The following is a 115,343-nucleotide window of genomic DNA, read 5'->3' as shown; positions in this document are numbered from 1 at the left end:
GAGACGCGCGGGACGCGAATTTTGGGAATGGGGATAATGAAAAGACGCGACTCGCGCGGGCCCACGGACGCAGCTTCCCCCCATCCCAGCGCATATCCTAAGGTCCCCGCATGATCATCGCCTCTGCCAGCGACTTTCGCGAGTCCGCCCGCCAGCGCCTGCCGCGCTTCCTGTTCGATTATGCCGATGGCGGCGCCTATGCGGAGGAGACGCTGCGCCGCAATGTCAGCGATCTCTCCGGCATCGCGCTGCGCCAGCGCGTCCTGCGCGACGTCGCCGCGATCGACCTGACGACGACGCTGTTCGGCCAGCGCCTCGCCCTGCCCGTCGGCCTGGGCCCGGTCGGAATCGCCGGCATGTACGCGCGGCGCGGCGAGATGCAGGCGGCACGCGCGGCGCGCGCGGCGGGGGTGCCGATGTGCCTGTCCACCGTGTCGATCTGCCCGATCGAGGAAGTGGCGCAGGCCGCCGACCCCTTCTGGTTCCAGCTCTATGTGATCCGCGACCGCGCCTTCATGCGCGATCTGATCGCCCGCGCAAAGGCGGCGGGGGCAAAGGCGCTGGTCTTCACCGTCGACATGCCCGTCCCCGGCGCGCGCTACCGCGATGCGCATTCGGGCATGTCGGGCCCCCGCGCGCCGCTGCGCCGGGTGCTCCAGGCGATGGGCAGGCCGCGCTGGGCATGGGATGTCGGCCTGCGCGGCCGCCCGCACACGCTCGGCAACCTGCTGCCCGTGCTGGGCAGCGATAGCGGGCTCAACGACTATATGGGCTGGCTGGGCGCCAATTTCGATCCGTCGATCCAGTGGCGCGACCTCGAATGGATTCGCGCCGCCTGGGACGGCCCCCTCATCATCAAGGGCATTCTCGACCCCGAAGACGCGCGCGAAGCCGCGGCGATCGGCGCCGACGGCATCGTCGTGTCCAACCATGGCGGCCGCCAGCTCGACGGCGTGCTGTCCACGGCCCGCGCGCTCCCGGCAATCGCCGACGCAGTGCGCGATCGGATGACGGTGCTGGCGGACAGCGGCGTGCGCAACGGGCTGGACGTGGTGCGGATGCTCGCGCTCGGCGCGCACGGCGTGCTGCTGGGCCGCGCCTGGGTCTATGCGCTCGCCGCCCAGGGCGAGGCCGGCGTCGCCCGGCTGCTCGACCTGATCGCCAAAGAAATGACGGTCGCGATGACGCTGACCGGAGTCAATCGGATCGACGCGATCGACCGCTCGATCCTTGCAGGGGACATGCAATGAAGCTTCTGGATGGAAAGACCGTGCTCGTGACCGGCGGCTCGACCGGCATCGGCCGCGCCGCCGCCATCGCCGCCGCGCGCCACGGCGCCGATGTCGCGATCAACTATGTGTCGAGCGACGAGAAAGCGCACTCCTGCATCGCCGAGATCGAGGCGCTGGGCCGCAAGGGGCTGGCCGTGCAGGGCGATGTCGCGCTGCCCGAAACCGCGACCGATTTCGTCGCGCGCGCGGTCGATGCGTTCGGCAAGGTGGACGTGATGGTGTCGAACGCCGGCATCTGCCCGTTCCACGCCTTTCTCGACATGCCGGTCGAAACCGTCGACCGCACTTTCCGCGTCAACCTCCACGGCGCCTATTACATGGTCCAGGCCGCCGCACGGCAGATGGTGGCACAGGGCCATGGCGGCGCGATCGTCGCCGTCTCGTCGATCTCGGCGCTGGTCGGCGGCGAGTTCCAGACGCACTATACCCCGACCAAGGCGGGGGTGCATTCGCTGATGCAGTCCGCCGCGATCGCGCTCGGCAAGCACGGCATCCGCTGCAACAGCGTCCTGCCCGGCACGATCCTGACCGAGATCAACAAGGACGATCTCGCCGACGATGCCAAGCGCCACTACATGGAACAACGCACCCCGCTCGGCCGCCTTGGCATGCCCGAGGATCTGGCCGGCCCGATCATATTCCTCGCGTCCGACATGGCGGCCTATGTCACCGGCGCCGCGCTGCTGGTCGACGGCGGCATGTACGTGAACCTGCAATAGCACCCCGCCCCGATCCGTTTCGGCAGCGATTTCCCGCCCGCTGCTTCGTCGGCAGTTGACTTGATTAGTACTATTATACAATGAACGTCAGACAGCGGCCCGGTGCACGGGTCCGCGCTTCGGGGAGAGGGAAGTCTGATGCACGCCGGCACGTTCCTGCTGGCCGCGCTCGCGGCGGCTGCGGCTTCGGCCATGCCCGTCGCCGCGCAGACTCCGCCGCTCGCCGTGGCGCCCGGCGGCCATTATCTGCGCGCCGGGGGCCAGCCCTTTTTCTGGATGGGCGATACCGGCTGGCTGCTGCTCAGCCGCACCAGCCGCGCCGAGGCCGAACACTATCTGCGCACGCGCAAGCGCCAGGGCTTCAATGTCGTCCAGGTCATGGTCCTGCACACCGAAAAAATGACCAACCCCGCGACCGGCCCGGCGCTGGTCGATGGCGACCCCGCCCGCCCGCGCACCACGCCGGGCAGCGATCCGGCCAAGCCCGGCGAATATGATTATTGGGACCATCTCGATTGGATCGCGCAACAGGCGGAGGCGCTCGGCATCTATCTGGCGCTGGTGCCCGCCTGGGGCTCGATCGCCGACAACGGCACGCTGACCGCACAAAACGCGCCAACCTATGGCCGCTTCCTCGCCGAACGCTATCGGGGGCGCCCGAACATCGTCTGGCTCAACGGCGGCGACACCCGCTCGGAAATGCGCACGGCGGTGTGGGACGCGCTGGGCACCACGATCAAGCGCCATGATCCCGGCCACCTGATGACCTTCCACCCGATCGGCCGCACCGATTCGGCGTGGCAGTATCACGATGCGCCCTGGCTCGATTTCAACATGTTCCAGTCGGGCCACCGCTCCTATGCGCAGGAAGGGGCGAATGCGATCGGCGAGGACAATTGGCGCTATGTCGCGACCGATTGGGTCCGCCTGCCCGCCAAGCCCGTGATCGACGGCGAGCCTTCCTACGAAAACATCCCCCATGGCCTGCACGAAGCGAACCAGCCGCGCTGGCTCGCCGCCGATGCGCGCCGCTATGCCTGGTGGGCGGTGATGGCCGGCGCATTCGGCCACACCTATGGCGAAAACCATGTGATGCAGTTCTTCACGCCCGGCGCAGACACTGCCAATTTCGAACCGGTCACGCCCTGGCAACAGGCCATCGAGGCGCCCGGCGCCAACCAGATGCAGTATCTGCGCCGCCTGATCGAATCGCGCCCGATGCTGGAGCGCGTGCCCGACCAGGCGCTGATCCTCGACAACGGCACGCGCTACGATCGCGTGCTGGCCAGCCGGGGCACGGGCTATGCCTTTGCCTATACCTATACCGGCCGCCCCTTCACGCTGCGGCTGGGCGCCATCGCGGGAAAGCGGGTGCGCGCGCACTGGTATTCGCCGCGCGACGGCCAGTCGGTGGCGATCGGAACATTCGACAATCGCGGACAGCACCGCTTCGACCCGCCGGGGGAAACCGCGCCGGGCAACGACTGGGTGCTGGTGCTCGACGCCGCGCGCGCGCCGCGCGCCGGCCAATAAGGGAATGCGCATGAGCCTGCCGAAGATCAAACATGTCCGCGCCTTTGTCGCGCGCGGGGGTGGCGGCGCCGACTATCACGATCAGGGCGCCGGCCACTGGATCGACGATCACATCGCCACCCCGATGGCGCGCTATCCCGAATATCGCGCGTCGCGGCAGAGCTTCGGCATCAACGTGCTCGGCACGCTGGTGGTCGAGCTGGAGGCCGATGACGGCACGATCGGCTTCGCAGTGACAACGGGGGGCGAACCCGCCGCCTATATCGTCGAAAAGCACCTCGCCCGCTTTCTGGAGGGGCGCAGCCCGGTCGATGTCGAGAAGATCTGGGACCAGATGTACTTCTCGACCCAATATTATGGCCGCAAGGGGCTGGTGATCAACGCGATCTCGGGCGTCGACCTCGCGCTGTGGGACCTGCTGGGCAAGCTGCGCGGCGAGCCGGTCTATCACATGCTGGGCGGTGCGGTGCGCGACGAGCTGCAATTCTACGCCACCGGCGCGCGGCCCGATGTCGCGAAGGAACTCGGCTTCATCGGCGGCAAGCTGCCCCTGCACCACGGCCCCGCCGAGGGTCTGGAGGGGCTGGAAAAGAACATCGCGCTGCTCGCCGACATGCGCGCGAAATGCGGCGACGATTTCTGGCTGATGTACGATTGCTGGATGTCGCTCGATCTCGACTATGCCACCCGCCTTGCGCACCGCGCCTGGGACGAATGCGGGCTCAAATGGATCGAGGAAGCGCTCAGCCCCGACGATTACTGGGCCTATGCCGCGCTGAAGAAGAATGCGCCCAAGGGCCTGCTCGTCACCACCGGCGAGCATGAGGCGACCCGCTGGGGCTTCCGCATGCTGATGGACATGGAATGCTGCGACATCATCCAGCCCGATGTGGGCTGGTGCGGCGGCGTGACCGAACTGATCAAGATCGCCGCCTATGCCGATTCAAAGGGGGTCATGATGGTCCCGCACGGATCGTCGGTGTACAGCTACCACTTCGTGGTCACGCGCCACAATTCGCCCTTCGCCGAGTTCCTGATGATGCATCCGGGGCCGACCGAAGTGGTGCCGATGTTCGCGCCGCAATTGCTGGGCGAGCCGGTTCCCGTGAACGGCAGGATCCGGGCCAGCGCGCTGGACAAGCCGGGCTTCGGCGTCGAGCTTAACCGCGACGTGCCCCTGCACCGTCCCTATTCTCGCTAAGGAAACCTTCCGCATGAAGCTCTGTCGTTATGGCGCCCCCGGCGCCGAAAAGCCCGGCCTGATCGACGCCGAAGGCCGCATCCGCGATCTGTCCGCGCACATCGCCGATATCGGCCCCGATGCGCTCGGCGCCAACGCGCTCGCCCGCCTCGCCGCGATCGACTCCGCCGGCCTGCCGTTGGTCGAGGGCGACGTGCGCTACGGCCCCTGTGTCGGCGGCACGCGCCAGTTCATCGCGATCGGCACCAACTTCGCCGATCACGCCGCCGAGTCCAACCTGCCGGTGCCCGAGGAACCCGTGGTGTTCCAGAAATGGGTCAGCTGTATCCAGGGCCCGAACGACCCCGTCACGATCCCGCGAGATTCGAAGAAGACCGACTGGGAAGTCGAACTGGGCGTCGTGATCGGCACCGCCGCTTCTTACGTCACCGAAGACGAGGCGCTCGATCATGTCGCGGGCTATTGCGTGGTCAACGACGTGTCCGAACGCCACTGGCAGGTCGAACGCGGCCTGACCTGGGACAAGGGCAAGGGCTTCCCCACCTTCGGCCCCGTCGGCCCGTGGATGGTGACCAAGGACGAAGTCGGCGACCCGCAGAATCTCGACATGTGGCTGTCGGTCAACGGCCGGAAGATGCAGAACGGCAACAGCCGGACGATGATCTTCACCGTGGCCCAGATCGTCGCCTATTGCTCGCAATTCATGACGCTGCTGCCCGGCGACATCATCACCACCGGCACGCCCCCCGGCGTCGGCCTCGGCCAGAAGCCCGAGCCCTGGTATCTGAAGGCCGGCGACGTGGTCGAACTCGGCATCGAGAAGCTGGGCACCCAGCGCCAGCAGTTCGTCGCCTGGGACGCCGCCAAATGAGCGTGTTTCCCGGTCGCTATGCCGGGCGCGCCGCCGTGATTACCGGCGGCGCCTCGGGGCTGGGGCTTGCGGTGGCGACGCGGATCGTCCGCGAGGGCGGCCGCGTCGTGCTGTGGGACCGCAACGCCGATGCGCTGGCGGCGGCGCAGGCGCAGAGCGGCGCCGCCGGGGTCCACGCGCTCGACGTGTCCGACTGGGCAGCGGTCGAGGCGGCGGCGACGGCCAGCGCCGCCACGCTCGGCACCGTCGACGTGCTGGTCTGCTCCGCCGGCATCACTGGCGCCACCGCGCCGCTGCACGACTATCCGCTCGACTCCTGGCGGCAAGTGATCGACGTGAACCTGCACGGCCTGTTCCATTGCAACCGCGCGATCGTGCCGCTGATGCTCGCGAACGGCTATGGCCGGATCGTCAACATCGCGTCGGTGGCGGGCAAGGAAGGCAATCCCAACGCCAGCGCCTATTCGGCGTCCAAGGCCGCGGTGATCGGCCTCACCAAGTCGCTGGGCAAGGAACTGGCCGGCAAGGGCGTGATCGCCAACGCGCTCACCCCCGCCACCTTCGAAAGCCCGATCCTGGCGCAGCTGCCCCCCGAACAGGTCGCCTATATGCGCGGCAAGATCCCGATGGGCCGTCTCGGCGAAGTCGATGAATCGGCGGCGATGGTGTGCTTCATGGCGTCGGAGGAGTGCAGCTTCACCACTGCCTCCACCTTCGACACCTCGGGCGGCCGGACCACCTTCTGATGCCCCCGCGCCCGCCCTTCGTCGATGCGCATGTCCATCTGTGGGACCTGTCCCACCTGCGCTATCCGTGGCTGACGCCGCCCTTTGCGGAGGACGGGCCCAATGGCAGCGTCGCGGCGATCGCCAGCGACTATGGCCTGGACGACTATCTGGCCGATGCGGGCGCGTGGGACGTGCGGGGGATCGTCCATATCGACGCGGGCGCGCACCCGGACGATGCGCTGGCGGAGACCGAATGGCTCCAGGCGATGGCCGACCGGCGCGGGCTGCCCAGCGGCATCGTCGCCTTTGCCGCGCTGGAGAGCCCGACGCTCGAGCCCCTGCTCGCGGCGCACGCCACCCACTCGCGGGTGCGCGGCATCCGCCACATCGTCAACTGGCACCCCGATCCCCGGCGCAGCTATTCCCCCGCCGACATCACTACGTCCGACGCATGGATGCGCGGCTATGGGCTGCTCGCCAAATACGGCCTCAGCTTTGATCTCCAGGCCTATCCCGGCCAGTTCACGCATCTGGCGGCACTGATCGCGCGGCATCCCGATACCCCGGTCATCCTCAACCACACCGGCATGGCGATCCCCGGCGACACGGACGGCTGGGAGACCTGGCGGCGCGGCATGGCGGCGCTGGCGGCGCTGCCGCAGGTCGCGGTCAAGATCTCGGGCATGGGCTTCACCTGGCGCCCATGGACGCGCGAACAGGCGCGGTCCTATGTGCTGGAGACGATCGACCTGTTCGGCACCGATCGCGCGATGTTCGCCAGCGATTTCCCCACCGACAAGCTGTTCGGCAGCTTCGATGCGCATCTCGGCGCCTATGACGCGATCACTACCGCCTTTTCCACGCACGAACGCCACGCGCTGTTCGCGGGCAACGCCAACCGCATCTATCGGCTGGGTCTGGCGCTATGAGCCTGCGCGCCGTCGATCTTCGCACCGAAAGCACCGTCGACCTGCTGGGCACGCAGGCGCTGCGCCCGCGCCTGTCGTGGCGGATCGAAAGCGACCGGCCCGGTACCGTGCAGACGCACTACCGCCTCCGCGCCGCCACCAGCGCCGACGCGCTCGCCGCCGGCCCGCTGCTGTGGGACAGCGGCGTGGTGGCCAGCGATGCCAGCGTCGATATCGCCTATGCCGGCCCGCCGCTGGCCACGATGCAGCGCGTCTGGTGGTCGGTCGAAATCACCGACGATGCCGGCCACACCGCCCTTTCCACCCCCGCCTGGTTTGAAACCGGGCTGCTCGGACCCCAGGACTGGCACGCCGACTGGATCGAAGCGGAGGACGCCCTCGCCGCCGCCGATCGCGCCGCCGGCGTCCGCTGGGTATGGAGCGAAACCGCGCTCGACGATCGCCCCCACGCCTTCCGCCTCGATTTCGACGCCCCCGCCGATCTGGTCCGCGCCGAAATGCTGCTCGCGGGCAAGGATCATCTGCGCGGCGTCTGGATCAATGGCGCGCGCTCCCCGCTCGACTGGCATTTCGACTGGGACACCTATCTCCCCTTCTGGGGCACGCTCGCGCCCTATGCCGGCGCCGTGCAGCCGGGGCGCAACAGCATCTGTGCGCTGGTCGAGGCGGATACTACCGGCTTCTTCCCGGTCGATGGCGGCGCCTTCGCCGCGCTGATCCGGCTGCACCGCGCCGATGGCAGCATCGACCGGATCGTCAGCACTGCCTTCCGCCTGATGCCTTCGCCGCCCACGGGCTGGACCGACCCCGGCTTCGACGCGCGCGACTGGGCCGTGCCGGTGCCGAGCGGCGCCAACGTCCACAACGATCCCCGCCCCGCCGAGCCGGCGATGCTGCTGCGAACCGACTTTACCGCCGACAAGCCCGTCGTCGCGGCCCGGCTCTACGCGACCGCACTCGGCGCCTATGACGCGCGGATCAACGGCCAGCCCGTCTCGAACGCGATCCTGGCCCCGGAAATCAGCGTCGCCGCCGATCATGTCCTCTACCAGACCTACGACGTCACCGACCTGATCCAGCCCGGCACCAACGCACTCGCCGCGACCATCGGCGACGGCTTCTACGCCAGCGCGTTCGGCTGGCGGATCGAGCGCTACGGCTTCGGCCCCGCCCCACGCCGCTTCCGCGCCCAGCTCCGGCTCGACCATCCCGATGGCACCAGCACATGGGTCACCACCGGCCCCGACTGGCGCCTGTCCCCGTCCGCGATCCGCACCTCCGAAATCTATGACGGCGAGACCCGCGACGCGCGCGCCGAACAGCCCGGCTGGGACCGCGCCGGCTTCGACGCCTCGGGCTGGGCCCCGGCCCCGCGCGGGACAGCGCCCGACACTCGGCTGGTCGCCCAGACCTCGCCGCTGATCGAGCGCACCGACCATTTGCGCGCACGCAGCGTCAGCGAACCCGCGCCCGGCCGCTATGTCTTCGATTTCGGCCAGAACTTCTCCGGCTGGGTCCGCATGCGCGCGACCGGCGCGGCGGGCACCACGATCACCGCGCGCTTCGCCGAGCTGCTCAACCCGGACGGCACCGCCGACCTCTCCAACCTGCGCCTCGCCCGCGCGACCGATCGCTTCACGCTGGCCGGCAGCGGCGAGGAGATGTTCGAGCCAAGCTTCACCTATCACGGCTTCCGCTATGTCGAAGTCACCGGCTATCCCGGCGTGCCCGGCCCGGACGACATCATGGGCGTCGTCGTGCGCAGCGCCTGTCGCGAGACCGGCAGCATCGCTTTCCCCGACGCGCCGCTGCTCCAGTCGATCTTCGACAATGCCTTGTGGAGCCAGCGCTCGAATTTCTTCGCCGTGCCGACCGACTGCCCCCAGCGCGACGAGCGCATGGGATGGATGGGCGATATCCAGGTGTTCCTCGACGCCGCCGCGTTCAACATGGAGGTCGGCCCCTTCCTCCGCCGCTTCCTGCTCGAAGCCCGCGCGGCACAACGGCCCGACGGCGCCTACCCCATCGTCGTGCCCCAGCCCCTGTCCTTCCCCGATGTCGTGACGGCGGGGTGGAGCGAGGCGGGGATCATCCTGCCGTGGCAGCTGTGGCAACGCTATGGCGACACCGCCGTGATCGACGAGAACTGGGACGCGATGGCGCGCTGGATGGCCTATGTCGCGCGGACCAACCCCGACGGCATCTGGCGCAACGATCGCGGGCTCGATCTGGGCGACTGGCTCTCGGTCGATGCGATTCGGCCCGATGACGAGACGACGCCGCGCATCCTCTGCGCCACGGCCTATTGGGCATGGTGTGCCGATCTGATGGCGCAGATGGCCGAGGCTACGGGCCGCGACGCCGCCGAATGGCGCGCGCTCCACGCAAGGATCGCCACTGCCTTCGCCGCCGAGTTCGTCGCGGCGGACGGCACCGCCGGCAATGGCAGCCAGACGAGCCAGGTCCTCGCACTGTTCATGGGCCTAGTCCCCCAGGACCGGCGCGCTGCCGCCGCCGAAGTGCTGGCCCGCGACATCCGCGCGCGCGGCATGAAGCTGTCCACCGGCTTCCTCGGCACGCCCTATATCCTCGACGTGCTTGCCGATGCCGGGCGGCACGACGAAGTCGCGGGGCTGCTGCTCCAGACCGGCTATCCCAGCTGGGGCTATATGCCGTCGCAGGGCGCGACGACGATGTGGGAACGGTGGAACGGCGACACCGGCGACCTGTCGATGAACAGCTATAACCATTATGCGTTCGGCGCGATCGTCGGCTTCTTCTATCGCCGCCTCGCCGGCATCGCCCCCGCCGCGCCCGGTTTCCGCCGCATCGCCGCGCGCCCGCTCTGGTATCCCGCCATCGGCCGGGTGTCGGCGCGCTACGACTCCGTCGTCGGCACGATCGCGGCGGAGACAGACGGCGACGCGACCGGCCTAACACGCTTCATGCTCGCCATCCCCGCCAACACCATCGCCGAAGTCGACCTGCCCGGAAGCGGCTGGCGCCTCGGCGGCACGCCCGTCGCCAGCCGCACAGCGGTAGGCGCCGGCACCCATGTTTTCACGAAATCCGGAGAGTGACGATGCCTACCCTCGGCCTGATCCACAACTCGGCCACGCTGGTGCCGATCTTCACCGAGATCGCGGCGCGGATAATGCCCGCCGATGTCCGGCTGCTCCACTTCGTCGACGAAAGCACGATCAAGAACACGATCGCCGCTGGCCATCTCCAGAAATCGACGATGCGCCAGGTGATCCGGCTGGTCGGCTCCGCCTTCGATGCCGGGTGCGACGTGGCGATGGTGACCTGTTCGTCGATCGGCAAGGCAGTGGAGATGGCCGCCGACCTCTATGACCAGCCCGTGCTGCGCGTCGATCGCGCCATGGCGGAAAAGGCCGTCGCCACCGGCACCCGCATCGGCGTGGTCGCCACGCTTTCCACCACGCTCCAGCCCACCGCCGACCTCGTCCGCCGCGTCGCCGCCGAACAGGGCAAGGCGATCGAGATCGTCGAGCATCTCTGCGAAGGCGCGTTCCAGGCGGTGATGGCCGGCGACGGCGCCACGCACGACCGCATCGTCGGCGAAGGGCTCACGCACGGCATGCAGGGCATGGACGCCATCGTCCTCGCCCAGGCATCGATGGCGCGCGTCGTCGCCGCCCTGCCCGAAGGCGCAGTGTCGGCGCCGGTCTTTGCCAGCCCCGAACTCGGGATGGAACACGCCCGCGCTGTGCTGGCGAGCCTCGGCAAGTGAGCAAGCGCCGGCTCGTCCTCGGCTTCCTCGCCACGCTGTCGATCATCACCTTCATCGATCGGCTGGCGATCGCCGTCACCGGCCCGTCGATCCAGAAGGATCTCGGCATCACCCCGGCGGAATGGGGCTGGGTGCTCAGCGCCTATGTGATCGCCTATGCGGTGTTCGAGATTCCCTCGGGGGCACTGGGCGACCGGCATGGCTATCGCAAGGAACTGACGCGGATCACGGTCTGGTGGTCCTTCTTCACGGCGATCACGGCGGTGTGCCGCAATTTCTGGCAGCTCGCCGGCGCGCGTTTCCTGTTCGGCCTCGGCGCGGCGGGCGCCTATCCCAACATGACCGGCGTGCTCTATCGCTGGCTCCCGGCGCGTGAGCGCGCGCGGGGTCAGGGCGTGATCTGGGCGGCGAGCCGCTTCGGCGGGGCACTCGCGCCGCTGCTGCTGGTGCCCGCGAACAAGCATCTCGGCTGGCAGGCGGTGTTCGTGATCCTCGGCGTGATCGGCGCGATCTGGGCGCTGGCGTGGTGGAAATGGTTCCACGACACCCCCGCCGACCAGCCCGGAATCACTGCCGCCGAAGTCGCCGAAATCGGCAGCGACGACCATGCCGGCCATAGCGGCACGCCGTGGAAGCGGCTGTTCGGCCTGCCCCAGCTCTGGCTGATTTCCTTCGCCTATCTCTTCTATGCGTTCGGCAGCTGGTTCTTCTTCGGCTGGTTCCCGACCTGGATGGTCAAGGGCGCGGGCTTCACCGTGGACGAAATGGGCCTGTACGGCTCGATCCCGTTCCTGCTCGGCGTGGTCGGCAATCTGGTCGGCGGCGTGCTGTGCGATCGGCTGGCGGCGCGGATCGGTATCCGCAACGCCTATCGCCTGATCGCCTCGGTCTGCCTCGTGGGCACCGCCGCCCTGCTCGTCGCGATGAGTCTGGCGACCAGCAAGATCGCGATCGTCGCCCTCGCCGGTGCCGCGTTCATGGTGATGGACCTGATGCTCCCCGCCGCCTGGGCGATGTGCATGGCAATCGGCGGACGCTATGGCGGCACGGCGTCGGGGGTGATGAACACGGCGGGCAATCTGGGCGGCTTCGTCTGCTCGGTCGCGTTCGGCTATGTCGTCGCCGCGACGGGCAACTATAACCTCCCCTTGCAGGGCGTGGCGCTGATGGTCGTCATCGCCGCAGCACTCTTCGCGATGATCGACTGTACGCGCGGCTTCGACCACAAGGCGCTGTCCCTGATGCCGGCGAAATGAAGCGCCTCGCGCTGATCGCCGCCGCCTGCGCGCTGGCGGCTTCCCCCGCCGCCGCGCAGGATCGCACGCCCCCGCTCAAGGTCTCGGCCAATGGCCGCTATCTGGAGGCGGCGGGCAAGCCGTTCTTCTGGCTGGGCGACACCGGCTGGCTGCTGCTCGGCAAGCTCAACCGCGCGGACACCGAAGCCTATCTGGCCAAGCGCGAGGCCCAGGGCTTCAACGTCATCCAGGTGATGATGCTCCACGGCCCCGCCATGGCCAACCCCGTGGCCGGCCCCGCGCTGGTCGACGGCGACCTCACCCGCCCGCGCGTCACGCCGGGCAACGATCCCGACAAGCCCGGCGAATATGACTATTGGGACCATCTCGACTGGGTGTTCGATCGCGCCGCCGCGCACGGCCTCTACATCGCGCTGGTGCCCGTCTGGGGCGACTTCGCCGATTTCCGCCTGCTCAACGCCGATACCGCGCCGGTCATCGGCCGCTTCGCCGCCCAGCGCTATGGCCGCAAGCCCAACCTCGTCTGGGTGAACGGCGGCGACCGCTATGGCGAGCTTTCGCCCCGCGTCTGGGACATCCTGGGCACCACGATCCGCGCGATCGATCCGCACCACTTGATGACCTATCACCCGGCGGGCCGCGCCAGTTCGTCCTGGGCCTTCCACGACGCCCCCTGGCTCGATTTCAACATGTACCAGTCGGGCCACCAGAGCTACGCGCAGGACCATCAGCTCAACGCCCGCGGCGAGGACAACTGGGTCTACACCGCCGACGACCTGTCGCGCAGCCCGGCCAAGCCGACGATCGACGGCGAGCCCAGCTACGAGAACATCCCCCACGGTCTCGACCGCGCGCCCGAACCGCGCTGGGGCGCGGCGGATGCGCGGCGCTATGCGTGGTGGTCGGTCCTCGCCGGCGCCTTCGGCCACACCTATGGCGAGAACAGCGTCATGCAGTTCTTCGTACCCGGCACCAAAGCCAATGCCTATTGGCCGCACCTGTCGTGGCAACAGGGCCTCGACGCCCCCGGCGCCACCCAGATGCGCCACCTGAAGGACCTGATCCTCTCCCGCCCCTTTTTCGAGCGCGTGCCCGACCAGTCCCTCATCCCCGACAGCGGCCCCCGCTACGCCCGCGTCGCCGCGTCGCGGGGCGGGGGCTATGCCATCGCCTATAGCTATACCGGCCGCCCCTTCCATGTGCGGATGGGCCGGATCAGCGGCACCCGCGTCCGCGCCGCGTGGTTCGATCCGCGCACCGGGCGCAGCACCCCCATCGGCACCTTCGCCAACACCGGCACCCGCCTGTTCACACCCCCCGGCACGCCCGCGCCGGGCAACGACTGGGCGCTCGTCCTCGACGACGCCAGGGAGAAGTTCCAGTGAAGTCCCTCGCCCTCGCGCTCCTCCTCGCCGCCGCCGCACCGCTTCCCGCGCTGGCGCAGGGCGCCGTGCAGCACGCCTCCCCCGCCGCCGCCGCCGTCGCGCACGAGCGGCTGTACCTCGGCTCGGCCTGGTACCCCGAACAATGGCCCGAAAGCGCCTGGGCCGAGGACCTGCGGCTGATGCAGGCGCACGGCGCCAATGTCGTCCGCATCGGCGAATATGCGTGGAGCCGGATGGAGCCCGAGGAGGGCAAGTACGACATGGACTGGCTGGTCCGCGCCGTCCGCCTCGCGAACCGCTATGGCATGAAGGTGGTGATCGGCACCCCCACCGATACCCCCCCGGCCTGGCTCACCCAGAAATATCCCGACACGCTCCAGGTCGACGGCACCGGCAAGCGGCTGGGCCATGGCGGGCGGCGGCAATTCTCGATCTCGTCCAGCCGCTACCGCGCCTTCGCCCACGCCATCGTCACGCGCATGGCAGGGGCGCTGAAGGACGAGCCCAACGTCATCGGCTGGCAGATCGGCAACGAGCCGACCGACGAAAGCTACGATCCCGAAGCCCGCGCCGCCTGGGTGGCGTGGCTCAAGACGCGCTATGGCACGCTCGACGCGCTCAACGCCGCCTGGACCACCGCCTATTGGTCGCAGACCTATACCGACTGGAACCAGGTGCCGTTCAACACCGACAAGGCCAATCCCGGCTGGATGCTGGAGCTGAAACGCTTCATCACGGGCCAGTGGCGCGCCTTCCACCGCAACCAGATCGACGCGATCCGCGCCGTGGTGGGCGACCGGCAGTTCGTGACGATCAACTTCGGCGGGCTCGGCTGGGCCAACCGCTTCGACCGCTACGAAATGAACCGCGACCTCGATTTCGCCTCCTGGGACGAATATGTCGGCATGGGCCACGTAAAGCCCTATCGCATGGGCGCGACGCACGACCTGGTGCGCGGGTGGAAGCGCAGGAATTTCTGGGTGATGGAAACCCAGCCCGGCTTCGTCAACTGGGCGCCGGTCAGCAACATGCTCTACCCCGGCGAGACGCGCGCAGTGGCATGGCAGGCGGTCGGCCACGGCGCCGACGCCGTGCTCTACTGGCAATGGCGCAATGCGCTGAACGGGCAGGAGACGATGCACGGCTCGATCGTCGGCCCCGACGGCAAGCCGCTGCCCGTCTATGGCGAGATCCAGCAGATCGGCCGCGAAATGACCGCCGCCTCTCCTGCGCTGGCTGGCACCACCCCGGTCTCCCCGGTCGCGATCCTCCAGGACTATCCCAGCCGCTGGGCGATCGACTTCCAGCTCCACCACAAGGACTATGACCAGATCGAAGTACTGCTCGACTATTACCGCCCGCTCAAGGACGCGCTCGGCGCCGTCGATGTGGTGGAGGCGGCGGAAGCCCCGCTCGCCGGCTACAAGCTCGTGATCGCCCCCAGCCTCAACGTCATCACCGACGCGACCGCCAAGCGCCTCGCCGACTATGTCCGCGGCGGCGGCCACCTGATCCTCGGCCCCCGCTCGGGGATGAAGGACGCTTACAACCGCCTCGACCCCGTCCGCCAGCCCGGCCCCCTCACCGAGCTGCTCGGCGGCCAGGTCGAGCAATTCTATGCGCTGGACGAAGCCATCGAGGTCGGCACCGGCAAGGCAACGATCTGGGCCGAACAGCTCTCGACCAGCGCCCCCGATACGCAGGTGGTACTGCGCTATGGCAAGGCGAACGGCTGGCTCGACGGCAAACCCGCCGCGATCACCCGCCGCGTCGGCAAGGGCAGCATCACCTATGTCGGCGCACGGGTCGACGACGGCGTGATGAAGGGGCTGATCGACACCGCCCTGAGCAATGCACAGGTCGCCCGCGACTTCGCGGTGCCGGCGGACGTAGAGCTGATGACCCGCGAAGGCGCCGGCAAGCGCATCGTGATCCTCGTCAACCACGGCAAGGAAACGCGCGAGGTGGCGCTGCCCACCGCGATGACCGACCTGCTGGGCGGCGGGACGGTGCGCAAGGTCACGCTGGGCGGCGAGGGGGTTGCGGTGCTGCGGCGGTAAGGGAGCAGTCGAACCCTGGAAGCCGTGCGCATTCCTCCCCCCGGCGGGAAGGGCTATCGCATATGGTAGTTGGCCCCCCATAAACTCCGTCATCCCGGCGCAGGCCGGGATCCATTGCCACTGCGCTAGGTTAAAAAGGCGCAGGCGGAGCACCGAATGGATTCTGACTTTCGTCAGGATGACGGTGTATTTTCATATGCGATTGCCCTGCCCTCCGGGGGAGGATCAAGGAAAGCACCGCCCGCACACCTTGGACATGGCCGCTTCCTACCGGAACGTTAAATTGCGCAATGTCGGTACCCGAACCATCAGCGGCCTCAGGAACCCGTTCTCATTCCTCCCCCGGAGGGAGCGCCGGGTTGGATTGCCCCCGGCAATCCAAGATCGTGCCGGGGGCACGATCGACCCTGCGCTGGGGACCGGCGAAGCCGGTGGAGGGGTAATCTCCGCAGGCCACAACTACGATGTATCGAACTGCGGCTTCCAGGTCCGACAGGATCACTTGCGCGGGAATACGGACGACCCGAACACCCTGCGTGGGAAGCCAGCTGTCGCGGACCGCGTCTCGCTCTGGCCGATCGCCCCGCGCGTGCGCTTCCCCATCGACTCCACAGCAAGTTTGCAAGCCGGACAGAAGAAATCGAGGACATAGATGCCCGCCGGATGCTGACGGCGAAAGCGTAAGCCTTCGGGGCGGGTACGGAGCGCCTGCCAAAGGAGAACTTCGGGCAGGGTCATCCGCCGGCGCAGATGCCGGGCAAAATCCTGCGTTTTCTTCGGGCCGTGGAGCATGCGGAGACTACCCCTCCACCAGCCTGCGGCTGGTCCCCCTCCCCCTCCGGGGGAGGATCAAAGAGAGCACCGTCCGCACACCCGTGCAATGGTCCCTTCCCACCAGAACGTGAAATTGCACAATGTCGGTTCCCGCCCCACTTTGCGGACATTAACGCCACTGCTACGCTGCCGGCATGACAATCAATATGCTGCTCCTTTACGGTGCCATTGCAGGCCTAGTTCTCGGCAGCCTCATCGCACGTCAGCGGATTGGCTGCATCGCCTTGTTGATCGTTCCGATTGCAATGGTGGTGGATGTCAGCCGCTGGCAGGCGGCTCATCCGGAAAACATTCGTTCTACCAGCGGCCTCGATTTCGTCTTTTCACCACTCTGGCCGAGCCTAGGTGCGCTTGCCGGATTCTATGTCGCGAGGATGATGCGGGCATGGCTCGTACGAAGGCGCAGCGACGACAGCTAACACCCAGTACCACTCGTCCACCGGTCCACAACCTGCCGAGCGCCCACGGCCCGGTGTCCCGAACAAGGCCGGGAGGGCGTAAAACCTCAGAAAAACCCGACGCCGGCCAGCCCCGCCCCCTATCCCCCCAGCCGCACCGTCTCGAAAAACCCGTCCCCGCCCATCTGGCCGCCCTTGAGCACCAGCTCCAGCCCGTCCACGGCTGCATCCCCGGAATGCGCCCGCACCAGCGGAGCGCCGCGTTCGATCGGTGCGGCCCAGGTCAGGGCGTCGATGCCGAGCTGCGCAACGCCGTGGCTCGACGTGTCGCCGCCCGCGAACAGCAGCCGCCGCAACCCCGCGCGGCGGACCACCTGCCCGGCAACGCGCCCCAGCGCCTGCCCCAGCTTCTCGCCCGCCGCCGGTGCCGCCGCATCCAGCGGCCCCTCGGCGGAGTGGAGCAACGCCTTGCCCTGCCCGGCGAGCGCCGCCACCGCCGCATCGGCCAGCCGCGCTTCCTCCGCCGAAGATCCTTCCAGCAGCGCGCCGACATCGGCCCGCGTCGCCGCAAAGCCGTCGGCGCCGCTCCGCGCGATCTGCCGCGCGGTCACCGGAGAACAGCTACCGCTCACCACCAGCAACCGATCGACCGACCCGGCACGCACTTCCGCCGGTCGCCCATCGATCAGCCCCGCCGCCGCCCATGCCAGCACCAGCGCGCGCGTCACGCCCGAACTTCCCGCCGCAAAGCGCACCCCGCGCGACAACAACACCTCGCCCGCCGCCGCCAGGTCCGCCATAGCCGCCCCGTCGAACAGCACCGCGTCCGCATCCGCCGCATCGAACGCATCGCCCGCCTGTCCCGCATGGATCGCCTCCAGCGACACCAGCGCGACGCGCGCCTCGGTCTGCGCGGCCAGATGGCGGATCAGGTCGGCCTCGTGCATCGGCGTGACCGGGTGGCGCGCCATGGTCGGGTGGCGGTCGATCCGAAACACCTCCGCGCCCGCCGCCGCGAACAGGTTCCCGAACGCGACATAGCGGCGCAGGTGCGGCGCCCCGACCAGGATCGCCGCCTTGCCCGGAAACGCCCCCCGGCCGAGGTCGAGCGCGCGGCCGATCGAGCCGGTCATGGGGCTGGAATCGAAGGTCGAGCAGGTCTTGTAATGGACGATTGCCCCCTCCCCCAGCGCCGCAAAGGCGCCGGGCAGATGCGCGTCCATCCATGCGGGCGACTGGCTGCGGCTGTCCCCCGCAATCCCGATCGCCCGCACCTCCGCAAAGCGCGCGCGCAACGCCGCATCGGGCGCGCGCAGGAACAACACCGCCGGCACCCCGCCCTCCGCCAGCTGCTCGAGCACGTCAGTGGAGCCGGTGAAATCGTCGCCGTAAAAGCCGTAGAGTAGGTCGGTCATGCTCTCATCCGTCAGGCGGTCCCATGCGTGTATCCGTCATCCCGGCGCAGGCCGGGACCTCGTGCGACTCCTGCCCCGCGCCATCGCCTGCGATCCCGGCTCAAGGCCGGGATGACGTAGGAAGCACCTTTCTTCCCATCGTCGCCCCGGCCTTGCGCCGGGGTCCCGCTTCTTCTTCCGACGCCAGAGGCAGCGGGATCCCGGCTTTCACCGGGATGACGATGGGGGCGGATCACCCCCCAAACGCACCCAGCGCCGCCGCGAGTTCCGGCGCGTCCTTCGCCGCCTGTTCCACCGGTACGCCGGCCACTGCCGCGTCCCATGCCTGGCGCAGCGCGCGCACGCCCGCTGCCGGGCCGCCGGGATGCGCCATGATCCCGCCGCCGGCGGCGAACATGCAGTCCACCGATCCCAGCGCCGCATAGGTCGGCGCCGCCTGCCGCGCCGACTGGCCCGACGAGAATACCGGCATGATCTCACAGCCCTTGTCCGGCGCCGCGAACATCGGCGTCAGGCATTCGCGCGCCGATGCGATCACGCTTTCGTTGCTTTCGCAGAACTTGTTGTCGATGCCGTTGACGTGGCTGTGGTCGATCCCCGCCAGCCGCCACAGCTTCTGGAAGGCGATATAACTCATCCCGATCGCGGGCGAGCGCCCCAGCATCCCCCAGCCGTTGCGATGGCCGTGAATCGGCAGCTGAGAATGCGCGCGCAGCATCTTCATCGCGGGCAGGCCGATCGAGTTCATGCTCGCCATGATGCACGTGCCGCCCTCGGCCAGCACATGGTCGTGACGCGCCAGCATCTCGTCCACCTCGCCGGTCAGGTTGGCGGCGTACATCACCTTTTTGCCGGTGCGCTGGGCATGGTCGTTGATGACGCGCATCACCGCGCTGATCCGTTCGTTGAACGGGCAGTGCGGCCCGTCGGCTTGCAGCTCGTCGTCCTTGATGAAGTCGATCCCCGCCTCCACCAGCACGCGCACCTGCTCGGCGGTCGCTTGGGGGGACAGGCCGACGCTCGGCTTGATGATCGTGCCGATGATCGGGCGGCCCTGCACCCCGGCCAGATCGCGCGTGCCCTGGACCCCGAATTGCGGCCCCTGATAGCGCGTCAGGAACTCCGGCGGCAGCGTCAGGTCGATCAGCCGCAGCCCCGAAAAGGCTTTCAGCTCACTCAGGTTGCCGTTGACCGTCGCGAGCAGGTTGGGAAGCGACAGCCCCATGTTCGACACCGGCCAGGACAGGACGACGCGCGCCGCCCGCCGCGTGGCGTCGCCCGCCTTGGGCAGCCCCGATCCGGGCAGCGAGGGTGCCGCGACTTCGCCCAGCTCGGTCAGTTCCTCGACCCGCGCGGCATGCGCTTCCCGCAGCGCATCGGTCTCGCCGGGCACGCGGACGAAGGTGCCGGTGGATTGCTCCCCCGCCATCGTCGCAGCCGCCTGCGCCAGCGGGAACGCGGTTTCGATCCAGTAGGTGGCGGTGATCCGCGGTTCCATGCGTTCAGGCCGTCTTGAAATAGGTGGTCGACCGCTCGGTATCGACGTTGAAATAGGGGATGAAGACGAGGTTGCGGCCCGCGACCTTCGCCCGATACGCCTGGTCCTGCCCCGGCATCGGCTCCAGCGCGCCGGGCAGCGCGATTGCCTGGGCATCGATCCCCTCCCACGGGTTGATCCCGGCGTACATCACCGCGCCGCGCATCACGGCGGCAAGGTTGGGGTTCTGGTCGTCGATCGGCAGCGTGCGCAGCGTCTGCGGGATGGTCAGCTCCACCACGTCGCCGGCCTTCCACGTCCGCTTGACCACCGCGAACTGCCCGGCGGTGACCGGCTGGGCCGCGCCATTGACCTTCAGCGTCGCGCCCTTGGTCCAGGCCGGGATGCGCAGCTTCATCGCGAAGCGGCCATTGCCCGCCTTGCGCACCCTGAGCGTCACCGTATCGCGCGCCGGATAGTCGGTCTCCTGCACCACTTCGACCGCGCCGCCCGCACGGTCCCACCGCACTTCGGACGGGGCGTACAGGTTGACCAGCAGGTTCTCGTCGTCGTGGAAGTACAGGTTCAGCACATAATCGGCCACGCCCTGCACCAACGTGCCCGAGCAGCACGGCCATTTCTGGTGGTAATAGCGCTTCTCGCCCGCCGCGCCGTAGTCCGAATAATAGGGATAGCCCCCGTCGCTGTCGGGCAGCCGCACCGCCAGCATCGTGTTGTACAGCGTCCGCTCCAGCCCGTCGCCATAGCGCGCATCGCCGGTGAAGCGCATCAGGTAGCGCGCGAGCTTCAGGTCGGCAAAGGCGCCGCACGGCGTCTCGAAATGCGCCTTGGAGCTTTTCAGGCTCGCGGCCAGCTTGCCCTGGTGGAGATGGACGAACTGCTCCTCCGGCCCCCAGCCGCCCGACGCGAAGCGCTGCGGCTCCATGAACTTCCAGGCATTCTCCAGCGCCTTGCGATACTTGTCGTCACCCAGGTGCAGATACGCCTGCGCCCCCGAACTCAGCGCGATCGTGTGGCTATAGGCGTGCTTCTCGGGCAGCACGTCCTGCCCCGCCGCCAGCGGATCGAACCATTCCTTGTCGAGCAGGTAATGCACCGCCATGTCGCGATACTTGCTGTCGCCGGTGATGTCGGCGACGTGGAACAGGTTCTCCGACATGATGTAGGTTTCGTCGTAGGGCGGATTGACCTTGCCGATCCGGTCGCGCGACACCGGCGAGATATAGGGCCGGCACTTCTCGATGATGATCGGCAGCAGCGCCTTGGCCTGCTCCACGCCGGACAGGCGATAGGCGTCGATCATCCCGACGACATATTTGTCCATGACATAGGCGGCCCACTGCTCCTGCGCCTTGGGCCCGGCATAGGGGTTACTGCCCTTGACGAACGCCTCGCCGAAACCCTGGACCAGCGCCGCCACCTTGGCGTGGATGTCCTTGTCGCCCGTCGTCGCGCCCAGCCGGGCGAGGCCGGAGATATACTGGCCGATGGTCAGCCCGGGGACGAAGCCGTCGCGGTCGTACCACCCGCCCATGTTGGGCCCCGGCGCCGGCAGCCCGGCATTCTCGCGAAACACCTTGAGCACGCGGTCATTGTCGAGCGCCAGATAATGCGCCTGGATATGGTCATATTGCTGCTTGATCCGCCCGCCGGTCAGCCGCACCGTGCCATAGGCAAACTCGTGCACGGCTTCCTTGCCGCCCGCAGCCGTGGCGGCGGCGGCAGCCGCCAGCGCGGCGGGGGCCGTCATCGTGCCTGCGGCGGCCGTGGCGCACGCCGCGCAATGGACGAACGCGCGCCGCGAAATTCCGGCGGTGTCGAAGCCGTTCATAGCGATCCTCTCTTATGGACTCGGCCTGCGCCCGGCGGCGGACCGATCGTATCGCTATGCTTATAATAATACTAATTGAGGACGCAAGGCCGCACAAACTTTGTAACGCAATCCTCCCCCGGAGGGGGCGCTATCGCATATAGCGGCCCATCCCCCTCACCCTTCCGCCGCTTCGCGGCTCCCTCCCTCTCCCAACGGGAGAGGGAAGGGGCCCGCCGCCGAAGGCGGTGGGAAGGGTGAGGGCGATCACAGTTCATATGCGATAGCCCTGCCCCTCCGGGGGAGGACCGCCCCCTCAATCCCTGCGCTTCTTCTTCGCCGCGCCCGTCACGCCACGCTCCACGCGGGTAAAGCCATGGCCGATGATCCGCCGCATCGCGTCCGCCGCGCCTTCCCCGTCGCGCGCCTCGATCGCGTCGACGATCCGGCTGTGCCCCGCCACGCTTTCGGCATGGACATCCGCCTCGCGCACCGGCGACGCCAGCCGGAACGACGCCAGCAGCGCCGTCTCGATCACGGCGGCGAGCGATCGCATCAGCACATTGCCCGAAGCCTGTCCCACGGCCTTGTGAAACGCCAGATCGGCCATGGCAAAGGCACCCGCATCGCCGGGCGCATCGCGCATCGCCGCCACGCACGCGCGCATCCGGGCAATATCCTCCGGCGTCGCCTGCTCCGCCGCCGCCTGCGCTGCCGCCGGCTCGATCGCCAGCCGGATCGCCGCGAGGTCGCGCACGAACGCCATGTCGAACCCCTGCGACACCTTCCAGGTCAGCACATCGGCATCGAAGAAATTCCAGTGCGCGCTGTCGAGCACCGTCGTTCCCACGCGCGTCCGCGATACGATCAGCCCCTTGGCGGTCAGCGTCTTGAACGCCTCGCGCAGCACGGTGCGCGATACGCCGAAGCGCGCCAGCATCTCGGCCTCGGACGGCAGCTTGGCCCCGGGCGGATAGACCCCGGCCAGGATCTCGCCACCCAACGCGCGCGCCACCTGGTCGTGGCTCGACAACGCTGTCTCGGTCGTCTGGGTAAAGTTCGGGCGCGCCAGCATCGTATCAGATCTCCAGCACCCGGAATAACCGAAGGTTATGCGACCGTGCAATTATAATAGTATTTGTCGCGCGCCCCCGGGCAGGTGGACGCATTTGAAATCGCGTCGCCCTCACCCTTCCCACCGCCTTCGGCGGCGGGCCCCTTCCCTCTCCCGCTTGCGGGAGAGGGAGGGAGCGCCGAAGGCGCGGAAGGGTGAGGGCCACGACATGCCGCTCCACTACCCCCTCACCGAACCACCGCCGCCTGCGCGAACACCAGCCGCACCGGCCCCAGCAGCCCCGAATCGAGCAACGGCTCGTCCGCGCCGTAAAAGGTCCAGGGGGTAAACGTCACGCGCCCGCCCGGCGGCTTGGCCGCGCCTGCGGTGTACCAGTCGGGCAGCGCAGTGATCTTGCGCGCCATCACCGGCACCTTGCGCCCGTCCGCAGCCACGCGCTCGCCCACCGGCCATTCGCTGTCGATAAACTGCCCCTCCTCGGGCAGCGCGGCGTCGCCGATCATGCGATTGGCCCATAGCGTGCTGACCGTCAGCGACAGCGCGTTCGCCCCCGGCCGGACCACATCCGTGATGTCCACCCGGTACGGCTCCTTCCACACCACGCCCAGCTCCCTGCCGTTCACGGTCACCCCGGCCAGCACCTCGACGCGCCCCAGGTCGAGGAACACCCGCCGCCCCCGGCCCAGCGCCCGCGCCGGCACATCGATGCTGCGCGTATAGGTCGCGGTGCCCGAGAAATGGCGCACCCCATCGTCGCCATGCCGGCTGAGCGACGCCAGCCCGGGCAGCACCACGCTGTCCGGCGCCCCCCGCCCCGGCTGGAAGCGCACCGTCCACGGCCCCGTCACAATCACCGGCGCAGGCACGCGCGCGACGAAACCGCCGCCGCCCTCCAGCGTATAGCGCCCGCTCGCCCAGACCAGCGCGCGCATGCCCCCGCTCGCATCGCGTTCCACCGTGACCGGCGTCGCCACAGCCGGCGGCGGCGGCGGCCCACCCGCTGCCTCGGCGGCGATCTCGTCCGCCCGCATCGCGCGCGGCACGGTCCTCAGCGGCGTCGCATTGCCCTCGAAGAAATAGGTCACGCCGTTCGGCGACGGCGCATCGCTGCCCCCCGCGAAGACCATGCGCCCGCTGCGCAGCCCGGTGCGGACATGCTTGCCGTTCAAATACAGGCTCGGCGTCCCCCGGTCATAGACCAGCGCGACATGCGTCCACCCCGACACCGGCACCCGGCTGACCAGCACCGCCGGCACATGGTCCGGGTCGGCCCGCTCGATCACCATCGCCCCGTTGCGCCCCAGCGCCAGCCCGGCAATGGCAGTGCCCGCGCCGTGCACGTCGCGCCCCGACCGCGCGTTGATGAGGTAGTTCTTTCCCGTCTCGTTGACTCGCCCCTCGGTCTTTTCGTCAGGCAGCACGCGCAAATCGATGTCGGGCTTGGCCCATAGCGACAGGGTAAAGCTGTCCGCCGGCGCCGGGGCAGGCGGGGCGGGTGCCGGATCGACTTCGGCCACGCGCACGCCGTCGCGCGCCACCCATCCGACCGGCTTCGCCGCCGGGTCGGGCGCCAGCATCACGAAGGTCGATCCTGCGGGCGACAAGTCGAACGTCACCCGCGTCTCCGCCGCATCGCTGGCGAACAGCACCGGCTTGGTGATCGTCCCCGTCTCGGCATCCCACAGCGCCGGCGCGGCGTCGCCCACGCGAAAGCGGCACGTCACCGTCTCTGCCCGGCGCTGGCGATTGGCGACGAAATACATCTCGCTGCGCGCCAGCCTGCGGTGCGCCCAAACAACCTGCCCGTCGGGTGTGGCGGTGCGGCACTGGGCATCCGGCGCGACCTTGAGCGCGGCCATCGCGTCCAGAACCCCGCCCTTTGGGAACACCATTCCGGCGCCCACCCTGCGCGGCGCATCGCCGCTGCCCCACAGCGCCTCGGTCGCCGCGCGGAAATCGGCATCGCCCGCCATCGTCATCGAATGCGTCGGCCGTGGCCCCAGAATCACCGCCCCCTGCTCCACCAGCGCGCGCAGCCGCGTCGCCAGCCGCGGCGTCATGCTGGCCAGCGTCGCCGGCAGCACCAGCAGCCGGTATTCGGCGCCGTCGGGCAGCACGATCCGCCCATCCTTCACCCGCGCCCGCGTCAGCAGCACTTCGGCGTTGACCAGATCATATTGATAGCCCGGCGGAATCTGCGGATCGAAATACTGGCCGATCTTCGGATTGCTGTCGGGCGACACGTCGGGCCGGACATATTCGGCCTGATAGGGCGTCTCCTCGCCGGTGAAGAACAGGATGTCGGCAACCGGGCGCCCCTGCCGCAACAGATACTGGCTGCGCGCCAGATACTGCATCCACGGGCGCGCCTGCGCGAACCAGGTGTTGCTGCGCTCCAGATTGATACCCCATGGCCCCATCACCATCCCCGGCGCCGCGTTGGGATTCGGCTGGTGCGCATAGCGGTGAAAGATCATGTGGTTCAGCCCCAGCGCAAACATCTGGTCGCCCAGTGCCTTCATCGCATAGGGATAATCCTGCCAGCGGCTGGTCTGCGCCTCGCCGGTAAAGCTCTCGGCGGCGATCACCGGCTTGCCATAGACGTGCGCGGCGGAGCTGACCATCTTGAGCGTGCGGTTGTCGGTCCATGGCGTGCGCGTCCAGAACTCGCTGGTCGGCATCTGGGTGCGGCCCGAAACCTGCAACGTGTCGAACGCGCCGGGGCCATAGGGCTCGGCATAAAAACGCAAGCCGATCGCATTGGCCCGCGCCTCCATCCGGCCATAATAATGGTCGGCCATCAGCGCGGACAGCGTCTCGCGGAAATCGAACAGGAACCGGTCCGACAGGTCGGCATTCCCTACGATCCGCCCGGTCAGCGCGGGCAGATAGGGCGTGATCGCATAGCCTTTGCGCGCCGCGAACCAGTGCGGCAGCTTCGCGGTCCAGTTCTGGAGCCCCGCCTCATAGCTGTCGATCATGATCCGGTCGAACGTGGTGCCCAGATAGGGGGCAGCCGCCCTGGCCAGCACGCCGACGCTGTTGTCGAACTGGAAATCCACGGCGTCGGGATCGAACTTGTCGACTTCCAGCCCGCGCCCGGCATCGGATGCCGCGACATTGCGGTGCCCGGTGGTGGTATGGCCCAGCCGCAGCAGCGTCCAGCGCCCGGGCGGCGGGGTCCAGCGCAGCGTGCCGTCGGGGGCCAGCCGGTCGGTCAGGTCGATGACCGCCGCCGGGTCGATCGCCCCTTCCGCCCCGGTGGCGGGCGGGCGCGCTTCGACTGCCGGCGCCATCCGGAACAGATGCTCGCCCTTCAGGTCCCATCCGTCGATGCGCGGCGTGGCGTGGAGGAATGCCTCGGTCAGCGTCATCCTGCCGCGCGGCGTGATGCGGAAATGGCGGGCGGTGACGGGGGCGAAGTTGATCGTCGCCGGCGCCTCGATCCCGCGCTCGGGCTGGGCCGGCGCACTCACCTGCGCAACGCGGGTCCAGGCGATGCCGTCATTCGATACGTCGATGGTTGCGCCGAACGGGCCCGCCTCGGCATCGCTGTACAGCGTCACGGACTGCGCCGTGAACGGCGCCTTTGTGGTGATGACCAGCGGCGCATCGGGGGCAATCGCAGTGCCGCTGTGCAGGTCGCGGTCGGTCAGCGTGGCGGGCGCGACCGGCCCGGACGCGCGCATCGTCGCGATGGCGTCGCGCCATGCGGCATCGTCGCCCGGCCCCGCCGGATAGGCGACCAGCGCGGCGTCGCGATAATATCCCATCTTCGTATAGGGTTGCGACAGCTTCAGGGTCAGCGGGGCGCCGCCCACCACGCTGGTTTCGGTCCACACGATCTGCTGCATCGATCGTTCCGGGGTGATCCACGGCCCGCCCGATGACGACCAGCCCGGCGCATTGTGGACGCCCACTTTCAGGCCCAGCGATGCCGCCTTGGCCATCATGTGCGTCATCAGCTTCAGCCATTCGGGGCTGCGATAATCGACCGGCCCCTTGGGCACGTCGCTGCTCCCGTCGAACACCATGACGCCGCCGATCCCGACGTCGCGCATCGCCTCCAGGTCGGCATCGATGCCAGCGGCGCCAACATTGCCGTTCATCCAGTGATAGAATGTGTCGGGCCGCGTCTCCGCCGGCGGGTCGCGAAACGCCGCCGGACTGGGCTCCGCCGCCTCCTGCGCCACGCCCATCCCCGCCGGAAAAACCAGCGCACACCCCGCCAGCCAACGCCCGATGCCGCTCATGGGCAAACTCCCTCTCCACACTGGTTTTGCGGCGGGTGTAGCAGGCGCAAACATCATATTAAACGATAAATCACTTGGCATCTCGCCCATCTCGACGCATGACCTTCCCCCATAAAAGCGTCCAGAATGACCGGGAGAGGATCGATGGCCCATTGGATACCCTGCGCGCTGCTGGCAGCCGCCTTGGCCCCCGGCCCCGCCGCCCACGCCCAGCCCCCCCGCGCCACCGCCTTCGCCGACCGGCCCGCCATCGCCATGGGCGTCGCCTGGTATCCCGAACAATGGCCCGAAGCGCGCTGGGACACCGATCTCGCCCTGATGAAAGCCACGGGATTCAACACGGTACGGGTCGGCGAATTCGCCTGGAGCCGCATGGAGCCTGAGGAAGGCCGCTTCGATTTCGCCTGGCTCGACCGCGCGATCGCCGCCGCCAAACGCCATGGCATGATGGTCGTGATCGGCACCCCCAGCGCCGCCCCGCCCGCCTGGCTGACCCAGAAATACCCCGACGTGCTCCGCGTGGACGAGAACGGGACGCGGGCGTCGCACGGGGGGCGGCGGCACTTCTCCTTCGCCAGCGCCCGCTACCGCACCCTCTCCCGCCGCATCGCGGTGGAAATGGCCCGCCGCTATGGCCGCGACCCGGCCGTGGTCGGGTGGCAGATCGACAACGAAGTCGGCCCGCCCTCGTTCGATCCCGAATCGGTCGCCGCCTGGCACGCCTTCCTGCGCCAGCGCTACGGCACCATCGACACGCTCAACCGCCGCTGGACCACCCAGTATTGGAGCCAGCATTACAATGACTTCGCCCAGGTCCCCCTGCGCGCCACCGGCCAGCAGAACCCCGGCCTGCTGCTCGATTTCAAGCATTTCACCACTGCGACCTGGACCGATTACGTCCAGGACCAGGCCCGCGCGATCCGCCCGCTGATCGATCCCCGCGCCTTCGTCACCACCAATACGATGTTCTGGAACGCGGGCTTCGATCACTTCGCGATGCACCGCGATCTCGACCTCGCCTCCTGGGACAATTACATCCCCGACGGCCGCCCCGATTGGGTCGCCAACGGCGCCAATCACGACCTGGTACGCGGCTATAAACAGCGCAATTTCTGGCTGATGGAAACCCAGCCGGGCCGCGTCGACTGGGTGCCGGTGAACCGCGCGCTGGACCCCGGCCAGGTCCGCGAAATGGCGTGGCAGGCGGTGGCCCACGGCGCCGACGCGGTCCTCTACTGGCAGTGGCGCTCCGCCGCCAACGGCCAGGAAACCTATCACGGCGCGATCCTGGGCCAGGACGGCCGGCCCAATCCGATCCACCCCGAAATCGCCCGCACCGCCACCGAGTTGACCGCCGCCGCCCCGCTGCTGGCCGACACCGCGCCGGTCGCGGACGTCGCGATGCTCTATTCCTATGACAGCCGCTGGGCGATCGACATTCAGCGGCATCACAAGGACTTCGACCCCATCCACGCCTTCACCGACGCCTATCGCCCGCTGCGCGTCCAGTCGCAGGGCGTGCATGTCTTGCCGGTCGACGCGGATCTCACCCGCTACCGCCTCGTGGTCGCGCCCAGCCTGATGGTACTGACGGAACCCCAGGCCCGCCGGCTCGAGGCCTATGTCCGCGCCGGCGGCCACCTGGTCCTCGGCCCGCGCTCGGGCATGCGCGACGACGCCAACGCGCTATGGCCCGCCAAACAGCCCGGACCGCTGGCCACCCTGCTCGGCGCCGAGGTCGCCCAATATTACGCGCTCGACGAAAGCGTCGGGGTCACCGGCGCGGTCGCTGGCAAGGCGACGATCTGGGCCGAAGACATCACGCCTACGGCCAGGGATACGCAGGTGCTCGCCACCTATGCCGATCCGGGCGGCTGGCTCGACGGCAAGCCCGCGATCGTGACGCGCAAAGTCGGGCACGGCAGCATCACCTATGTCGGCGCATGGCTCGATTCCCCGGCGATGGGCCAACTCGCCACCCGCCTGCTCGCCGATGCGAAGGTCGCGCCGGTCGTGGCGGATGCCCATCCCGACCTCGAAATCGCCGTGCGCGCAAGCGGCGACCGGCGCCTGCTGATCGCGATCAACCACGGCGGCAGCGCCCATCCACTTGCCCTTCCTCCCGGCGCCGCCCCCGCTGGCGGCGACTGGGCAAACGGACTGGTCGCGGCGCACGGCGTCGCATGGTTCACGCTGGGAGCTGCCAAATGACGCGAACGCTGCCCCTCTCGCTCGCCGCGCTGCTGCTGTGCGCGGCAGCCTACGCCCCCGATCGCTGGGTGCCGGCCTGGTCGAGCCCGCCGATCGCCTATGAACCCGACACGCGCGACGGCAAGGGGCTCGGCCGCCCCTTCAGCGCAGAGACGGTCCGCCACGAACTCCGCGCCGGCATCCCCGGCACGACGTTGCGCATCCGCCTGACCAACGAGCTGGCGGACGAGCCGCTCCGCATCGGCGGCGCGTCGATCCTCCGCCTCGATGCGGCGGGAAAGCCCGTCCCCGGCAGCCTGCGCACGCTCACCTTCGGCACCGCGCGCGCGGCCCGCATCCCGGCCCGCGCGCCGATGTTGTCCGATCCGCTCGACTATCCGGTAGCCGCCGGCGAGCGGCTGGCGGTATCGCTATACTTCCCCGACACGGTCGCGCCGCCGGCGCACGCGCAGATGGTGGACATCGTCCGGGGCGACGCCACCGCCATGCTGACGCTCCCCGATCCGCGCCGCGCCCGCGCATCGGGCGTGGTCAGCGCGCTGGAGGTGTCCGGCACGCCGGCAACGCGCGTGCTGGTGACCTTCGGCGATTCGATCACCGAGGGCGCGGGCGCGACCGCAGCGATGAACTGGCCCGCCCAGCTTGGCAGGCTGCTGGCCGCACGCCCGGCGGGCCGCTGCTGGGCGGTCGCCAATGCCGGGATCAGCGGCAACCGGCTGCTCAGCCCGGGGCGCGGCCCCGCCGCGCTGGCACGCTTCGACCGCGACGTACTGGCGGTGCCCGGCGCCACCCATGTCGTCATCCTCGAAGGGATCAACGACATCGGCAAGGTCGGCGACCCCGACAAGGAATGGCAGCCCCCGGCACCCAGCCTGATCGCCGCGTACGAACAGCTTCTGGCACGCGCGAAGGCGCGGGGGCTCAAGGTGATCTTCGGCACCCTGCTGCCCTATCAGGGCGCAGCCTATGCCGATGCGGCGGGCGAGGAGCGCCGCCGCGCCGTCAACGCCTGGCTCCGCGCCAACGCCGCGCGCTTCGACGGGCTGATCGACTTCGACGCTGCCATGGAGCAGCCGGGCCAGCCGGGGATGATGCGCCTCGCCGAGCAGATCGGCGACCATCTCCACCCGAACGACGCCGGCTACACGCGCATGGCGCAAACCGCCCTGCCCCATGTCCTGCGGCAGGGCTGCCGCTGACGCCTCGCCTCAGCGCTCGACGCGAATGAGGTAGCTGGTCGTCGCCGGCTCGCCGACGCGGAGTTCCCAGCCCGGCTCGATCATCTTGGCGGCGATTGCCTTGCCGATCGGTCGGGCGGCCCCGTCCAGCGGCTGCGCGAAGACGCCCACCGCGCCTTCGAGGTCCTTAAGCTGGATCCAGCCGGTCACCGGCTCGATCAGCGTCGGCGCAGTCCCCCATTCGGTCAGCATCGCCCGGCGCGCGTCCCATTTCGCACCGCTGTTCTGCGTCAAGCTCGTAGTGGTGAGCAGCAGCCGGTTCGACAGGGTGATCGGCCTGCCGTCGAGCGACGACAGCGTGACGCTCGCAAAGCGGTTGCCGATTTCCGCCGAGAGGTTGCGGGTCTGCACACTGGGATTATCGCGGACAAAACCCACCAGCGCCTGGCTGCGCGGCGTGTCGACGCTGACGATGCCGTTGCTGCCATCGGTGGTTTTCCAGCTTAGCTCCCCCGTATCCGACACGATCGGGTTCGCCGGCGGCAGCGGCGCGGGCAGGCTCGGCTTGCAATCGAGGCAGGATACGCGCGAGCCGTGCACCAGCGGGATACGCATGTCGAAGCCCGGGGTGTAATAGGGCATCGCAGCGCGCGGCAGGCGCGATGCCTCGCTGATCTGGTCGCTGGAATAGGCGCGCGTCAGCACCGTCTTCGCCGCCGACACGTCTCCCCGCAGGAAAAGCATCGCGCCTGCCGGCATCTGCGCCATCTTCACCGGGTCCAGCGTCATGTCGAAATGGTCGGCGATCGCCGGCTTCCACGCGCCGCTGATCTTGGTCTCGAACGTGTAGAAGAAAATGCCGTCCCAGTCCTGCAACGCTGCATAGGACGCAAGGATCGGGATCATCTCCGCGCCATATTCGCTCGGAAACGGGTGATTGACTTCGCTGACCGTGAACGGCTTGCCCTGCATCGTGCTGCGCGCGAGCTTCTGGATGATCGACAGTTCGGGGCTGTTGACCATCGGTTCGTTGCGCCGGCCATAAATCGCCGGGTGCTGCCAATAGACATGGGCATCGACGATGTCGCCGGTGCTCGCCGTGCGCATCAGCGGCTGATTGGCAATGAAATAGGTGTGGTCCGCCATCGGCACGATGGGTGCCTTCACGCCCAGTTCGTCCCGCAGGAATCGCTTCATGTCGGCGTGAAAGCCGATCTCTACCTGCGTCAGAAACGCCAGTTCGGCGTCCAGCCGCAGCCGGGGCGCCTCGGGATGGTCGCCCCGCCGCATGAACGGCACCGGCGCGTCCGCCGCGACGCCGGCAATCCGGCGCAATTCCGCGCGCTGCGCCGCCGTGCGGTTCTTCGCGAGCCAGCCATTGTACATCCCCACCAGCAGCGCCTGATAATGCGGCGTCATGTCGAGCTGGTAGTTCGCGCCGCCCTTCACCCGCTCACCGCGCAGCCAGTTGCGCATCCAGAATTCGAACAGCGAATTTTCGTTCACCACCTCCACCGTCATCACCGCCGGATCGTCGGCATAGCGCAGCCCGGTATAGGCGTTGGTATGGCCCAGCAGCTGCTTGGCATATTCCTTTTGCAGCGCGACCAGTTCGGGCCCGAAATAGGTGAAGCCCTTGGCGTTCCCGATCATCTCGACATCGGGCACATTGTCCCCGGGCTTGAAGACGCGCCCGACGTTCAGGTTGAAATTGACGTAGATGCCGTTCTTCTTGAGCTGCGCGAACCAGTAATCGAGCCGCTCCATCCGCTCGGGGCTGATCTCGCGGCTGTTGTCCACATCGCCCCGGATCAGGCCGCGCGGCCCATGGGTGACCGGGCTGCCGGTGCCTTCGCTGCGCATCTGGTCGGGCGTGTTGGGCCGGTCCAGGAAGTGCATCCGAACGCAATTCACGCCCAACCGCGCGAGTGCGTTGGCATAGGTTTCGGCGTCCTTGTGCGACGGAATCTCCTCGCCGCCGATCGTCCAGCCGGTCAGGTTGACGCCCCAGCAGCGGAACCGCTTGCCATCGCCGCGATAGAGGTGGCCGTCGCGCGCCTGGATGAAGCCGTATTTGCCCGCCGGCCCGTCCAGCAGGAACCGGGCGTCCGCCTCGGAATCGACCCGCGCCTCGTGGTCAACCGTGAAGGGCTGCATCGCAATATCCTGCGCGGCTGCTGGCGCGGACAGCGCCGTCCCTGCCAGCGCCGCGACCAAAAACGCGCTCTCGAACCATTTCATGCCCGTCTCTCCCGGAATGTGGCGCGCAGCGCCGTGCGCGATTTCAGCGTGTCTGGATGCGGAGCGCGTAGGGATAGGCACCATCGCCGCTTGCCGGCAGCGTGACGCGAAGCCCCGTGGCGGTCTGCTCCCACGCAATCTTGCCGCCGTCGAGCAGGGTGATGCTGCGGATCGGCGCCGCCAGATAGGGCGTGCCAGCATAGAGCGTCTTGATGAACACCGCGCCGTCCTTCGGGCGCGCGAGCCCCATTGCGTAGAGCGTGTCGCCCTTGGTGGTGAAGCGGATGTCGGCCGGGGTATAGCCCTTCACCGCAGATTCCTCGACCTGACCACCGACCCGCACCTGCCCCGACCGGGTCGGCCCTTCGCCAAAGAAGCGGAACGGGCGGGTGCCATAGATGGCCTCGCCATTGACGCGCAGCCAGCCGCCCATACCCTGCAGCACCGTCGCGATCTCGTCGGAAATCGTCCCGTCGGCCTTGGGCCCCACGTTGAGGAGCAGGTTGCCGTTCTTGCTGACGATGTCGATCAGGTCCGCGATCAGCGACTGCGGCGTGCGATAGCTGTCGTTCTTGGCATAGCCCCAGCTGTGGACACTTACCGACGTATCCGATTGCCACGGGGTCAGCTTGAGCGCGTCGGTCTTGCCGCGCTCCATGTCGAACAGCGCGCTGCCTTCGGCGAACTGCCCGCCCTTGTATGCGATGATGCCCTGCGTGCCCCAGCGCGCCGACCGGTTATAGTAATAGGCGGCCGTATCGCGCATCAGCGGCTCGAACGATGGCGCCGCCGTCCACCAGTCGAAATAGATCAGTTCGGGCCGGTACTTGTCGACCAGCTCGGTGGTGCGCGCCATCCAGTCGTCGAGGAACGCCCGGTTCGGCGGCATCCACGTCTGGAGCTGCTCGCCATCGGGCCAGCTTTGCGGCTTGTCCGCCGGCAGCCCCATCGGCGCGGCGGGACCGTACAGGCCGTCATTCTTCGGATCGTTCACATCAGAATCGAACGTCCGGCCCATATAATACCACCACCAATGCTCGGCACGGTGCGACGACAGGCCGAAATGCATCCCCGCCGCGCGCGCGGCCTTGGCGATTTCGCCGGTGGTGTCGCGCTTCGGCCCCATCTGCGCCGCGTCCCAATCGGTGAAATCGGACGCGTACATCGCAAAGCCGTCGCAATGTTCGGCGACCGGCACGACATAGCGGGCGCCCGCTTGCTGGAAGAGCCGTATCCAGCCTGCCGGATCGAACTTCTCGGCGGTAAATTGCGGGATGAAATCCTTGTACCCGAACTTGGATTGCGGGCCGTAGGTTTCGAGATGGTGCTTGTACGCCGCGTTGCCGGGGACGTACATGTTGCGCGAATACCATTCATTGGCGAACGCCGGCACCGCATAGGGGCCCCAATGGATGAAGATGCCGAACTTGGCGTCGCGGAACCACTCCGGCGTCCGGTACTTGCTGCGCAGCACGTCCCAGTCCGCCTTGAAAGGCCCCTTGGCGATGCCGGCCTGCACCCGCTTCAGCCTGGCGTCCACCTTGGCTGCATAGTCAGGGACCTGCGCCATTGCCGGAACCGCGAGGGCCATCGCGGCAATCGCCGCCGCCGCCCGCAACACGCCCTTGCCCGATACCATGTCCATCCTCTCCATCCCCTGCCCGACTGGCGTTGGGCGTCGGCTTTTGCGCGTACGCCAAATTATATTCTAATATGATTATTACACGCGGCTGTTGCTATCGTTTTTCCGGGTCGGCAATTCCGCTCACCAGGGAGTCGAGCGCGCCACCGCCAGCCCCCGCACCTCGTTCGGCCATTTGCTCCGCACCGCGCAGTAGAAATGGTACAGCGCGCCGTCGTGATGGATCACCGCCGGCTTGTGGGCATATTTGTCGTCGACCGCCCCCGGCGCGCCGACGTCGATCAGCACCTCTGCCGATTTGCTGAAGCGCGTCGGGCTGTCGCCAAGCGCGAGCAACTCGCGCGCGAAACCATCCTGGGCGAGCCCGAAATAGATAATGCCCCACTGTCCGCGATGCGACACGACGACAGGGTCGCTGGCGAAGCGGAAATCGGGCGCGCCCTCGGGACCATTGCGGATCAGCGGATTGGCCGGGTGTCGGTGCCAGGTCTTCAGATCTTTCGAGATCGCGAGACCCGTCTGTTCCGTCCACGGCGTGCCGGTGGTCTTGGCATTGTAATAGAGGTGAAAGACGTCGCCGACCTTCACCAGATACGGCTTGTAGAGCCCGCCCCGCTCCCATTCGGCGCCGTCTTCGGGCCGCAGGATCACCGGCCCGCGCTTCCAGTGGCGGAAATCGTCGCTCCAGGCGAGGCCGATCACCGCCGCGCCCTCTTCATACCCCGCGTTGGGATAAGCATGCCACGCGGCGACATAGCGCCCACCGACCTTCACCAGCCGTGCCGGCGATTGCAGTTCGGTCTCGCGCAGGATCGAGGCGCAGGCGATGTTGAACCGAGTGATCGGATCATGCGGATCGCGCGTCAGGATCACGCCCTTGCGCGTCCAGTCGACCAGATTTCCCGACTCGCAGATACCCGTCTGGTATCCGGTGCCATCGAACCCGACATAGGTGAGATAGAATTTGCCGTTCGCGGAAAAGACGAACGGGCAATCGACGGCCTTTTCGTCAAAGCTGCCGGGAATGCCCGATCCGGCGAGGATCAGTTTGGGGTATTTATAGGGCGTCCGATACGGCGCCATGCGGTCGTCGGTGGCACCCGCGCTTGCGGTCCCGGGAAGAAGCATCGCCCCCAACGCACCCGCGCCGGCACGCATCACGCCGCGTCGATCGACTGTCATCATCCTCCCCCTCTTCCCTTCTCTCGCCCAGCCGCCCTCGCCCCTTCAGCGTCTGGGGATCGGCATGCCGGACTGGTCGCACGACCGGTACGCCGCCTCGGCCAGCGCCATTGTGCGCCATGCGTCCTCGACAGGGCTGCAAAGCACCGCGTTCTCGCCCGCCGCGAAGCGCTGAAGGTGGGCCATGGCGCCCGTTCCCGACGCTTCCAGCGGCACCTGCTCCCAATCCTTGCCGTCCCCGGCCAGCCACAGGAGATCGGGTTCGCCCACGGGATAGCCCAGCAACGCGCCAAACCTGGCTATTACGGCCCCCTGCGCGCCCTCAACCCGGAAGCTCGCTTCCTGGAAACGCGGGCCGAAATCATGATGATGATTGATCGACAACAGGCAGCGCAGCGTCGGGCCATAATCCAGGATCATCGACGTCCGGGTGCCGCAAAATGCCCCCGATGGGTGATCGAAGCTGCGCGCGAACACGCTGTCGGGCTCGCCAGCCAGCGCGCGGATCGCGTCGAGATAATGGACCGTCTGGTCGGCAATCCCGGCGCGCGGATTGGCGGTGAGGTTCGGGGACCGGTGCCGCGGAGTGGCGACGTTGATCCGCACCTCGATCTCGGTGAGCGCGCCAAGCCTGCCCTGATCGATCGTATCCCGGATCGCCCGCAGCATCGCCGAATGCCGCAACTGGAAATTGACGGATGCGGCCAGCTGCCTTGCTCGGCAGGTTTCGCGGATTGCGGTCGCAGCCGCCAGGTCGAGGCCCATCGGCGCCTGCAGCAATACCGTTGCGCCCATCGGGAGGGACCGCAGGATTGCCGGATGCGCCGCGGTCGGCGCGGCGATATCGAATACGGCGTCTACCCCCACCGCTTCCTCCAGCGACGCGAAGGCGCGCGGCACGTTCCATGTCGCAGCAAGCCCCTCGGCGCGGGAGCGATCGGGATCGTAGAGCCCGGCGACGGGAAAGCCGGCCTTCAGATAGGCCGAAAGATGGGCATCGGATGCGACGCCACCGGTGCCCAGCATGACGATCGGACGCGGGGCGGAAGGAATCGCACAGCTTCGCCGCAACGCAGCGTGCGTCGGATCGCGCAATGGCGCGTCATCAAGCATCGCAGCTGTTGCCCGCACGCTGCCCGCCCCCGCTATCGCCATCCTCTCTCAACATCGCTCCAATTAATATTCTTATATGATTATTTGCCCGACGCTATTATTGCGCTTACGCCGAGTCAAACGATTCCCGAACGGCGGGAGAAACGGAGAGATGGGATGCCCCTAAGCCTGTTAGCGCTCGCCCTGATCGCGCAAACCGCCACCCCGCCACAGGAAGCAGCCCCGCCGCCGCGCGATCCGCGCAATTGGCCAACGCCCGTGATGGATCGTGTCGCACCCACGCTGCCGCCGCTCAGGCGCGGCGCGGTGCTCGTGTTGTCCAAGACCAATGGCTTCCGCGATCCCGATCAGATCGAAGCCGCCAACGCCGCGCTGGCCGAGATCGTCCGCGACCAGGGCCGCGACGTGTTCGAGACCGAGAATGCCGCCGTGATGAACCCGCGCGACCTGGCGAAATTCTCGACGATCGTGCTCAACAGTACTTCGGGCAACATCTTCGACGAAACCCAGCGCGCCGCCTTCCGGCGCTGGGTCGAACAGGGGGGCGGCGTGGTGCTCCTCCACGGCGCGGGCGGCGATCCGACATATGACTGGCGCTGGTATCCCGAAACCCTGATCGGCGCCCAGTTCATCGGCCACACCGGCCGCCCCAAACAGTTCCAGCAAGGCACGATCGACGTGGTCGACCGCAGCAACCCGGCAACCCGCGACCTGCCCGCAAAATGGTCGCGCACCGAGGAATGGTATTCGTTCGACAAGGTGCCCAGCGGCAACTGCACCCGCATTCTCGCCACGCTCGACGAGACCAGCTACGAACCGTTCCCCGAGCGCGTGCGGATGGGCAAGAAGCATCCGCTCATCTGGACCCGCTGCATCGGCAGGGGCCGGATGTTCTTCTCGGCGCTCGGCCACAAGGCAGAGACCTATGCCGAGCCGCTGCACCGCACGCTGATCGCGGGGGCGATCCGCTGGGCACGGCGACGCTGAGACCGGCACGACGGCTTTCAACCGTTGACACGCCATTCCAGGTTCGCAACGGAAAATTTCCGCTGTCCCTCCACGGACATCGCGCGTCCTAGGGAGTGGGGAGTACGCCGTGCGGCAAAGCAGCGTCGATAAAAGCGAGGACTGGAATCAGCGCTGGCGTCCGGCGCTGATGGCGTTCTTCGTCCGAAGAATCGGCGACCGCGCAGAGGCGGAGGACCTGACCCAGGAGGTGTTCGAGCGGATGCTGCGCAGCGATGCCAGCATCGCAAACCCCAACGCCTTCGTCTTCCAGATCGCGGCCAACCTCCTGGCCGATCGCCATCGCCGCGCGCAGGTGCGCGAGCGGTATCGCCATCTGGTAGAGGCCGACGAATGGCGCGATATCGAGCTGAAAGACCCGCAGACGATCGCGCTTGGCCGCGAGGCAATGGCATGCCTGGTCGAAGCATTGAGGGCCCTGCCGGAGCGAACGCGCACCCTGTTCGTCTTGTACAAGTTCGAACAGATGAGCCAGGATAGCATCGCCGAGCGCTACGGCATTTCCGCCAGCGCAGTGAAACAGCACGTCGCCAAGGCAATGGCGTTTCTCGCAACCCAGATGAGAGACGTGAAATGAAGGAGCATCGCTTCATCGATTGTTCGCAGCGCGACGAGGAAGCCGCGCACTGGGTGGTCACGCTTGCGGTGGGCACGCTTGCCGAGCACGAGCGGGCGGCGTTTGATCGCTGGCTCGAAATCCCGGAAAATCTCGATGCGTTCGGCAGGCTCAACCACGCCATGGCCCGGATCGACACTGCGCGGGACAGCGCGGAGCTGGTCCATATGCGCTCCGCCGCCCTGCGCGACTTTGAGGCACAGGATGGGCAGCCGGCGGCACGCTGGGGGCTGTCGCGTCGCAAAATGCTGGCATGGGGCGGACTGGCAGCCAGTATCGCCGTCGTTGGTGCGGGGGTAGCGACGCTGGCGCGCGACCCTGTGCACCATTACGCGACGGGCGTGGGCGAACAGCGCATGGTGATGCTCGCGGACGGATCGCGGCTGGTGCTGGACGGCGACAGCGCAGTCGACGCCACGCTGGCCCGCTATCGCCGATCGCTCGTGCTAACGCATGGCCGCGCACGGTTCGACGTCGCGAAGGACCCGCTGCGGCCGTTCACCGTGGCTGCCGGCGGGCGGCTGGTCGTCGCGACCGGAACCTCCTTTTCGGTCGAGCTGCTGGGCAAGACGCTGCGGGTCCAGCTCTATGAAGGCCATGTCACGCTGATGCGCGAGGGGGACGGCCCTTCCCCCACCCGTTTTGCCCGGGGCGGATCGTCGCGCGCAGATGTCGAGCAGCCCTTGTCCCCCGGGGCCGAGGCAGTGGCCGCAGTGGGCCACCAGTCGCCCGCCGTCATCCGCCCGTTCCCGGTGGAGTCCGGGCAGCTTTGGGAACGCGGGCAGCTGGTGTTCGAGGACATGCCGCTTGCCGACGCCATCGCCCAGGTCAATCGCTATGCCCGGCGCCCGATCGAACTCGCAGACCCGGCGACCGGGCGTATCCGCGTCAACGGTGTGTTCTCGGCAGGCGACGTCGCGGCGTTCCTCGACGGGCTTTCGGCGCTGCATCCGGTTCGCGTGACGCGCACCGACGCCGGATGGCGCGTGGAACGCCGCAGAACGTAAAAATATCGGGACGGTGCTGTCCGCGTTTCGGACTCGTGCGTCTAACCCCTGAAGCAATAATCTTTCAAATGGGGGTCTGCAAAAATGGGTATCTATCAGTCCGCATCCCGCTGGGGTGCCGGCACCGCTATCGTTGCGATCATGGTGGCACAGGCTGTGCCGGCGGTTGCGCAGCAGGCACGGCACGATTTCAACATTCCCGTCCAGTCGCTGGCCAGCGCGCTGCGCAGCTTTGCCGCGACATCGCACGAACAGGTGACGTTCGACGGCGGCGATGTCGCCGGCCTTGCCGCGCCCGCAGTGAAGGGCCGGCTGACAGCGCGGGAGGCGTTGGCGCTGCTGTTGCGCAATACCCCGCTGGTCGCGGAGCGCGCCGCATCGGGGGTGTATATCGTGCGCCGGACGGCCGCACCCCGCGCGACCCCGGTGACGGTCGTGCGCGACACCGCGACGCAGGCGGACAGCGCGCCTGCAAGCGAGGAACTGGTGGTGACGGGCTCGCGCCTGCGCCGCACCGAGTTCGATTCGCCCATCCCGGTCGTCGCGCTGGACCAAGAGGACATTTCCGAACACGGCTATAAGGACCTGGCCGATGCGCTCCAGGACGTGCCCGGCGTCGATCAGGGGCTGAACCTGTCGGCGGGCCAGACCTCGACCCAGACCAATGGCCTTTCCACCGTCAGCCTGCGCGGGCTGGGCCAGAACCGCACGCTGACGCTGATCGACGGGCATCGCACCGTTTCCAACGTCGGCAATTCGAACGCGGTCAGCCTCAGCACCATTCCGACCTTCCTGGTCGACCGGATCGAAGTGAGCACCGGGGGCGCATCCGCTGTCTATGGATCGGACGCGATTGCCGGCGTGGTCAACGTCATCACGGCATCGCGGATCAACGGGATCAAGGCGCGCGTCGTCGGATCGGCGACCAATGACGGGGGCGGCGACGCGACCGAATATTCGATCGCCGCAGGCACGCGGCTGCTGGACGACCGGCTCTATGTGATGGCCACCGTCACCTATGAACAACAGTTCGCGCTGCGCGCCCGCAATCGCGACCGCGCGCTTGAATCCGTCGCCTATAACGCGACCACCAACACGCTCACGTCGCCGGACCTCAGCACCTATACGCCGGGCGGCCGGTTCCTCAGCGCGCGCGGCGCCTATTATTACGACGCCACGGGCCTGCATTCGGGGTTCGTGACGGCCGCCAACGGCTATGAGGATCGTATCAACGGCACGCTGATCGTGCCGCGCGACAGCACCAGCGCCGCCGGCAAGCTGGAATATGACTTCAGCGACCGCGTGAAGCTGAAGGGGCAGCTGCTCTATTCCAGCATTTCCACGCGGTCGGTGCGCGAGCCCTATTACATCTCGAACAGCTCGACCTACGGGGTGGAGGATCAATTCACCCTGGGTCGGATCGCGCGGACCAATCCGCTGGTCCCGGCAGTCATCGCCGCAGCGTCCACCAGCACCGGCATCGATTTCCGCCGCCGCCTCACCGAAGTCGGCCAGATGGCGATCGACAACGAGCGCGAGACGTGGCGCGGCTGGATCGGGCTGGAGGGCAAGGCCTTTGGCGACTGGGAATGGGATCTGACCTATGGCTATGGCCGGTTCGAGCAGAATCAGGTGCGCACCAATGGCGTGAACTTCCAGCACGTCCAGAACGCGCTCGCGGCGACGCGGCTGTCCGACGGATCGATCGTATGCACCAGCGTCGCCGCGCGTGCGGAAGGGTGCGTGCCGCTCAACCTGTTCGGCCTGGGGTCGATCAGCACGGCGGCCGCCGACTATATCCGGGGCGACGTCTGGTATAATTCGATCAACACCCAGCATACGCTGAGCGGCAATCTGAACGGCACGCTGTTCGAGCTGCCCGCCGGCCCGGTTCCCGCCGCGATCGGTTTCGAACTGCGCCGCGACCATACCGAGACGCACACCGACGCGCTCACCGCGAACGGCTTCAGCAACTATGCCTATATCCCGCAATATGCCGGGACCGTGAAAGTCGCTGAGGCCTATGCGGAAACCAGCGTACCGCTGCTGCGCGACAAGCCGTTTTTCCACCGGCTGAGCATCGACGGCGCGATCCGTGCGGCGCATTACAACCTGTCGGGCGTGGGCACGACGCTCAGCTACCGCGCGGGCGGCCAATGGGCGCCGGTCGAGGGCGTGAGCTTCCGCTCGACGTTCAGCCGGGCGCAGCGCGCGCCCGATACGACCGAACTCTATTCGCCGCCGCGCGACGATTTCGACACCGTGGTCGACCTGTGCAGCGGCGTGAGCGCCGCCACCGCCGGCACCGTGGCGCAGAATTGCCGTGCCAATCCGGGGATCGCCGCCGCGATCGCCGCGAACGGGACGTTCCGGCAGGAATCGACGAGCGTAAACGCGCCCAATTCGGGCAATAGCGCGCTCAAGGAAGAGACGGCCTACACCTTCACCGGCGGCGTGGTGTTCGCGCCGCGCTTCGTGCCCGGGCTCCAGGCGAGCGTCGACTATTACGACATCAAGGTTAAGGACGCGATTTCCTCGCTGTCCAACGCCAATCTGATGCTGGAATGCTACTCGGACGCTGCGGGCGCGGGCAACCGCTTCTGCGACACGATCACCCGCGATGCCGAGGGGCAGATCACGCGCATCATCAACCAGCAGGAAAATCTGGACCAGCTGCGCGCGCGCGGCCTGGACGTGGCGGTGTCGTATCAGTTCAAGCCGGAAATCATCCCCGGCAGCATCCAGTTCGCGCTCAACTTCAACCACCGGTTCGAACTGGGTGCCAAGTACCAGGGCATCGCCACGCAATCGACCGAGGATTACCGGGGCGAGGTCGGCACCTCGACCGACACGGCCAAGGCTAGCCTGGGCTGGAGCAGCCGCCGTGCTGCGCTGAAGTGGACGACGGTGTATATCGGCAAGGCAGTGGACAGCAACGAAGCCAAGGCGAGCTTTGCGGCGGCGGGGATCACCAATCCGCTGTTCCTGAACGTGCCCGCCTTCTGGCGCCACGATCTGACCTTCCGCATCAATCCGTCGCTGCGCCATCCCAACCTGCGCATCTTCGGCACGGTGCGGAACCTGCTCAACAGCGAAGGCCCGTTCCTGCCCGACGGGACCGAGAGCGGAAACGGCTATAACTACAGCTCGGTCTATGGCGTGTCGGGACGTACGTTCACGCTGGGCGCCCAGCTGCAATTCTGACCTGACGGGAGCGGAGGATTCCCCTCCGCTCCCGCGCACCCAATCGAAGAGACGATGATGCGATTGTTCCGGCCCCTGTTTTCGCTTGCCCTGATCGCCTGCATGGCTGTCGGGCCCGTCGCCGCCGCGCCCGAAGCGCCGCGCACGATGACTGCGATCGACCTGCTGTCGATCGCGCGGGCCGGAAGCCCGCTGCCCAGCCCCGATGGAAAGCGCGTGCTGTACCGCGTCAGCCAGGCCGACTGGGCCGCGAACCGCACCGTCAGCGCGCTGTGGATGGTCGATGCGGCGGGCGGCACCCCGCGCAAGATGCTCATCGGCGGCAGCGGCGCGTGCTGGTCGCCCGACAGCCGCACCATCGCATTCATCGACAAGCGCAAGGGCGACGGGCACCCGCAGCTCTATGCCCTTGCCGCCGATGGCGGTGAAGCGCGACGGCTGGCGAAGCTGCGTACCACGCCTTCCGAACTCCAATGGTCGGGCGACGGCACCCGCATCTATTACCTGGCCGACCAGCCGCTGGGCAAGGCGGCGGCGGCGCGGCAGCGCGAGCGCGACGACATGACTCCGTTCGAGGCCCCGCGCCGGCGCCGCGCGCTGTGGGTAGTCGATGTCGCTACCGAAACCAGTCGACAGCTGATCCACGGCGATTTCGACGTGCGAAGCTTCGACGTGTCGCCCGACGGGCGCGTGATCGTCTACCGCAAAGCCGCGTCGCGGCTGCTGGACGATCAGTCCGCGTCGGAACTTTGGCTGCATGTCGATGGCGCGGCGGATGTCCGCCTCACCGACAATGACTATCAGGAAATGGGCCCGCGACTGTCCGCGGACGGACGCAGCATCCTGTTCCGCGCGAATGCGCGCGACGGGCGCTACGGCACGGTCAACGCGAACCTGTTCGTCCTGGATATCGCCTCCCGCGCCATCCGCGAAATCGCCGACGGCCCCGACTGGGCGATCGAGGACGCGCTATGGTCGGCCGATGGTCGCGCGATCTATTTCACTGCCCAACAAGGCGTGCGCACCGGGCTGTTCGCGGTGCCGGCGCGCGGCGGCAAGTGGCGCCAGTTGGCGGGCGGCGACAGCGTCGTCAGCGCCCCTGCCCTGTCCGCCAATGGCAAGGTGCTGAGCTATGTCGAGCGCAGTGCGCGCCAGCCGGAGGAGGTGTTCCGCATCGACCCCGCCCGGGCGGGCGCCGTCCAGCTGTCGCATCTGAACGACGGCATCGCCGCTGCCTTTCGCCTGCCTCGACAGGAGGCGATCCGCTGGACGGCCACCGATGGGCAGCCGCTCGAGGGGCTCGTCACCTATCCGCTCGATTACGTTCCCGGCCGGCGCTACCCGATGGTCGTCCAGAGCCATGGCGGCCCGCGTTCGGCGGACCAGTTCAACATCTTCGCCTATGGCCGCCTCCAGCCGCAACTGGCGGCACGGGGCTTTGTCGTGCTCAGCGTCAATTATCGCGGCGGCACAGGCTATGGCGATGCCTTTCTTCAGGGGATGAACGGCGGCTATTTCCGGCTGGCGGACAAGGACGTGCTTTCGGGCGTGGACGAACTGGTCCGCCGGGGCATCGCCGATGCCGACCGGCTGGGGATGATGGGGTGGAGCGCCGGCGGGCATATGACGGCGCGGCTGGAGACCGTGACCGACCGGTTCAAGGCGGCGATCGTCGGCGCGGGCGCCGTCGACTGGCCATCGATGTACCTGCTGTCGGACACGCGGTGGCAGCGCCGCGAATGGTTCGTCACCCCGCCCTATGGCACCACGGCGCGGCGCGACCTGTACCAGGAATATTCGCCGCTCGCCGCCGTGGACAAGGTCCGGACCCCGACCCTGATCCTGGCCGGCGCCGAGGACAAGCGCGTGCCGCCGTCACAATCGGTCATGTACTATCGCGCGTTGAAGGCGCTGGGGGTGGAAGCGTCGCTGTACCTGGCGCCGCGCGAACCGCACAACTTCCGCGAACTGCGCCATCGCCTGTTTCAGATGAACGCCGAGATGGACTGGCTGCTGCGCCATGTCGTCACCGCCGACTATGTGTGGGAACGGACGGATATCGCCTATGATCCCGCCCTTGCCGGCGCGGGCGACGATGAGGGCCCCGTCGAAGACTGAACCGCAATGCCGCCGCGCCGCTGGGAGCGGGAGAAGGTGCGGTTCAGTCGCGTTGCGCGCGCATGGCGCGCGCCATCGGCGTGCCGTCGATGGCGGTGAGTATCTCGCCGAAGGACTGGTCGCTCTCGTCCTGGCCAAGCTTGAAGCGCGCTCTGGCCCGCGCCACCACGGCGCGGAACGCGACGACATGCTCGACCAAGCCCGCATAGCGGGCTCCCATCTGTTCGACTAGCCAGCGATCGCCTTCCAGCGCCTTCGCCAGGGCGCGGATCGCGGCATCCTCGCCGCCGGGCTGGAATTCGATATCGACTTCGAACTGCGCCAGCCGATAGTTCCAGGTGGGGCCCCAATCGGGTTTGGAGACCATCGAGGGCGAGATATAGGCGTGCGGACCGAAGAAGGTGACCTGCGCACGCGGAGTCGCCCGCACCCGCGCGACGTGCGGGTTGGCCGTGGCGAAATGGCCGATCAGTGCGGTGACGTGGCCATGCCCATCGACTTCGGCGAGAAGCGGCAGCGGCGTCGTGATGAAGCCCTGTTCGTCATGGGTGGTGACGAGGCCGAGGACTTCCTCCCGGATCATCGCGGCGACATCGCCGGCATTACGCGGCGCGAACCGGCTCATCGGGCGGCCTCCGCCGCCAGTTCGCCAGCACGCCGGATCGCGGCTCCCACCGCCGCAACGGCCATGCCGTCGATCCCGCCAGTCTCCATGGCAGCGAGAGCCGCCGCCGTCGTGCCGCCGGGGCTGGTCACTTCGCTGCGGAGCCGGGCGAGATCGGCACCCGGTCCGGCCAGCGCGCCCGCACCGGCCAGCGTGCCGCGCGCGAGCTCGTAGGCGATCGGCGCGGGCAGGCCCTGCGCCGCCCCCGCGGCGGCGAACGCCTCGGCAAAGCGGAAGAAATAGGCCGGACCGCTGCCGGAAATGGCCGTGACCGCGTCGAGCTGCGCCTCCGCATCGAGCCAGAGGAACGCGCCCGTCTCTCCGAACAGCGTTTCCAGAGCGGTGCGTGCGGACGGATCGAGCGTGCCCCCCGCGATGGCAGCGGTCATTCCCATGCCCCTGGCGACCGGCGTGTTGGGCATGGCGCGAACCAGCGCGGGCGCCGGGCCAAGCAGCGTGCGCAGCGTAGCGAGAGTGATGCCGGCGGCGATCGAGACGACGAGATGCCCTTCGTCCAGCACCCCGCGTAGTTCGCGCGCAACCTGGGGGAGAAGTTGCGGCTTGACGGCCAGCAGCACGATCGCCTCCGGCGGCACGGCGTTCAGGCTGGCGATCGCTGCCACGCCCTCGGGAAGCTGCGCATCGGGATCATAGGCGAGCACGGCGCGCGTACCCCGCCACGCGCGGGCGAAGGCCCCGCCCATCCGGCCGCAGCCGATGATAACGATCGGGAAGTTCATGCCGGTATCCTATTGCAGCGCCGGGCGCGTCAGGCCGTTCAGGCTGCCGTGCACCGGCTTGCCCTGGAACAGGGTCAGCAACACCTTGGTCTTGTGGATCTGGCGGGCGGGTATCCGGAACAGGTCCTGGTCGAGCACGATCAGGTCGGCGTTCTTTCCCGGCGTGATCGATCCCGTTTCCCGGTCGAGGTGATTCACATAGGCGACGTTGAGCGTATAGGCCTTCAGCGCCTGGGCCAGCGTGACCCCCTCGCCCGGTTCGAGGGGCGGCAGGTCCCCTTCGGGCGCGATGCGGGTCAGCGCGACTTCGATCCCCTCGAACGGATTGGCCGAGGCGACCGACCAGTCCGCGCCATAGGCCAGCCGCCCCCCGGCGCGCAGTACGCTGCCCGCCGGATAGATATAGGTCGAGCGGACCGGGCCGATCTGTTCCTTGGTCAGGTCCATATAGGCTTCGTTGCAGGCCCAGAGCGGCTGGAACACCGCCGTCACGCCCAGCGTCCCGAAGCGCGGCTGGTCGGCCGGGTCGATGACGTTCATGTGCGACATCATCGGCCGCGTGTTGCTTGCCCCGCCCCTGGCCCGCACGGATGCGACGGCGTCGAGCGCCTCGCGCACTGCCGCGTCGCCGATCGTGTGGAAATGCGACTGCATGCCCCGCGCATTCAGCGCCGCCACCGCTTCGGACAGCGTACCGAGCGCGATCTGGGTGCTGCCCTTCTCGCTGGTGCCTTCATAGGGCTTGAGCATCGCGGCGGTACGTTGCGGGATCACGCCGTCGATAAAGAACTTCACGCCGTTCGCGACGAGCCCGCTCTCCTTCGCGCGGGCAGAGAGCGTGAGGATGTCTCCCATCTGCTCCATCCCGCGATCATTGTTCCAGCGCAGGTCCATGGCGGTGTACATGGTCAATTCGCCGCGATCCTTGACGGCCTTGTACGCCTCGATCGCACGACTGGTCCCGCCCTTGTCCCATTCGACTGCGGCATCGTGCCACGACGTGATGCCCATGCTGTTGAAAAAGCGCACCGAATAGCGGATCGCCCCCTGCAGGTCGGCATCGGTCGGCGCCGGCACGAGCTTGTCTACCAGCGCCATCGCCGATTCCTCGAGCCCGCCGATCGGCTCGCCCGTCTTGGGATCGCGGTCGATCGTCCCGTTCTTTGGGTCCGGCGTGTCCCTGGTGATGCCGGCGAGTTCGAGCGCCTTGGAATTCACCCATAGCGTGTGCCCGTCGGACTCGAAGATCAGCGGGCGATCCTTCGAGATTTCGTCGAGCAATCGCTTGTCGGGGATGCCGTTGGGCGGGAACAAGGTCTGGTTGAAACCCGACCCGAAGACCGTGCCGGTACCCGGGCTCTTTGCAACGCATGCGGCGATGATCCGCCGGTAATCCTCCAGCGTCTTGCCGGCATGGAGCGAACAACGCGCATGGCTCATCCCACCGAATATCGGGTGCGCATGCGCGTCGCCGAAAGCGGGCATCAGCAAGCGGCCATGGAGATCGACCACCCGTGTCGCCGCGCCCTGGCGCTTCGCCACCTCGGCGACGGTGCCGACGGCGAGGATGCGGCCATTCTTGATCGCCACCGCCTGTGCCCAGGGCCTGCCCTCCTCCACCGTATACACGCGGCCATTGGTGAGGATCAGGTCCGCCGCCTCGGGCGCCTGCGGCGGTGGCGGCGCGCTGTTGGCGGTGACGACCAAGAGCGAACCGGCGGTCGCGAGGCGGCGGATCATGGAACGGGGTGCGAACCGAGGGGCCATAGGGGCAAATCCTGTACAGGCTTGATAATGGCGGGACCGAGGGATTTTCCCCTTCGGCCCCGATAGGCAAGGTTAGAAGCGGCGGCGAAGCGTCGCGAGCACGGTGCGATCCTTGCCGAGGTAGCAATAGCCCTCGTTGATCGTGCCCGCGGTGTAGCTGCAATTGGTATAGACCCGCTCGTTGAAGATGTTGGCGCCGTTCACCGACAGCGACCATTTTCCATAGCTCAGTTCGGCCATCGCATCGGCCAGCGTCACCGGATCGATGCGGTACAGCTGGTCGAAGCTGACCTTGTCGCTCTGGTAGCGCACGCCGCCGCCCAGCTTGAGGCCGAGGTCGCCGCCCAGATCGAACCGTTTCGACAGCCAGGCCGAGGCCTGGTGTTCGGGCAGGTTCTCGCGCCGGTCGCCGCGCTGGCGGCCATCGACCTTCAGATACTGTGCGCGCGTGTAGCTGTACGACGCGGTCAGGTCCAAATCGCCCGGCAGGCGCACATTCGCCTCCGCCTCTATACCGCGCGATCCGGTGGAGCCGCCCTGGATGAAGTTCTGCAGCTCGTTCGGATCGGCGATCAGGACATTTTGTTCCTTGATGTCATAGGCGGCGATGGTGAACAGCATCCGCTTCGCGGGCTGGAACTTGATCCCCGCCTCATACTGACGGCCGGTGCGCGGCACATAGGCCACACCGAAGAAGTTCGAGCCGAACACGGGCAGGAACGATTCCGAATAGTTGAAATAGGGCGACACACCCTTGACGACATCGGCGATGATGCCGGCGCGGAATGTCCACGCCTTGTTGGCTGCCAGCTCGACGTTGTTGACGTTCGACTTCACATCGTCGTGCCGCGCGCCGAACACCAGCGAGACACGGTCCCAGGCGCGGATCTGGTCCTGAAAATAGAAGCCGGTCTGCGAATTCTTGGTGTCGGTCGTCCAGCCGACGCCAGTGGTAAAGGGGACGCCATAGACCGGATTGTACAGGTTCAGCCCGGGTGCCTGGCCGAAGCCCTCCCGCTTGTCCTCGCGGAACTCGGTATAGTCGAACCCGGCCAGTATCTGATGCTCCAGCGGCCCGGTGGCAAAGCGCAGCACCAGATTATTGTCGCTGTTTAGCCCGGTATATTTGGCCCGGTTGAGATACCAGGCGCGCTGCGCGATGGTCCGCGCCGCATCGGCATAGGCGCCGCCGGCCCAGCCGGTATAGCCGAACACTTCCTGATAGTCGGTGTCCTGCTCGAACGCGCGGTTGCGGCTGCTGAACGTGAGGTTGTCGTTGAAACGATGCGTGACCAGCAGCGACAGCGCATAATGGCTGGCGAGCGTGTGGTTGAATCCCGGCTCGCCCAGATAGAAATCGTCCGAGATCTTCGTCGCGCTGCTGCCGTCCACTGTCTTGCTGGTCGGCAGGTAGGTCTGGCTGCCCAGATGGTCGCGCTGGTACAGGCCGATGAACGTGACTTCGGTATCCGGACCGGGCCTGAGCGTGACGGCCGGCATCACCACGATGCGATCGTTCTTCTGCCCCGGCTGCTGCAGTTCGGCGTCCCGATACAATCCCACGAGCCGTGCCGATACGCCTTCGACGATCGGCCCGGTGACGTCGATCTGCGCCTGCTTGTACTTGTCGGTGCCGACGGTGATCCCCGCCTCGCCGCCAAAACTCTCCTGCGGCCGCTTGCTGATCGAATTGAGGATGCCCCCGGCACCCCCGCCGCCATAGAGCGTGGAGGAAGGCCCGCGCAGCAGCTCGGCGCGCTCGACGGTGAAGATCTCGAGCCGTCCGCCGTAAATGAAGCCGGGCATGCGGTTGAGGCCATCGAGATACTGCTCGGCGCCGGTCCCGCGTACCGCGAGGAAATCGCCGCGCGTGTCGACACCGTTCAGCTCGCTGGACGCGCCGGCGCTGTAGCGGATGACGTCCTGAAGATTGACCGCAGCGCGATCATGGAATTCCTCGGCCGTGATGACGCTCACCGACTGCGGAATTTCCGTGACCGGCGTGTCCGTCTTGGTGCCGGAAAGCGCGCGCTCTCCGGTGACGAGGATCGTGTCGTCGGCCTTGGCCGCCTCGCTGTCCTGCGCCATCGCCGTGCCGGACCAGCCCGCCACCGCGCATGCCGAAAGCAGCGCCAGCCGTGCCCGCTTAGCCCGTTTCCCTGAAAGTCCGTGTGTCATGGCCGCCCACCCTTCGCTATCTGCGCCGGCTCTGTCGATGTCGCCTCCCTTGACGACAGCCGGCTGTTTTCAGCACGGGCATTGAACAGGCACCGTCGCAAAACCGTCACGTGGTTTTCAGGGTAAGTCGGCGCCCAAAATGGGTAAGGCTTTACCCGGTGCGGGGGACGCGCCGATCACGACGCGCTGGAACGCCCCGCTTCGCCCCCGATCAGGCCGCGTTCGTGCGACACGCGCACTGCGTCGCGCCGCTTGTTGACGCCGATCTTGCGGAACACCGCCTTGAGCCGGTATTTCACCGTGTCGGGCGACATGCCGATCAACCTGGCGATCTCCTTGTTGGAATAGCCCTGGCTGAGGTGGCGCAGGATCGCCGCTTCGGCATCGTTCAGCGCGTCGGGGGCGGGCGCGGTCGCGCGGGCGCTGCCGACCGACTTGGACAGGTTTTTGAGGAACTGCGCGCGGAACCGGTCCGGCGTCGCGGCCAGCGCCTCCTCCAGCGCTGGCTGCACAAAAACACGGGCGCTCAGGAAAGGCCGGACGATCCCCTGGAACATCGCGGTGCCTACCGCTTCATCGAACCGCGCCTGTCCCTTGCCCGCCTCTCCGATCGCGCGATAGCCGTACGCCTTGAGCAAATTTAGCTCGATCAGCAGCCGACCGGCGCCATGCTGCCCGGCCCAGCGGCCCATGACGATCAACTCGTCGAGCGCGCTGTGGTGTGCGCCCGCATGCAACTGCAACCGCACCCGGCAGAGCGCGGCGGCAACCGCGACCGGGCGATAGATCGGCGATTCCTCCGCCATGGCATCGGCCAGGGCATCCAGCCCGATCGCGGCGGCAAACGCACTGGCCTCGCCGAGCATCGCGGGATCGCGCAACACCAATTCCAGCTCGCACAGCTGGGCGAGCAGGTCCAGCTGCCGCAGGCGGCGCCGCTGGGCGACATTGCGGGCGCGGGCGAGCAGCGCGCGGGCCGCATCGAGCGCACCGTCATCGGCGGCGCTGTGGGCCGCCGTGAAATAGGCGGCGGCATAGACGTCCACCCAGCCGTCGGACTGCTCCATGTGCGGCAGCGCCCATTCGAGCAGCGCGCCAGCCTCGCCGGAACGGTCCTGCTCGTAGAGCAGCGCCGCCCCGAACGCGGCACAATTGGCCGCGAGATCGGAGCGCGGGCCGAAATGCGCCTCGATCTCGGCGCGCGCGCCGGCAAGCACGGTCACCGCATCCTTCAGCCGACCCTGCGCTTCACGGATGCGGGCCTCGTGAAAGCGGGTGAACACCTCGCTGTAGAGCGATCCCATCGCCTGGTAATGCGCGCGGGCCGCAAGCGTCGGCTCCATGGCGCGCTCCAGCCAGCCCCCCTCGTAATATTTGGACGCCAGCGATTCGCTGACATTGGCCAGCACCAGATGATCGTCCGCCGGCAGGGTACGCAGCAGCGCCTCCCGCGCGAGCAGGTCCTCCAGCGCCATCGGCTCGTTCTCATACTCGGCCAGGATATCGCCGACGACGCGGATTTCGGTCCACAGGTCCGGCGCGGTATCCTCCTGTTCGGAGCGTGCGACCTGCCGGTCATAGGCGAGGCGCGCAGGAACCATGCGCCCGCATTTCATGTCGAGATAGACCTTGGCCAGCACCAGCGCCGGGCTGGCGTCGATTTCCGCCGCGCCCAGCCGGGCAAGGCCGCGTTCGACCAGGTTGAGATGCCCCTGCGGGATCAGTCGCCAGCCGCCGGCATCCTCCAGCACCCCAGCCAGCAGCGCGCTGTCTTCCGCCTCGATCGCATGGCTGATCGCTTCCGCCGTCTCGCCCCGCGCGTCGAACCACAGCGCCAGCCGCTGGTGGAGCATGCGATACTGGCCGATGTCGCGCCGGGCCAGCCGCTGGCGCAGATATTCGGCGAAAAGCTGGTGATAGCGCCACGCATCGCGCGCCGGCGACAGGGGGGAGAGCAGCACGCCCTGTTGCTCCAGCCGCTCGAGCAGCAGCCCGCCATCCTGCCGGTCGCAAATCAGGTTGAGCGCCTCGCCGGTCACCTGCCCGAGCAGCGCAGTGCGCAACACCACTTCCTGCACATCCTCCGGCAGCGACATCAGCACCTGCTCGGAGAGATAGCCGGCCAATTCCGAGCCCGATCCCCCCGCCCCGCCCACGAAACTGCGCCGATCGATGCCGCGCCTGAGCGACAACAGCGTGAGCTGGAGCGCGATCGGCCAGCCTTCGGTCCGCTCGATCAGGCTGCGGACATCGGCGTCCGCCAACGGCACGCCTTCTGCCCGGGCGAGCATTTCCTCCGCCTCGGGGCTGGAGAATTTCAGGTCCTCGGCAGAAAGTTCGAGCAGCTGGCCTTCGGCGGCGAGCATGGCCTGGCCGAGCCGCGGATAATCGCGCGAGGCGATGACGAAATGGCAGTTGCGCGGAGCCAGCCGGACCAGCGACTGGAGGAAATCGAGCACCTCGACGCTCTCCGCACAATGCAGGTCGTCGAGGATGAGGACGGTCTGGCGCGGATCGCGGGCCAGCCGGTTTATGATCGCCGAAAGCGCGGCCCGCGCAGGCATGACGGACGAAACAGGCTCGCCCTCCTCCTCGCCTTCGTCGCTGATCGCATAGGCGATGTACTGGGCGAGACGCCGGGCGTCGGCATCGTCGCGCTCCAGCGTCAGCCATGCGACCCGCTTGTCGCTGCCCTCGAACCGGCGGCGCCACTGGGCCAGCAGGCTGGTCTTGCCGTACCCGGCCGGCGCGTGGATGAGCGTCAGCCGCCGTCCAAGCGCTCCGTCGAGCCGCTCTAGCAGCATGTCGCGCGGGATCTGGTCGCCCATCCACAACGGGGGCGCCACCTTGGTCGGGATCAGTTCGTCTATCGCGGCCACTCCACCCATGCCGAGTCGCTAGACCATCGACGGTACAAGAAGATGGCGAAAGCGGGAGCCGCTTACCCGTCCCGGCGCCCCGATTACCCGTTCCCCCGCGCCCCGCACCCGTTTCCCGCATTGCGCAGCAAAGCGCGCGGCCCTTAGCTCGCGAGGATTGAGGGCATGCCAAAGGATTGGTGTAGCGTGCGAATAGGAGTGGATGTCGGGGGAACGAATACCGACGCCGTGCTGATGAACGGATCGGAGGTGGTCGCCTGGACCAAACAGCCGACCACGGCCGATGTCGGGTCCGGCGTCGCCGCCGCGATCGGCGCGGTGCTGGACGATGCGCGCGTCTCCCCAGGAGCCGTGGCGTCCGTGATGATCGGCACCACCCATTTCACCAATGCGCTGGTCGAGCGCAACAAGCTCGACCGGGTCGGTATCCTGCGGCTCGCGAGCCCCGCGGGCGAGGCGCTGCCCCCCATGACCGGCTGGCCCGAGGCGCTGGCCGCGCAGATCGACGCCAGGACCTATCTGCTGCCCGGCGGCTTCGAGTTCGACGGGCGCGAGATCGCTCCGCTCGACGAGTCCGCAGTGCGGAGCGCGGCACGCGAACTGCGCGACATGGGCATCGATTCGATCGCGATCAGCAGCGTGTTCGCGCCCGTGAACCCGTCGATGGAGGAACGCGCTGCGGCGCTGGTCGGCGCGGAACATCCGGATGCGCGGATCACCGTGTCGCACACGCTGGGCCGGATCGGCTTTGTCGAGCGAGAGAATGCAACGATCCTGAACGCCGCACTGGGCAGCCTGGCGGCGCATGTCGTCGCATCTTTCCAGCGCGCGCTGGTCGAGATCGGCATCGATGCGCCGCTGTATCTCTCGCAGAATGACGGCACCCTGATCTCCGCCGCGCATGCCGCTGCCTATCCCGTGCTGACGATCGGGTCGGGCCCGACCAACTCGATGCGCGGTGCCGCCTTCCTCACCGGGGTACGCGACGCGATGGTGCTCGACGTGGGCGGCACGACCACCGACATCGGCGTGCTCGCCAATGGCTTTCCGCGCGAATCCTCGGTCGCGGTCGATATCGGCGGCGTGAGGATCAATTTCCGCATGCCCGACATCCTGGCGCTCGGGCTGGGCGGCGGCACGCGTATCCATCTCGATCCCGCGCGCTACGGGGCAAACGCGATCGACGCGACCGAGCTGCGCATCGGCCCGGATTCGGTGGGCTTCCGCATCACCGAGCAGGCCCGGCTGTTCGGCGGCGCCACGCTTACCGCCAGCGACGTCGCGGTTGCCGCCGGTCGGGCGCGCTTTGGCGATCCGAGCCTGCTGCCCGCGCTTTCGGATGGCGTCCGCGACGCGGTGTGGACGCGGATGCAGGCGATGCTCGAAGAGGCAGTCGACCGCATGAAGACCAGCCGCGGCGAAGTCGTGCTGCTGGCGGTGGGCGGCGGCAATTTCCTGGTGCCCGACAACCTGCATGGCGCCGCGCGGGTGGTGCGTCCGCCGCACGCCGCCGTCGCCAATGCCGTGGGCGCGGCCATCGCCCAGGTCGGCGCGATGGTGGATCAGGTCGTGTCCTTCGATCGCGAGCCGCGTGACGCAGCGCTGGAAAGGCTCAGCGCAGAGGTGCGCGAGCAGGCGATCGCAGCGGGCGGCATTCCCGAAACCGTCGAAATCGTGGAGATGGACGAAGTGTATCTGAGCTATCTGCCCGGCCGCGCGGCACAGGTTCGAATCCGCGCCGTCGCGGACCTTGCCGGCGCCCCTGTCCTGGCCGCCCATGCGCATTGATCGCCAGGCGCTGCTCGATCTCGCCACCGGTGCCGCTTTTCTCGGCTCGGGCGGCGGCGGCGATCCCTATTACGCGCAGCTGCTCGGCGAGGCTGAGATTGCGCGGCGGGGCCCGTTCAATCTGATCCCGCTCGATGCGCTGGCCGACGATGCGCTGATCGCGCCCTGCGGCTGGATCGGCGCGCCGACCGTCTCGGCGGAAAAGCTGCCAAACGGCCAGGAAGCCCTGCTCGGCCTGCGCGCGCTGGAGCGGATCTACGGGCGACCGATCGATGCGGTGATGCCGATCGAGATCGGCGGCGGCAACGGCCTCGCACCGCTGCTGGCCGCAGCCGAACTGGGCATCCCCGTCGTCGATGCCGACGGCATGGGGCGTGCCTTTCCCGAATCCCAGATGACGGTGTTCAGCATCGACGGCCTGTGCGCCTGCCCTTCCGTCGTCACTTCGGCGAACGGCGACGTGCGGCTGATCGAAACCGACGACAATCTGGCGCATGAGCGCGTCGCGCGGCAGCTGTCGATTGAGTTCGGCGGCAATGCGCACATGGTCGAATATCCGCTCACCGGCGCGCAGGCGAAGCGCCATGCGATCGGCGGCAGCATCTCGGCGGCGATCGCGATCGGCGCAGCGGTGCGCATCGCGCGGGCGGTGGGCGAGGATCCGTTCGCGGCGCTGCACACCGCGCTGATGGCCAGCGGGCTTTACCCCTTTGCCGGGACGCTCTTCGACGGCAAGGTCGTCGATGTCGAGCGCGAGACCAAGGGCGGCTTCTCGGTCGGGCATGTCGTGATCGAAGGTTTCGGGGGCGAAGGGCGGATGGATCTGGTGTTCCAGAACGAGAACCTCATCGCCCGCGTGGACGGCGAACTGCGCGCGATGGTGCCCGACCTGATCACGGTGATGGACCGCGAGACTGCGGACAGCATCGTGACGGAGCGGCTCAAATTCGGCCAGCGAGTCAAGGTGGTCGGCGCCGCTGCCCCTGCGGTGCTGCGCGCCGAGCGGGCACTTGCCTTTGTCGGTCCGGCCGCCTTCGGCTTCACCGAGCCCTATCGCCCGATCGAGGACCTGAACGGCTGGACCCGCGGATGAGCCACGACACCGACGACGCCTATGCGCATTCGCCGGTGCCCCAGGGCATCACCGTTCCGGGCTGGCGGGTCGGCCTGATTGTCGCCAGCTTCTCGATCGGCCTGCCCGATTTCCTGAACGGCGCGCACAATGCGCTGGCGCTGGGGTTCTGGGGCGCGGTGATCGCCGCGCTGCTCGCCGGGGTGATCCTGTGCGCAGGCGGATCGATGACGGCGATCGTCAGCGTCCGCACCCGGCTTTCGACCTATCTCCTTGTCCGCCGATCGTTCGGAACCGGCGGCGCTGCGGCGATCAACACGGTGATCGCGTTGATTCATTTCTGCTGGTTCGGCGTGAACGCGTCGTTCTTTGGCGAAGCGATGGTCGAGGCCGCGAACGCGAGCGGCCTGCCCGGCAATTTCACGGCGTTCGTCATCCTTGGCAGCATATTGATGATGGCCTCGACCGTTATCGGCTTTCGCGCGCTCGACCGGCTCGCGCTGGTCGCGGTGCCGCTGCTCGCCGCGATCCTGCTGGCGGTGGTGGTCGTGACGCTGCGGACCCATGGTTTCGTCACGGCCGCCGATCCCAATCCGCCGGAGTCGATGACGCTCGGCATCGCGATCTCGGCGCTGATCGGGGCATACATGCTCGCGGTAGCGACGATGCCCGACCTGTCACGCTATACCCGCACGACGCGCGGGGCTGTCGCCAGCATGGCGCTGTCCTTCCCGATCGCGACCCCGCTGATGATGACGGCGGCAGCAATCCCCGCGCTGGCCACGCACGAGACCAGCGTGATGAAGCTGGTCGCCGCCTATGGCTTTGGCACGCCGGTGCTGTTCCTTCTCGTGCTGCCGACCTGGACCGTCAACGCGCTCAACCTCTATTCGTCGAGCCTGTCGCTGGGCAGCACCTTTCCCAAGGTGCGGCAATGGGTGTTCACCGTCGCGGGCGGCACGATCGGCACGATCCTCGCGCTGATGGGCATCCTTGAGGCGTTCATCCCGTTCGTGTTGTTCCTCGGGCTCATCATCCCGCCGATCGCAGCGATCTACGTGATCGATGCCTGGACGCGCTATCGCACTGCGGACGCGGCAGAGTCGCTGCTCGGCCTGCCGCGCTTCGACTGGCCGGCGATCGCGACCTGGCTGCTCTCGGTGGTGGTGGGCGTGCTCGCCGCCTACAAGGGTTGGACGCTCACCACCGTCCCGGCGCTGGACGCGACGATCGTCGCTGCGGCACTCTATGCCGTTCTGCTGAAGGCCCGCGTCACCGCCAGGTAAAGGCGAAGGCGATCGCGCTGCCGCACCGCGCACATTGCAGGCGGGCCCTACTGCACCGAGCGCAGCAGGATGCTCGTCTCGCTGTTGAGCACACCATCGACGGTGCGCATCTCGCGCAGGATCCGATCCAGATCGCCAAGCGAGTCCGCATGGACCTCCGCGACCAGGTCCCAGGCGCCATTGGTGGTGTGGAGCGCGCTAATCTGGGGCAGGCCGCGCAGCGCGCGGATCACTGCGCTGGTCGATGCGCCCGCAACTTCGATCAGCGTGATCGCGCGAACCCCCTCCCCTGCCGGACGCTCCGCTGCGCGCACGGTGAAGCCCAGGATCGCGCCGGACTCGATCAGCCGGTCGAGCCGCGCCTGCACAGTCGCGCGCGAGACCCTGAGCGATTCCGCCAGCCGGGACACCGGCGCCCGGCCGTCAGCCCGAAGCAGCGCAATAAGCTGGCGATCAAGCGAGTCGAGAATAATCATGCAAATTGCCTAGCATCACCCGCCAATTTGCCAAGCAATTACCCCTTCTCTCGACAGTACGTACATTTTTACCGGCAAGCTGCGCCTCTAACTTAGACGAAACCTCAATAGCAAAATCGGGAATCGGCATGACGATCTATATGGGCGTGGAAGACCTTTGCGGGCTGGTTTCGCAGGTGGGTATCGAGCCGTTCATCCTGGGCATCGCCCATCGGATCGAAAGCGATTTCCGGCGCTGGGAGGAATTCGACAAGGCGCCGCGTTACGCCAGCCATTCGCCCAATGGCGTGATCGAACTGATGCCCGCAGCAGACCGCGCGCGCTTCAGCTTCAAATACGTCAACGGCCATCCCAAGAACACCAGATTGGGGCTTCAGACTGTGGCAGCGTTCGGCGTGCTCGCCGATGTCGATACCGGCTATCCCGTGCTGCTCAGCGAGATGACGCTGCTGACGGCGCTGCGCACTGCCGCGACCTCGGCGCTGGCGGCCCGCTATCTGGCCCGCTCGAACAGTCGGACCATGGCGATAATCGGGCTCGGCGCCCAGTCCGAATTCCAGGCGCTCGGCTTCCGCGCGATGCTGGGGATCGAGCGGCTGCAAGTGTGGGATATCGATCCGGCGGCGACCGCCAAGTTCACGGCCAACATGGCGCGCCAGGGGTTCAAGATCGCGGTCGCCACCTCGGCGCCCGACGCGGTACTGGGGGCGGACATCGTCACCACCGTGACCGCGGACAAGGCGCAGGCGACGATCCTGTCGGACAACATGGTCGGCGCGGGCATCCACATCAACGCAGTTGGCGGCGACTGCCCCGGCAAGACCGAACTCGCACCGGCGATCCTGTCGCGCGGCACCGTGTTCGTCGAATATCCCGAGCAGACCCGCATCGAGGGCGAGATCCAGCAGATGCCGGCCGACTTCCCGGTGACCGAATTATGGCGCGTTTTCGCCGGCGAGGCAGCGGGCCGCAGTGCTGTGGACGAGATCACCATCTTCGATTCGGTCGGCTTCGGGATCGAGGACTTCTCCGCCCTCTCCTATGTCCACAGCCTGATCGAAGGCCGCGAAGACCTGCGCCGGCTCGACCTGATCGTCGAGCCGCGCGATCCGCGTGACCTGTTCGGCCTGCTCAACGGGCCGCAGCCGATACACGCGCCCCGTTCGGGCGTGGCACGAGCCCCTGTTGCTCCGCGCCACTCTGACACCCGGCACGCCCAAAAGGCCGTCGGGCGATGACAATCGTTCCTCGACCAAGCGATCCGGGCGGGCGCTCCTCTGCGGCGCGCGCCAGCCGCCAAGCGTCGAGGGACTGTCGTGACCCAGACCGCGCCGGTAGCCTCCACGCGCAACTCCAATAAAATCTCTCCCCGGCTGTCAGATTTCGCCAGGCCGCGCGTCGTCTTATCGAAACCTGACGAAATGCGCCGACCACCGGGGGGAACCAGTGCGATTTTCGAGCAACGATCCGCGATCGACCTCGCATCTCCTGCGCCGATCGATCTTGTCCGCCCTTGCGGCGATCGCGGCGCTGCTTGGCAGCGCGGCCGAAGCGCAGAATGTGCCCGGCACCAGCCGCCGCCTGGAACTGGAGCGACGGCTGGCCGGTCCCGATGGCGCGGTCATGGTCGTGGCCCATCGCGGCTGCTGGCAGAAGACGTCCGAAAACAGCATCGACGCGATCCGGGCCTGCATCGACGGCGGCATCGACATGGTCGAACTGGATGTTCGCCTCACCCGCGACAATGTGCTGGTGCTGATGCATGATGCCACGGTCGATCGGATGACGGACGGCACGGGCAAGGTCTCCGATCTCGATTGGGCCCAGTTGCGCCAGCTCCGCCTGCGCGCAGGCAAGGGCGGCAGCACGCCGCTAAGCGATCGCCGCATCCCGACCTTCGAGGAAGCACTGCGCGCGGCAAAGGACCGCATCCTCATCAACCTGGATCCCAAGGCGCGTCTGTCGCCTGCGATGCTGGCCATGGTCGACAAGGCGGGTCGCCGCAGCCAGCTGCTGTTCAAGGCCGATGCGCCGGCGGCACTGCTTCTGCGGGAAGGCCCATGGCTCGGCGGCGTGCGCTTCCAGCCGATCCTGCGCCAGCCGCAGATCCAGGCTGACCCGGCGGCCGCCATCGCAACCTATGATCCGCTGCACCCGGTCAGCTACGAAATCGACGTCAAGGACCGCGCCTTCGCGCCGCTGGTCGCGCCGCCCATCCGCGCGCGGTGCGCCCGATATTGGGTGAACAGCCTGGCCGGCCGCGCCTATGACGACACCGCCGCGCTCGCCGATCCCGACAGCGTCTGGGGCCAGCTCATCGCGGCGGGCGTCGATGCGATCCAGACCGACGAGCCGTTCGCGCTCAAGGCCTATCTGCAGCGAACCCGCGCTGCCACGCGCCGCTGCGAGCCTCCGCTGACGCCCTAGCGCCCGGGCGCCTGCCCGCGCCTTCCCGACCTATTCGAACCCTCATTTCTCCCGACAGGATAGCTATGCCCATGAAACATGCCCCCGCGCTCCGTTATGCCATCGCCAGTTCGGCGCTGGTCGCCGCAATGCTCGCCGCGCCGGCGCACGCGCAGAGCGAAGCTGCCCCCGCCGGCGCGCAGAACGAGCCCGAGCCCCGCGCCACGGAGGGCGATGAAACCGCCATCGTCGTGACCGGCTATCGCTCGTCCAACGCCGCCGCGATCGATGCCAAGCGCCGTGCCGTCGGCGTGACCGATTCGATCGCACAGGACCAGGCGGGCCTGCTGCCCGACCTTACGATCGCGCAGGTTGCCCAGCGCATTCCCGGCCTCGCCCTGGTGCCCGACTTTGCCACCGCCGACGACCGCTCGCCCGACCTCGCCGAAAGCGTCATGATCCGCGGCATCGGCTCCAGCTACAATCTGGTCACCATCGACGGCCTGCCGCTCGCAACGACTGCCCGCGACACGCGCGGCGCCCGCATCGAGCTGCTGCCGCCCTCGTTCGTCAGCCGGATCGATGCGGTGAAGACGATCACCGCCGATCTCGACCCGCATGCGCTCAGCGGCCAGCTCAACCTTATCACCGCCAGCGCGCTCACCACCGGCAAGACCAGCCTGATGGCGCGCGCTTCGATCGGCGACAATTCGACCGGCGGCGAGATGGACGGCAGGAAGGGCAAGAACCTGCGCGCCGACGCCACATTCAGCAGCGCCTTTGGCCAGAACCATGACTTCGGCGTGGTCGTGTCGGGCTCCTATGCCCGCTACAATTCGACCAACTACGATCAGAAGCCGGGCGCGGTCGACAACAGCTATATCCTGTACGACAAGACCACCGGCAAGCCGCTCGCCAACTATAACAATCTGAGCAACACCAACGGATTCTCGGCGGCCGCGCGCAACCAGATCTTCGCCTATTACGACACGGTAACCCGCGCATCCGCCGTGACGAAGCTGGAATACAGCCCCAGCGCGGCGACCTATGCGTCGATCTACACCGGCTATTTCTTCCAGAAGGAAGACGAAGTCCGCAACGAGTATCTCGCCACCGCCGACACCAGCGTGGCACCGACCAACCAGACCGCCACGTCGGGCACCTGGGCCAAGGGGCGAACGGCGCTTGGCTATTCGCATCAGCCGCAGAAGCGCGAGACCTTCGTCGTCTCTGGCATCCTCGACCAGGATTTGAGCGACAGCATCGTGATGCACCTGCGCGCATCGCATTCGCGCGCACGGCTCAACACCATCCGCGACCGTTCCAAGTTCAACATGAGCAGCAACCTCGCCGCCGGTCGCTTCTCCTATGATCTCAGCGACGGCCGCCCGGTCCTGTCGTTCCCCGATCCCGCCTTCGGCAACGATCCCGCCAACTACGTCCAGAGCTACATCCAGCACATCACCCAGCGCGCGACGCAGGACCTGACCTTCGTGAGCGCCAACCTGGCCTATAATTTCGGCCCCGAGGATCGCGGTCTCGGCTTCAACCTCGGCGGCAGCGTCCAAAGCACCGACCAGACCTATGACGAGGGCCAGCAGAGCGGAAAGCTGCCCAACGTCAATGGCGCCGCAGTCAACATGGCGCGCTTCGTCAGCAAGACCCGGTTGCACACCACCGACCCGAAGGTCGATTATCTGCTGATCGACGATAGCGCCTATCGCGCAGCCTGGGCCGCCGCCGGCTTCCCGAGCACCGACGACAACAGCAGCAACAACATCCAGTCCGATTACCAGTTGAACGAAAAGGTCGCCGCCGCCTTCGCCGAAACCAATTACCGGACGGACCGCTTCAACCTGCGCGCCGGCCTGCGCTATGACTCCACCGTCAACCACATCGACCTGTTCGCTCAGGATGCAAATCGTCCCGCCACACCCAATAAGGGCGCCCAGTACGTGCCGACCGCGCGCAAGGCGGACTATGCCTATCTGCTGCCCTCGGTCATCGCCAGCTACGATGTCGGGCACGGCGTGATCGTCCGCGCGGGATACAGCAAGACGATCGGGCGCCCGAACTTCTCTTACTATGCGATCGGCGAATCGATCGGCCTGCCCGACGACAGCGAAGACGCCACGATCAGCGTCACGCGCGGCAATCCTGATCTGAAGCCGCGCACCTCGAACAATTTCGATTTGTCGTTCGAATGGTATCCGACGCGCGGCAGCATGGTTTCGGTCGCTTTGTTCTACAAGGATATCAAGAACCTGATCTTCACGCAGAACATTACTGAAGCCGGCTATCAATATGGCGGCCAGACCTACACGGCGCGGATCACCACGCCGATGAATTCGCAGACCGCGTCGCTAAAGGGTATCGAGGCCTCCGTTCGCCAGGATCTGGGCGACTGGACCAACGGCTTCCTGCGCAACTTCGTGCTCTCCGCGAACGGCACCTATATCACGGGCAAGCAGGACGTGCTGCGCGCCGACAAGACGTTGCGCAAGGTCGATGGCCTGGAGGGGCAGCCCGAGTTCCTGGCCAATGCGACGGTCTCGTATGAGACGCCGGTATTCGGCGCCTCGGTCGCCTATGGCTATGTCGCCGACTATCTGAAGTCGATCAACGAGAATGCCGAGATCTTCGACATCCACAGCAAGGGGCGCGGCGAATTCTCGGCGCAGGCGCGGGTCAAGCTGCTCGAGAATGTCACCTTCATCGTCGAGGGCCAGAACCTCACCAAGACGAACATCGAATATTATCGCAAGATGCCGACCGGCGACCTGCTCGCCGAACGCGCCCAGAAGGGCCGCGTGCTGTGGCTGGGGGTCAACGCCCGGTTCTGACCTCGTGTGCATCATGGGGGAGCGGCGCCGCGTCCTCCCCCATGCCTTTTCCAGCGGATACGAAGAGACATGCCATGATCCTCAAATTGCTACCGGCTGCGGGCGCGTTCGCACTCGGCAATATGGTCGTCCCGGCATCGGCAGCCCCTGTTTGCGCTCCCACCCCGCGCATCGCCGCGTTGCAACGGGCGTGGGCCGATCCGCGCGGCGCGGTCCTGATCGCCTCGCATCGCGGCGGGCACCTGAAGGCACCGGAGAATTCGCTGGCCGCTGTCGACGAAGCGGTTGCCGCAGGTGCCGATGTCGTCGAAGTGGACGTGCAGGTCAGCGCCGATGGCGTGCCCTTCATCCTGCACGACCGCACGCTCGAGCGGACCACCAACGGCATCGGCCGTGCCGCCGACAAGACCTATGCCGAACTGCGCGCGCTGCGGCTGAAGGGCGGCGACACGCCGCCGCCGACGCTGCTCGAACTGCTCAGGCACAGCTGCGGGCGCGTGCTGGTCGATCTCGACATGAAGACCGATCAGTTTGCCCCGGTGATCGCCATCGTCCAGGGACTGGGCATGGTCGATCAGGTGATGCTGTTCGATTCCGACAGCAACCTGCTGCGCGCGGCACGGGCGATCGAACCGGCCCTGCACGTGATGACCCGCCTCACGGCAAAGACCACGCTCGACGGCATCAACCAGGGCCTGGCCCCGGTGCGGATCGTGCATGCCGATCCGGAATCGCTCGATCCTGCGGCGCGCGATGCGATCCGGCAGATGCCGGCGCGAATCTGGGAGAACGCGCTGGGGGAAGTCGACACGCTGATGGCAGCGGGATCGCCCAAGGCGTGCCCGGCGCTCAAGGCGATGCAGGCGCTGGGCGTCAACGCGATCCAGACCGACCGGCCTGCGCTGTTGCGCGCATATCTGCGCAAATGCGGTTGACCCCCGCTACTGCCCAAAGCCCCAGTTGAGGCTGAGGCGCACCACCCCCGGCACCGAATAGCTGTCCTTCAGCCATCGCGTGCCGGGTCCGGTGACACTGGTCAAACGGGCGCGCGTGACATTGGCGAGATCGAGGATCGCACTGAAGTTCCGACCGAAATGATACCGCCCCTGAATGTCGAACTGGGTGCGCGGCGCCCAATAGACATCCTGCCAGGCGGCATCGGGTGCGATGCTGCGCAGCGCCTTGCCCGTCCAATTCATCGCGGCGCGCACTTCGAAGCCGCCGCGATTGTAGAAGATCGCAAGGTTGCGGATTTCCCTCGGCTGGCCGACGAGCCGATCGAGCCTGCGCGAGGCGCCGCTCGTCATCGGCACCGTGACCGCGCCGTTCAGCAAGGTCCAGTTCGCGCTGAACCCGATGTCTTTCAGCAGTGGTGAGATCGCACCCAGCGATCCTGCCATCGCGCTCAGTTCGAGCCCCGTGATATGCGCACCGGTCGCGTTGGTGGGCCGCGTTACCGAAGCGTTGCGATAATAGATGCCGTCATGGGCATATCCGCGCGTGGTCGCATCGAAGATCTCGTTCCGGATCGCCTTGTGGAACACCGCGCCCGAGAGCATCCCGTCAAACCCGCGCGGAAGCGTCCATTCCACGCTGAGATCGGCATTGTCGGACAGGCGGGGTCGGATGTCAGGATTGCCGAGGGTGACCCGCACGCCCGCAGCATCGGGATCGCCCACTGCGCTGCCGGCGTCGAAGTTCACTGCGGATCGCGGCGCATAAGCCTCATAGCTAGGCCGCCCGATCGTACGGCTATAGCCCCCGCGCAGTTTCAGTGCATCCAGCGGCCGGTAATTGAGCAGTATCGAAGGAAGCAATTGCGCATAGTGCGAGCCCGTCGCGACGCTCGACCAGGTATCGCCCACCGAGAGATAGCCGAGGGTCGAGGTGACAGTGTTCTCCAGCCGAAACCCGCCCAGCAACTCGATCGGTCCGCGCAGGAATCGCGCCATCGCGTAGCCACTGGCCGCAGTTTCGATATGGTCGAAATCGTCCTGATGGTCGTTCTCGGTCCCGTCGGTGATCGAGATGCTCGGCTGGTTCGCGTCGAACATCTGCCATGCGCGCACGGGATCGATGACGATCAGCCGCAGGCGGTTCTGGTTGAACGGCAACAACGCATTGCCGACATAGCCCACGGCATCCAGCGTGAGATCGCGATTCAGCGTTCCGAATGCCAGGCTCTGATAGGCATAGGCATAGGTGCTTCGCGTCCATGCGACTCCGGCGGCCAGCCCAACCCCCTCGTCGCCGTCCGCCATAGCGTGCCGCCAGTCGCCGCGCACGCTGGCGATAGCCGCCGTCGCCTGACGCCCGCGCCGGCGCCAATAGTCCGCTGTATAGAGCGACAGGTCCTGATAGGCCTTTGCGGGCACGTTGAAGCTGAACTGGAGCGGCGCGCTGTCATAGCCAAAGCCTAGCGCCGGCAATCCGAAGACGCCGTCGATCCGGTCCTGACCGGCCGTGAACTTCACCATCTTGTAGCGCTCACGCATCGTCGCCCGCGATATGCCGATGCGCAGCGCGACTTCGTCCCGCGCGCTCGCCTGCCAGCGCGCGTCGAACTGGCCGAGGTGCGTTTCGCTATGGGTCAAGCCGGCACGGTATCCGACCTGTACCGACGCCGTATCGAAACGGCCCGAAACCATGGTCTGTTCGACCACATTCGCCTGTTCGGGATCGATGACGATCTCGTTGCGCGTATAGCCATCGCGGAGGCGATACACCGCGACCAGCGCGGACAGGCGCAGCCGATCCAAATCGGCTTCCGCGCGGATCGTGCCGCCCAGATGACGGCGATCGCTGCCATTGTACCAATATTTGTCCTGTCGCGGCACGGGGATACCGTTGCCGCGCGTTCCGTCGCTGAGCAGTCGCCCCGCCGCGTCGTAGAAAACGAGGAACGTGCCGTCGCTGGTGGCGTGGACATTGCTGTTGTTCTCGAGCCGCTGGTAGTTGGCGGAAACCACCAGGCCGAACTGCCCGTCCGATCCGAAAGTGCGGCTGGCAGTGGCGGTGGCATGAACGCCGAGCCGGCCCTGGGCCTGAACCCGACCGCGCTCGCTCGGGGTAGCCAGCCCACCTTCGAGCGACAGGAACGGGCGACCGCCATTGTCAAAGGCACTGCGCGTCTGGAGATCGATCGCCGCGCCGATCGCGTTGGGATCGAATTCGGGTGTGAACGTCTTCACGACGAGCAGCCGGCTGACGAGCGAGGTCGGGAGCAGGTCCAGCCGCACGCCGCGCTCCGCGCTGTTCGAGCCTGCATCGGGAATGCCGGTCGAGGCGACCGGCAGGCCGTTGATCGTGACGTTGTTATAGGCCTGGGTCAGCCCGCGGACGACCGGCGCGATCGGCACGTCGCGCGGGTGTTCATTGTCCGCGATCGGCACCACCGAAACGCCAGGGATACGGCGCATCGCATCGACCACAGTATTGTCCGGCAGGCGGCGCACCTCGTCGCTGGATATCGCATCCACGATGTTGCGCGTGCGCCGCTTGATCGCGATCGCCCTGCGGTCGGCGATCCGCTGGCCGACCACGATCAGCGTGTCGGTGGGGCCGGCTTCCGCTGGCGGCGCGGCAGTCCGCAGTGTGGGCCGATTCGGGCGGGCACCCCTTTGCGCAGGGGCTTTCGCGACGGCGCCCAGCCTGAAGATCAGGATTGTCTCGTCGCGCCGCCGAAAGCCAAGACCGGTGCCTTGCAGGAGCAATTCCAGCGCCCTGGTGGGGGACAGGCGCCCCTGAACGCCGCGTGTGTGCAGTCCCCGAAGGACCGCCGGATCGGCGAGCACCTGCACGCCACTCGCTTGCGAAAACCGCGCCAGCGCAGGCGCAAGCGGTCCGGGCGGAATTGCGAAGGTCGCCCGCCGCAGCGGGGAATCGTCCGCATTGGCAGGGCCTGCGGCAGTGATCGCTACCGCCGCCGTACAGCAGCAGAAGACCGTCCTCCGCATCATCGCCTAGGACCCGCCGCCGGCCCGTTGCCTGAACAAGCTGATCGGCAGAACGGCCATTATGATCGTTCGAGGATATAGGCCCGTTCGGTCTGACGGACCCTGAAGCCGTAGAGCACCCCCAGATTCTCGAGCACCACGCCGGGCTGCGAAAGTCGAAACCGGCCGGCGATGCGCTTCCGAAGCAGCGCCGGATCGGTCACGGTGATCGACCGCCCGGTCCAGCGCTGGAGATGCGGCACAACCTGTGCCAGCGGCATGTCGGCAACCTGCAGCCAGCCGTCGCGCCAGTCCGAAGCGGAGGAACCGACGAACGCCGTGGGCGTGGCAATCCTGCCCTCGGCCAGCACGGAACGGTGCGCAGCCGGAACCAGCACCGCCGAAGCATCGCCGCTGTTGCCAAAACGCACGAGCCCGCGCTCCACTGCCAGATCGACGCTATCGCCGTTGAGCGCGAGATCGAACCGCGTGCCGAGTACCGTCACCCGCCCCTGCCCGGCGGAGACGCTGAACGGACGGCCTTCGTCATGCTCGACGTCGAACAGCGCTTCACCGGCCTCCAGCGCGACTTCGCGCCGCCCCTCGTCGATCTTCGCACGGATGCGGCTGGCGCCGTTCAGCACCACCCGCGAGCCATCCGCCAGGGTGAAGCTGCGGACTTCGCCAGCCACCGTGGCAAACTCCTGCGCGGGCACCATCGCGAAGCGAAGCTGCGGCCAGGAAAACACTGCAACCGCCGCACACGCAGCAACGGCCAGCCCGACGGCGGCGCGGCGTCCGGGCCGGGGCCGGTCGCGTTCCGGTGCCTGCACGGATGCCTGCGCCCGTCGTTCGTGTTGCAGCAAGCCATGGGTGACGGCGTCGTCCATGCACGTCGCCCACAAGGCGTCGAACCGCGCGCGACGCCCCGGCGCACCCGCCAGCCACTGGGTGAACGCCGTCGCATCGACAACGTCGCTCATGTGGCGGGCGACCCACAGCGCCGCCTCCTCGTCTTCTCTATCTTGCAAATAGCCCGTCGTCATTGGGTGTGGCGCCCCTCCAGCTCCGCCATACCTCTGTGCAACGCGATCACGGCGCGCGCCACATGGGTATCGACGGCAGCAGGGCTGATCGCCAGCGCCGCAGCCACTTCCTTGGCCGACATGCCGTGCAGGCGCCGCATGATAAAGACCTGGCGGCGCTGCTCCGGCAGCCGGGCCAGAATCTCGGAGACCTGTTGCATCCGCTCGCGCTGCAGCAAAACCTGTTCCTGCGACGGCACCTCTGCGGCAACGTCCGTTGCGTCCGACATCGCCTCTTCGGCCCTGCGCTTATGGAAACGCGTCTGATCCACGATCAGATTATGGGCGATGGTACGCAACATCCCCCCCAGATTGGCGACCGTGCCCGCGCGATACTGGGCGAGCCGGACAAAGCTGTCCTGCACCACGTCCTCGCTGGCCGAGTGATCGCCGAGATGCCGATAGGCAAAGCGATACACCTCGCGCCGGAACAGCCGGTACATCGATTCGTCCAAGTTCAAAAGGCGGCTCCCCGGGGCGCTGGTGCCGTGGCCTATCGGGGGCGCATTACAGCTTGATGGCAGGTTCCGAACGCGGATTGCCTCTCCCGATTTATGCGGAGTCCGCCACCGGCGACGGAACGGGCGCGCGCCGGGCTCGGCACGCTGTAACGTTCGCGTCATCAAGGCTGGCTAGGCGCACCGACGTCGGGGGTACGTGGCGTGGTGCAGAAGGTCGGCAATCGCGAGCCGCTCCGTTGGGTGGCTACGCGGATTCTGCCGCATGAGCCGGCGCTTCGCCGTTGGCTGGCACGCGCGGGGTTGCAGCCCAGCGACGTGGACGACGTCATCCAGCAAACCTATTGCAAGCTGAGCGAACTCGGCTCGGTCGCGCATATCCGCGATCCGCGCGCCTATTTCTTCACCACGGCGCGTTCGTTCGTGCTCCAGCATGTGCGGCGCGAAAAGGTGGTTCAGATCCAGGCGGCCTCCGACCATCTCGATATGCTGGCGGACGAAGGGCCCACGCCGGAGCGTATCGCCAGCGACCGATGGGATCTCAGGCTCGTCAACCATGCCATAGCCGATCTCCCACCGCGCTATCGTGAAGCGATCGAGTTGCGCCGGCTGGAGGGCCTGTCGCAGAAAGAAACCGCGGCCCGAATGGGCGTATCGGAAAAAGTCGTCGAGAACAGCCTTGCCCGTGGTCTAAAAGCTGTTCTGCGTAGTATCGCGCAAGGCAGCGACTATTACAGCCCGCAGGAAGAGGAACCGTTGCGTGAGGAGGCCCATGTCGTCCGATACTGATGATATGGCAGTGCATTGGGCGCTTCGGGTAGATGCGAATACCATGGACGGGGCCGAACGCAGCGCGATGGACGCGTGGCTCGCGCACGATCCACGGAATCGCGGCGCGCTGTTCCGCGCCCGCGCTGCGCTGACCCTGCTGGAGCGCGGCGACGCGGCGGCGGCGGACGCGCTCCCATCCTCCACCGCCACGGTGGCGGCGCCGCTGCGACGGCGGCGCGCGCCGATGCTCGCCGGGCTCGCGGCGGCATGCGCGGCCGTCTTCGCGCTGCCGTGGCTGGTGCCGGCGTCCTCCGCCTATCAAACCGCCAAGGGGCAGATTCGCGAGGTCGCGCTCAGCGATGGATCGGTCGCAGTGCTCAACACCGACAGCCGCGTCGAAGTCGATTACGGCATCGCCACGCGGCGGATCGCGCTGGGACGCGGCGAAGCGTGGTTCAAGGTCGCGCACAATGCCGCCCGCCCCTTCATCGTCGAGGCGGACGGCGTGCTGGTCCGCGCCACCGGCACCGCGTTCTCGGTACGCGAACGCGAGGGCGCAGTGGTGGTCGCGGTGACCGAGGGCAGCGTGGAAATCTGGCGCGGCGATCATGCCGGGCGCCGCGTGATGCTGCGCGCGGGCGACATGACATCGATGCCGGTTGCAACACCCGGCCAGCCGCAACCTGCCGCCGCCATCGACGCGCCGCTGCGGATCGAGCAGGTCCCCGCTGGCGAGGCGCCGGCATGGCGCGAAGGGGGCGCAGCGTTCAACGAAACCACGGTAGAGGAAGCCGCCGCCGAATTGAACCGCTACAATCAGATAACGCTGCACATCGCCGATCCGGCGATCGCCGGCTATCGCATCACGGGCTATTTCGAAGTGTCGAAGCCATTACAGTTTGCCGACGCGGTCGCGCGGATCACCGGCGCGCATGTGTCACGCAATAGAAATGAAATATTCATCGAAAAGTAATTTCGAGTGAAACCGAATTTTATTTAAAGTGTCGTGAGGGATTTTCGAAGCTGGCGCATCCTTCGGCCGAAAACCTAATGGGGGTCGTACCAATGTTTCGGAAATTGCTGTTCACCGGGTCGATGATCGGCCTGGGTGCTGGACTTTGCGCGCCATCCGCCGCGGCTGCGATGCAGATGCAGACCTTTTCCATCCCTGCCCAGCCCGCGAGCAGCGCGATACCGCTCTTTGCGCGCCGCACGAACCTGCAGATCCTGGTGTCGTCGGAAGCACTGCGCGGCGTGCGGACCAGCAGCGTGACGGGTGCGCTGGCGCCGCGCGCGGCGCTCGATCAATTGCTGCGGGGCACCGGGCTGCGCATCGTCAGCTGGGAAGGCAATGTCGTCACGCTCGGCCGCGGCCTCGATGCCTCGGCCCAGGACCAGAGCGGCGACACCGTCGTCGCCGAGGATCGCGACACCATCGTCGTAACCGGCTTTGCGCGCAGCGTCAGCGCCGCGCGCGACCTGAAGCGCCGCTCGGACACCATCCGCGACGTGATCGTCGCCGAGGACATGGCCAAGTTTCCCGAACTGAACCTCGCCGAATCGCTCCAGCGGATCCCGGGCGTCGCGATCAATCGCGAAGCGGGCGAAGGGCGGCGGGTGACGCTGCGTGGGCTCGGCCCCGATTTCACCCGCGTTCAGCTGAACGGCATGGAAGTGCTGGGCAACGTCGATTCAGCGATGGACAGTCGTGGCCAGCGCTCACGCGATCGCGCGTTCGATTTCAACATCTTCGCCTCCGAACTGTTCTCGCGCGTCGAAGTCGAGAAGAGCTTTCAGGCGACGCAGAACGAAGGCGGCATGGCCGGCACGATCGGCCTGTTCACCGCCAAGCCGCTGGAGCGCAAGCAGGGGCTGAGCGGCGCGCTGTCGGCCAAGGCGGGTACCAACACCTATTCCAAGGATTTCCAGCCGAGGCTGGCGGCGATGCTCGGCTACAACCACGACAACCGGCTGGGCGTGCTCGTCTCGGTCGCGTGGTCCCGGCGCAAGACACAGGAACAGGGGTACGACACCTACAACCCCGTCCAGCCGACCGCCGCGCAGATGCAGACCTATGTGAAGAGCGGAGTCGATATATCGGCACTCGATGCCGCGACGCAGGCGAAGTTCCTGTCGGGCGATCTGGTGTTCGCGTCGGGCAACCGCCTGTCCGTGTGGGACGCCAAGCAGGAGCGGCTGGGCGTGACGCTGGCAACCCAGTGGCAGCCCAGCGACACGCTGAAGCTGACGCTGGACGGCCTATATGGCGAGTTCCGCACCGATCGTGACGAATATCATCTCGCGAGCCGCCCGACCGGATCGGAGATCATCTTCAACGGTGCCTATACCGATTTCGGCAAACCGATCGCGGCATCGAAGATCAATGCGATCCGCTGGGATTCGAGCAACTTCGTGAACTATGCCGATGTCGACAATTCCACCTATGGCAGCGAGCATCGCCGCCAGATCAACAAGAATCGCTTCCGCCAGATCGCGCTGACCGGCGAGTGGAAGCCCAGCGAGGCGCTCACCCTCGACGGCCATGTCGGCTATGAGAAGTCGAGCTATGAGACGCCGATCGACGACAAGCTGTACCTGCAGGCGCAGGGCGGCATGGTCACCACCTATGCCGCCGACGGCGGATCGGCCCATAACAGCTACAAGTGGGACACCACCGACCCCGGCAAATATTCGATCCGCGAGCTGTATTTCCGCGAGAATGGCCAGGAGACCAGCCTGCGCGAAGGCGTGCTCAACGCGCGCTACCAGTTGAGCCCGGTGTTTCGCCTGAACACCGGCTATGCCTATCGCAAATATGCGACCGAGGCGTGGGACTGGTTCAACGACGGGCTTTATGCCGCCGAGTTCCGCAGCAAGCCCGGCTATGATGCGGTCGCGCCCTATGCCGTCGTCTATGACGGGCACAAGGATCAGGCGTTCGTCGTCGGCGACTGGGACAAGATGTTCGCCACCTATGGCAAGAGCCACACGCTGACCGGGCCGACCAGCCGGACGCTCAACAGCTTCGATGTCTCGGAGGCGACGCACGCCGGCTTTCTCCAGCTCAACTGGAACGGCGAACTGGGCGGCATGGGCTTTCGCGGCAATGTCGGCGGACGCGCCTATCGCACCAATGTCGTGAACAACGGGCTGGTTGCCAACGCTGCGGGCGCGCGCGTGCCGACGACGGTGAAGACCGATTATTCGGGCGTGCTCCCCGCGCTAAACGCCACGCTGGAGCTGTCGCCTTCGTTCCAGATCAGGCTGGCAGCGGCGCAGAACATCAATCGCCCGGCGCTCGCATCGATGAAGCTCACCGGCAGCGTGACGGTGAACAACGGCGTCTACACGATCAGCAACGGCAACCCCGATCTGAAACCGTACAAGAGCACCGATCTGGACATCGCCGCCGAATGGTATTTCGGGCGGATCGGCATGGTGTCGGTTGGGGTGTTCCACAAGGACATCAACGACCTGATCACCACCGTCACGCTGCGTGACATTCCGTTTTCGGCCACCGGGCTGCCGACCAGCCTGGCACCGGGGCTGACGCCCGACACCAACATCGCGCAGTTCACCCAATCGGTGAACCTCGCCAAGGCGCGGCTGACCGGCGTGGAAATGGCGGCGCAGACCGACTTCGCATTCCTGCCGGCGCCCTTCAACGGACTCGGCGTGCTGGGCAACATCACGCTGATCGATTCGAACAGCCGCGAGAACGGCCTCGACGGGCCGATCACCGGCCTGTCGGACATCAACGCCAACGGCACGCTTTATTATGAGAACAAGCTGTGGGGCGTGCGCGGCTCGGCGAATTACCGCTCGGGCTATCTGCGCCAGCGCTACAACGGCGTAAGCGCGATCAGCGAGGACGGGTTCAAGGACTCGGTCTATGTCGATGCTGCGGCGTTCGTGAACGTCGCCAAGGGCCTGCGGCTGACGCTGGATGCGATCAACATCACCAACCAGCCCGAAGTGCAGATCAACAGCATCTACGATCGGCTGCACAATGTCACGCGCAGCGGGACCACGGTGTTCCTGGGGATGAACCTCACTTTCTGACGCATCGGCCGGGGCACGGCGCCGCGCGCGCCCTGCCCCGCGCCTTTCCTTCGTGCGCCTGCCGCACGGCCATCTCTTTGCGAAGGGTTTTCCTATGACCGGTTTCGATCGCCGCCAGCTGCTGCTCCTGCTCGGTTCCTCCACCGCCTGCCTCGGCGCGGGTGCGTTTATTTCCAGCGCTCTCGCCTGGGACGTGCCGCCGCCGTACAATATCGAGGAAAACCCCAAATTCTCGACCACGCCCTTTGCGCTGGGCGTCGCCTCGGGCGATCCGGCGCCCGACGGCTTCGTGCTCTGGACCCGCCTCGCGCCGCAGCCGCTCGATCCGCATGGCGGGGTGATCCGCAAGCAGATGCGCGTGAACTGGGAAGTCGCCGAGGACGAACGCTTCCAGCGCGTGGTGCGCAAGGGGCAGAAGATGGCGGTGCCCGAGCTGGCGCATGCGGTGCACGTCGAGCTGGAGGGGCTGCAGCCCGATCGCCATTACTGGTACCGCTTCATGATCGCCGGCCATCAAAGCACCATCGGTCGCACGCGCACCTTGCCGCTGGCGGGGACCGCGCTGGATCGCGTGCGCTTCGTCGCGGCCGGGTGCCAATATTATGAGGAAGGCCATTTCACCGCCTGGCGCCGGATCGCCGAGGAGCCCATCGACTTCGTCTTCCATTATGGCGACTATATCTACGAAGGTCCCGACTGGCGCATCCAGAACCCCGGCAAGCCGGTGCCGAAAACGCGGTTCCGCTTTCACAACGGCCCCGAAATCTACTCGATCGACGATTATCGCGCGCGCTACGCGCTCTACAAGAGCGATCCCGATTTGCAGGCGGCGCACGCCGCCCATCCGTTCTTCATGAGCTTCGACGATCACGAGATCGACAATAACTGGGCCAGCTATACCGACGAGAACGAGATGCCGCCGGAAATCTTCGCGCTGCGGCGCGCCGGTGCGCTCCAGGCCTATTACGAGAATATGCCGCTGCGGCTGAGCGCCTTCCCCAAGAACGGCACGATGCAGATGTACCGCAGCGCGCGGCATGGCGATCTGCTCAACACCTTCGTCCTCGACACGCGCCAATATCGCTCGAACCAGGCCAATTTCGACCTGCGCTCACCCCAGACGCCCGAGGTGTTCGCGCCGAACCGCACGATCACCGGCTTCGAGCAGGAGGCATGGCTGTTCGACGGCCTGAAACAGTCGCCGACGCGGTGGAACCTGATCGCACAACAGGTGATGATGCTGAACCTGCTGCGCCGCGATACGCCGGAAAGCGCGCCGATGGCGGGGATGGATGTGTGGTCCGGCTATATGAACAGCCGCCGACGGCTTTTGTCGCACATCGAGAAGCACCGGCCGGGCAATGTGCTGACGATCAGCGGCGACATCCATCGCCATTTCGCCGGGGACCTGATCCAGGACAATGGCGACGGCAAGATCATCAGCTCGGAATTCGTCGCGACGTCGATCACGTCGGGCGGCGACGGCGAACTACCGGATGCCGCGACGCTCGACGCGCTGCGCTCCCAGAACCCGCACCTCAAGACGATGTGCAACAAGCGCGGCTATCTGCTGTGCGACGTGACGCGCGACATGTGGCGCGGCGACCTGAAGATCATCGACAAGGTGACCCAGCCCAATCTGCCCGCCACGATCTTCGCCAGCTATGTCGCCGAACATGGCGAACCAGGCCTGAAGCCTGTCTGAGCCGCGGCAGATTCCGACAGGCAGCGGAGGATCAGACCATTTGGAACCGGGCGCTGGAACGGGTGTCCAGCGCCCGGGCATATTCCAACCTATGAAGGCGCCCTGCCCGCCGCTGGGGCGCCGAAGCGGGCGTATAGTGTCGGAAGCACGAACAGCGTGAGCAGCGTCGCGCTGACCAGCCCACCGATGACGACGGTCGCCAGCGGTTTCTGAACCTCGGCACCGGCGCCATGGCCAAGCGCCATCGGCACGAAGCCGAGGCTGGCGACCAGCGCGGTCATCGCCACGGCGCGCAGGCGAACGAGGGCGCCGGCGCGCGCGGCATCCGCCCGGTCGTCGCCCTCGACAACACGTTGCCGGATGGAGGTGACCATCACCAAGCCGTTGAGCACGGCGATACCGGAAAGTGCGATGAAGCCCACCGCCGCCGAGATCGAGAAGGGCATACCCCGCAGCAACAGCGCCAGAACCCCGCCCACCAGTGCCAGCGGCACGCCGGTAAACACGATCGCCGCATCACGGACAGTGCCCAGCGCACCGTACAGCAGCAGCAGGATCAGCACGAAACACGCAGGCACGACGATCGCCAGCCGATCGCGCGCGGAAGCGAGGTTCTGGAACTGCCCGCCCCATTCGAGCCAGGTGCCCGCCGGCAAGGCGACGTCGCGCGCGATTGCTGTCTGCGCTTCCGCGACGACGCTTGCCACATCGCGCCCGCGCACATTGGCCTGGATGACCACACGCCGTTTGCCGTTCTCGCGGCTGATCTGGTTCGGACCATCAAGCAAACGGACGTCGGCGACCGAAGACAGCGGTACAAAGGCGCCCATGGGCGTCGGCACTGGAACCTGGCCGAGCGCCTCCAGATCGGCGCGCATCGCATCGTCCAGACGAAGGACGACCGGAAAGCGCCGGTCGCCCTCGAAGATCACGCCGGCCTGGCGTCCCCCCACGGCAGCGGAGACGGTCTCCGCTACATCCTGCGCACGGACGCCCAGCCGGGCCGCCGCATCATGATTGAACGCGATGTCAAGCATCGGCAGCCCCTCGGTCTGCTCGACCTTCACGTCCTCCGCGCCCGGCACCTTGCGCAGAACGACTGCGATCTTCGCCGCGGTCGCGTTGAGCGCGCCGAAATCCTCGCCGAAGATCTTCACCGACACGTCCGACCGCACGCCGGCGATCAGCTCGTTGAAGCGCATCTGGATGGGCTGGGTGACTTCATAGGCATGGCCCGGGACCTGGGCGAGCCGCGCCTCGATCCGCTCCACGACTGCGGCCTTGTCCTCGGATGGGTTGGGCCAGTCCTTGCGATCCTTGAGCATGATGAAGGTGTCGGTTGCGTTGGGGGGCATCGGGTCCGATGCGACCTCGGCAGTACCGGTACGCGAGAAGACGGTGCGGATCTCCGGCATGCCGGCCAGCGATTTCTCGATCTGCGCCTGCATCTTCTGGCTCTGCTCGACCGAGGTGCCGGGCACGCGGAAGGCCGAGACAAGCACGTCGCCCTCGTCGAGTTGGGGCAGAAACTCCTGCCCGAGCGTGGTGTAGACGGCGCCTGCCAGCGCGAGTGCGCCGAGCGCGACGCCGATGGTGGTCCTGGGCCGCCGCATCGCCCGGTCCAGAGTGGGTTCGTAGCGTCGGCGAAGCCAGGAAACGATCCGGCCCTCCTTCTCGTCGACAGGTCTGGAAAGGACCACGGCGACTGCAGCGGGCACGAACGTGAGCGAAAGGACGAACGCGAAGGCGAGCGCGATGATCACGGTCAGCGCCATCGGCTCGAAGGTCTTGCCTTCCACCCCGGTCAGGGTGAGCAGCGGCAGATACACGAGCATGATGATCGCCTGACCATAAACAGACGGGCGGATCATCTCCCGCGCCGAGGCGGAGATGGTTGCGAGGCGCTCCGGCAAGTCGAGCGCGCGCTGCTCGGCATGCTGGCGTTCGGCGAGGCGGCGCAGCGCATTCTCGACGATGATCACTGCGCCATCGACGATCAGCCCGAAGTCGAGCGCGCCCAGGCTCATCAGGTTCGCCGAAACACCCGCCTGCAGCATGCCAAAGCCCGTGAGCAGCATCGTGATCGGGATCACCATGGCGGCGATCAGCGCAGCACGGAAATTGCCGAGCAGCAGGAACAGCACGACGATGACGAGCAACGCACCCTCGGCGAGATTCCGCGAGACGGTGGTGATGGTGGCGTTGACCAGCTTGGTACGGTCCAGCACCGGCTCGATCACGATGTCGCGTGGCAGCGACGGCGCGATCGCCTTGAGCTTGGCATCGACTCCGGTGGAGACCGTGCGGCTGTTCTCGCCGATCCGCATGATCGCGGTGCCGGTGATCACTTCCCGGCCATTTTCCGATGCGGCCCCCATGCGGATACCCTGGCCGAGACGCACCTCGGCGACCTGGCCGAGCGTGATGGCTGTGTTCTCGCGCGTCGCGATCACCGTGGCGCGCAGTTCTGCCAGGCTGCGAATGCGGGCATCGGCGCGCACCGCAAGACCTTCGCCATTGCGGTCCACCGTGCCGCCGCCGGTGGCGACATTGTTGCGTTCGAGCGCCTCGGCGAGATCGGACAGCGACAGGCGCAAGCTCGCGAGCCGCTGGACGTCGGGCACGACCAGATATTCCTTCTCGAACCCGCCGAGCGAGTCGATGCCGGCGACGCCATTCACGGTTTTCACCTGCGGCGCGACGATCCAGTCCTGCACCGTGTGGAGATAGGTCGCCTTGTCCGCCTCGCTGGCGAGCCGGTCGCCTTCGGGCGTGATGTAGCTGCCGTCGGGCTGGAGGCCAGGCTCGCCGGGGCGGTGATCAGCGTGCCCGCGCTCCGCGTAGCGCAACGTCCAGATATACACTTCGCCCAGCCCGGTCGCGATCGGCCCCATCTCGGCGCGGGCGCCGGCGGGCAGGTCTTCCTGCGCTTGCGACAGGCGTTCCTGCACCTGTGCCCGCGCGAAGTAGATGTCGGTGGAATCCGAGAAGACCGCAGTGACCTGGACGAAGCCGTTGCGGCTGAGCGAACGGGTGCTCTCCAGCCCCTTGATTCCGGAAAGCGCGGTCTCGATCGGGAACGCGACCTGCTTCTCGATCAACTCGGGCGAGAGCGAAGGTGCGAGGACGTTCACCTGCACCTGGTTGTTGGTGATGTCCGGCACGGCATCGATGGGCAGGCGCCAGAGCGCGCCCGCGCCAACAAGGGCGGCGATGAGAGTGAGCAGGAGGACGAGCCAGCGCTTGTCCACCGCCCATGCGACGATGCGGTCGATCATGGTCTCAGTCCTCGTGGCCGGCTTCGGACGCACCGAGGGCCGATTTCAGGGTGAAGCTGTTCGCAGCTGCGATGGTTTCGCCGCCGGTCAGCCCGGACGCGACGATCACCATCGCCCCGTCCCGCCGGCCGAGCCTAACCGGCACGCCGCGAAAGCCGGTCGCGATGCGGACGAAAACGACGGTGCGGCCCTCTACGGTCTGCACGGCGGTGGAGGGCACCCGGATCGCGCCGTCGCCATTACCCGGTAGCGAGACGGACGCGGTGACCGGCTCGCCCGCGCGCCATTGGCCGGCACGGTTGTCGAGCTCGGCGAGCACGGGCACCTGCCGGGTCTTTTCGTCGAGCACGGGGGAGAGGAAGCGGATGCGGGCCTGGCCGGTTCGATCGCCGGCACGGACCTGCACCGACGCCCCGACAAGGATGCGCGCTGCATCGGCGGGAGAGACGGAGAGCGACACGCTCAGCCGGTCCAGGAGGGCAATGCGGAACAGCTCGGTCTCAGCGGCATCGGCGGCGAAATTCTGGCCAAGCACGGCGGTGCGCGCGATTACCTGGCCGGAAATCGGGGCGGCGAGGACGATGCGGTTGTAGCGTCCCCCGCGCGATCCACTAGCGGCGACCTGCTCGCGCGCGAGACGAAGCGCCACATCCGCCTGCTTTGCGGCTGCACGCGAGATGTCCACCTCGCGCAAGGGACGAAAGCCCTTGGCGTACAGCGCCTCATCCCGGGCAAGTGTCTTGTGGGCAAGTTCGGCGCCGGCAGCGGCGCGCTGCACTTCGGCCTGGAGGCCGGCGGCCTCGCGGCTTTCGAGCACGGCTAGCGTTTCGCCCTGACGAACGCGGTCTCCAAGGTTGCGGCGCAGTTCGACGATACGGCCGGGCACAGTGGCGGCAACGATCCGGGTCGCCTGCGGATCGCTTTCCAGCAAGGCCGGCACCTCGATAGTGCCCCCGCTGCGGCCAAGCGTCGGATGGGTCAACTCGATGCCAGCGGTCGCAATCTGCTGTGGGGTCAGCGCAACGACGTCTTCCTCGGCGGGCGCGGTACTGGTCTGGGTGGTCTGGGTGGTCTGCGGTTTCCCGCCGCCGCAGGCGGCAAGCGTCAGGGCAAGCGGCATCGCCGCGAATAGCATTCTCATGAGTCGGTTCCTCGGCCGGGTCACGCCGGCGATTGCGGTCAGGGTCGGACAGCGCTTGCGCGCGTCTCAGCCTCTGGGTGGCCGCAACGCGGGGTCGGTGAGGAGCGAGGCGAGAACCGAGGCACGCGGCGCGACGGCACCGCCCGCCCGCCCCGAATGAAGGACAGGCGCCGGCGTACCGGCTTCCAGCCCAACTGCGTGGCCATGGCAGCCGCCATGATGGTGCGGCACGTCCTGATCGGCATTGGCCGGCACCTGATCCGCATCGCCATCGGCGTGCACCTCGCCGCCGCATGCGATCATGGCACTGCCCGGCGCCTCGCGGGCATGCACCACCGCACTCGTCGTCAGTGCGACGGCGAACAGAGCGATCAGCAGGAGCCAGGCACGGCGCAGCATGGCCACCGCTCTAGGCCGATTGCCCCCCGGGCGTAAGTCCCGTGCATGGAATTAACATTCCGGATCGGTGCAGCGCGTGACGATCTCGCCGTCCTCGGTCCGGGCAGGCACCTCGGGTATCAGAACTGCTTGGCCTTCCTGCGCTGCAGGTATCTCGGCCAACCGCTGAGCGTCCCCTGCCCCAAGCTCGACGCGCTTGCGGCCTGACCGCGTTTCGAATGTCGCCGATCCCGAATCAACTGACAGCAGCGTCCATCCGGGCTGAAGTTGCTGGTTCACCGCGATCGATCGCTTCGTGCCATCTGCGAGTTGGAATTGTGCCGTCGAACGCGCCCGATCAAGGAAAACGCCGATGAGTGCCGGTTCGGGAGCGATCGACGCTTCGACGGGCGCCGCGCGTACGACCGGTTCGGACGCGACGACCACGACGCTGCCATCCGCCACCGGCTGGTCAGCGGTGCGGACAAGCACCCCCGCAAGCCCCGCCAGCCCGAGAACCAAGGCCAGAACCAACCAGCGCAATCGTGTTTTCCGGATCATATCTCTCTCGCTTGAACGCTCCGGCGGCGCCACGCCGTCGGAGCGTCAGGAAGCTCAAGGCAAGGTGTCGCCGACCGTAACGATGTAGACCCGCCCGCGATTTGCATCGATCTGGGTCGGGGCTGCGGCGTAGATGACGTCCTCCGTCGCGGACTTCAGGACACCGGAGATGCGCGACACCCCCGGCTGCCCGGTCGCAACGGGCGTGACGGTCCAGTTCGGGCTCTGCGCAGCCATCAGGCCGGTGCCCGAAACCGTGAAGTAGACGCGGGCCCGCGTACCGTTGTGCGTCGTCTCCACCGCAGCCGGGACGTTGTTGTTCGCCGTGTAGATCTTGACCTTGTCCGACCAGGCGCTGCCGTTCCAGCGGATGCGATACACGTCATAGTTCAGCGCGTTCGATCCGCCGGCGGTGCGATAGCGATAGGCGACGCTCGGCCTGGCATATTGATCCACCGTCAGCCCCGCAGCCTGAATGCCGACGCCGTCGTTGGAGTTGTTCCACACCTCCCCCGTGCCCAGCCCCTGGAACAACAGGTTGGGCGTCGCCCGCGTCGCCGGCGCACTGAGCGCGGTGCCATTGGCGGTGCGGAACACCCCGGCGGCGACGTCATATTTCAGGTAGGAGCCATAATGGCGCAGCGCGCGCGGCAGGCCATAGGCCCATTCGAAGGCGATATGGACATTGCCGACATCGTCGATCTTCAGGTCGTCGGGATAGACGAAATTGGTGTTCTCGCGCGCGAAGATGCCGATCTTGGACCAGCTCTTGCCCGCGGTGTTCCAGCGATACAGTTCGCCCTGCCCCGCGCCGGTATAGTGGTTGCGGATGATCAGGTAGAGGTCGCCATTGGGGGCATGCTCCGCGATCGGATAGGTGGCGCCGACGCTGCCGGGCATGCTGCCGATGCGGCGGAGCATTGTCGTCGGATCGTTGGGCCCGTCCGAACGGAAATAGCGCCAGTCGTCGACATGATGATCGGCCCACACATGGATATAACCGTCGCCGTCCACGGCGATCGTCGGCTGGTCATGGCCGACATCGTCCTCATGGCTCCAGACATTGCCGTTCTCGTCCTTGAGATAGCCGATCGTCCAGTTGCCGCTGCCGACCTTCACGCCGATCTTGATCTTGTGCGTGCCGGCGGTGTCGCCCGGCGCGTTGAACGCGACATAGGTGGTGTTGCCCTTAACCACCATCGGGCGCCACCACGCCGCCTGGTTGGAGGAATCGGTCTCGGCGGGGACCATTTCCACCGCGACCTGGGCGGCGGCGGGCGCCGCAAGCAAGACGAGCGGGCACAGCAACGCTGTGTGAGCGAGTGAACGCAAGCGCATGACATCTCTCCTGATTTTGGTTCTTATCGGTTACTCGGTACGCGTCTCCTCTGGCTGGACGCCGCGTGCGGCAATCAGGCCTGATCCAGTGCAATGACGAACAAGCCGCCCGAGTCCGGGTGGCGCGCGAGATCGTCGGCGCTCAGCCGCATCCGCGACGTGGTGACAAACAACTGGCTGCCGGACAGCGCCACGCTGCTGATATGGGGAGCGGGTATCGGGATGGTGCGGAACAGCGCGCCGTCGGGCGCCAGTTCGGCGACACAGCCTCCGCCCCACATCGCCACCCAGAAATGGCCCTCGGGCGTACGGATCATCCCGTCGGGCTTGCCGGGCACGTTCATGAAGTCGCTGACGATCACCGGCTCGCCCAGCGTCCCCGCCGCCGGATCGGCGGGATAGGCGATCAGCGTGCGGGCCAGCGTGTCGATCACGAACAGGGTGCGACCGTCCGGCGCAAACGCCATGCCGTTCGGCACGCCCAGCCCCTGCGCGACGCAGCGTGGCTCCCGGTCGGGCGCGGGCGCGTGGAAGAGCGCGCCACGGGTCGCCAGAACCGCCTTGTGCATCGCCCCGGCCCAGAGACCGCCGAGCGGATCGACGGTCATGTCGTTGAACCGGGATCCGGCGCCCAGCGCGGCAGCGGGGCCGCTGGTGACGCCATCCGATGTGATGCTGGCGAAGCAGGCCTCGCCCGTGCCGATCAGTCCGCCATCGGCGCGCATCGCCAGCCCGTACAGCGGATGCTCGACGGGTCGCTCGGTGACCTGTCCGTCGCGAAACGCGAACAGGCGGCGCGTCACCGGATCGGTCCAGTGGACCGAGCCATCGGGGAGCACCATCGGGGACTCGCCGATGACCGCCAGCGGATTGCACAGCAATCGTGCCGCCTGCGGACGCCGGATCTGTCGCACCAACGCGCGGGCCCGCGCGGCAATCTCGTCGATCGAACGTCCGGGCTTGTAGATGTCGGAACCGATCCCGAACGCGGCGACCCCGGCGCGGTGGAATGCGGCAATCGTGTCCGGGCCCACCCCGCCGACCGCCAGCAGCGTCACGCCGCTAGGCAACACGGTGCGGAGCGCCGCAATTTCCTCGGCGCGACCGATGGCGGGGAAATATTTGAGGTGCCGGGCACCGGCCGCGAGCGCGGCAAAGGCTTCGGTCGGCGTCGCGCAGCCCGGCAGCGGCACCATGCCGTGCCCGATCGCCGCCGCGATCACTGCGCCATCGCTATTGGGCGACACCACGATCGCGGCGCCCGTCTCGGCCAGTCGCGCCACTTGCTCCGGGCTGGTCACGGTTCCCGCTCCGATGACCATGCGATCGCCGAAATGGCGCACCAGCAGCGCGATCGTCGCATAGGGATCGGGCGAGTTCAGCGGCACCTCGGCCACGCGGATTCCGGCTGCGTGCAGTGCTTCGACCACCGCAATCGCGTCGTCGGTGCCGAGCCCGCGCAGGATCGCGACAACCGGCATTTCGGCAAGGGCCGCGTCCAGCCGCGCGACCGCATCGGTCATGCGCACACCATCGCCGCGCTATGCAATGCGCGGAAGCCGCGCACACAGGCTTCGCGCGAGTCCATGACCTGCGTCTCGACGCCGACCGATGCCAGCGCGGCGGCATAGAGACGCGACAGCGGGCCGTTGCCGATCAGCGGCACGACTGCGTCGCCAAGCGTGGGACAGATCGCCTGCGCATCGGCAATCTCCGATCCGATCAGCAGCCCGCGAATATAAGACGCGCTGTCGGCCCGGGCGAGCTTGCCGCGCAGCACGCGCGCCCGCGCCCCGAACAACAGGCTGGCAAGGCCAAGGTCGCGCGACTGCCCGGCGCGGACGCCTTCCAGAAAGGCCGGCCCCGCCGCCGCCTCGCCCTCGACGATCGAGGCGAGCAGCCCCTGCCCCGTCAACCGGTCATAGATTTCGCCCGACATCGCCGTGAAGAAATCGAGGATGCGGCCCTTCTCCATCCGCACCCATTTGGTGTGCGTACCGGGCAGCGCAGCGATCCCGTCCACCGGCATCGCGGCGGCGAGGCCGAGCAGCTCGATTTCCTCTCCGCGCAGCACATCGGGGGCGCCGTCATAGCTGCGCGTGCAGGCGATGCCGGGCACCACGCGCAGCGGCACGGCGCCGATCTGGGTCGCGATCGTCGCGCGCGCGAGGTCGTCCACGCCGGCGGGGGCGGTCGCATAGGGTGCCTCGACCCAGCCGATATTCGAGCCGATCATGCCACAGGCATAGACCGCCCCATGGTCGGGCCAGCGCGCGGCCAGCGCCTCGATCATCGCCGCCATGCCGGCGCGGTCGAGCGAGGCGACACCGCGGGGCACTGCATATTCGTCGGTCACCGATCCGTCGCCGGCGATCCGGTAGGCGCGGAAATTGGAGCTGCCCCAATTGATGCCGACAATTTCTTCAACGTCGCGTGACACTCGCGCCTCCATCGATCGCGTGCACCGTGCCGGTAATCCAGCCGGCAAGGTCGGAAACAAGGAACAGCGCCAGTTCGGCCACCTCCTCGGGCGTGCCCAGCCGGCCCAGCGGATGCCGGGCGACATTGGCCTGCCGGGCCTGGGCGGGATCGGCCTGCCGGTCGAACGACTGGCGCAGCAGCGGCGTGTCTATCGACGCCGGGGCAATGGCGTTGACCCGGATATGGTCCGGCGCAAACTCCAGCGCCGCCGTGCGGGTCAGGCTCTCGACCGCCGCCTTCGACGCGGCATAGGCGGCAAGCGTGGGCGTCGCGAAACCCGCATTGATCGAGGAAAGCAGCAGGATCGATCCCCGCCCCTTGCTGCGCATCGCCGGCACGCAATGCCGCATCAGCCGCACTGCGCCGATGACGTTCACGTCGTAGATATCGGCATAGTCGGCAGGATCGGTATCGAGCACCCCGCCATGCGCCGAGATGGCGGCAGCGTGGACGAGAATGTCGACCGCGCCCAGCTGCGCCATCGCCCCCGCCACTGCCGCGTCGGAGCGGAGATCGGCGGCGAGCGCGACATCCACGTCCGGCACCGGATCGCGGTCGAGCCCGGCGACGCGCGCGCCGGCGGCGCGAAGCCGCCCGGCGATCGCCGCCCCGATCCCGCTCGCGGCCCCCGTCACCAGTGCCACGCGGCCGCCAAGCTGGCTCTCGCTCACATCGTCCCTCCCCTGCCCGCGCACGTCAGAACTTGAAGCTGACGCTCGCCTTGTACATGCGCCCGAAGAACAGGTTGGTCCTCAGCGCTTCCTTCGACCCGTCATAGGTACGCTGATGCTCGTTGAGCAGGTTGTTCGCTTCCAGGTTGAGCGAGACGTTCTCGGTGATGTCGTACCGCGCCGTCAGCGACAGGTCGGTATAGGCGTCGTTGTAGATGCCCGTGGCGGCGCCCGACAGGCCGACCAAATACTCGTCGCGCCAGTTATACGCGACGCGCACCGAAACCGGTCCCTTTTCGTAATAACCGATCAGGTTGGCGTTGTTCTTCGACAGGCCGGGGAACGACAGGACGCGGCCCACGGCATCGCGGATCGGCGTGGTCGAGTCGATGTACGAATAGGTCGCCACCACCCCAAAGCCATCGAACGGTCCGGGCAGGAAATAGAATGGCAACTGGACCAATGCCTCGACGCCCTTCACCTTCGCACCCTCGCCGTTGATCCGGCGATTGATCAGGTAATTGACGTTCGCATAGACCTCCGGGCTCTGCTGCGAGACGATGAAGGTCGAGATGTCCTTGTAAAACGCGCCGACCGACACGAGCGCCTGCTTGCCGAAATAATATTCGAGCGAGGCATCGATCTGGTTCGCCTTGAACGGGTTCAGGTTCGGGGCACCGCCACTGCCGCCGCCGGGCGACGTCTGGACTCCGTTGACGAACACGGCGGTGTTGTTCAGCGTGATGCCGTTGTTCAGATCGGCGGTGTTCGGGAACGCCACGACCTTGGCCGCGCCCAGGCGGAAGATCAGGCCGTCGGTCAGCCCGGCGCGGACAGTGGCGGAGGGCAGGAACTCGTCATCCTTGCGCAGGAACGTCGTCGGCGTGACCGTGCCGGTGGCGCCGATCAGGTTGCCGATCGAGGTCAGATCGCGGTGCAGGAAACGCCCGCCGATATTACCGGTCACGCTGCCTGCTTCGAAGTCCAGCTTGGCATAGCCTTCGTAGAACTTCTCCTTGATCTGGTAGGTGCCTGCCAGCGCGGTGGTCGTCGCCGCCGGATTGAGGCACGCCGCAGCCTGCGAGAATTGCGGGAAGCCGGTCCAGACGCCGCAACCGCCGGCGATCACATCGGCGCCGGCAACGAACGAGCGCGTCAGCCCCGCAAAGTCGTTCTTCGCGAAGTCCGGGTTGGAATAGAGCTTCAGGAACTGCGTCAGCGCAGTCGCATTGATGCCGCCGGTGGGGCGGATGTCGGCGAGCAGCGGGTTCACGCGGGTGTTGAGGTTCTGATACCGCACGCCGACGTGCAGCTTGCTCAGGAAGCCCTGCCCCAGCATCGCCGTCCAGTCGGTGCGCGCGGCGGTCGCCTCGGTCTTGGCGCGATACAGGTTGTCGAACAGGATCGTCGCGCGCAGCTGCGCCGGATCGGTCACGTCGATACCGCTGATCGAATAGGCGCCCAGTTCGCCCTTCGAGAAATCGAAGGTCGTGGTCGGCGTGATCGTCGTCAGCGGCTGGAGCCGCAGGTAGTTCTGGTCATAGCTCGACGTCGAGCGGTTGTACGAGATTTCCGCCGTCGCCTTGATCGAATCCGTCACTTCGAACTTGCCGTTCAGCCCCGACGACCATGTGTCCGCCTTGGTATTGGCATATTCGGTGTTGGTCAGGACCGGCGCGGTCGACGTACCGGAAATCAGCACGTTGTTCGGCGAATAGGTCGCGTTGGTCAGCCCGGTCTGCGGATTGAACGACAGCCAGTAGCGTTCGCGGTCGGAAATCAGCTTGGAATAGAAGCTGTCGAGCGTGATTTCGACGCCGGGCGATGGCTGCCACTGGACGACACCGTCGAGCCCGAATTTCTTGCGCGTCTCGTGGATTTCCTCCGGGCGCACGTCGGAATGGCCGAAATGCGTCGTGCCGCCCGATGTGAAGCGGGTGTAGCCCGAAAACGTGTCGAGCCCCTGCTGCGACAGGCGGCGGCGCGCATAGGAGGCGGAGACCAGCACCCCCAGCGTATCATTGGCGAACTTGCGCGACGCGAGGCCGAACAGCTCATAGCTGGGCTTCTCGGTCAGCGTGTCGTAGCTGGCACCGCCGCGCACCGCGACCTGGTTCGGGCCGTCGAGCGGCCGGCGCGTCTCGATGTCGATGATCCCGCCCAGCGCACCGGCGATGTCGTCGGCGCCCGCCAGCTTGGTGACTTCGAGCCGGGAAATCAGCTCCGAGGGGACCAGCGACAGGATGCCGTAGGTCGAGCTTCCCAGCTGGTCGAGCCCGACACCGCCGCGCCCCGTGGCATCGACGATCTCGCGACCGTTGAACAGATAGACGTTCTGGCGAAGCCCGCGCACCGATATGTTGGTGCCTTCCGCAATGCCGCGATCGACCTGGATGCCGGAAACGCGCGCGAGCGATTCGGCGACGTTGCGGTCCGGCAGCTTGCCGATGTCGTCGGCGATGATCGCATCGACGAACTGCACCGCATCGCGCTTGATGTCGCGCGCGGCGCCCAGGCTGCCGAGGATGCCGGTGACGACGATCTCATCGTTCGCATCCTGCGCGGCTTCGGCCGGCACGTCCTGCGCCAGCGCAGGCGCGCCCATCGCGACCGTGGAAACCAGCATGCTCGACGCCAGCAGGTTCCGAATCAGGTGAATCTTCATAGCCATCCCCTCCGTGCTCCCTTCGCTCGTCGGGGTCTGCGCCCCGCGTGCATCCTTCGTTATAAAGACGCTATTAAAGCACCATTATGCGGGGCGCAAGCGCGTTTATCCGCCTTGACAGCGATATAGTGGCACTACATACGACACATATAGCAACACTATATCAATCAGGGACAGGCGATGACCGAACTGAAGGGAGTTCTCCCGATCCTGCCGACGATTTTCAGCGAATCGGGCGCGATCGACGAAACCGGCACGCGGCGCGTGCTGGAGTACATCGTCGAATCGGGCGCGCAGGGCGTGGTGTTCCCTGGCCTGGCCAGCGAATATGACATGCTGAGCCGCGAGGAACGGCTGCACCTGACCGCGCGGATCGGCGAGTGGCTGGGCGGGCGCATCCCCTTCGTCGTCGGTGCCAGCACCGAGGATACCGACGAAGTCATCGCCTATGCCGAGGCAGGCGCCCGCGCCGGTGCCGCCGCCGCGATGATCCTGACGCCCAAGGCCTATGCGGGCGACCTGGCCGGCATGCAGCGCTTTTTCGAGGCCGCGCATGCCGGGTCGGGGATCGCGATCATGGTGCAGAACGCGCCGGCGCCGATGGGGATCGGCATGCCGCTGGAGCAGGTCGCCGAACTCGCCCGCGCCGTCCCCGGCATCTGCTACGTCAAGGAAGAAGCCGCCCCCTCGGGCCAGCGCATCACCCGGCTGAGCGAGCTGGCAGGCGATGCGCTCGACGCCGTGTTCGGCGGCGCAGGCGCGCGCTATGTGATCGACGAACTGGTGCGCGGCGCGCGCGGCACGATGCCGGCATGCGAGATCACCGAACTGCACGTGCGGATGCTCGCCGCCTTTGCCGAAGGCCGGGTCGATGCTGCGCGCGACCTGTTCGAGCGCAGCCTGCCGCTGCTCAGCATGCAGGCAGTGTTCCGCTGGCGCCTGACCAAGGCCGTGCTGCAACGGCGCGGGCTGATCGACAGTGCCTACACACGCGCGCCCGGGCCCGCGCTTGATCGCTATGACAATGCCGAGCTGGACGCGCTGCTCGCGCGGCTTAGCGACATCATGCCGCTGACCCCAGCCGAAGTGGCGGCCTGATCATGCGGATCGCGGCGATCGACACCTTCATCGTCACTGTCCCGCGCGACACCCCCTATCTGGGGCCGCTGGCGGCGGGCGAGACCGTCAATGCGCGCGGCTATATCGTCCGCCGGGGAAACGGGACGATCTACCCCGTCGTCGATCGCTCGATCGTCGTGCGCGTCACCGATGCCGAAGGCGGCGTCGGCTGGGGCGAGACCTATGGCATCTGCGCCCCGCGCGCGACGTGCGAGATCATCAACGACTTGCTCGCACCCGTGCTGATCGACAGCGACGCGGGCGATGTCCCGGCGACATGGGACCGGCTCTACGATCTGATGCGCGTGCGCAATTGCTCGACCGGCTTCCACATCGATGCGCTGGCTGTGATCGACATCGCGCTGTGGGATCTTGCCGGCAAACGCGCGGGCAAGCCGGTCCACGCGCTGATCGGCACGCAGGTCCACGATCGGATTCCCAGCTATCTCTCCGGGCTGCCCGCAGCGACGCTCGCCGAACGGGTGGCGCTGGCGCAGTCGTGGCAGGCGCGCGGGATGGATGCATTCAAATTCGCTGCGGTGGTCAGCCATGAAGGCGTGGTGGCCGAAATGGCGGCGCTGCGCGCGGCGCTGGGGCCGGAGGCCGAGATCCTGATCGACCTCCACTGGAAGTATGAAGCCGCCGAGGCGCGCGCCCTGATCGACCAGCTCGCCCCCTATCGCCCCGGCTTCGTGGAGGCGCCGCTGAAGCCCGAGGACATGATCGGGCTGGCCGCGCTGGCGGCCGACAGCCCGGTGCCCGTCGCTGCGGGGGAGGAATGGTACACTGCCTATGAGGCGGCGAACCGCCTCGCCTTTGGCCCGGTCGCCTATGTCCAGCCGGAGATGGGGCATACCGGCATCACCCAGTTCGTGCGCATCGCCCGGCTTGCCGCCGCGCGCGGCATCGCGATCGCGCCGCACGCGACGATTGGCACCGGCATTTTCCTCGCCGCGAGCCTGCACGCATCGGCGACACTGCCCAGGCTGTGGAAGCATGAGTGGCAGCATTCGGTGTTCGAGCGGAACCTGGCGCTGCTCGACACCGACATGGCGCATGGCGCGGAAGGCTATCGCCTGCCCAGCGGCGTGGGCCTTGGCGTGGCGCCCGGCGATGCGTTCTGGGCAGCGGCAGAGCGCGTAGCGTGATGCGTGCCTCTTCGCGTTGGTGCATAGGGTGGGCCCATGCGCGCTAAACCCAATGCTCAACCGAATCAGAGCCTGATCGACGGCATCGCCACGCTCCAGGCCCTCGCCACCTCACCCGAGCCGGTCGGCTCCCGCGAGCTTGCCCGGCGGCTGGACATCGATCCGACCAAGATCAACCGGCTGCTCAAGACGCTCGCCTATCTCGGCATCGCCCGCCAGACGGCGAACCGCAAATACACCGCCGGATCGGGCATGCACGTGCTGGCGGCGCAGAGCCTGTTCGCATCCGGCCTGATCCGCCGCGCGCTGCCGGTACTGGAGGGGCTGCGCCGGTTCGGGCACACGGTGGCGCTCGGCGTGCTGTGGGGAGACAGCGTCAGCTATCTGTTCCACGCGCCGCCCGGGATAGAGGCATCGCGCGGCCTGGGCCGTATCGGCCTGTTGCCGGCGACGACCAGCGGCATCGGCATCGTCCTGCTGTCCGAACTGGAGGACGACGAAGTCCGCGATGTCTATAAGGATCGCGAGATTCCGATGTTTGCGGACGGCATCGAACAACTGCTTGCCAAGCTCGCCGAGGTACGGCGGCTTGGCTATGCGCGCGTGCACGTCGCCGATGAGCGCGATCACCACGTCGTCGCGGTCTCGACCGGCGATCCGGCGCACGCCGGCATCGCGCTGTCGGGCTGGATACCAGAGACGGCCACCGAGCCGCTCGTCTTGGCGCTGCGCGAAGCCGCGCCTGAAATCGGGGGATAGATGGCCGACATTGGGGTTCGATCGGAGGCGGCGTCGCCGCCCAAACGCCTGCGCTGGGCAATCCTGGCCCTGTTGTTCGGCTCGACCGTGCTCAATTACGTCGATCGCCAGACGCTGTCGATCCTGGCGCCGATGATCCAGCGCGATCTGGACATAAACGATGTCGGCTATGGCCATGTCGTCCAGCTTTTCCTGATCGCATACACCTTTGCCTATCTCGTCTCGGGCTGGCTGACCGACCGGCTCGGCACCCGGCTGGCGCTGGCGCTGTTCGTCGGCTGGTGGTCGCTCGCCAACATGGCGACCGGGCTGGTGCGCAACGCCTTTCAACTGGGCGCCGCGCGCGCGATGCTCGGGCTGGGCGAGGCCGGCAACTACACCGCCGGTCCCAAGGCGGTGTCCGAGCATTTCCCGCCGCACGAGCGCGGGCTCGCCTTCGGCATCTATACCGCTGGCGCCATGGTGGGCGCGACGATCGCCCCGCCGCTGATCGGCTGGCTCGCGCTGGCGCATGGCTGGCGCACCGCATTCGTGGTCACCGGGGCGATGGGCTTCGTCTGGCTCGTCGCGTGGCTCGCCATCTATCCGCGCGACAAGGGCGTGCGCGAGACCAAGGAGCCGACGCCCTGGCGCGCGATTCTGCGCGAGCGACCGTTGCTCGGGCTGGCGTTGTCGCGGATGCTCGCCGACCCGGTCTGGTATTTCTATCTCTTCTGGTTCCCGAAATATCTGTCGGACCAGCGCGGGCTCGATCTCGCCAGCATCGCGATGACCGCGTGGATCGTCTATCTCGCGGCCGATTTCGGCAGCATCGGAGGCGGCATCTTCTCCGGGAAGCTGATCCGCCGGGGCATGAAGCCCGTCAACAGCCGGCTGGTCGGAATGGCCTGCGCTGCCGCGCTGGCCCCGATCGGCATGCTTGTCGCGACCGGCCCAGCGATGCCGCTCACCTATGCGATCGCGGCCACGGTGGCGTTCGCACACATGGTGTTCCAGATCAACATCAGCACATTGGTCGTCGATCTCTACCCTACCCGCGTTGTCGCCACGGTCTTCGGCATCGTCGCTGCGGGAAGCGGCCTGGGCGGAATCGTCTCGACCCAGCTTGTCGGCAAGCTGGCCCAGACCGGCGACTATCCGATGATCTTCCTGCTGATGGGCGTGCTGCATCCGCTCGCGGTGTTAGTCGCCTGGGCTTCGCTGCACAGCCAGCCGAAATCGGCGCTTCGGCCGAATTAGGCCAGCGTATTGCGCTGTTGCCAGGCGCGCGCCAGGTTCGGCCAGTCGGACATCGGCCAGGCCGGATCGCCGCGCAGCCCCAGCCCGTGCGCACCCTCTTCGAACAGGTGCATGTCGATCGCACCACCCGACGCCCGCACTGCCCCGAACAACGCAAGCGCGTGATCGACCGGAACCACGCGATCGTGCACTGCATGCGCGAGGAAGATCGGCGGGGTGATACCGGGCACGCTCTTGTCGAACGACCAGGGCGCGGCAGCGGCGTCACTCGGATCGGGGCCGAGCAATGCCCGTTTCGACCCGGTATGCGCCCCTGCCCCCATCGACACGACGGGATAGAGCAGGATCGCGCCATCGGGGCGAGTCAGCAGCCGGTCGGCCGCGTCGAGCACCGGATAGGTCCGGTCGTACACTTTGGTGCACAGGCTGATCGCCAGATGCCCGCCCGCCGAACCGCCCAGCACCGTGACGCGCTTCGGATCGACGCTCCAGCGCCCGGCCCCGCCTGCGCGGATCAGCCGGATCGCACGCTGCGCATCCTGGAGCGCCACCAGCGGTCCGGCACCCCAGCGGTCGACGGGCAACCGATAGCGCAGCACGAATGCGGCAACGCCGACCGAATTGAACCAGCGCGCGGTCTCGTACCCCTCGCGGTCGATGCCCACGCGCGAATAGCCGCCGCCGGGCAGGATCAGCACCGCCGCCCCGGTCGGCTTGGGCGCAGCGAAATAGGAAAGGACCGGACGGGTAACGTGCTCGGCGACACGGTAGCGGAGCCCGGCGTTGTCCACCTGGTCGTCTATCGCCTCGACGATATCCGGCACAGGGCCGCCGGGCATCCGCCCATCCGGCCAAAGAGGCACGATCAAATCAGGCTCGCGGTCCTCCCGAGCGAAATGGGAAAAGCCGTCCGCCGCCGCCCGCGCCATGGCTGCACCAGCCAGCATCGACCCAGGCAACAATGCGGCAGCCGTCAAAAGGCTTCGGCGGCTCGGTTCGATGATCGGCATGCGATGCTCTCATACAGTCAGCTGACGGGTCGATATCGACAACAGCATACCGCACCGCATAGAGCAACGAAATCTGCTTCCAACTCCACAATACGCGCCTTCCTGCTGCATATTGGTGCTATAATATTCGCGTTACCCAGGATTAACTCGATCGCTACCGTCCAGTCGGCTTTACCCGCAGGCACCCGTGAAGGAAGTTCTCGCTGCGCGCGCCGATGCATCCCACATGCGGCAGTCTGGTCGTCCACGACGTGGCGGGGGGCAGCACGACGAAACCAGGGGCTCTCGCCGTAGCTTCGTCGTGTCCGCTTCAGTCCATCGGCAAATACCCTTTGCCGATGCCGGGCCGCGCCCTCAGAACCGTAGCGTGGCGCCGAGCGAGAGGCGGTTCTGCTTCAGATCCTTGGCGAAGTTCGTCCGCATATACTCCGCACGCAGGGCAACGCTGCGCGACATCGCATATTCGATACCGGCGCCATAGGTCATCCCGCCATCGGTATGCTTGCGCGTCGCCACGCCCGGTGCCTTGCCGGCATCCTCGCGCTCACTGCGCATCCAGCGATACCCGCCCCGCCCGTACAGCAGCAGGCTCTGCGACGGCGCGAAGGCCAACCGCGCGGTCGCATCATAGGTCTGGCCCGCGCCAAAGCCGCGGCCTTTCCCGATCGGTCGTTCATCGGTGCGCCGCGCGGCGGTGCCCAGTCCTGCCTCGACACCAAGGACGATGCCGTTGGCAGGCGCAATGTCATAGCCGATCGCTACGCGCACCGCCGGGAAATTGACGTAATGCTTGCCCGCCGCGTCGATCGACACACCATCGCGGCGGAGATCATTGTCGACCAGACCGGCCTCCAGCGTGACATGGGCGCCGGCGAACCGAGACGCCGCGCGATCGGAAGCCGCATCCTGCGCCTCCGCCGACAAGGGGGCCACTGCCAGCGCAGAGACCGGCACCATGATGAAAAAAGCAGCAAGTTTCGACTGCACGAGGGGTTTTCCTTGATCAGCGCCCGCTGGCGGAATGCCTGCCGGCAGGGCGCTGTTCGCCGCGGATTGTGGAGGAACCGTGGGGAAACCATCCAGTTTCAATGGGATCAGGTGCCCGATACGCGCGGCCGGACCGGAAGCCGCATCGTGAAACGCGTCCCGCCGCCGGGCGCATTCTCCAGCGTCGCGGTGCCGGCATGCGCCTCGGCAATGGCCCGGACGACCGACAGGCCAAGCCCGGTGCCCCCACTCGCGCGGGCGCGCGAACTCTCGCCGCGCCAGAACCGGTCGAACGCCGCCTCCGCGCCACCATCGGGCAGGCCGGGGCCATGATCCCGGATCACGAGCACCGCCCAGTCGTCCTGGCGTTCGGTGGCGATCACCAGCGGCCCGCTGCCCGCGGCATAGCGCTGCGCATTCGACAGGATGGCTCCGATCACCTGGCGCACGCGCGCGCCATCGGCGACGACCGGGGCATGGGAAAGCTGTGGATGCGGGGCAATCCCGGCGCCCTCCAGGTCGGGGCTCATCAGCGCGACGACCCGTTCGACCTCGATCGCCAAATCTGTATGGGCGGGGTCAAGGATCATGCGGTGCGAATTGGCAAGATTGATCGTCTGAAGATCGTCGACAAGTCGCCGAAGCCCTTCGACCTGCAGCAGCAACAACTGCATTTCGACGGGCCCGCAATCGAAAACGCCATTGATGGTGCCCTGCAGACGCCCATACAGGATTGTCAGCGGGGTGCGCAGTTCATGCGCGATCGCCGCAGTGCTTTCCGCCAATTCGCGCTCGGCGCGCTCAAGCGACTGCGCCATGCCGTTGAAATCGTCGATCAGTTGCGCCTCTTCCGCCGATGCCCAGGCGACCAGCGGCGCGCGCGCGGACAAGTCGCCACCGGCTACCCGGCGCGCGGTTGCCGCCACATCGTTCAGTCCCCGGCCGAGCTTGCGCAACAAAATGCTGCCAAGCACGAAATCGCCTGCCGCCGTTATGATGAGGCAGATCACCAGTGCTTCCTTGACCCGCTGGTCCATGGTCCTGGTGATCGCGTTGGTTTCCCGGATAACGTCTTCGATCCCGTCAAGGCTGGGAACTCGACCCGCCTCGACTGCGATGATCGCCTGTAGCGCGGCGGGGGATGCGGATCGCTTGAGCTGTTGCTCGGCGAAGCCGGTCCACACCGCCATCGCCGCGAAGACCAGCGCCCCATTGAGGACAACGATCGCGACCAGAACCATCGCCAGTTGCCGGGCGATATGCGGGCGACGTCGCGTGCGAGCCGCGAGCCGCGCGCGCAAAGCGCCGATCACGACGCCGCCAGCCTGTAGCCGACGCCGCGCACCACGGCACACAGCCCGGGCATACCCGCCTGTTCGAGCTTGCGGCGCAGATTGCTTATATGGCTGTCGACCGTACGTTCCAGCGCATTGCCTTCGGGCAGACAGGCGTCGACCAGATCGGCGCGCGAATAGGCAGTGCGGGGCGCGCGGACGAGATGCGCGAGCAGGCGATACTCGGTCGGGGTAAGATCGAGCTGGATAAGCGCAGAGCCGTTCAACACTGCGGCGCTATAGCCGGCGGTATCGACTTCCAGCGCCCCAAAGCGGAGCATCGCATGCCGGCCGCCCTGTCCGCGCGTACGGCGCAGCACCGCCTTGACCCGGGCGACGATCTCGAGCGGGTTGAACGGCTTCACGACATAATCGTCGGCCCCGATACGCAGCGCGGACAATTTGTCCAGATCCTCTGCGCGCGCGGTCGTCATGATGACCGGGGTTTCACCATCCCGGCGCAGGTCGGACAGCACGGCAAAGCCGTCGCGTTTGGGCAGGCCGATGTCGAGCAGCACAAGATCGGGCCGCAACGATCGGTGATGCGTCATCGCCACGGCGCCGTCTTCCGCAGTGACCGTTCGAAATCCGTCGCGCTCCAGAAAGGAGCGCAGGATGCCGGCGATCTCCGGCTCGTCCTCCACAATGAGAATCAGGGCGTTTTCCACACTATCGTACCTTGCAACGGGGCCTTCGTTAATCAGTCCGCACTGTCGGCCAATAGTGGAGATTTTGTGGAGGTTTGACGAAGGCGCGTCCACGCAGGGCCTCCTTCAGGAGGCACATGGTCCGCTCTTTGCGAAAACTGCCTCCGTTCCCGTGCGCCGCTTGCCGCGCCTGTCAGCACCCCTCCGGGCCGCAACGGAGCAGGTCCATCAGCAAACGTTCACCATACAAAAACGTTGCATAAACATACAACGATCCATATGTATGGCCCACGTTCAGGCGAATCAGGTAATCCTAATGTCGATTTCAAGCCAATCAGACGCGTTTCCATGGATCATGAAGGCAGGCTGGAAGGGCCTGTGTCCCCGCTGTGGCAAGGGGCATATGTTCCGGTCCTGGCTGAAGATCGCCGATCGCTGTGACGCGTGCGGGCTGGACTATCGTTTTGCCAGACCCGACGATGGTCCCGCCTTCTTTTCGCTCTGCATCGTGATGTTGCCGCTGACCTTTGTTGTCGTGTGGGTGCAGGCGGCGTTTGATCCGCCGTTATGGGTGCACCTGATCACGTCGCTGCCCTTCATGTCGCTGGGCGCGTTGCTGCCGCTTCGGCCGATCAAGGGCTGGCTGGTCGCCTCGCAATATGTGAACCGCGCGAACGAGGCGGGAACCGAGAAGCTGTGGAACCAGATGGACGGTCGGGCGCCCGGCAGCGACCTGTTCGAGGAATGACGACGATGCCCCCGGCACAGGCACCGGCGCCGACCGCACTGGAAACCGCGCGTCAGATCGCCGCTGACATGCTGGCACAAACGGGCCGCGCCGACGATGCGAGGATCGTCGCACACGGCGGTGGCGATGACTTTATCGAGGTGCGCATCGCACTGGCCGCAGCCGGGCGGACGGCAAGCCGCTCCGCGCTGATCGAGCGCGCCCTTCGCTGTTATGCCGATCCCACCTTTTGGGACGGGGAACCGTTCGAGGCGGCGCTGGCCTATCACGACCAGGGCGTCATCGCCCGCGCCGGGCTGCTGGGGCGGGAGATGTTTGGCCAGCATCGGGATTGAATGTGGCTGACAGGCCAAGCATTGTATGCGCGTCTGTATGGATTTCTATAAGGTCTGAGTGATGCATAGCTGGAAGCCCGACATTGCTGGCGTGGCTGGCCCCAAATATCTCGGGATTGCCGACGCATTGGCGCGTGACATCGAATCCGGCGCGCTGCGCCCGGGGGATCGCCTGCCGCCGCAGCGATCGCTCGCCGAGGCGCTGGGCGTGGACCTGACGACGATCACCCGTGCCTATGGGGAGGCGCAGCGGCTGGGCCTGATCGAAGGCGACGGCCGACGCGGCAGTTTCGTGCGGCAAAAGCAGGATACCGTTACCGGCATTCTCTACACCGAGCCTGCCGATGCCGGCATGAACGCCCCACCCGAGCTTCCCGATCGCAAGCTGGCCCTCGCTTTCGGCGCCTCCGCATCGCTGCTGCTGGGGCGCACCGATGGGCCCGCCCCGTTTCACTATCAGCCGCGCGGCGGCATGGCGCTGGCGCGCGAGGCGGGCACGGTAGTGCTGCGCGATCGCGGCATTCCCTGCGTCGAAGACACCGTGCTCATTGCCGCTGGCGGGCAGCATGCACTGCACGCGGTGATCAGCACCGAACTGCAGCCGGGGGAGACGATTGCGGTCGGCGAATACGCGTATCCGGGGCTTCTTGCCGCGGCACGCCGCTATGGCCTGCGGCTCTGCGCGATTGCCTGCGATGAACAGGGCATGCTCCCCGACGCGCTGCAGGCCGCGTGCGGTCGGGCGCAGGTCGCGGCGGTGTACCTGGTGCCGACCAATGACAATCCCACCACCGCAACCATGGGGCTGGACCGGCGCAAGGCGATCGCCGCCGTGGTGCGCGCCGAGGGGCTGAAGCTGATCGAGGACGACGCCTATGGCTTGTTGCCCGAACAACCGCTCCCACCGATCGCGGCGCTGGTGCCGGAATTGAGCTGGCATATCGCCAGCGTGTCGAAAATTCTCTCCCCGGGGTTGCGCGTCGCCTGGCTGTCGGCGCCCGACGTCGGCGCGGCATGGCGTCTGGCGGCCGATTTGCACGAAACCGCGATTATGGCACCACCGTTGAACACCGCCGTCGTCGCCGATTGGGTGCAAGGCGGAATGTTCCACGAACTGCGCGCCGCGGTTCGCGCGGAAGCGCAATTGCGCCAGCGGATTGCCCGTGCCTGCCTGCGCCCCGGCAGCTTTGTGGCGCATGACGAAGGCTATCATCTCTGGGTCCGGCTGGATGCCGGCACCAACCCTGCCGAGGTGGTGAACGCAGTGCGACCGCACGGATTGTCGGTCGTTGCCAGCGATGTGTTCGCGGTGGAGCCCGGCACCGCCCGGCCCGCGCTCCGTATCTCGATCGGCGGTTCCATCGCCCGCGACCGGCTGGAGCGCGCGCTGCGGCTCCTGGCCGCACTGACGACACCGGACGCAACCCGAAAGATCGCGCTGGTCTAGCCCGGCCCATCCCCTTTCCCCGCTTTGGCGGGCAACAAATTATCCGCGAGGTTCCCTGCCATGGGAGACGAAGCCCTTTTCGTTGCCCGTTTGCAATTCGCCTTCACGGTGACATTTCACTTCATTTTCCCGGCCTTTTCGATCGGCACGGCAAGCTTCCTGATGCTGTTGGAGGCGCTGTGGCTGCGAACCGGCCGTGGGGTCTATGCCAATCTCTATCGCTACTGGCTCAAGATCTTTGCGGTCGCGTTCGGGATGGGCGTCGTCTCCGGGCTGGTCATGGCCTATCAGATCGGCACCAACTGGTCGGTCTTTTCGGACAAGGCGGGGCCGATCATCGGGCCGTTGATGGCCTATGAAGTGATGACGGCGTTCTTCCTGGAAGCGGGATTCCTGGGCGTGATGCTGTTCGGCATCAACAAGGTGGGACCGAAGCTGCATTTCTTCGCCACGACCATGGTGGCCGTGGGCACCTTCATCTCTGCCACCTGGATCATCAGCACCAACAGCTGGATGCAGACGCCGACCGGCTTTGCCATCAACGCGCAGGGCCAGTTCGTGCCCGCCGGATCCTGGCTGCCGATCATCTTCAATCCCAGCTTTCCGTATCGTCTGGCCCATGTCGTGATTGCCGCCTATCTCACGACATCGCTGGTGGTGGCCGGCGTCGGTGCCTGGCACCTGCTGCGCGATCGCGCCAATCTGGGCGCGCGCAAGATGTTCTCCATGGCGATGTGGATGGTGATGATCGCGGCGCCGGCCCAGATCCTGGCGGGCGATGTGCACGGACTGAACACGCTGGAGCATCAGCCCGCCAAGGTCATGGCGATGGAAGGCCATTATGACAGCCATCCCAACGGCGCGCCGCTGATCCTGTTCGGCATTCCCGATCCCGCCGCCAAGCGCATCGATTATGCGATCGAAGTGCCGAAGCTGTCGTCGTTGATCCTGAAGCATGATCTGAACGCACCGCTGCCCGGGCTCGACACCGTGCCCGACGATCGCGAGCCCCCCGTCCCCGTCGTCTTCTGGTCGTTCCGAATCATGGTCGGGCTGGGATTTGCGATGCTGGGGCTGGCGTTGCTGGGTGTCGTCGCGCGGGTTCGTGGGACGTTCTATGCCTCGCCTTGGCTGCACCGCATCGCCGCGGCGCTCGCGCCGAGCGGTTTCATCGCGGTGATCGCCGGCTGGGTGACGACCGAGGTGGGGCGGCAACCGTTCACCGTTTATGGTGTGCTGCGCACCGCGCAGTCGCATTCGCCGCTGCAGGCGTCTGCCGTGGCGACATCGCTCGCGGTGTTCGTGGTCGTCTATTTCATCGTGTTCGGTGCAGGCACTTATTACCTCCTGCGCCTGATGGCCAAGCCGCCGGCCCGGCACGAGACCGAACCAGCCGCAATCCCGCAGCGCGCCGCCGGCATCACGCCCGCCGCCGCCTTCGACCAGGAGTGACCCGGCGATGCAGTACAATTATGACCTGACCACCGTCTGGGCGTTCATCATCGCCTTCGCCATCTTTGCCTATGTCGTAATGGACGGTTTCGACCTGGGCATCGGCATCCTGTTTCCCACGCTGAAAGTGGGCGAAGAGCGGGACCAGGCGATGAACTCCATCGCGCCCGTATGGGACGGCAACGAAACCTGGCTGGTGATGGGCGGCGGGGGGCTGCTGGCGGCGTTTCCGCTGGCCTATGCCGTGATCCTGCCGGCCACCTATCCGCTGGTGATCGCAATGCTGCTGGGCCTGATCTTTCGCGGCGTGGCGTTCGAATATCGCTGGCGCGATCCGCGTCACCGCCCCTTGTGGGACACAGCGTTCTGGCTCGGCTCGGTGGTTGCCACCTTTGCGCAGGGGATGATGCTGGGCGCCGTGCTGCAGGGCATCAAGGTGGCGGATCGCGCCTATGCGGGTGGCCCGCTGGACTGGCTGTCTCCGTTCAGCCTGTTGACGGGCGGCGCGCTGCTGGCCGGCTATGCGCTGCTCGGCGCCAGCTGGCTGATCGGCAAGGCGCACGGCTCGGCGCAGGAGCATGCCCGCCGCATGGCGTTCCGCTTGGGCATCCTGACCATCGTCGCCATGGCGGCGGTGAGCATCGCAACGCCGTTTCTGGCGATCGATTATTGGCACCGCTGGTTCAAGATGCCCGGCGTGCTGTTCACTGCACAGGTGCCGCTGGCGACGGTGCTGGTTGCGTTCGTGTTTTTCTGGAGCCTGAAGCGGGGTCGCGAACGGTTGCCGTTCATCGTCGCCCTGCTGTTGTTCGCGATGGGCTTTATCGGCCTTGGGATCAGCATGTTCCCCTATATCGTGCCGACGGCGCTGACGATCTGGGATGCCGCCGCACCCGAGAAGAGCCAGATCTTCATGCTGGTGGGCGCAGTGTTCATCCTGCCGCTGATCCTCGCCTATACCGCATGGTCCTATTACGTCTTCCGCAGCAAAACGGTGATCGAGGGGTATCATTGATGCGCACCGGCCCCCTGCCCCTGCTGGCGCAACGGCTCGGCTGGATGGCGCTCATCTGGTTATTTAGCGTGGTTGCCCTCGGCCTTGTCGCAGGCGCCATCCGCTGGTGCCTCCACGCCTGAACACGATCGCATCCTGAAGGAGCGAAATCATGGATATCAATGCACATTTCGGCGATCTGCTGGCCCGGACACGGCTGGACGGACGGTATAGAATCTTCGCGCAGCTCGAACGCATCGCCGGGGCTTTCCCCACCGCGCGGTGGCACCGCCCCGACGGCACCCGCCGCGACGTAACGGTGTGGTGCAGCAACGACTATCTGGGCATGGGCCAGCACCCCGACGTGCTTGCGGCGATGCATGAAACCATCGCCCGATCGGGGGCAGGCACCGGCGGTACGCGCAACATCTCTGGCACCGTGCGGGAACATGTCGCGCTGGAGCAGGAACTTGCGGCCTTGCACGCCAAGGAGGCGGCGCTGCTGTTCACCTCGGGCTGGATTTCGAACCTGGCCGCGCTGGGCACGCTGGGCACGCTGGGGCGGCTGCTGCCCGACTGTGCGATCTTTTCGGATGCCCTGAACCATAATTCGATGATCGAGGGCATCCGCCGGTCGGGTGCCGAACGGTTCATCTTCCGCCACAATGATGTCGGGCATCTCGAAGAACTGTTGCAGTCGGTCGATCCGGCACGCCCGAAGATCATCGCCTTTGAAAGCGTGTATTCAATGGACGGCGACGTCGCACCCATCGCCGCGATCTGCGATCTGGCCGATCGCTTTGGCGCGCTGACCTATCTCGACGAAGTGCACGCGGTCGGCATGTATGGCCCGCACGGCGGGGGCATTGCCGAGCGCGAAGGCGTGGCGGATCGCATCACCCTGATCGAGGGAACGCTTGCCAAGGCGTTCGGCGTGATCGGCGGCTATGTGGCAGGGCCGGCGCTGTTGATCGACGTGATCCGCAGCTTCGCCGAGAGCTTTATCTTCACCACATCGCTTTGTCCGCATCTCGCGGCGGGCGCGCTCGCTGCCGTCCGCCATCTGCGCGGCAGCGACGAGGAGCGGCAATTGCAGCACGCGAACGTCGCGGCGCTGAAGGCGGCACTGGCGGCGGAGGGGCTGCCCGTTGGCGCCGATACGGCCAGCCATATCGTGCCGCTGATGGTGCGGGACGCGCATCTGTGCCGCCGCATCAGCGAGATGTTGCTGGAAGAACACGGAATCTATGTCCAGCCCATCAATTATCCGACAGTGCCCATGGGTCAGGAGCGGCTGCGCATCACTCCCACGCCCTTTCACGACGCGGATCATATCGCCCGCCTGGTGGACGCGCTTGTGCAGATCCGCGCGCGCCTTGGCTGGGTGACGGACGCGAGGATGGCGGCATGACGATCGATTTCGCAACGGCGATGGCGGAGCTTCCGCTGGTCGCGATCCTGCGCGGCATCACCCCGGCGGAAGTGGAGGCGGTGGGAGACGCCCTGGTCGCGGCCGGATTTCGCCTGATCGAAGTGCCGCTCACCTCGCCCGACGCCTTTCGCAGCATCGCCTTGCTGACGCGGCGGCTGGGCGATGGCGCGGTGATCGGCGCCGGAACGGTGCGGCGCACTGCCGAGCTGGACGCCCTGATCGACGCCGGTGGCCGGTTGATGGTAACGCCGCATGGCGACGCCGCGCTGATCCGCGCGGCAAAGGCGCGGGGCCTGGCCACATTGCCGGGCGTCTTCACGCCGACCGAAGCCTTTGCGGCGATCGATGCAGGCGCGGACGGGCTGAAACTCTACCCAGCCGAAATGATCCCGCCTGCTGCCCTGGCAGCCTATCGCACCGTGATCGGGCCCAATGTGCCACTCTGCCCCACCGGCGGGATCGGACCGGCCGACCTCGGACGATATCGTGCCGCCGGTGCCGCAGGCTTTGGCCTTGGCGGCGCACTGTATCGGCCGGGCGATTCAGCCTCGGACGTGGCGATCAAGGCTGCTGCCTTTGTATCGAGCTGGCGTGCCACCGATGCTTGAGGATCGCGCAATGCTGGCCGCCGCTGCGCAAATCGCGCGGCGCTTCTCCCGGCCCAGTGCACCGCTTTATTGGACGGATCTGATCGTTACCGCCGCCATCGCCTATGCAAGCTTTTGCATCGCGGTTTTTGCGGTGTCGCCGATCGCGATCGCGGGCGGGTGCGTGGTGGCGGTGCTCGCCTTTTACCGGGGGCTCAGCTTCATCCATGAATTGACGCATTTCCGGCGCGGCAGCCTGCCGGGCTTTTACCCGGCATGGAACATCCTGTTCGGCATCCCGCTGCTGACGCCGTCGTTTCTGTATGAGGGCGTCCACAGCATCCACCATGCGCGCGCACGCTATGGCACGCCTGCAGACCCCGAATATCTGCCGCTCGCGTCGATGCCCCGTGCGGTGTTGCTGCCCTTCCTCGCCGGGGCCGCGCTGGCGCCTGTGGGATTATGGGTGCGCTTTGCCGTGCTGGCGCCGCTCAGTCTCCTGAGTCCCCGGCTGCGGGACGCTGTGGTCGCCCGCTATTCGGCGCTCACGATCAATCCCGCATTTCGGCGCCAGCCCGCCAAGGGCGCATTGCGCCGCCGCTGGATCGCGCAGGAGACTGCCGCCAGCATCTGGGCGATCGCCATCGTCGCGCTGGGCACCGCAGGCGTGATGAGCCTGCGCGGGATCGGCACTGCTTTCCTGATCGGTGCCGGCGTCGCGCTTCTCAACCAGGTCCGGACGCTGGTGGCGCATGTCTGGGGCAACGCCGATGGCAGGCCGATGAGCCTGACGGCGCAATATCTCGATTCGGTGAACATACCCCCGCCCGCACTCCTGCCGGCGCTCTGGGCTCCCATCGGCCTGCGCTATCATGCGCTGCACCATCTGCTGCCGTCCGTGCCGTATCACCAGCTGGGCGCGGCGCACCGCGCGATGATCGACAGCCTTGGCAAGCACGGCACGATCGCGGCGGCAGACCATTCCGGCTTCCTATCGGTACTTCGAAGGATCGGCGCCTGAGGCTGATGCCCAAGGCAGGCGCTCCGCGATCCACGACAAAATCGCGTCTAGGACGGCTTCTCTCCCGACATCCGCCAACAGATCATGGAACGCGCCTTCGTACAGCGTCAGCGTCTTGTCCTTTGATCCGGTGCCCTCGAAGAACAGCCGGCTGCCGCCGGGGTCCGTCGCCCTGTCGGCAGTGCCGTGCAGGATGAGGACCGGCGTGGTGACTTGCGAAATATCGCGCGCCAGCCGCTCACCGGCACGGATCAGCGCCGCCACGGTAAGGGCCGGCTGGGTTTCGCCGGCGGTGAGAGGATCGGCATTGAGCCGCCGGACGGTTTCGGGATCGCGCGAAAAATCCTCGTTCTTCAGCCGCAGCACGCGTGCACGCGGCGCGATCCGGCTGAACAGTTTCAACAAGGTCAGCGCAATCGCGGGCGCAGGCAGCCGAAAGGCGAAACTCTCGCAAATCAGGCCGTGCAGGCCGAACGGGTGTTCGATCGCATAGAGACAGGCGGCCACACCCCCGGCGCTGTGGCCGAGCAGGTACAGCGGCAGATCCTGATCGCGTCGCCGGGCCAGCGTAATCATCGCCGCGATATCGGCGACATAGTCGTCGAACCGTTCGACAAAAAAGCGCGGCCCGCTCGACCTGCCGCGCCCTCGCAGGTCGAGGGCATAGACGGCATACCCCTCGGCCACCATCCGCTCGGCGACCCATTGATACTGGCCCCCATGCGCATTGAACCCGTGGCAGATCGCCACGATCGCACGCGGTGGCGCAGTGGGGTGCCAGACACGGACGAGTATCGAGAACCGATCGACCGAGAGGGTGATCTCTTCAGGAGCCAAATGGGGAGCGCTCGCGGTCATCGTCCAACTCCTGACAAGTTAGGGCGAACGCCGCCCTGGGAAAGCATCACGCGGGGCCGTATCAGCCGCCTCGCTCGGCAAGCGGCTGCCGCAGCTCGGCATTTTCACGCTCGAGCGCCGCAATCCGATCGTGCAGCGGCTGCACCGCCGCCGCCACCTGGCGCTCGGTGAAGCGCGGGACGATGTGCTGGGGGCAGTTCCAGTCGAACGCCACCAGCCGCAACCGGAAGATCCGCTCGATCGCAGCGCCATAGCCAGGGTCGGTCACGCGCTCGGCCAATCCCGGCTCGGCATCCCGGGCCAGCGTTTCGACATGGACGTACATCTTCAGCCGGGCGCGTCGGACATAGTCCATGACGATCAGGCAGGCCCTGTCGTTCGTCCGGAAATTGCCGGTGCTGATATATTGCCGGTTGCCGCGATAATCGGCGAAGGCGAGCGTCTGCGGATCGAGCATTTTCAGGAAGCCGGGCGGCCCGCCGCGATGCTGCACATAGGGCCAGCCGGTCTCCGATACGGAAGCGATGTAGAAGCTGTCGCGCTCCGCCAGGAACGTCGCTTCGTTGCCGGTGAAGCGATCGAAGGTGCGATGCCCCTTGAAATCGGTCCACAGATGATCCGCACCCATCGCCGCCTGGGCGGCGGCCACGCCCGGCGTGCGCGCCACGTCCATGAATCCGTACGGCATTCCTCCGCTCCTTCGCTCGGTTCAGCCGGCAGCCTAGCCTGCCTCGCGCGCTGCCTGCTGGGCGCGAACATAGCTCTCGATGACCGCCGCGTAATTGGGCGCGGCCAGGCCGTAGAGCGTGGCCAGGTCGCCCGCTTCGGGGCGGGCCCAGGTGCGGTGGAGTTCGGAGAGCAGGGCGTTGGTCGATGTCGGCTTCACGCCGCCCTGAACGAAGCGCGCCAGCGAGATCCGCGAGACCATCTCGCTCGGATCGCCCGACGCGTCGAGAACCGCATAGACCTCGTACCCCGCCGCCCGCGCGTCGAGCGCCGGGAACATCACGCACACGCTGGTCCACACGCCCGCCATCACCAGCGTCTTGCGCCCGGTGGACCGGACCGTCGCGACGAAATCGTCATTGTCCCAGGCGTTCACTTCGCCCTTGCGCGGCACATAGACGGCGTGCGGGGCGTGGTGTTCGATCTCGGGCATCAGCGGCCCGTTGGTGCCCGCCGGTTCGGAGGCGGTGGTGATGACCGGTATTTTCAGCAGCGTCGCCAGCCGGGCGATCATCTCGACGTTGCGGCGCAGGTCGGCGACGGGAATGTCCTTCACCGTCTGGAACAGCCCCGATTGGTGGTCGAGCAACAGGATCACGGTATCGGCGGGGTCCATCAGCATGGCGCCGCCGCCGCTGGCAAGAACACTGGACTTTGTGGAAATCGTGGTCATGTCGTTCGTCCTATCGGTTCGTTCGCAGCAGGGGCGTGGCCAGGCCGCCGACGGGTTGTACGCCATATCGGCGCCGCGCTCTGGTCAGGTGCGGTAAGCTGCGGTTAAGTCCGGGTGTCCGCTGGCGCCGGCGGCGGCGTTGGAAAAATCCGGCGCGACCCGTTAGGATGGTTCGCGGGCGCCGTCAGGGGATCGGGAAAGCGTGACGATACGGGTGTTGACGGTCGACGATCATGCAACGGTGCGCGATGGCGTGGCCGCGCTGATCGCGCGCCAGCCCGACATGGAGATTGCAGGCGAAGCAGCGGACGGCATCGAGGCAGTCGCGATGTTCCGCGCACTGGCGCCGGACGTGACCCTGATGGACCTGCAGATGCCGGGCATGGACGGCGTCGATGCGATCGCCGCGATCCTGGAACTGTCTCCCAAAGCGCGGATATTGGTGCTCACCACCTATTCGGGGGACGCGCAGGCGGTGCGCGCGATCCGCGCCGGGGCGGCGGGGTATCTGCTGAAGAGCTGCCTGCGGACCGAGTTGCTCGACGCGATCCGCGCCGTCCATGCCGGGCGCCGCGCGATGAGCCCGGATATCAGCCACGCCGTGGCCGAACACGCGCTGGACGCGCCGCTGACCGACCGCGAAATGGCGATCCTGGGCATGGTCGCCGAAGGGCACCCCAACAAGCAGATCGCCCGCGATCTCGATCTATCGCCCGATACGATCAAATCGCATCTCAAGAGCATCTTTGCGAAGCTGGGCGTCGACGATCGCACCCATGCCGTCACCGTCGCGGTCCGGCGCGGCTTCTTCCAGCATTGAAACGCCCCGCGCGGCGGCCCCTCAATTCTGCACATCGGCGATGAAGCGATAGCCCCGGCCGGTCACGGTGGCGATGTAGCGCGGCGCTTCGACCCCCTCGCCCAGTACGCGGCGGAGGCTGGCGACATGCACCTTCAGGTTGCCGTCGCCGACAAAGGTGTCGGGCCAGGTGCGGGCGCGCAATTCGCGCTTGCTGACGACTTCGCCCGGCCGCTCCGCCAGCGCGGTGAGGATGTCGAGCGCGCGGGCGCCGATCTTGACCGGGGTGTCGTGCTTGAGCAGCAGCTGCCGCCCGGGCTTGAGCACGAACGGACCGAAGCGGAAACACCGCTCGATCGCCCGCACAAAGGGGGCCTGGTACGGCGGCAACGGCGCTGGCGCGGATAGAGCAGTAGACGGCACGGTAATGTCCTCCCGGTTGCATCGCTCTGGGCAGCTCCCGGCAGCCGCATCGCTTGGCGCCACGCGCTGGACCGGGTCGATTTTGCTGTGCTGCGAAGCCTATGCCGATGGGGGCGCCATGGCACCCTTCCCCCGGGTCCGCCGGTGCCACCCATTTGGGTGATCGATACCGCGCCGCGACATCGGTACCCGGCGCGTACGAGGAACCGGACAAGATCGGCGCGGGACTGCGGACCGCGGGACCGCGCATTCCGAGCGCAGATATTCGGGACAGGGTCACCACGTGACACCGCGCCCGCTTTGGAAGAAAAAGGGGGTATGTCGTCCGCTGCAAAACGCCTTCTGCTGGGGATGCTGGCCGCGCTGTTGGCCCTATGCGGCGCATCGGCCACGCATGCGCAGCGCAGCCTTCAGCAATTGCGGCACACCGCCTGGACCTCCAGAGACGGGGCCCCGCCGGAAATCTGGGCCCTCGCCCAGTCCAGGGACGGGTTCCTCTGGCTCGGCACGGGAAGCGGACTCTACCGGTTCGACGGGACCCGTTTCGAGGCGTTCCGCCCGCGCAGCGGCGAGCACCTCCCCTCGCTCAACGTCAATTCGCTGCTCGCCACCCGCGCGGGCGACCTATGGATCGGCTTTGCCTCCGGGGCCGTTGCCAGGCTGCGCGCGGGCCATTTGATCCTTTTCGACCTGGGGCTCCCGCCGGTCGCGGTTCTGGAACTCACCGAGGACCGCACAGGCGCGATCTGGGCCGCGCTGGGCGAGGAGGACAGAGGCGGCGTGGCGCGCTTTCATCAGGGTAAATGGGAGGTTTTCGGGCGCTCTCGCGGAGTAGCCGCAGGCGCGGCAACCAGCGTCCTGGGAGCTGCCGACGGATCGGTATGGATCGCGGCGGGTGGCGAACTCGCGGTGCTGCGCCCGGGCGCCGCCCGATTTTCGCGCGTCGCCGCCTCGGCCTCGAACAGACCAAAGCTGAAACAGTCGCCGGACGGCGCGATCTGGCTCACCACCGGCGCCCGCCCCGGCCTCCAGCGTGTCGCGGCACCGCCTGCCAAGGCCACACCGACATGGATCGTGCCGCCGATGACGGCCAATCCACGCGCGGAGAGCATCCTGTTCGACCGGCACGGCAGTCTTTGGGGGACCTATGGCAGCGGCGGCATCTTTCGTCTCGGCGGCGTCGGCGTGGGCGGTGGCGCGCGCGCTGGCGGTGGCACGAAGGAGCGGTTCGGCGCGGCGCGCGGCCTGACGTCCAACCTCGCCAACCCGATCCTGGAGGATCGGGAGGGCAATATCTGGGTGGGCACGAACCTGGGGCTCGACCAGTTCCGCGAGACGAGCGCCGTGGTCGCCACCGGCCTGCCGACGGATTCGCGGAATGGCTTTCGGATCGCGCCGGGGCCTGCGGGCACAATGTATGTGACGTCCAGCGACGCGCTGTTCAGGGCGGGTCCGGACCATGTCGCCCGGAAGCTGGTGCACCTGCCGCGACGGCCGCTGATCCTCCATACGGATGCGCTGTCCCGCACCTGGATCGGCACGGATCGAACGCTCGGCATCCTATCGGGCGGCACGGTTCGGGACGTGCCGTTGCCATGGGCGCGCAGCAGGCCGTTCGCGCTCCTGGAGGAAGCGGCGGGCAGGATCTGCGTTTCGTCCGTGGAAGGCGCGTTTTGCCGCGAGGGGCGTAGATGGGCGCCCGAACCGCGCCTCGCGACCCCGGGGATTCTGCCGATGCAGATGCTCCGCGACGCACTCGGGCAGATATGGATTGCGGAAGGGCACCGCATCGAAATGGTCGATGGACCCACACGACGGGTGTTCTCGGCGCGGCACGATCTCGCACTGGGGACCGTCGTGGTCATCGCGGTGCGGGGACGGCATGTCTATGCGGGCGGCGACTTCGGGTTGGCCCGGTTCGACGGCCGGCGCTTCGTCACCCTCCGGTCGGACGTGCACCCGTTCCTGAGCCGAACCGCAGGGATCGTCGAGACGTCCGAAGGCGACCTGTGGCTCAACACCGTGGCCGGCGTGGTCAAGATCGCACGGGCGGACCTGGACAGTGCGTTCGCGCATCCCACGCGCCGGGTAAAGGCGCGGGTGTTCGATCGCGACGACGGAATGCCCGGCGTGGCGCAGCAGGACTCCTGGTCGCAAACCGCGATGGAGGCTTCGGACGGGCGCCTCTGGTTCGTGACCAGGCTCGGGCTTGCCTGGATCGACCCCAGGCGGCTTTCCTTCAATGCGCTGCCGCCGCCGGTGATCGTCGAGTCCCTGGTCTCCGGCGGCCGCATCTATCAGGCCGACACCGCGATCCGGCTGCCGAAGGGCACTTCCAATCTCCAGATCGCCTATACCGCGACGAGCCTTTCCGTGCCTTCGCGCGTACGGTTCCGCTACCAGCTGGAAGGGGTCGACGAAGGCTGGGTCGATGCGGGCACGCGCCGGGAGGCCTTTTACACCGGGCTGACGCCGGGCAGCTACCGGTTCCGGCTCATGGCGGCGAACGATGACGGCGTCTGGAATCAGCGGGGCGCGGCGCTGGCGTTCGAGATTCCGCCGACGTTTGTCCAGAGCTGGCCGTTCCGCATACTATGTGGCTGCGGGGTGCTCGGGCTGCTCTGGCTTGCCTATACCCTGCGGCTGCGGGCGGTGGCCCATCGCATCCGCGCGCGGATGGCGGAGCGGATGGGCGAACGCGAACGCATCGCCCGCGAACTGCACGACACGCTGCTGCAATCGGTCCAGACCCTCACCCTCCACGTCCAGGTGGCGGTGGAGGACCTGCCGCACGGCACGCCGGAACGCGCGCAGCTGGAGCACGCCCTGAACCGCGCCGACCGCGCGATAGCGGAGGGGCGCGATCGCGTGCGCGACCTGCGCGTGCGATACGATGCCAAGGGCATTGCGGATATCTTCGCCGAGGCCATCGACCAGCACGGTTTCGATCCCGCGACGTCGGTCCGCATCCAGACGGTGGGCGATCCCCGCCCCCTTTCGCCGATCGCGCTCGACGAGATCGTGCGTATCGCCGGCGAGGCGATTGCCAATGTCCGGCAACACGCGCGCGCGACCCAACTGCGCATCGATATCCGCTTCGCCCGACCGTTCACGATCCGATTGGCGGACGATGGCATAGGCATTCCGGCCGCGATCCTCGAAGGCGGGCGGAAGGCCGGCCATTACGGGCTGCAAGGGATGCAGGAACGGGCACGCAAGCTGCGCGGCGCGCTTGCCGTGCGGTCGCCGTCCGAAGGCGGCACGGAGCTGGTGCTCACGATCCCCGCCCATGTCGCCTATGCGCGTCCCGACGCGTCCCGGTGGTCCACCTGGCGGGACAAGGCGCTGCGCCTGTTCGACACCCGGCGCATCCCGATCGAGTAGCGTGTCGAGGGTTACGCCGGCCGTCGCGGCATAACGGCGTGCGGCCGATCGGGGCCACAATCCGCCGCCACCACGCTTCACTGCGCTTTACCACAAGCGACCCCCTCTCGCGTCAGATTCCCGTACGTCCTTGTGGGCGCCGTCGCGCAACGCCAACCCCAAGGAGACTCTGCATGAAACGACTGCTCACGGTCGTGGCGCTTGCCGCCGCGATCTCCACCGGCCCCACCGCGTTCGCCGCGCCAGAGGGATCGCAACAGCCGCCGAGCGCACGCATCACCGTGCCGGTCATCCACTATCGCACCGCCACCATCGACGGGGTGAAGGTCTTCTATCGCGAGGCCGGTCCTGCCGACGGCCCGGTGGTCCTGCTGCTGCACGGCTTTCCCACGTCGTCGCACATGTTCCGGAATCTGATCCCGCTGCTCGCGGACAAATATCGCGTCATCGCGCCCGACTATCCCGGCTATGGCCAGAGCGACGCACCCGACCACAAGCAGTTCGCCTATACGTTCGCCAACCAGGCCGACATCGTCGACAAGCTGGTGACGCAGCTCGGCGCGCGGCGCTACGCGATGTACGTCATGGATTACGGCGCGCCGATCGGCTACCGGCTCGCGCTCAAGCACCCCGAACGGGTCAGCGGCCTGATCGTGCAGAACGGCAATGCCTATGACGAGGGGTTGCAGTCTCCCTTCTGGGACCCGATCAAGGTCTATTGGCGGGATCGTTCGCAGAAGAACCGCGACGCGCTGAACCGGCTGGTCACGCTCAAAATCACCAGGTTCCAGTACACCGACGGCATGGGCGACGTCGCCCGCATCAGCCCCGACAACTGGGTGCACGATCAGGCGCTGCTCGACCGCCCCGGCAACCGCGACGTCCAGCTCGACATGCTCGGCGATTACGGCTCGAACGTTCCGCTATATCCCCAATTCCAGGAATTCTTCCGCAAGCGCCAGCCACCGACGCTGATCGTGTGGGGCAAGAACGACACGATCTTCCCGGAGGCCGGCGCACATCCCTATTTGCGGGATCTGCCCAAGGCGGAAATCCATATCCTCGATTCCGGGCACTTCGCGCTCGAAGACCGCCTCGACGTCATGGCGCCGCTGATCCACGACTTCCTCGATCGCAACCTCACCAAGTGAGGGACGCTGACCTGCCCGCGATGCGCAATGCCTCGCGGGCAGCAGCACCGCGCAGGCATTGCCGAACCAGCCCCCCGACAATGGAGTATCCTGATGCGTAAGACGACAGTCTGGACAAGACGATCGGCGTTGAAGATCGCCGCCGGGCTGGCGGGCACCGGCTTGCTGGGCGCCACGCCATCGGCGGGGCTCTCCGCCCTTCCCGCCAGCGAGGGCTATGCTTCGGTCCCCGGCGGCAGGATATACTGGAGACGGTTCGGCTCGGGCGGCAAGACGCCGCTGCTCCTGCTGCATGGCGGCCCCGGCGCCGCGCACAATTACCTGCTGTCGATGCGGGCTCTGGCCGACGAGCGCCCGGTGATCTTCTATGAGCGGTTTCCACACGAACTGAGTCGTTGGGGATTCCCATCTGCGGCGTGATGTGATTCACGCTTCCTGCTGGTGGCAGGAGGCCAGCATGGATGGCACGCACGCTTTCACAGGATCTTCGGGACAGGGTTGTCGCCGCGATTGACGGCGGCCTGAGTTGCCGTGCCGCGGCGGCGCGCTTTGGTGTAAGCGTGTCGAGTGCGATCCGCTGGCGTCGTCTTGCGTTGGAACATGGCCGTGCCGTGGCCAAGCGACGCGGCGGCGACCGGCATTCGGGCAAGATCGAAGCGCACGGCGACTTCATCCGGGCACTGATCGCCGAGCAGGGCGACATGACCCTGGCGGAGGTTCAGGTGCGGCTGATCGAGCGCGGTGCCATGGTCGGGATCGGCACGGTGCATCGCTTCTTCGTCCGTCACGGGATTACGCGCAAAAAAAGACCGGGCACGCGATCGAGCAAGACCGTCCCGACGTCCTGAGGCAACGCCAGCGCTGGTTCGACGGCCAGATCGATCTCGAGCCCGAACGCCTCGTGTTCATCGACGAAACCTGGACTGCGACAAACATGACCCGCAGCCACGGGCGCTGCGCCAAGGGCGAGCGATTGCGGATGGGCTTCCCGCATGGCCATCGCAAGACCACAACGCTGGTCGCCGGCCTGCGCATGACCGGCATGGTCGCGCCGATGGTCCTGGACGGGCCGATCAACGGCGATTGGTTCGAGGCCTATGTGGCGCAGGTCCTGGTACCAGAGTTGCGGCCCGGCGACGTCGTCATCATGGACAACCTCTCGAGCCACAAGCGGGCCGCCGTGAAAGAGCGGATCGAAGCGGCCGGAGCAACCCTGCGCTTCCTCCCGCCCTACAGCCCCGACTTCAATCCCATTGAAAAGGCCTTCTCCCGCCTCAAGGCCATGCTGCGCAAGGCGGGCGAACGAACCGTCAACGGGCTGTGGGGTTTGATCGGCAGGCTCGTCGACATCTTCCAGCCCGCCGAATGCGCCAACTACTTCAGCTCGTGCGGCTACGAACCGGAATGAGTGGAAACCGCTCTACGACCAGTTGGGCTGCGGCAAGGCCGACGCCCCCGAGGACGAGAGCCTCTACACCATCCAGCGCGCGGTCGATGAAGTCGACGCAGTGCGCGCCGCGCTGGGTCTTCGCCGGGTGGTGCTGTACGGCCACTCCTGGGGCACGCTGCAGGCGATCGAATATCTGTGCCAGGGCCGCGGTGACGGCGTCGAACGGCTGATCCTGGGCGGCGCCTTTGCCAGCGTGCCGCAGGTGATCGCCGGGATACAGCGGCTGATCGCCAGCATGCCCGGCGGCTTCGCGGCGAAGCTGTACGCGCTGGAGCAAGCGGGCAAGATCGACACGCCCGATTATGCCGTGCTCGCGCAGCAATTCTACGATCGCTTCGTGCTGCGCGTCCCGCCGACGCCCGACGCGCTGGCGAGCTTCGACGCGCTGTCCAAGTCGATCGCCTATCGCGTGCTCAACGGCCCGAACGAATTCACGATCATCGGCACGATCAAGGACTGGGATCGCCGCAAGGATCTGCACCGCATCCCGCAGAAGACGCTGCTTACCACCGGCGAATTCGACGAAGTGACGCTGGACTGTCACACCACGCTGCGGGACGGCCTGGGCGGCAAGGCCCGGCTGGCGGTGCTGAGCGGCTGTTCGCACATGACGATGGTGGAGAAGCCCGACCAATATACAGCGCTGCTCCGCGCCTTCCTCGCCGAGGACTGATCTGCCCGCAGGGGTGCGATGCTCGCAACGTCCGGCGGACGCTCGTCCGCGCCGATGCTGGCGAGGTCTTCAGCACATTTTTGCGTAACCGGCACGCATGATGGTCACCATCCTTCGTCCGTGGTGAACAGCGCGCTGCGCCTGCCGCCTGGCAGCACTGCCCACAGGGTCAACGCCCGCATAATGTCGAGCGTCGCAACTGCCTCGATAGCCCGTCGGGGCGCCCGGCCGCTATGTGCCGGGCGCCCGCCTGCTTCAGAACTCCTTGGTAACCTGCAACCTCAAGGACCCCGCCGTTTCCCCCGAAGCGCCGCGCAGACCCATTTCCACATCGAGCGACCACAGGCTTGGCAGGACGAGCCGCGTACCCAGGCTCAGCTGGAACTGCTCCCGCTTCCACGCGCTGCTATCGATGCGATAGAACGCCGCGCCCGCGATGTCGGCATAGTCGAGGAACTGGGCATCGACATCCGCAAACTCATGGGTCCACTCCGCCCGCAAGCGCGGGATGACGGTGCCGAAGCCATAGCGTTGGCGCAATTCGATCCGCGTCCCCAGCGTGCCGGTGACCGATTGCAGGCTGCGCGCATCGAAACGAAGATTGTACCGCCCAGCCCCGGCCTCTTCATAGGCATCGAGGTCACCGTCCATATACTCGCCCCGGCCATAGACCGAGAAGCGCAGCGGGCCGCCCATATGGTCGATCCCGAAGGACAGCGCCGCCAGCGTCATGGCACCGTCGCGACTGCTCGTGGCGATGATATTCTGCCCCGCCACCAATCGGCGCATCCGGAAGCTGAGATCGGCCCGCCCCAGCAGCGCGTCGACAAAGGCGCCGCTGAACGGCGAGGCACTGGCATAGGCCGCCACCAGGCTGCTCTGGCCCCGAACCCGCGCCGCACTGCCCCCGATCAGGCTGATATCGTTGCTATACCCCCGCCGAGACCGACGGTCAGCCCCTCTGCCAGCTTGATGTCGGCGCCGCCGCTCAGGCCCGAAGTGGTCGCCGTGATCTTGGTACGGTCGGTTTCTGCGTTGCGCGTGCCGATCTCGATCGCCCCTGCGCTCCACAGCGCGACAGCACCGATCCGGCGTTCGCCCGATCCCGTACCCGGGCCATCGCCGATGCCAGTACCGGCACCCGGTGCAGCGGCGGTCCCATCTGCGATCGCAGACGCCTTGTCCGTTGCCGTGGCACTGCGACGATGCCCCGCAACCCCGCCCGCTTCGGCGCGCTTCCAGCTTCCGCCCGACCATTCTGCCTCGGCATCGTCGGTCCGGTTGTCGATTGCCACGTCGTCGACGCTTGCGCCCGAAGGTCGCATCCGCTCGGTGATCGCCATCGTGGCGCCGTCCAGCGTCGGGCGCTGCGGATAGACGCTGCGGCCGTCGCGCGACGTTAGCGTAATACCCATGCTCGGATCCGTACTGCCCCCGCCGCCATGCAGTTGCTCGGCCCGGCGCATGAAGTTGGACACCTGGCTACGGGCAAAGCGCCGCGCCGTCTCGGCCTGTGCATCGACAAGGCCGCGCAGATTGGGGTCCTGGGTCGGATCGGGCCGCGCGTTCACGGTCAGCGTGACCGTGGCAGGCGCCGATGTCGCGAAGGCATTGGTCAGCGTATAGGTAGCACCACCGATCCGCCGAACCGCGCCTTGGGCGTCACTTCGAGGCGATAGGTCTTGCTGTCCCCGGAACCGTTTTCGACGATCTTCGCCGTTGCCGCATCTGCGGGGGTCATGCTCACGATCGTTGCCGCGACAAAGGGTC

General features: G+C 67.0%; 88 protein-coding genes and 1 pseudogene (1 of these 89 cut by a window edge). 50 read left to right on the top strand and 39 right to left on the bottom strand.

Translation table 11 applies throughout. The features are described 5' to 3' along the window. The first annotated feature begins 110 nt into the window (after positions 1 to 110). From lldD to ACG3SL_RS05005, 12 genes are all read left to right on the top strand, one after another. Positions 111 to 1,250 carry an FMN-dependent L-lactate dehydrogenase LldD gene (gene lldD, locus ACG3SL_RS05060; protein ID WP_448664056.1) on the top strand — a complete coding sequence of 380 codons (1,140 nt, stop codon included), beginning with the start codon at positions 111 to 113 and terminating at the stop codon, positions 1,248 to 1,250. Next, positions 1,247 to 2,011: an SDR family NAD(P)-dependent oxidoreductase gene (locus tag ACG3SL_RS05055; RefSeq protein WP_448664055.1), complete on the top strand. Its 765-nt coding sequence runs from the start codon at positions 1,247 to 1,249 to the stop codon at positions 2,009 to 2,011. Before lldD ends, ACG3SL_RS05055 begins: the two co-directional genes overlap by 4 nt. Positions 2,012 to 2,149: 138 nt before the next feature. Continuing rightward, positions 2,150 to 3,544 (top strand): glycoside hydrolase family 140 protein, encoded by a 1,395-nt coding sequence (locus ACG3SL_RS05050; protein ID WP_448664054.1) that lies wholly within the window; start codon positions 2,150 to 2,152, stop codon positions 3,542 to 3,544. Between the two features lie 10 nt (positions 3,545 to 3,554). Then, a complete protein-coding gene (gene rhmD, locus ACG3SL_RS05045; RefSeq protein ID WP_448664053.1) occupies positions 3,555 to 4,745 on the top strand; it encodes an L-rhamnonate dehydratase in 1,191 nt (396 codons plus the stop codon). 13 nt (positions 4,746 to 4,758) lie between these two features. Further along, complete coding sequence (locus tag ACG3SL_RS05040; RefSeq protein WP_448664052.1) at positions 4,759 to 5,616, top strand: fumarylacetoacetate hydrolase family protein; 858 nt, start codon at positions 4,759 to 4,761, stop codon at positions 5,614 to 5,616. Beyond that, the gene (locus ACG3SL_RS05035) at positions 5,613 to 6,362 is read left to right on the top strand and encodes an SDR family NAD(P)-dependent oxidoreductase (RefSeq protein ID WP_448664051.1); all 750 of its coding nucleotides are present in this window, start codon (positions 5,613 to 5,615) and stop codon (positions 6,360 to 6,362) included. Before ACG3SL_RS05040 ends, ACG3SL_RS05035 begins: the two co-directional genes overlap by 4 nt. Then, positions 6,362 to 7,273, top strand: a complete 912-nt coding sequence (locus ACG3SL_RS05030) for an amidohydrolase family protein (RefSeq protein ID WP_448664050.1) — start codon at positions 6,362 to 6,364, stop codon at positions 7,271 to 7,273. The genes ACG3SL_RS05035 and ACG3SL_RS05030 overlap by 1 nt, the downstream gene beginning before the upstream one ends. Beyond that, complete coding sequence (locus ACG3SL_RS05025) at positions 7,270 to 10,353, top strand: family 78 glycoside hydrolase catalytic domain (protein WP_448664049.1); 3,084 nt, start codon at positions 7,270 to 7,272, stop codon at positions 10,351 to 10,353. Before ACG3SL_RS05030 ends, ACG3SL_RS05025 begins: the two co-directional genes overlap by 4 nt. A gap of 2 nt (positions 10,354 to 10,355) precedes the next feature. Next, positions 10,356 to 11,027, top strand: coding sequence for an aspartate/glutamate racemase family protein (locus ACG3SL_RS05020; protein WP_448664048.1), 672 nt, complete (start codon positions 10,356 to 10,358; stop codon positions 11,025 to 11,027). Further along, entirely contained in the window at positions 11,024 to 12,283 is a 1,260-nt protein-coding gene (locus tag ACG3SL_RS05015) for an MFS transporter (RefSeq protein ID WP_448664047.1), read from the top strand. The genes ACG3SL_RS05020 and ACG3SL_RS05015 overlap by 4 nt, the downstream gene beginning before the upstream one ends. After that, a complete protein-coding gene (locus ACG3SL_RS05010) occupies positions 12,280 to 13,668 on the top strand; it encodes a glycoside hydrolase family 140 protein (RefSeq protein ID WP_448664046.1) in 1,389 nt (462 codons plus the stop codon). Before ACG3SL_RS05015 ends, ACG3SL_RS05010 begins: the two co-directional genes overlap by 4 nt. After that, positions 13,665 to 15,728, top strand: a complete 2,064-nt coding sequence (locus ACG3SL_RS05005; protein ID WP_448664045.1) for a beta-galactosidase — start codon at positions 13,665 to 13,667, stop codon at positions 15,726 to 15,728. The genes ACG3SL_RS05010 and ACG3SL_RS05005 overlap by 4 nt, the downstream gene beginning before the upstream one ends. 331 nt (positions 15,729 to 16,059) lie before the next feature. Here the strand turns inward: ACG3SL_RS05005 and ACG3SL_RS05000 are convergent. Further along, positions 16,060 to 16,466 (bottom strand): annotated as a pseudogene (locus ACG3SL_RS05000) (endonuclease domain-containing protein). A gap of 230 nt (positions 16,467 to 16,696) precedes the next feature. Here ACG3SL_RS05000 and ACG3SL_RS04995 point away from each other — a divergent pair. Then, entirely contained in the window at positions 16,697 to 16,981 is a 285-nt protein-coding gene (locus ACG3SL_RS04995; protein WP_448664044.1) for a hypothetical protein, read from the top strand. Positions 16,982 to 17,100: 119 nt separating this feature from the next. Here ACG3SL_RS04995 and ACG3SL_RS04990 read toward each other — a convergent pair whose 3' ends face one another. The 5 genes from ACG3SL_RS04990 to ACG3SL_RS04970 all read right to left on the bottom strand — a co-directional run bounded on the left by ACG3SL_RS04990 (position 17,101) and on the right by ACG3SL_RS04970 (position 27,011). Continuing rightward, positions 17,101 to 18,375 carry a four-carbon acid sugar kinase family protein gene (locus tag ACG3SL_RS04990; protein ID WP_448664043.1) on the bottom strand — a complete coding sequence of 425 codons (1,275 nt, stop codon included), beginning with the start codon at positions 18,373 to 18,375 and terminating at the stop codon, positions 17,101 to 17,103. A 232-nt stretch (positions 18,376 to 18,607) separates the two neighbouring features. Then, positions 18,608 to 19,873, bottom strand: a complete 1,266-nt coding sequence (locus ACG3SL_RS04985) for a ribulose-bisphosphate carboxylase large subunit family protein (RefSeq protein ID WP_448664041.1) — start codon at positions 19,871 to 19,873, stop codon at positions 18,608 to 18,610. A 4-nt stretch (positions 19,874 to 19,877) separates the two neighbouring features. Next, the gene (locus ACG3SL_RS04980; RefSeq protein WP_448664040.1) at positions 19,878 to 21,704 is read right to left on the bottom strand and encodes a beta-L-arabinofuranosidase domain-containing protein; all 1,827 of its coding nucleotides are present in this window, start codon (positions 21,702 to 21,704) and stop codon (positions 19,878 to 19,880) included. 295 nt (positions 21,705 to 21,999) lie between these two features. Beyond that, the gene (locus ACG3SL_RS04975; RefSeq protein WP_448664039.1) at positions 22,000 to 22,758 is read right to left on the bottom strand and encodes a FadR/GntR family transcriptional regulator; all 759 of its coding nucleotides are present in this window, start codon (positions 22,756 to 22,758) and stop codon (positions 22,000 to 22,002) included. Between the two features lie 227 nt (positions 22,759 to 22,985). Then, entirely contained in the window at positions 22,986 to 27,011 is a 4,026-nt protein-coding gene (locus tag ACG3SL_RS04970) for a glycosyl hydrolase (protein ID WP_448664038.1), read from the bottom strand. Positions 27,012 to 27,155: 144 nt separating this feature from the next. Here ACG3SL_RS04970 and ACG3SL_RS04965 point away from each other — a divergent pair, with 144 nt between their 5' ends. After that, positions 27,156 to 29,222, top strand: coding sequence for a beta-galactosidase (locus ACG3SL_RS04965; RefSeq protein WP_448664037.1), 2,067 nt, complete (start codon positions 27,156 to 27,158; stop codon positions 29,220 to 29,222). Next, positions 29,219 to 30,421 (top strand): SGNH/GDSL hydrolase family protein, encoded by a 1,203-nt coding sequence (locus ACG3SL_RS04960; RefSeq protein ID WP_448664036.1) that lies wholly within the window; start codon positions 29,219 to 29,221, stop codon positions 30,419 to 30,421. Before ACG3SL_RS04965 ends, ACG3SL_RS04960 begins: the two co-directional genes overlap by 4 nt. A gap of 9 nt (positions 30,422 to 30,430) precedes the next feature. Here ACG3SL_RS04960 and ACG3SL_RS04955 read toward each other — a convergent pair whose 3' ends face one another. From ACG3SL_RS04955 to ACG3SL_RS04940, 4 genes are all read right to left on the bottom strand, one after another. Next, a complete protein-coding gene (locus ACG3SL_RS04955) occupies positions 30,431 to 32,641 on the bottom strand; it encodes a hypothetical protein (protein ID WP_448664035.1) in 2,211 nt (736 codons plus the stop codon). A gap of 43 nt (positions 32,642 to 32,684) precedes the next feature. Continuing rightward, a complete protein-coding gene (locus ACG3SL_RS04950; protein ID WP_448664034.1) occupies positions 32,685 to 34,286 on the bottom strand; it encodes an alpha-L-fucosidase in 1,602 nt (533 codons plus the stop codon). 120 nt (positions 34,287 to 34,406) lie between these two features. Continuing rightward, positions 34,407 to 35,468: a hypothetical protein gene (locus ACG3SL_RS04945; protein WP_448664033.1), complete on the bottom strand. Its 1,062-nt coding sequence runs from the start codon at positions 35,466 to 35,468 to the stop codon at positions 34,407 to 34,409. 42 nt (positions 35,469 to 35,510) lie between these two features. After that, positions 35,511 to 36,578 (bottom strand): Gfo/Idh/MocA family protein, encoded by a 1,068-nt coding sequence (locus tag ACG3SL_RS04940; RefSeq protein ID WP_448664032.1) that lies wholly within the window; start codon positions 36,576 to 36,578, stop codon positions 35,511 to 35,513. A 156-nt stretch (positions 36,579 to 36,734) separates the two neighbouring features. Between ACG3SL_RS04940 and ACG3SL_RS04935 the strand changes: the two genes are divergently transcribed. The 5 genes from ACG3SL_RS04935 (at position 36,735) to ACG3SL_RS04915 (ending at position 44,549) form a co-directional block, all read left to right on the top strand. Continuing rightward, positions 36,735 to 37,565, top strand: a complete 831-nt coding sequence (locus ACG3SL_RS04935) for a ThuA domain-containing protein (RefSeq protein WP_448664031.1) — start codon at positions 36,735 to 36,737, stop codon at positions 37,563 to 37,565. Between the two features lie 109 nt (positions 37,566 to 37,674). Then, positions 37,675 to 38,181 carry an RNA polymerase sigma factor gene (locus tag ACG3SL_RS04930; protein ID WP_448664030.1) on the top strand — a complete coding sequence of 169 codons (507 nt, stop codon included), beginning with the start codon at positions 37,675 to 37,677 and terminating at the stop codon, positions 38,179 to 38,181. Beyond that, positions 38,178 to 39,227 (top strand): FecR family protein, encoded by a 1,050-nt coding sequence (locus ACG3SL_RS04925; RefSeq protein ID WP_448664029.1) that lies wholly within the window; start codon positions 38,178 to 38,180, stop codon positions 39,225 to 39,227. The genes ACG3SL_RS04930 and ACG3SL_RS04925 overlap by 4 nt, the downstream gene beginning before the upstream one ends. Before the next feature lie 84 nt (positions 39,228 to 39,311). After that, a complete protein-coding gene (locus tag ACG3SL_RS04920; RefSeq protein WP_448664028.1) occupies positions 39,312 to 42,431 on the top strand; it encodes a TonB-dependent receptor domain-containing protein in 3,120 nt (1,039 codons plus the stop codon). A 54-nt stretch (positions 42,432 to 42,485) separates the two neighbouring features. Beyond that, positions 42,486 to 44,549, top strand: coding sequence for a prolyl oligopeptidase family serine peptidase (locus tag ACG3SL_RS04915; protein WP_448664027.1), 2,064 nt, complete (start codon positions 42,486 to 42,488; stop codon positions 44,547 to 44,549). Between the two features lie 43 nt (positions 44,550 to 44,592). Here ACG3SL_RS04915 and ACG3SL_RS04910 read toward each other — a convergent pair whose 3' ends face one another. The 5 genes from ACG3SL_RS04910 to ACG3SL_RS04890 all read right to left on the bottom strand — a co-directional run bounded on the left by ACG3SL_RS04910 (position 44,593) and on the right by ACG3SL_RS04890 (position 52,786). Next, a complete protein-coding gene (locus ACG3SL_RS04910; RefSeq protein ID WP_448664026.1) occupies positions 44,593 to 45,174 on the bottom strand; it encodes an FMN-binding negative transcriptional regulator in 582 nt (193 codons plus the stop codon). Beyond that, entirely contained in the window at positions 45,171 to 45,953 is a 783-nt protein-coding gene (proC, locus tag ACG3SL_RS04905; protein WP_448664025.1) for a pyrroline-5-carboxylate reductase, read from the bottom strand. The genes ACG3SL_RS04910 and proC overlap by 4 nt, the downstream gene beginning before the upstream one ends. Positions 45,954 to 45,962: 9 nt before the next feature. Next, positions 45,963 to 47,693: an amidohydrolase gene (locus ACG3SL_RS04900; RefSeq protein ID WP_448664024.1), complete on the bottom strand. Its 1,731-nt coding sequence runs from the start codon at positions 47,691 to 47,693 to the stop codon at positions 45,963 to 45,965. Between the two features lie 99 nt (positions 47,694 to 47,792). Continuing rightward, complete coding sequence (locus ACG3SL_RS04895; RefSeq protein ID WP_448664023.1) at positions 47,793 to 49,898, bottom strand: TonB-dependent siderophore receptor; 2,106 nt, start codon at positions 49,896 to 49,898, stop codon at positions 47,793 to 47,795. A 176-nt stretch (positions 49,899 to 50,074) separates the two neighbouring features. Continuing rightward, positions 50,075 to 52,786: a LuxR C-terminal-related transcriptional regulator gene (locus ACG3SL_RS04890; RefSeq protein WP_448664022.1), complete on the bottom strand. Its 2,712-nt coding sequence runs from the start codon at positions 52,784 to 52,786 to the stop codon at positions 50,075 to 50,077. A gap of 177 nt (positions 52,787 to 52,963) precedes the next feature. Between ACG3SL_RS04890 and ACG3SL_RS04885 the strand changes: the two genes are divergently transcribed. The 3 genes from ACG3SL_RS04885 to ACG3SL_RS04875 are packed head-to-tail and all read left to right on the top strand — an operon-like array spanning position 52,964 to position 56,923. Beyond that, a complete protein-coding gene (locus ACG3SL_RS04885; protein WP_448664021.1) occupies positions 52,964 to 54,565 on the top strand; it encodes a hydantoinase/oxoprolinase N-terminal domain-containing protein in 1,602 nt (533 codons plus the stop codon). Beyond that, entirely contained in the window at positions 54,555 to 55,658 is a 1,104-nt protein-coding gene (locus tag ACG3SL_RS04880; RefSeq protein WP_448664020.1) for a DUF917 domain-containing protein, read from the top strand. The genes ACG3SL_RS04885 and ACG3SL_RS04880 overlap by 11 nt, the downstream gene beginning before the upstream one ends. Then, positions 55,655 to 56,923: a purine-cytosine permease family protein gene (locus tag ACG3SL_RS04875; protein ID WP_448664019.1), complete on the top strand. Its 1,269-nt coding sequence runs from the start codon at positions 55,655 to 55,657 to the stop codon at positions 56,921 to 56,923. The genes ACG3SL_RS04880 and ACG3SL_RS04875 overlap by 4 nt, the downstream gene beginning before the upstream one ends. A 47-nt stretch (positions 56,924 to 56,970) precedes the next feature. Here ACG3SL_RS04875 and ACG3SL_RS04870 read toward each other — a convergent pair whose 3' ends face one another. Further along, a complete protein-coding gene (locus ACG3SL_RS04870; RefSeq protein ID WP_448664018.1) occupies positions 56,971 to 57,399 on the bottom strand; it encodes an Lrp/AsnC family transcriptional regulator in 429 nt (142 codons plus the stop codon). Between the two features lie 128 nt (positions 57,400 to 57,527). Between ACG3SL_RS04870 and ACG3SL_RS04865 the strand changes: the two genes are divergently transcribed. The 4 genes from ACG3SL_RS04865 to ACG3SL_RS04850 all read left to right on the top strand — a co-directional run bounded on the left by ACG3SL_RS04865 (position 57,528) and on the right by ACG3SL_RS04850 (position 63,583). After that, a complete protein-coding gene (locus ACG3SL_RS04865; RefSeq protein WP_448664017.1) occupies positions 57,528 to 58,637 on the top strand; it encodes an ornithine cyclodeaminase in 1,110 nt (369 codons plus the stop codon). 208 nt (positions 58,638 to 58,845) lie between these two features. After that, positions 58,846 to 59,826: a glycerophosphodiester phosphodiesterase family protein gene (locus ACG3SL_RS04860; RefSeq protein ID WP_448664016.1), complete on the top strand. Its 981-nt coding sequence runs from the start codon at positions 58,846 to 58,848 to the stop codon at positions 59,824 to 59,826. 71 nt (positions 59,827 to 59,897) lie between these two features. After that, positions 59,898 to 62,648 carry a TonB-dependent receptor gene (locus ACG3SL_RS04855; protein WP_448664015.1) on the top strand — a complete coding sequence of 917 codons (2,751 nt, stop codon included), beginning with the start codon at positions 59,898 to 59,900 and terminating at the stop codon, positions 62,646 to 62,648. 74 nt (positions 62,649 to 62,722) lie between these two features. Beyond that, on the top strand, positions 62,723 to 63,583 hold the full coding sequence (locus ACG3SL_RS04850) for a glycerophosphodiester phosphodiesterase family protein (RefSeq protein ID WP_448664014.1): 861 nt from the start codon (positions 62,723 to 62,725) through the stop codon (positions 63,581 to 63,583). Positions 63,584 to 63,589: 6 nt separating this feature from the next. On the opposite strand, the gene ACG3SL_RS04845 is transcribed toward ACG3SL_RS04850, so the two are convergent. From ACG3SL_RS04845 to ACG3SL_RS04835, 3 genes are all read right to left on the bottom strand, one after another. Beyond that, positions 63,590 to 66,448 carry a TonB-dependent receptor gene (locus tag ACG3SL_RS04845; protein ID WP_448664012.1) on the bottom strand — a complete coding sequence of 953 codons (2,859 nt, stop codon included), beginning with the start codon at positions 66,446 to 66,448 and terminating at the stop codon, positions 63,590 to 63,592. A 215-nt stretch (positions 66,449 to 66,663) separates the two neighbouring features. Then, a complete protein-coding gene (locus ACG3SL_RS04840; protein WP_448664011.1) occupies positions 66,664 to 67,629 on the bottom strand; it encodes a FecR family protein in 966 nt (321 codons plus the stop codon). After that, positions 67,626 to 68,129 (bottom strand): RNA polymerase sigma factor, encoded by a 504-nt coding sequence (locus ACG3SL_RS04835; RefSeq protein ID WP_448664010.1) that lies wholly within the window; start codon positions 68,127 to 68,129, stop codon positions 67,626 to 67,628. Before ACG3SL_RS04835 ends, ACG3SL_RS04840 begins: the two co-directional genes overlap by 4 nt. Positions 68,130 to 68,330: 201 nt before the next feature. Here ACG3SL_RS04835 and ACG3SL_RS04830 point away from each other — a divergent pair, with 201 nt between their 5' ends. The 4 genes from ACG3SL_RS04830 to ACG3SL_RS04815 all read left to right on the top strand — a co-directional run bounded on the left by ACG3SL_RS04830 (position 68,331) and on the right by ACG3SL_RS04815 (position 74,664). After that, on the top strand, positions 68,331 to 68,915 hold the full coding sequence (locus tag ACG3SL_RS04830) for an RNA polymerase sigma factor (RefSeq protein ID WP_448664009.1): 585 nt from the start codon (positions 68,331 to 68,333) through the stop codon (positions 68,913 to 68,915). Further along, positions 68,899 to 69,870: a FecR family protein gene (locus ACG3SL_RS04825; protein ID WP_448664008.1), complete on the top strand. Its 972-nt coding sequence runs from the start codon at positions 68,899 to 68,901 to the stop codon at positions 69,868 to 69,870. Before ACG3SL_RS04830 ends, ACG3SL_RS04825 begins: the two co-directional genes overlap by 17 nt. A gap of 92 nt (positions 69,871 to 69,962) precedes the next feature. Beyond that, positions 69,963 to 72,959, top strand: a complete 2,997-nt coding sequence (locus tag ACG3SL_RS04820; RefSeq protein WP_448664007.1) for a TonB-dependent receptor — start codon at positions 69,963 to 69,965, stop codon at positions 72,957 to 72,959. Positions 72,960 to 73,053: 94 nt separating this feature from the next. Beyond that, entirely contained in the window at positions 73,054 to 74,664 is a 1,611-nt protein-coding gene (locus ACG3SL_RS04815) for an alkaline phosphatase D family protein (RefSeq protein ID WP_448664006.1), read from the top strand. A gap of 89 nt (positions 74,665 to 74,753) precedes the next feature. Here the strand turns inward: ACG3SL_RS04815 and ACG3SL_RS04810 are convergent, their stop codons facing one another. The 9 genes from ACG3SL_RS04810 to ACG3SL_RS04770 form a co-directional block, all read right to left on the bottom strand. Continuing rightward, on the bottom strand, positions 74,754 to 77,942 hold the full coding sequence (locus ACG3SL_RS04810) for an efflux RND transporter permease subunit (protein ID WP_448664005.1): 3,189 nt from the start codon (positions 77,940 to 77,942) through the stop codon (positions 74,754 to 74,756). A gap of 4 nt (positions 77,943 to 77,946) precedes the next feature. Next, entirely contained in the window at positions 77,947 to 79,077 is a 1,131-nt protein-coding gene (locus ACG3SL_RS04805) for an efflux RND transporter periplasmic adaptor subunit (protein WP_448664004.1), read from the bottom strand. A 72-nt stretch (positions 79,078 to 79,149) separates the two neighbouring features. Further along, positions 79,150 to 79,482, bottom strand: coding sequence for a hypothetical protein (locus ACG3SL_RS04800; RefSeq protein WP_448664003.1), 333 nt, complete (start codon positions 79,480 to 79,482; stop codon positions 79,150 to 79,152). 51 nt (positions 79,483 to 79,533) lie between these two features. Further along, positions 79,534 to 80,022 carry a hypothetical protein gene (locus tag ACG3SL_RS04795; RefSeq protein WP_448664002.1) on the bottom strand — a complete coding sequence of 163 codons (489 nt, stop codon included), beginning with the start codon at positions 80,020 to 80,022 and terminating at the stop codon, positions 79,534 to 79,536. Between the two features lie 54 nt (positions 80,023 to 80,076). After that, positions 80,077 to 81,360 (bottom strand): BNR-4 repeat-containing protein, encoded by a 1,284-nt coding sequence (locus tag ACG3SL_RS04790; RefSeq protein WP_448664001.1) that lies wholly within the window; start codon positions 81,358 to 81,360, stop codon positions 80,077 to 80,079. A 74-nt stretch (positions 81,361 to 81,434) separates the two neighbouring features. Continuing rightward, positions 81,435 to 82,883 carry a 2-dehydro-3-deoxy-6-phosphogalactonate aldolase gene (locus ACG3SL_RS04785; RefSeq protein ID WP_448664000.1) on the bottom strand — a complete coding sequence of 483 codons (1,449 nt, stop codon included), beginning with the start codon at positions 82,881 to 82,883 and terminating at the stop codon, positions 81,435 to 81,437. Further along, entirely contained in the window at positions 82,880 to 83,800 is a 921-nt protein-coding gene (locus tag ACG3SL_RS04780) for a 2-dehydro-3-deoxygalactonokinase (RefSeq protein ID WP_448663999.1), read from the bottom strand. The genes ACG3SL_RS04785 and ACG3SL_RS04780 overlap by 4 nt, the downstream gene beginning before the upstream one ends. Continuing rightward, positions 83,784 to 84,512: an SDR family NAD(P)-dependent oxidoreductase gene (locus ACG3SL_RS04775; protein ID WP_448663998.1), complete on the bottom strand. Its 729-nt coding sequence runs from the start codon at positions 84,510 to 84,512 to the stop codon at positions 83,784 to 83,786. Before ACG3SL_RS04775 ends, ACG3SL_RS04780 begins: the two co-directional genes overlap by 17 nt. 25 nt (positions 84,513 to 84,537) lie before the next feature. Continuing rightward, positions 84,538 to 87,177: a TonB-dependent receptor gene (locus tag ACG3SL_RS04770; protein WP_448663997.1), complete on the bottom strand. Its 2,640-nt coding sequence runs from the start codon at positions 87,175 to 87,177 to the stop codon at positions 84,538 to 84,540. Positions 87,178 to 87,357: 180 nt separating this feature from the next. Between ACG3SL_RS04770 and ACG3SL_RS04765 the strand changes: the two genes are divergently transcribed. Genes ACG3SL_RS04765 through ACG3SL_RS04750 form a run of 4 tightly spaced genes read left to right on the top strand, consistent with a single transcriptional unit; the run spans position 87,358 to position 91,442 of the window. Beyond that, a complete protein-coding gene (locus ACG3SL_RS04765; protein ID WP_448663996.1) occupies positions 87,358 to 88,275 on the top strand; it encodes a dihydrodipicolinate synthase family protein in 918 nt (305 codons plus the stop codon). Positions 88,276 to 88,277: 2 nt separating this feature from the next. Then, positions 88,278 to 89,444, top strand: coding sequence for a mandelate racemase/muconate lactonizing enzyme family protein (locus ACG3SL_RS04760; protein ID WP_448663995.1), 1,167 nt, complete (start codon positions 88,278 to 88,280; stop codon positions 89,442 to 89,444). Positions 89,445 to 89,480: 36 nt separating this feature from the next. Then, the gene (locus ACG3SL_RS04755) at positions 89,481 to 90,203 is read left to right on the top strand and encodes an IclR family transcriptional regulator (RefSeq protein WP_448663994.1); all 723 of its coding nucleotides are present in this window, start codon (positions 89,481 to 89,483) and stop codon (positions 90,201 to 90,203) included. Next, positions 90,204 to 91,442: an MFS transporter gene (locus ACG3SL_RS04750; RefSeq protein ID WP_448663993.1), complete on the top strand. Its 1,239-nt coding sequence runs from the start codon at positions 90,204 to 90,206 to the stop codon at positions 91,440 to 91,442. On the opposite strand, the gene ACG3SL_RS04745 is transcribed toward ACG3SL_RS04750, so the two are convergent. The 4 genes from ACG3SL_RS04745 to ACG3SL_RS04730 form a co-directional block, all read right to left on the bottom strand. Continuing rightward, positions 91,439 to 92,281: an alpha/beta hydrolase gene (locus ACG3SL_RS04745; protein ID WP_448663992.1), complete on the bottom strand. Its 843-nt coding sequence runs from the start codon at positions 92,279 to 92,281 to the stop codon at positions 91,439 to 91,441. The genes ACG3SL_RS04750 and ACG3SL_RS04745 overlap by 4 nt on opposite strands. 525 nt (positions 92,282 to 92,806) lie before the next feature. Further along, the gene (locus tag ACG3SL_RS04740) at positions 92,807 to 93,439 is read right to left on the bottom strand and encodes an outer membrane protein (protein ID WP_448663991.1); all 633 of its coding nucleotides are present in this window, start codon (positions 93,437 to 93,439) and stop codon (positions 92,807 to 92,809) included. A gap of 107 nt (positions 93,440 to 93,546) precedes the next feature. Beyond that, on the bottom strand, positions 93,547 to 94,752 hold the full coding sequence (locus tag ACG3SL_RS04735; RefSeq protein WP_448663990.1) for an ATP-binding protein: 1,206 nt from the start codon (positions 94,750 to 94,752) through the stop codon (positions 93,547 to 93,549). Further along, the gene (locus ACG3SL_RS04730) at positions 94,749 to 95,441 is read right to left on the bottom strand and encodes a response regulator (RefSeq protein ID WP_448663989.1); all 693 of its coding nucleotides are present in this window, start codon (positions 95,439 to 95,441) and stop codon (positions 94,749 to 94,751) included. Before ACG3SL_RS04730 ends, ACG3SL_RS04735 begins: the two co-directional genes overlap by 4 nt. 295 nt (positions 95,442 to 95,736) lie before the next feature. Here ACG3SL_RS04730 and ACG3SL_RS04725 point away from each other — a divergent pair, with 295 nt between their 5' ends. From ACG3SL_RS04725 to ACG3SL_RS04685, 9 genes are all read left to right on the top strand, one after another. Next, positions 95,737 to 96,168 (top strand): DUF983 domain-containing protein, encoded by a 432-nt coding sequence (locus ACG3SL_RS04725; protein WP_448665070.1) that lies wholly within the window; start codon positions 95,737 to 95,739, stop codon positions 96,166 to 96,168. Beyond that, on the top strand, positions 96,165 to 96,503 hold the full coding sequence (locus ACG3SL_RS04720; protein ID WP_448663988.1) for a hypothetical protein: 339 nt from the start codon (positions 96,165 to 96,167) through the stop codon (positions 96,501 to 96,503). The genes ACG3SL_RS04725 and ACG3SL_RS04720 overlap by 4 nt, the downstream gene beginning before the upstream one ends. Before the next feature lie 61 nt (positions 96,504 to 96,564). Continuing rightward, the gene (locus tag ACG3SL_RS04715) at positions 96,565 to 97,950 is read left to right on the top strand and encodes an aminotransferase-like domain-containing protein (protein WP_448663987.1); all 1,386 of its coding nucleotides are present in this window, start codon (positions 96,565 to 96,567) and stop codon (positions 97,948 to 97,950) included. 60 nt (positions 97,951 to 98,010) lie between these two features. Beyond that, positions 98,011 to 99,402: a cytochrome ubiquinol oxidase subunit I gene (locus ACG3SL_RS04710; RefSeq protein ID WP_448663986.1), complete on the top strand. Its 1,392-nt coding sequence runs from the start codon at positions 98,011 to 98,013 to the stop codon at positions 99,400 to 99,402. 7 nt (positions 99,403 to 99,409) lie between these two features. Next, a complete protein-coding gene (cydB, locus tag ACG3SL_RS04705) occupies positions 99,410 to 100,417 on the top strand; it encodes a cytochrome d ubiquinol oxidase subunit II (protein WP_448663985.1) in 1,008 nt (335 codons plus the stop codon). Beyond that, on the top strand, positions 100,366 to 100,539 hold the full coding sequence (locus ACG3SL_RS04700; protein WP_448663984.1) for a DUF2474 family protein: 174 nt from the start codon (positions 100,366 to 100,368) through the stop codon (positions 100,537 to 100,539). Before cydB ends, ACG3SL_RS04700 begins: the two co-directional genes overlap by 52 nt. Before the next feature lie 29 nt (positions 100,540 to 100,568). Beyond that, positions 100,569 to 101,807: a 5-aminolevulinate synthase gene (hemA, locus tag ACG3SL_RS04695; RefSeq protein ID WP_448663983.1), complete on the top strand. Its 1,239-nt coding sequence runs from the start codon at positions 100,569 to 100,571 to the stop codon at positions 101,805 to 101,807. Beyond that, positions 101,804 to 102,436, top strand: a complete 633-nt coding sequence (locus ACG3SL_RS04690) for a 2-dehydro-3-deoxy-6-phosphogalactonate aldolase (protein WP_448663982.1) — start codon at positions 101,804 to 101,806, stop codon at positions 102,434 to 102,436. The genes hemA and ACG3SL_RS04690 overlap by 4 nt, the downstream gene beginning before the upstream one ends. Then, on the top strand, positions 102,429 to 103,436 hold the full coding sequence (locus ACG3SL_RS04685; RefSeq protein ID WP_448665069.1) for a fatty acid desaturase family protein: 1,008 nt from the start codon (positions 102,429 to 102,431) through the stop codon (positions 103,434 to 103,436). Before ACG3SL_RS04690 ends, ACG3SL_RS04685 begins: the two co-directional genes overlap by 8 nt. Here the strand turns inward: ACG3SL_RS04685 and ACG3SL_RS04680 are convergent. The 3 genes from ACG3SL_RS04680 to ACG3SL_RS04670 form a co-directional block, all read right to left on the bottom strand. Continuing rightward, positions 103,407 to 104,294 (bottom strand): alpha/beta hydrolase, encoded by an 888-nt coding sequence (locus ACG3SL_RS04680; RefSeq protein WP_448663981.1) that lies wholly within the window; start codon positions 104,292 to 104,294, stop codon positions 103,407 to 103,409. The genes ACG3SL_RS04685 and ACG3SL_RS04680 overlap by 30 nt on opposite strands. Positions 104,295 to 104,355: 61 nt before the next feature. After that, on the bottom strand, positions 104,356 to 104,982 hold the full coding sequence (locus ACG3SL_RS04675; protein WP_448663980.1) for a pyridoxamine 5'-phosphate oxidase family protein: 627 nt from the start codon (positions 104,980 to 104,982) through the stop codon (positions 104,356 to 104,358). 33 nt (positions 104,983 to 105,015) lie between these two features. Further along, on the bottom strand, positions 105,016 to 105,693 hold the full coding sequence (locus ACG3SL_RS04670; protein WP_448663979.1) for an isochorismatase family protein: 678 nt from the start codon (positions 105,691 to 105,693) through the stop codon (positions 105,016 to 105,018). A 202-nt stretch (positions 105,694 to 105,895) separates the two neighbouring features. Here ACG3SL_RS04670 and ACG3SL_RS04665 point away from each other — a divergent pair, with 202 nt between their 5' ends. Next, the gene (locus ACG3SL_RS04665; RefSeq protein WP_448663978.1) at positions 105,896 to 106,513 is read left to right on the top strand and encodes a response regulator; all 618 of its coding nucleotides are present in this window, start codon (positions 105,896 to 105,898) and stop codon (positions 106,511 to 106,513) included. 21 nt (positions 106,514 to 106,534) lie between these two features. Here the strand turns inward: ACG3SL_RS04665 and ACG3SL_RS04660 are convergent, their stop codons facing one another. Further along, positions 106,535 to 106,915: a winged helix-turn-helix domain-containing protein gene (locus tag ACG3SL_RS04660; RefSeq protein WP_448663977.1), complete on the bottom strand. Its 381-nt coding sequence runs from the start codon at positions 106,913 to 106,915 to the stop codon at positions 106,535 to 106,537. A gap of 318 nt (positions 106,916 to 107,233) precedes the next feature. Between ACG3SL_RS04660 and ACG3SL_RS04655 the strand changes: the two genes are divergently transcribed. The 5 genes from ACG3SL_RS04655 (at position 107,234) to ACG3SL_RS04635 (ending at position 113,573) form a co-directional block, all read left to right on the top strand. Further along, positions 107,234 to 110,299 carry a sensor histidine kinase gene (locus tag ACG3SL_RS04655; RefSeq protein WP_448663976.1) on the top strand — a complete coding sequence of 1,022 codons (3,066 nt, stop codon included), beginning with the start codon at positions 107,234 to 107,236 and terminating at the stop codon, positions 110,297 to 110,299. Between the two features lie 173 nt (positions 110,300 to 110,472). Beyond that, a complete protein-coding gene (locus ACG3SL_RS04650) occupies positions 110,473 to 111,450 on the top strand; it encodes an alpha/beta fold hydrolase (protein WP_448663975.1) in 978 nt (325 codons plus the stop codon). A gap of 93 nt (positions 111,451 to 111,543) precedes the next feature. Next, positions 111,544 to 111,870 (top strand): hypothetical protein, encoded by a 327-nt coding sequence (locus tag ACG3SL_RS04645; RefSeq protein WP_448663974.1) that lies wholly within the window; start codon positions 111,544 to 111,546, stop codon positions 111,868 to 111,870. 41 nt (positions 111,871 to 111,911) lie between these two features. Continuing rightward, a protein-coding gene (locus ACG3SL_RS04640) for an IS630 family transposase (protein WP_448663973.1) occupies positions 111,912 to 112,858 on the top strand; the annotation gives its coding sequence in 2 pieces (ribosomal slippage) (positions 111,912 to 112,248 and positions 112,248 to 112,858; 948 coding nt in all). A gap of 22 nt (positions 112,859 to 112,880) precedes the next feature. Then, a complete protein-coding gene (locus tag ACG3SL_RS04635; protein ID WP_448663972.1) occupies positions 112,881 to 113,573 on the top strand; it encodes a proline iminopeptidase-family hydrolase in 693 nt (230 codons plus the stop codon). 255 nt (positions 113,574 to 113,828) lie between these two features. Here the strand turns inward: ACG3SL_RS04635 and ACG3SL_RS04630 are convergent, their stop codons facing one another. The 3 genes in view from ACG3SL_RS04630 to ACG3SL_RS04620 are tightly spaced (at most 44 nt apart) and all read right to left on the bottom strand, a layout consistent with a single transcriptional unit that may run on beyond the window. After that, the gene (locus ACG3SL_RS04630) at positions 113,829 to 114,446 is read right to left on the bottom strand and encodes an autotransporter outer membrane beta-barrel domain-containing protein (protein WP_448665068.1); all 618 of its coding nucleotides are present in this window, start codon (positions 114,444 to 114,446) and stop codon (positions 113,829 to 113,831) included. Positions 114,447 to 114,484: 38 nt separating this feature from the next. Next, entirely contained in the window at positions 114,485 to 115,144 is a 660-nt protein-coding gene (locus ACG3SL_RS04625; RefSeq protein WP_448663971.1) for a hypothetical protein, read from the bottom strand. 44 nt (positions 115,145 to 115,188) lie between these two features. Then, a protein-coding gene (locus ACG3SL_RS04620) for an Ig-like domain-containing protein (RefSeq protein ID WP_448665067.1) crosses the window boundary here: on the bottom strand, positions 115,189 to 115,343 show its end. Its footprint extends 6,889 nt past the window's final position; the window shows 155 of its 7,044 coding nt (coding positions 6,890–7,044); its start codon lies beyond the right edge, outside the window — the gene reads right to left on this strand; its stop codon occupies positions 115,189 to 115,191.

This window comes from Sphingomonas degradans (genome assembly GCF_053502645.1).
This window is presented reverse-complemented; position numbering and strand designations above follow the sequence as displayed.

What these genes read in the sequence shown, in the direction of transcription:
- lldD (WP_448664056.1), top strand. Translation starts at nt 111, where the DNA reads ATGATCATCGCCTCTGCCAGCGACTTTCGCGAGTCCGCCCGCCAGCGC.
- ACG3SL_RS05055 (WP_448664055.1), top strand. Translation starts at nt 1,247, where the DNA reads ATGAAGCTTCTGGATGGAAAGACCGTGCTCGTGACCGGCGGCTCGACC.
- ACG3SL_RS05050 (WP_448664054.1), top strand. Translation starts at nt 2,150, where the DNA reads ATGCACGCCGGCACGTTCCTGCTGGCCGCGCTCGCGGCGGCTGCGGCT.
- rhmD (WP_448664053.1), top strand. Translation starts at nt 3,555, where the DNA reads ATGAGCCTGCCGAAGATCAAACATGTCCGCGCCTTTGTCGCGCGCGGG.
- ACG3SL_RS05040 (WP_448664052.1), top strand. Translation starts at nt 4,759, where the DNA reads ATGAAGCTCTGTCGTTATGGCGCCCCCGGCGCCGAAAAGCCCGGCCTG.
- ACG3SL_RS05035 (WP_448664051.1), top strand. Translation starts at nt 5,613, where the DNA reads ATGAGCGTGTTTCCCGGTCGCTATGCCGGGCGCGCCGCCGTGATTACC.
- ACG3SL_RS05030 (WP_448664050.1), top strand. Translation starts at nt 6,362, where the DNA reads ATGCCCCCGCGCCCGCCCTTCGTCGATGCGCATGTCCATCTGTGGGAC.
- ACG3SL_RS05025 (WP_448664049.1), top strand. Translation starts at nt 7,270, where the DNA reads ATGAGCCTGCGCGCCGTCGATCTTCGCACCGAAAGCACCGTCGACCTG.
- ACG3SL_RS05020 (WP_448664048.1), top strand. Translation starts at nt 10,356, where the DNA reads ATGCCTACCCTCGGCCTGATCCACAACTCGGCCACGCTGGTGCCGATC.
- ACG3SL_RS05010 (WP_448664046.1), top strand. Translation starts at nt 12,280, where the DNA reads ATGAAGCGCCTCGCGCTGATCGCCGCCGCCTGCGCGCTGGCGGCTTCC.
- ACG3SL_RS04995 (WP_448664044.1), top strand. Translation starts at nt 16,697, where the DNA reads ATGACAATCAATATGCTGCTCCTTTACGGTGCCATTGCAGGCCTAGTT.
- ACG3SL_RS04990 (WP_448664043.1), bottom strand. Translation starts at nt 18,375, where the DNA reads ATGACCGACCTACTCTACGGCTTTTACGGCGACGATTTCACCGGCTCC.
- ACG3SL_RS04985 (WP_448664041.1), bottom strand. Translation starts at nt 19,873, where the DNA reads ATGGAACCGCGGATCACCGCCACCTACTGGATCGAAACCGCGTTCCCG.
- ACG3SL_RS04980 (WP_448664040.1), bottom strand. Translation starts at nt 21,704, where the DNA reads ATGAACGGCTTCGACACCGCCGGAATTTCGCGGCGCGCGTTCGTCCAT.
- ACG3SL_RS04975 (WP_448664039.1), bottom strand. Translation starts at nt 22,758, where the DNA reads ATGCTGGCGCGCCCGAACTTTACCCAGACGACCGAGACAGCGTTGTCG.
- ACG3SL_RS04970 (WP_448664038.1), bottom strand. Translation starts at nt 27,011, where the DNA reads ATGAGCGGCATCGGGCGTTGGCTGGCGGGGTGTGCGCTGGTTTTTCCG.
- ACG3SL_RS04965 (WP_448664037.1), top strand. Translation starts at nt 27,156, where the DNA reads ATGGCCCATTGGATACCCTGCGCGCTGCTGGCAGCCGCCTTGGCCCCC.
- ACG3SL_RS04960 (WP_448664036.1), top strand. Translation starts at nt 29,219, where the DNA reads ATGACGCGAACGCTGCCCCTCTCGCTCGCCGCGCTGCTGCTGTGCGCG.
- ACG3SL_RS04955 (WP_448664035.1), bottom strand. Translation starts at nt 32,641, where the DNA reads ATGAAATGGTTCGAGAGCGCGTTTTTGGTCGCGGCGCTGGCAGGGACG.
- ACG3SL_RS04950 (WP_448664034.1), bottom strand. Translation starts at nt 34,286, where the DNA reads ATGGACATGGTATCGGGCAAGGGCGTGTTGCGGGCGGCGGCGGCGATT.
- ACG3SL_RS04945 (WP_448664033.1), bottom strand. Translation starts at nt 35,468, where the DNA reads ATGATGACAGTCGATCGACGCGGCGTGATGCGTGCCGGCGCGGGTGCG.
- ACG3SL_RS04940 (WP_448664032.1), bottom strand. Translation starts at nt 36,578, where the DNA reads ATGCTTGATGACGCGCCATTGCGCGATCCGACGCACGCTGCGTTGCGG.
- ACG3SL_RS04935 (WP_448664031.1), top strand. Translation starts at nt 36,735, where the DNA reads ATGCCCCTAAGCCTGTTAGCGCTCGCCCTGATCGCGCAAACCGCCACC.
- ACG3SL_RS04925 (WP_448664029.1), top strand. Translation starts at nt 38,178, where the DNA reads ATGAAGGAGCATCGCTTCATCGATTGTTCGCAGCGCGACGAGGAAGCC.
- ACG3SL_RS04920 (WP_448664028.1), top strand. Translation starts at nt 39,312, where the DNA reads ATGGGTATCTATCAGTCCGCATCCCGCTGGGGTGCCGGCACCGCTATC.
- ACG3SL_RS04915 (WP_448664027.1), top strand. Translation starts at nt 42,486, where the DNA reads ATGATGCGATTGTTCCGGCCCCTGTTTTCGCTTGCCCTGATCGCCTGC.
- ACG3SL_RS04910 (WP_448664026.1), bottom strand. Translation starts at nt 45,174, where the DNA reads ATGAGCCGGTTCGCGCCGCGTAATGCCGGCGATGTCGCCGCGATGATC.
- proC (WP_448664025.1), bottom strand. Translation starts at nt 45,953, where the DNA reads ATGAACTTCCCGATCGTTATCATCGGCTGCGGCCGGATGGGCGGGGCC.
- ACG3SL_RS04900 (WP_448664024.1), bottom strand. Translation starts at nt 47,693, where the DNA reads ATGATCCGCCGCCTCGCGACCGCCGGTTCGCTCTTGGTCGTCACCGCC.
- ACG3SL_RS04895 (WP_448664023.1), bottom strand. Translation starts at nt 49,898, where the DNA reads ATGACACACGGACTTTCAGGGAAACGGGCTAAGCGGGCACGGCTGGCG.
- ACG3SL_RS04890 (WP_448664022.1), bottom strand. Translation starts at nt 52,786, where the DNA reads ATGGGTGGAGTGGCCGCGATAGACGAACTGATCCCGACCAAGGTGGCG.
- ACG3SL_RS04880 (WP_448664020.1), top strand. Translation starts at nt 54,555, where the DNA reads ATGCGCATTGATCGCCAGGCGCTGCTCGATCTCGCCACCGGTGCCGCT.
- ACG3SL_RS04875 (WP_448664019.1), top strand. Translation starts at nt 55,655, where the DNA reads ATGAGCCACGACACCGACGACGCCTATGCGCATTCGCCGGTGCCCCAG.
- ACG3SL_RS04870 (WP_448664018.1), bottom strand. Translation starts at nt 57,399, where the DNA reads ATGATTATTCTCGACTCGCTTGATCGCCAGCTTATTGCGCTGCTTCGG.
- ACG3SL_RS04865 (WP_448664017.1), top strand. Translation starts at nt 57,528, where the DNA reads ATGACGATCTATATGGGCGTGGAAGACCTTTGCGGGCTGGTTTCGCAG.
- ACG3SL_RS04855 (WP_448664015.1), top strand. Translation starts at nt 59,898, where the DNA reads ATGAAACATGCCCCCGCGCTCCGTTATGCCATCGCCAGTTCGGCGCTG.
- ACG3SL_RS04850 (WP_448664014.1), top strand. Translation starts at nt 62,723, where the DNA reads ATGATCCTCAAATTGCTACCGGCTGCGGGCGCGTTCGCACTCGGCAAT.
- ACG3SL_RS04840 (WP_448664011.1), bottom strand. Translation starts at nt 67,629, where the DNA reads ATGACGACGGGCTATTTGCAAGATAGAGAAGACGAGGAGGCGGCGCTG.
- ACG3SL_RS04825 (WP_448664008.1), top strand. Translation starts at nt 68,899, where the DNA reads ATGTCGTCCGATACTGATGATATGGCAGTGCATTGGGCGCTTCGGGTA.
- ACG3SL_RS04820 (WP_448664007.1), top strand. Translation starts at nt 69,963, where the DNA reads ATGTTTCGGAAATTGCTGTTCACCGGGTCGATGATCGGCCTGGGTGCT.
- ACG3SL_RS04815 (WP_448664006.1), top strand. Translation starts at nt 73,054, where the DNA reads ATGACCGGTTTCGATCGCCGCCAGCTGCTGCTCCTGCTCGGTTCCTCC.
- ACG3SL_RS04810 (WP_448664005.1), bottom strand. Translation starts at nt 77,942, where the DNA reads ATGATCGACCGCATCGTCGCATGGGCGGTGGACAAGCGCTGGCTCGTC.
- ACG3SL_RS04805 (WP_448664004.1), bottom strand. Translation starts at nt 79,077, where the DNA reads ATGCTATTCGCGGCGATGCCGCTTGCCCTGACGCTTGCCGCCTGCGGC.
- ACG3SL_RS04800 (WP_448664003.1), bottom strand. Translation starts at nt 79,482, where the DNA reads ATGCTGCGCCGTGCCTGGCTCCTGCTGATCGCTCTGTTCGCCGTCGCA.
- ACG3SL_RS04795 (WP_448664002.1), bottom strand. Translation starts at nt 80,022, where the DNA reads ATGATCCGGAAAACACGATTGCGCTGGTTGGTTCTGGCCTTGGTTCTC.
- ACG3SL_RS04790 (WP_448664001.1), bottom strand. Translation starts at nt 81,360, where the DNA reads ATGCGCTTGCGTTCACTCGCTCACACAGCGTTGCTGTGCCCGCTCGTC.
- ACG3SL_RS04785 (WP_448664000.1), bottom strand. Translation starts at nt 82,883, where the DNA reads ATGACCGATGCGGTCGCGCGGCTGGACGCGGCCCTTGCCGAAATGCCG.
- ACG3SL_RS04770 (WP_448663997.1), bottom strand. Translation starts at nt 87,177, where the DNA reads ATGAAGATTCACCTGATTCGGAACCTGCTGGCGTCGAGCATGCTGGTT.
- ACG3SL_RS04765 (WP_448663996.1), top strand. Translation starts at nt 87,358, where the DNA reads ATGACCGAACTGAAGGGAGTTCTCCCGATCCTGCCGACGATTTTCAGC.
- ACG3SL_RS04760 (WP_448663995.1), top strand. Translation starts at nt 88,278, where the DNA reads ATGCGGATCGCGGCGATCGACACCTTCATCGTCACTGTCCCGCGCGAC.
- ACG3SL_RS04755 (WP_448663994.1), top strand. Translation starts at nt 89,481, where the DNA reads ATGCGCGCTAAACCCAATGCTCAACCGAATCAGAGCCTGATCGACGGC.
- ACG3SL_RS04750 (WP_448663993.1), top strand. Translation starts at nt 90,204, where the DNA reads ATGGCCGACATTGGGGTTCGATCGGAGGCGGCGTCGCCGCCCAAACGC.
- ACG3SL_RS04745 (WP_448663992.1), bottom strand. Translation starts at nt 92,281, where the DNA reads ATGCCCGGCGGCCCTGTGCCGGATATCGTCGAGGCGATAGACGACCAG.
- ACG3SL_RS04725 (WP_448665070.1), top strand. Translation starts at nt 95,737, where the DNA reads ATGTCGATTTCAAGCCAATCAGACGCGTTTCCATGGATCATGAAGGCA.
- ACG3SL_RS04720 (WP_448663988.1), top strand. Translation starts at nt 96,165, where the DNA reads ATGACGACGATGCCCCCGGCACAGGCACCGGCGCCGACCGCACTGGAA.
- ACG3SL_RS04715 (WP_448663987.1), top strand. Translation starts at nt 96,565, where the DNA reads ATGCATAGCTGGAAGCCCGACATTGCTGGCGTGGCTGGCCCCAAATAT.
- ACG3SL_RS04710 (WP_448663986.1), top strand. Translation starts at nt 98,011, where the DNA reads ATGGGAGACGAAGCCCTTTTCGTTGCCCGTTTGCAATTCGCCTTCACG.
- cydB (WP_448663985.1), top strand. Translation starts at nt 99,410, where the DNA reads ATGCAGTACAATTATGACCTGACCACCGTCTGGGCGTTCATCATCGCC.
- ACG3SL_RS04700 (WP_448663984.1), top strand. Translation starts at nt 100,366, where the DNA reads ATGGTCCTATTACGTCTTCCGCAGCAAAACGGTGATCGAGGGGTATCA.
- hemA (WP_448663983.1), top strand. Translation starts at nt 100,569, where the DNA reads ATGGATATCAATGCACATTTCGGCGATCTGCTGGCCCGGACACGGCTG.
- ACG3SL_RS04690 (WP_448663982.1), top strand. Translation starts at nt 101,804, where the DNA reads ATGACGATCGATTTCGCAACGGCGATGGCGGAGCTTCCGCTGGTCGCG.
- ACG3SL_RS04685 (WP_448665069.1), top strand. Translation starts at nt 102,429, where the DNA reads ATGCTTGAGGATCGCGCAATGCTGGCCGCCGCTGCGCAAATCGCGCGG.
- ACG3SL_RS04680 (WP_448663981.1), bottom strand. Translation starts at nt 104,294, where the DNA reads ATGACCGCGAGCGCTCCCCATTTGGCTCCTGAAGAGATCACCCTCTCG.
- ACG3SL_RS04675 (WP_448663980.1), bottom strand. Translation starts at nt 104,982, where the DNA reads ATGCCGTACGGATTCATGGACGTGGCGCGCACGCCGGGCGTGGCCGCC.
- ACG3SL_RS04670 (WP_448663979.1), bottom strand. Translation starts at nt 105,693, where the DNA reads ATGACCACGATTTCCACAAAGTCCAGTGTTCTTGCCAGCGGCGGCGGC.
- ACG3SL_RS04655 (WP_448663976.1), top strand. Translation starts at nt 107,234, where the DNA reads ATGTCGTCCGCTGCAAAACGCCTTCTGCTGGGGATGCTGGCCGCGCTG.
- ACG3SL_RS04650 (WP_448663975.1), top strand. Translation starts at nt 110,473, where the DNA reads ATGAAACGACTGCTCACGGTCGTGGCGCTTGCCGCCGCGATCTCCACC.
- ACG3SL_RS04645 (WP_448663974.1), top strand. Translation starts at nt 111,544, where the DNA reads ATGCGTAAGACGACAGTCTGGACAAGACGATCGGCGTTGAAGATCGCC.